The following is a 115343-nucleotide window of genomic DNA, read 5'->3' as shown; positions in this document are numbered from 1 at the left end:
AGGTCAAGAGGCGTGCCTCAGGAGTTACGCGAGGCCCCTCGAACCCCCCCGTCCCGCTCGTCACCACGCCCGGCGGCTCACCCTCCCCCGTCCCGCTCGTCACCACGCCCGGCGGCTCACCCTCCCCCGTCCCGCTCGTCATCACGCCCGGCGGCTCACTCGAACACGAGCGCCATCCACTCGTCCGGCTTCGCCAGCGGTGCGAACCCGTGCTTCGCGTACAGGCCGTGCGCGTCGTGTGTGGCGAGCAGGATGCGGCGCAGCCCGTACGGCCGCAGGTGCTCGCGCACGGCTTCGACAAGAGCGGTCCCGACACCCTTCCCGCGGGCCGACGGGTCGACGTACACATCGCAGAGCCAGGCGAACGTGGCCCGGTCGGTCACCACCCGCGCGTACGCGACCTGCTGCCCCGAACGCGCCTCGAACACACCGAAGTTGAGCGAGCCGCGTATCGCGCTCTCCTGCTTCTCGCGGGGGCGGCCGATGGCCCAGTACGCGTCGGTGGACAGCCAGCGGTGGACCCGCTCGACGTCGATGCGCTCGGTGTCGTAGGAGATCTCATAGCCCTCGGGGAGAGTCAATTCATCACTCATGGCTGGACGTTCGCAGGTCAGGGGCCCGCTGTCGAACCGTTTACTGCCACCCGCAGCCTCCGTACGCCCTCCATGATCTCCGCCGCCCCAGTCACCCCCGCGAAGCTCAACCGCAGGTGCCCGGCGGGGGGTTCGGCACTGAAGTAGGGGCGGCCGGGGGTGATCGCGACGCCCGCGCGGAGGGCGGCGGCGACCAGGGCGGGCTCGTCGGTGCCGTCGGGGAGGCGCACCCACAGGTGGTAGCCGCCTGAGGGGACGTGGGGCAGGGCGAGTTCGGGCAGACGCAGGCGCAGCTCGGAGGTGAGTGTGTCCCGGCGGTTCCTCAACTCCCGTGACACCGACCGGAGGTGGCGGGGCCAGGCGGGCGAGCCGACGAGTTCGAGGGCGGCCTCCTGCAGGGGGCGCGGTACGAAGAAGGTGTCGACGACCTGGATGGCGCGCAGCCGTTCCAGGACCGGTCCCCGGGCGGCCAGGGCGCCGACCCGGAAGCTGGGCGAGGTGGCCTTGGTGAGCGAGGAGACATGCACGACCACGCCGTCCGGGTCGTCGGCCGCCAGCGGCCGGGGTAGCGGCCCGGCGTCCTCGTGCACCAGCCGGCGGACGAAGTCGTCCTCGATGACGAAGGCCCCCGCCTCACGCGCGATCCGCAGCACCTCGCCCCGACGCTCGGCCGACAGCACGGCACCGGTGGGGTTCTGGAAGAGGGGCTGACAGACGAAGACACGGGCACCGGACGCCCGGAACGCGTCGGCGAGCAGGGCGGGCCTGACCCCGTCCGCGTCCACCGGCACCGGGACGGGCCGCAGCCCGGCCGCCCGAGCGATGGCCAGCATGCCCGGATAGGTGGGGGACTCGACCAGGACGGGCGCCCCGGGCGGCGCGAGGGCACGCAGGGCGGTGGTCAGGGCGGACTGGCCGCCCGCCGCGACGATCACCTCGGCGGCGGTGATCGCCCCGCCGATGCCGCGCGCGAACCACTCGCGCAGTTCCGCGACACCCTCGACCGGCGGCCGGGCCCACACACCGGGCCGCCGCCCCGCCCGGGACAGGGCCGCGCCCATCGCCTGCTCAGGTTGCAGCGACGGGTGCAGATAGCCGCCGTTGAACTCGATCACACCGGGTGGTGGAGTGGCGAGCGAGACCAGCACGCCCGAGGCGTCGACCGTGCGGGGCGACGGCTCGGCGCCGCCGTCGGCGCTGAGCGCGACCTCCTGCCAGGAGGTGTCCCCCACCGGCGCCGCCGCGCGCTCACTCGGGCCGGCCCGGAAGGCCCCCGCTCCCGGCCGGGTCACCACCAGTCCCTCGGCGGCCAGTTGCGCCAGGGCCCGCGAGACGGTGACCGGGCTGACCCGGAAGCGCTCGACGAGGGCCCGACTGGATGGCAGCTTTCCACCGACAGAGTAGCGGTCCAGCTCCCTGCGGAGCTGTTCCGCCAGCTCTGCACCACTGCTACGCTCTTGCATGAGAGCCAAGAGTAGCGCTATCGCGAACAGTTCAGTAGCGGTGAGCCGCGGACCGGACGACCGAGAACCGGGACCGGGCCTTGCCGTATCCGGTCCGCCCACGCCCCGTTCCCGTCATCCCCTTCATCCCCTTCATCCCCTTCGTCTCCGCCGTCCCCGCCGTCCCCGAGCCGGCGGCACGCTCCAGGCCGCCCTCGGCGTCATAGCCTTCTCCCTCACCTTCCCGGCCACCGCCTGGGGACTGGAGGGCTTCGGCCCCTGGTCCCTCGTCGCCGTACGGATGGTCCTCGCCGCCGTCGTCGCGGGCGGCTGTCTGCTGGCCCTGAGGGTTCCGCTGCCGAGCCGCCGGCACGGGGCGGGCCTCGCGGTGGTCGCCGCCGGAGTGGTCGTCGGCTTCCCCCTGCTCACCACCCTCGCCCTGGAGACCTCGACCACCGCGCACGCCGCCGTCGTGGTCGGTCTGCTCCCGCTCACGACCGCCCTGGTCTCGGCGCTGCGCATGGGCACCCGGCCCTCACGCACCTTCTGGACCGCCGCCCTCGCGGGTGCCGCCGCGGTCCTGGGGTTCACCGTGATGCAGAGCGGCGGCGCTCTCAGCACGGCCGACCTCTACCTCTTCGGCGCCCTGCTGGTGTGCGCGGCCGGCTACACCGAGGGCGGCCGGCTGGCCAGGGTGATGCCGGGCTGGCAGGTGATCGGCTGGGCCCTGGTGCTGTGTCTGCCGCTGAGCCTGCCGGGCGCCCTGCTGGCCCTGTCGTACGAGCCGGTCCGGCTGACCGCGCACAGTGTGGCCGGGCTGCTGTGGGTGGCGGCCGGGTCCCAGTTCCTGGGTCTGGTCGTCTGGTACCGGGGCATGGCGGCGATCGGCATACCGAAGGCGAGCCAGTTGCAGTTGGCTCAGCCGCTGCTCACACTGGTGTGGTCGGTGCTGCTCCTCGGCGAGCAGCTCACCCCGGCCGCGCCCCTGACGGCCGCCGCCGTACTGGTCTGCATCGCGGTCACCCAGCGCTCATCCGCCTGAGCCGTCCGCACACCGGTTCCCATCGGCGCCGCCCGCATGGACTGCGGTCATGGACCGCCACTCCCGTGCGAGATGAGGAGGCCCCCGATGCAGGCAGACGTAGGCGACACCCTGCTGGTACATGGCAGGACCGTCGGGCACCACGACCGGACCGCGGAGGTCCTCGAGGTACTCGGCCAGAACGGCAATCCGCCCTACCGGGTCAGGTTCAACGACGACGGGCACGAGGCGCTGATGGCCCCGGGCCCGGACACGGTCGTCCGCCACCCCGGAGATCCCAAGTAGCGTCTCCGCGCCCGGACCGGTCGCGTCAACGCGGTGGTTCCGCCGGCCACTGGTGGTGGTCGGCGCCCACGCGCGCCATCGGGCCGATCGTGTCGAGCCGGACCTCCTCGGCTGCCCGCCCGCGGGCTGCGCCGGGTCACCCACGGCGTACGGCCCCTCCCCGAGGTACAACCGTGTCCCGCTGCCGCGACCGGTCTCCGCCCACCAGGGCAGCAGCTTGGCGTAGTCGGCGGCGGCGAAGCCGATGTTCCTGTACAGCTGCGGCAGGGAACAGAGGCTCCCGGCCTCGACACACCTGAGCCGAAGCCGTCCGGGCGGGACCGGCCGCGGCGTGCTCGGCAACTCGGCAACTCGGCAACGAAGTACCGGAGTACCGGAGTAGCCAACTCCCTTTGTCCGGAACCTTATTGACCGCAAAGCGTAAATCTGCGATCCCTTGACACAGGCCGTTCCGCCCTGTGGTATCGAGCGGTGGATTCGTTACTCGCTACGGGAGGAACGTTCATGCAGGCTGTCGAAGAAAAGGGCCGGGTCGGGTCGGACCACGACGCCGATGAAGTCTTCGATCTGGTGATCGGCGATCTGGAGCAGGAGATTCCGCCCCTCGCGTCACCGACGAACTCGGGTAGCGGTACCGCCTGTGGTTCGTGCGCGAGCAACTACTGCTGCTGATGCGTCCCGGGTGGTGCCGCCGACCGGCGGCACCACCCGGATGGACCTTGCATCCCGCGTCGACGAATCGGGAGGGCGGCTTTGCCGGATGCGCCAGCGGACAGCGAGCCACTCTGGGAGATGGGTGCCCCAACCGGCGACACCGATCAGGACGTTCCCGCCGTACTTCCGCCGGTGGCGCGGCGAGTGGTCGCCGCGGTCCGCGAGGGCACCGCGGGCGGGCTGTTCCCGCCGGTCGTCACGGCCGGCCCGGAGGGAACGGTCGGAGTTGACCGGCTGCTCGGTGGCGCGGCGGACGCGCGGATGCTCGCGCACGCGCTCACGGACCAGCGGTTCGCGCCGCTGCTCGCGTTATGGGACCGGTTGGACGACTGGTGTGTTTCCGCCGCGCGTCACTATTCGACGGTCATCGCCGCCGGAGTGCTGGACATCACCAACGCCGATCTCTTCGGACCGGTGGTGTCCGAGGCGTTCGTGGCGTGCGCGACCGGGCGGGCGCACTACGCCCGCGACCGGGTGGCGGAGTGGGCGGCACGCTGCGAGGCGTTTCTGACGCTCTTCCTCGACCGGCTGCTGCGAGACATGACCATCTGCTGGCCGGAGAACCCGGCGTTTCGCGGACCGGTCGTCGGGGTGTGGACCCATGGCGAGGAAACGCACAACGGCCGACAACGGGTGTTGCGGCTGGACTGCGCCGGCGGTGGCCGGGTCGCGTACAAACCGCGTCCGGCCTCCGGCGAGCTGCTGTTCACCGCGTGCCGCGGAGCCGGCCCGTGGGCGTCGGTGTTCGAACTGCTCAACAACTCGCCCACGGCGTCCGGTGAGGTCCGGCTGCCGGTGCTGTCGTGCTGGCCCGGTGCCGGCCGGGGTTACCTGTGGCAGGAATGGATCGAGCCGCCGGCACAGTGGGGGCCGATCCGCACGTCCGGGCCGTGGCGGCTGACCGGCACCCGGCTGACCCCGCGGGAGGCGATGCGGTTCTGGCACCGGACCGGTTCGCTGACCGCCGCGATGTTCGCCTTCGGGATCACCGACATGATCGGTGGCAACGTGGTGACCGGGAGCAGGCCCGGCGAGCGCGAACCACTGCTGTACCCCATCGACCTGGAGATCTACTTCTGCCGGGTCCCCCGGCTCTACGACACGGGCCTGCTGTACGACCCGACCGCCGAGATCGACCAGCACCACGTCGGCCTGGAGAGCACCCCGCGGTGGTGCAGCGCCGAAGGCCCGCCTGTGTGCTGGCATGCGGAACCGGACGGGGCGCTGCGCCTGTACCGCCGCTCGCGGCCCTACGCCAGGGAGGAGACCAGGACCGTCGTCGCGGACACCGAAGGGCGGGCCGGGTACGGCCCCTACCTTCCGGCGATGCTGCGCGGCATGTTCGACGCCTGGACCCTGATGTGCCGGCAACGGCCGGCGATTCGGCGATTCCTGTCGACCGCCACCGCCGACCACTACGTCCGGGTACTGCGGCAGCCCACGTTCCGGTACTTCGACGCGCTGGTGCCACGGTGGTTGTCCGGCGGCGGCGCCGCACCGGTTCCTGCCGAGCCGGACGTCCACTTCGACCGGGCGGAGCTCGACCAACTCCGGCGCATGGACGTGCCCTACTTCGTTCGTTCACTGGAGGGTGGACCGGTGCTGCGGGTCGAGCCGCCGCCGCGGCCGTTCGAGACAGCCCGGGTCGCGGCCCGGCCGGAGCCCGAGGGCGGCTGGCCCCCGCTGCCGAAGCTGCTGGAGGGCGCGAACCTTGAGCTCGCCGGTCTCGGAGTGGCGCTTCGGGACGCGGTGGAGCACGTGTTCGACGACGTGACCGAGCACGTCGTCACGGACGAGTCGCTGGGGGTACGGCTGCACCTGCAGAGTCCGGCCGAGGGCCAGGTCGGCTTCGACTGGCCGGAGGTGGGCAGACGGGTCACCTATAGCTGGAACCGGGAGAAGGTACGGCTGCGCATCGACGCGGTGGACGCGCCGGAGGTCCCGGTCGAGCCGGCGCCCGCGGGGGAGATCCGGCGCCGGCTGCTGCGGCTGGACCGGCTGGACGGCGCCCTGCGGATGCCGTGGGCGGAGGGCGGCATGGTCGACGGTGCCGCCGAGCGCCGTCTGCGGACCCTCACCGACGCCGGCATCGAGTGGCTGTCCAGGGTCGTGGCCGACCACGGGTGGCCGGGGCGCACGCTGGTCGGTGCCGCGGCGGCTGCCGCGGCGAGTCGCCTCGTACAACACGCGAGAGAGCACCTGGACTTTCGCCGACACTGCCTTGAGCTGATGCGGCAGGCGGCAGCGGACGGTGATCTTCCGTGGCGTGAGGTCGCGTACCTGACCGACGAGCTGCGCATCGCCGACGGCCTCCCCCAGGTGTACGGCACGAAGTTCGAGCCCGTGGCCGGAGAGCTGGTGCCGCACCCGATCGAGGCGCCGGACGATGTGGACCGCCGGCGCGCCGCGATGGGCATGGAGCCCCTGGCGGACTACACGGACCGGATCCGCCAGCGGTTCCCCCTGACGGGGAGGGAAGCATCATGACCACACTGACCCCCGAGGTACGGCAAGCGCCCGGCCACGTCGACTGGGCGCTGTTCGGGCAACGGTACTGGGCCAGGCAGCCCGCCCGGCTGCGCGCCCGGCCACCGGTCGACCTCGACCAGATCCACGCCCTGACCGTCCAGGCGTGCGCCCCGTTCCGCGCCGGCACACGGTTCTGGGTGATGCCCGACGTCCGCTTCCTGGTCGGCGACGGCTGGCTGCGCGCGCCGGGCACACGGCTGCCGGACACCACCGACCGGACCCTGGACGACTACCTCGACCGGCTGGACGCCGACGTGCCCGGGCAGGGCTATCTGCTGACCGTGCGGCAGCCGTTGCTCCTGGACTTCGCGCTGTGGGCCGCGGTGCGCGCCGCGATCAGCGGGCTGTGGCGGGCGGTCGGCTGGCCGAACCTCCCGGTGGTCGCCGAGGTGCTGATCGGCGACCGGTTCACCCAGCACGCCGGCGCGGCCGAGGCGCCGACACACGCCGTGCTGACCTGGGTGCTGCGGGGGCGGATGGACGTGCGGTTGTGGGACGAGCGCAGTGGTCCCCCACCGGCCGCGATCGCCGACCCGGACCGGAACCTGGACGGCGTACGAACCATGAGTGCCGGCACCGGCGAGCTGCTGTACTGGCCGGGTGACCAGCGGCACGTGGACACCTACCGCGAACGGTGTGTGGCGCTGCGCCTGCGGATTCCGGTCGACCAGCGGCTGCCCTTCACCGCGTTGCGGGATCTGCTCGCCGATCTGCTGCACGGCCGACAGGGCAACGACGAGACCGTGCCGTACTTCCCGTTCGGTCCCGGATCCCGCGTAGACGAGCAGGGCGGATTGCTGCCCCACCTGACCGCGCTCGGCGACGAGCTGCGTACGGTCGTGGACAGCGAGCAGCTGCGCAGGATGCTGCGAGTCCGCTGGGCGGCGTTGCGTTCCGCAGCTGGTCTCGAACCGATTCCGGTGCCTCGGGAGGGCGTCCCGATGACCCCGCGGACCCGGGTCCGCCGGTCGAGCGAGATCGTCCGGATGCCCGACGGGCCGGGGCACGAGGTGTGGGCGGTCAACGGGAACGTCTTCACCCTGCCGAGAGCCGCGAGTGACCGGGTGTTCGCCGCGCTGCGCGACGGCGAGGAGACCAGCGTCGCCGAGGTGTGCCGGGCCATCGGCGTCGGCGGTGACAGCGGTGACGGGGAGATCGACAAGGGTGTGCTCGCGTTGCTGGGCAAGCTGTACCGGCTGCGCGGTATCGATGTGGTCGAGGTGCCTGCGTGATGACGCTGACAATCGAGAAGTCGTTCGACTGGGACACCTTCGTCGACCGGTATTGGGACCAGAAACCCGTGTTGTACAAGGGAATCGACGGCGTACCGTTCGCAGAGGCAGAGGTGTTCGAGACCGCCGTACTCGGCAGCCGACCGCCGCATCCGCTTGCCGTGCCGGGGAATCTGCAGTTCCTCGTGGAGCGGCGGCAGCAGACGCGGCCGCGTGACTACCTGCCGGAACTGTCGGACCGTTCGTTCGACGCCTACGAGCGACGTATGGCCGACCGGTTGCACGGGCAGCGTTACGCTCTCGTGGTGCACCGGTTCCACGCGTTCTCCCACCCCTTGTGGAGACGCGCGCAGCGGTTCTACGCCGGTCTCTGGGAGCGGGTCGGTCAGCCGACGCACACCGCGGGCTCCACGATGTTCCACGGCTCCTACGAGCACAGCCCGGTCGGCGTACACCAGGATCGCTTCGCCACCTTCATGTTCTGCGTGCGTGGCACCAAGCGGATGCGGTTCTGGGCCGAGCGCCCGTGGGCGGATCCGGTGCACACGGTGCTGGACTACCAGCCGTACCTGGCGTCCTCGTTCGTCGCCGAGGTCGGGCCGGGGGATCTGCTGTACTGGCCGTCGCCGTATTACCACGTCGGGGAGAGCGCCGGTGACGCACCGGCTACGAGTGTCAACGTGGGCATTCCCCGCCGCGAGCACCGGCCGTACTACGAGATCAAGGATCTGCTCCGGGGCACCGAGCCGACGGCGTCGGCCCCATTGTTCACTCCGGATGCCGGTCCGGACGGGCAGCTGTCCGGTGAGTTGCCCGCCGCCCTTGCCGACGCCGTGGACGCGTTCGCGGAGTGCCTGAGCCAGGACCGGTTCGCCGATCGGGCCACCGGTCTGGCCCTGCGGGTCAGGACGGCGGGCGGGTTCTGGCCGACCCAGCCGCCGGCCGAGCTTCGCCCGCTTGCCGACGACACCCCCGTCCGCGGGTGCGCTCCCCTGCTGGCCGCGCCCGGCGACGATGCCCGCAGGTACGCCGCGAACGGCAACGTCTCGTCGGGCACCGCCACCGCCGCAGCCCTCTCGGTGCTGGACCGGCTGGACGCGGGCGAAGTGGTGCGCGTCGGTGAACTGCCGATGCCCCAGCGCGCGGAGGTCCGTCACCTGTTGCAGGAACTGGAGAGCTTCCGTGCCGTCACCCGCGCCGACACCGACTGACCGGGCCCCGGCCCGCCGGGAGGCGGCCGCCAGGATCGTCGCCGAGATCGCCGACCGGCTGGCGGAGCCGGACCGGGTGGCCGAGATCGCGAGCACGCCGGACAACCTCATGCGTTACCCGGGCAACCCGCAACCGGTGTGGAATCCGCTGCTGCTCTCCGACGGTCACCCCGGAGTCGGCCTGCTGTTCGCGGAGTTGGCCGCAGGGGCACCGGAGCTGCGTGGCCGGGCGCACGCGCACCTGTCCGCGGCGCTGAGCAGCGGGATCCGGCTGCTGCCGCAGTCGCTGTTCGGTGGCATGGTGGCGCTCGCGTTCGCCGGGCACACCGCGGCCACCGGATTCGGCGGCTACGCCGCGATGCTGGCCGAGCTGGACCGGCACATCACCGACCAGATGCGCGAGCGCGCGCGAGCCGACCGGGAGCGGGTGCGCACCGGAGGGCCGGTCGGCGCGTGGGACCGCTACGACGTCCTCAGCGGCACTGCCGGAATCGGACGCTACCTGCTGGCCCGGTACGAGTCGGCGGCTGAGCAGGCAGTGCGGCAGGCGGCGGGGCTCGCGCTGACCGATGTGCTCGAGTCGCTGGTGGCCGCGGCGACCGCGGACGACATCGCGTGCCACGGCACCCGGCTGCCCGCCTGGTGGGTCACCGATGGACTGGAGCACGGGCTGGTCGAGCATGTCAACTTCGGTCTCGCACACGGTGTCTGCGGGCCGCTCGCGCTCCTCTCCGTCGCCTGGCAGGCCGGGGTCCGGGTGGACCGTCAGGACGAGGCCATCGAACGGATCATGGCGTTGCTGTCCCGCTGGCGCACGGCCGACGAGGCCGGGCCGCGCTGGCCGCACCTGGTCACACTGGCACACCTCGAGAACGGGGAACCGCCGGAACGCGGGCGGGACTCGTGGTGCTACGGCGCCGCAGGTGCGGCGCGTGCCGTGTACCTGGCCGGCGCCGCACTGGACCGTGCGGACTGGCGCGCCGACGCACATGCCGCCCTCCGCGGTGCGCTGACCGCGGCGAGCGACGAGCTGATCCATGACTCCGCCCTGTGTCACGGGTGGGCGGGGCTGCTGCAGATCGTGCTGCGCATGGCACACGACAGCGCCGACTCGGACTACCACGCCATCGCCGACAGGCTGGCGGCGCGGGTGGTGGACGGGTTCGACCCCGAGGCGCCGTTCGGTTACCGATACCGCCACTTGCTCGCGCCACGCGATCTCGACCGCCCTGGCTTTCTGGAAGGAGCCGCGGGAATCGCCCTCGCCCTCCACACCTACGCCACGGGGAACGTACCGACGACGTCGTGGGACAGTGCCCTGCTGGTGAGTTGACGGCGCTGAATACAGCGGTGGGAGCCGCTACGGCTCTGCTGCTCGATCCGGTGTCGGCCTGTCCCGAAGTTCACCGATGAGACTGCGGTCATCGACAACGGCCTTGGTACTGGTGAGCTCGCCCATTCAACTGTCGCCAGTTCTCGGTGGAGTCGACCAAGTTGCGGACCGTGTGTGGTCGCCGGGGAGCGTATCGGCTCCACGTTCCTCGCCCCACAGACGAGATCGACGCTCGTCAGGTCTCGAACTGCCCCCGCCGTCCTGGGCTGTGGCCGGTGACGTGCTGGTCGTGCAAGGCCGGCGCATCGTTCTGGGACTCTCTCGTGTTCGACGAGATCGACGACGTGGACGTCGCGGCCGTGACCGCCGGTGCCGACCTCCACATCCGCTTGCGCCCTTGGCCTTCTTCGATCCTCTTCCCGCCGTCGTACGCCCGGCATCCGGGCCCGTTCCGGCTCGGGGTGCCGGCCCAAGATCTCCGTGAGCACCCGGTAGGGGACCCGCCCCTCCGTCATCGGGGCGTCCGCACCGACCCCTGGTAGTGGTCGGCGACCACCCGGGCCATGGCCCCGATCTTGTCCTCCCTGACCTCCTTGGCCGAGAAGAACACGTGCCCCCGCGCCTCCGGGTGCTCCTTGGCCAGGGTGAGGTGCCGGGACAGCTCGGCCGGGTCCTGCCAGGGCGCGGGCTGCGCCGGGTCGCCCGCCTTGTACAGGGCCTCCCCGAGGTACAACCGTGTCCCACTGCCGCGAGCCGTCTCCGCCCACCAGGGCAGCAGCTTGGCGTAGTCGGCGGCGGCGAAGCCGATGTTCCAGTACAGCTGCGGCACGATGTAGTCGATCCAGTTCTCCCGGACCCATTTCCGGGTGTCCGCGTGCAGATCGTCGTAGGTCTGCACTCCGGCCCGGGTGTCGGAACCCCGTTCGTCGGTCGCGGCGTTCCGCCACACTCCGAAGGGGCTGATCCCGAACTGGGTGCCGGGGCGGACGGTCTTGATCTGTGCCGCCGTCTCCCGCACCAGCTTGTCGATGTTGTCGCGGCGCCAGTCCGCCCGGTTGGGGAAACTCGCGCCGTACTGGTCGTACGCGGCGTCGTCGTCGAAGACCTGGCCCGCGACCGGGTACGGGTAGAAGTAGTCGTCGAAGTGCACGGCGTCGACCGGGTACTTCCGTACGGCGTCGAGCATGGCCTGCTGGACGAAGGCGCGGACGGCGGGGATGCCGGGGTTGTAGTAGAGCTTGCCGCCGTAGAGGACGACCCAGTCGGGGTTGCGGCGAGCGGGGTGCGAGGCGACGAGACGGCTCGGGTCGCCGTGGGTGGCGATCCGGTACGGGTTGAACCAGGCGTGCAGTTCGAGACCCCGGGCGTGCGCCTCCGTCACCGCCGTGCCCAGCGGGTCCCAGCCCGGGTCCTTGCCCTGGGTGCCGGTGAGGCACTGGGCCCAGGGCTCGTGCGGGGAGGGCCACAGGGCGTCGGCGGTGGGGCGGACCTGGAAGATCACCGCGTTGAGACGCCGGTCCACGGCGGTGTCGAGGTGGGCGAGGAGCTCGGCGCGCTGCTCGGCGACGGTCAGACCCGGCTTGGAGGGCCAGTCCCGGTTGAGGACGGTGGCGAGCCACATGCCCCGCAGCTCGCCCTGGGCGGCCCGGCGGCGGGGGCTCGGCTCCCCGCCGGCCATGGCGGTGCCCGCCGCCACCCCGCCCGCCGCCACGAGTGTCGTCACCGCGGTCGCCCAGAACGCCCGTCGTGACATCCGTGGCTTCCGATGCATCCTCGTACCTCCGCGTACCGCTTCCCGCACGTCCGCCCGTCGCGGACCGTTCGTTGCCCAGCCTTCCATGCGGCACCCGGGATACTGCTCAGTAGCCGTCGCGGGTAACGTGCAGGTTTGGCGCAGGCCCGCACCCGGGCTGTCTGCCAGGGACGTAGACCAGTGAAAGGGACGATGTGACGGACTTCCCAACGGGAGATCTCGCGCGAGTCGGAGTCGTGGGCTGCGGCCAGATGGGAGCGGGCATCGCCGAGGTGTGCGCCCGCGCCGGACTGGACGTGAAGGTCGCCGAGACCACCGGCGAGGCCCTGGAGATCGGCCGTACCCGGCTGTTCAACTCCCTGTCCAAGGCGGCCGAGCGCGGCAAGATCACCGACGTGGAGCGGGACGCCACGCAGGAGCGTCTCGGCTTCACCACCGACCTCGGCGAGTTCGCCGACCGTGATCTCGTCATCGAGGCGGTCGTGGAGAACGAGCAGGTGAAGACGGAGATCTTCCAGGTGCTCGACCAGGTGGTGACCCGCCCGGACGCGATCCTCGCCTCCAACACCTCCTCCATCCCGCTGGTGAAGCTCGCGGTCGCCACCTCGCGGCCCGACCATGTCATCGGCATCCACTTCTTCAATCCGGCCCCGGTGCAGAAGCTCGTCGAGCTGATCCCCGCGCTCACCACCTCCGAGGGCACCCTCAGCCGGGCGCAGCTTTTCGCCGAGAAGGTGCTGGGCAAGCACGCCGTCCGCGCCCAGGACCGCTCGGGCTTCGTCGTCAACGCGCTGCTCGTGCCGTACCTGCTCTCCGCGGTCCGGATGTTCGAGTCGGGCATCGCGGGCCGCGAGGACATCGACAACGGCATGGAGCTGGGCTGCGCCCACCCCATGGGCCCGCTGAAGCTCTCGGACCTGATCGGCCTGGACACGATCGTGTCCATCGCCAACTCGATGTACGACGAATACAAGGAACCGCTGTACGCCGCTCCCCCGCTGCTCCAGCGCATGGTGGACGCGGGCCGGCTCGGCCGGAAGACAGGATCGGGTTTCTACTCGTACGCCTGACGCTCGTACGTCCTCGTACGTCCTCGTACGCCTGACACTCGTACGCCTGGTCCCCGTACGTCCGTTTCCCTTACTCCTGACTCCCGTCTTCCGACTACGGACGGTCGGCTCTCCTTTCCCGCGCGGGCCCGGCACCGGAAACGGTGCCGGGCCCGTTGTATTCACACACCGTGTGCGCGGCGGACACGCATATGCCGTTCGCACACTCTCCCCACGCGCCCACCAGGAGAGTTGACTGCACGTGCGCATGCAAGGGACGAGATGACTACAGAAAGGAGCGGACTCGTGGCCATCGACCCCGAGCATCCCGTGGTCCACGGCGAACTCGCAGAGTTACGCCGTCGCCTGGATGTGGCGCACACACGCGTCGAAGGAGGGCTGACCCTGCTGAGCCACCGTGCCGAACAGAACGCCAAGGAGCTCGACGACCTGAGCGCACGGGTCGTCGTCCTGGAGCACTCCCGCTGGCCGCTGCCCGCGGTGGCGGCCCTCACGGCCCTGGGCGCCCTGGTGGTGTCCGTCTGGCAGGTGCTGGGCCGCTGACATGCCGGGCGGGACGCGAGCGGGGTTCAGGGTTTGGTGTCCTGCCCGAGACGCAGGTGGTGCAGCAGGAGCAGTGCGGCCGCCATGTTGGCGGCCGGGACCTCGCCGCGGGCGACCATGTCGGGCACGAGCTTGAGGGGAACCCATTCCCTGCGGTCCGACTCGAAGTCGTCCACGGGGTGACCGACGTACGCGCCCTCGTCGGCCCAGTAGATGTGGTGCCTGGCGTCGGTGAGCCCGTTGGAGGGCTCGACGCTCATCAGGTGGTGCAGGGGTCCCGGCCGCCATCCGGTCTCCTCCTCCAGTTCGCGGGCCGCCGCCTCGGCGATGGCCTCGCCGTCCTCGACGACGCCCGCCGCGAGCTCCCAGCCCCAACTGTCGGTGATGAAGCGGTGCCGCCAGAGGAGCAGCACCTCGTTCGCCTCGTTGACCACGGTGGCCACGGCGACAGGCCGCAGCCGTATCAGGAAGTGATCGAGGTGCCGCCCGTCCGGCAGCGCCACATCCGCGAGATTGACGCTGAACCAGCGGTTCGAGTACACAGTTTGTTCGCTCTGTTTCGTCCACTGCATGGTTCTGCCACCTTCCGCCGAGTAAGTGGCAATATCGCAGCAGGAGCGTGGTGACAGCAGGCGCACAGCCGGTGCACGGCCGCGCCGCCGGGCGGCGTCAGAGCGGTACGCGCAGTGCTCCGTCGATGAGTTCGGCGGCTTCCGCGGTCCCCGTACAGCCGCTGCGCACCAGGTGTTCGCGTACCGCCCGCAGTCTGTCGCGCAGGCGCATCGACTCCATTCCACGCGCCCGCTCGGCCATTTCCACTGCGGTGGCCACCGCCTTGTCCGCGTTGCCCTGCCGTAGTTCGATCTGGCTGAGCATCGCCAGCCGGTGCACCCGGCCCCGATCGTGCGCCGGGGTGTCGACGGCGGCCGTCGCGTGCTCGGCCGCGGCCGTCAGGTCGCCGAGGCTGAGCAACGCCTCCGCCACCTGCACGTTGACCAGGCCCGGCTGGACATAGCCCGTCTCGTCCGGTTCGCGACCGCGGCGGATGCGCTCGGCGGCCTGCTCGGCCCGCCGGATGCAGGACAGCGCGCTCGTGCCGTCGCCCAGGTGCGCGTACGCCTTGGCCTGCATCGCGTAGAGGTCGGAGGCGAGAGCCGGGGTGATGTGCTTGCCGGCGGTACGCAGCGCCGCCTCGGCGAAGGCGACGGCCTGCCGGTGCTCCCTCATGAACAGCGACTGGTTGACGAGGAGCGCGATCACATACGCGCCCAGCCCTCGGTCCCCACTGGCCTTGGCGAGCCGCAACGCCTGGTGGAAGTACCGCTGGGCCAGCCCATGGGCGTCGGAGTCGTACGCGCAGATCCCGGCGATCGCCACCAACCCCCCGGTGGCCCGGTGCAGTTGGCGGCCGGTGGCGTCGGTGTAGCTGCCGCGCAGCAGGGGCGCGGCCTCGGCGTTGAGGAACCCGACGATCCGGGTGCGCGTCGCCACACCGCCGGCCTTGCGGTACATCTGCTCGTAGTGCGTACGGGCCGCGCGGAGCATCGCGATGTCGGCCATGCTGACGCGATGCCGTCCGCCCCGGGACACATCGACGTCCTCCGGCGGGTTCTCCCACTCCCACACGGGCATCACGGCGGGCGTCCCGGTGACGGCGGGGGCACCGAGCACATGTGGGCGCTGCTGTTCGTCGGAGCGCCACAGGGCGGTGGCGCGCTCCACGAAGCCGGAGAGCCCGGTGCCGTGCTGGGAGATCGGCTCACCGGGCACGCCGAGCCCGATGTCGTCGAGGGTGACGGCCCGGTGCAGCCGCCCGGCGAGCACTTCACAGATCAGGTCGGGCACCTGACCGCGCGGGCGCTGGCCCTTCAACCACCGTGCCACGGCGGTGTGTTCGTATCTCAGCGCCAGCCCCCGGGCCCGTCCCGCCTGGTTGACGTGGGCGGCGAGACCGGCGTGGGAGATACCGGCCTCGTCGAGGATCGCGTCGAGCAGGGTGTTGGGCTGCATGGAGGCCCTCCGGTGGCTCGGTGCCGGCGAAACGCAGCGTAGCGCCTCCCTCTTCACACGGGGTGTGAAAGGAATGCCCGAATTCGGACGGTGCGCGCGCTGTCGCAGAGAGTTCCGGTCCGGTTGACTGAAATGCCTCGAAAGAGGCCGGCCGGGCCACCGGCTCCCCCTCGTACAGTGCGGTGGCCCTGCCGGGCAGGACTGGGGCGACTAAGCGGTGGGCCCTATGGGCGGTCCGCCGACCGCGGGCCGGGTGTGGCTGATCGCGCAGTTCCCCGCGCCCCTCAGAGCGGCGGCCCTGGTCACCCGGTCGTTGCGGAGTATCAGTATCGCGATGTCGTCCTTGGGTCTTCCCGCTGTGTGGCGCAGGAGTTGGGTGAACACCGCTCGCAGGACGGACCGGGGCGAGATGGGACGGCCTCGTACGGCGTCCGCGAGGGCGGCCGGCAGTGGAAAGAAGCGGCCCTGCGTGTCCCGCGCGTCCTCGACCCCGTCCGTGTGGAGGAACAGGGCCTCGCCGGGGAGGAGGTGGCCGCAGGGGGTGGCCGACAGGTCTACGGGAAGGGGGAACGGGCCGAGCGGGGGCAGCGGTTCGGCGTAGGCGATCTGTTCCGCTCGACCGCCGCCGAGGCGGTACGGCCAGGGGTGGCCGCAGTTGAGGGCGTGCAGAGCGCCGTCGGGGGTGATCTCCATGAGGAGGACGGTGACGAAGTCCTCGATGTCCTCGGCGAGGGCCCGGCCGCGGAGGTGGCGGGCGAGGGCCCGGTCGAGGCGGGCGAGTACTCCGGCCAGTTCGGTCTCGTCGTGGGCGGCCTCGCGGAAGCTGCCGAGGACGGCGGCGACGGTACCGATGGCGGCGATGCCGTGGCCGCGTACGTCGCCCATCACGACCCGTACGCCGTGCTCGGTGGCGATCACCTCGTACAGGTCGCCGCCGACGCTCGCGCCCCGGTCGGCGGAGAGCCGCACGGCGGCGGTGGCCAGCCCGTCGATCCGCGCGGGCAGCGGCCGCAGCAGCAGAGTCTGCGCGGCGACCGCGACCTCACGCGCCTGCCGCACCTCCCGGAGCATCACCCGTCTGAGGTGCAGCATCAGCCCGGTGCCGACCGCGAGGGCCACGGCACCGCCGGCGATCCCGGCACCGAGACGGACGGACCGCCGGTCGGGGAGTCCGCGTCCCCGGGACCGTGTCCGACGAGGAAGCCCAGCCCTGATTCGAATCATGCCGTTGGCCCCCCATCAGGCCCGGACAGCGCGAAAGGCCAGAAAGGCCGGTCCGATTCTGTCGACCGCATGCCTCAAAAGGTATAGATCACCTGAAGTTGTCACCCAAATGAGTGAGGTGACCGTCTGAGGCGCCGGGGGGTGTGGGCGCCGCCCCTCACAAGGGGCGCGGGGAGCTGCGCGACCAGCCACGGACAACCCGCAGCCGCCCAAAACCCGCAGCTCCCCGCCCCTTGGGCGCCCTAACTACGCAGCACGGCCCCCGTACGCTCCCCCGCGAGGGCGACCGCCGCGTCCCGCGCCGCCGAGGCCTCGTCCACGGTCAGCGTCCGGTCCGCCGCACGGAACCGCAGCGCGTACGCGAGCGACTTCCGCCCGTCACCCAGTTGCTCCGCGTTCTCGTACACGTCGAACAGTCGGATCGCCTCCAGCAGTTCACCCGCGCCTTCACGCAGCGCGGCCTCCACGTCGGCATGCGGCACGAAGGCGTCGACGACGAGCGCGACGTCCTGCGTGGCGACAGGGAACGACGAGATGCTCGGTGCCTGCGGGGTGCTGTCCCCCACCCGCTGCAGAGCGTCCAGGTCGAGCTCCATCGCGCAGGTCCGCGCCGGCAGCCCGAGCGCCTTGAGCACACGCGGGTGCAGCTCACCGGCGTGACCGACGACCCTCTCGGTGTCACCGTCGACGACCACGAACTCGGCGCACCGGCCCGGGTGCCACGGCCCGTACTGCCCCTTGCGGACGACCAGTTCGGCCCCGGCCTCGCGCGCGACCGCGCGTCCCGCCTCGATGGTGTCGGCCCAGTCCGCCGGGCGGCCTTTGCCCCACCAGCCGGCCTGCTCACGGGCCCCGGCGACGACGACGGCGACGTGGCGCGGCTGCTCGGGCAGCGCGGCGTTCAGCGTCGCGATCTCCTCATCGGTGGGCCGGCGGCCGACCGGCGGCGCGACGGCGACGCGCTGCTCCTCGCGCGGGAGGAAGACCAGGCCCGTCTCGAACAGGGCCAGGTCGTGCGAGCCCCGGCCGTCGTTGCGCCGCAGCGCGCCCAGCAGACCCGGCAGCAGCGAGGTGCGGAGCGCGGGCTCCTCGTCGTTGAGCGGGTTGGTGAGCTTCACGACGCGGCGGGCCGGGTCGTCCGCCTCCAGGCCGAGCTGGTCGAAGACCTGCTCGCCGATGAACGGGTAGTTCGGTGCCTCGACGTACCCGGCTCCGGCCAGCGCGCGGCCGACCCGGCGGTGCAGCCGCTGCCGGTGGGTGAGGCCGCGGCCCGAGGGGGGCTTGGGAAGCGTGGAGGGCAGGTTCTCGTAGCCCTCCAGACGGATGACCTCCTCGGCAAGGTCGTTGACCTCGGTGAGGTCGGGCCTCCAGGACGGCACGGTGACGAGCAGCTCGTCCTGGCCGTAGACGTCGCAGCCCACCTCCTGGAGGCGGCGTACGACGGTCTCGCGGCCGTACACGACGCCCGCGACCCTGTCCGGGTGGTCCGCCGGCATGGTGATGGTGTGCGGCGCGGACGGGGTGGTCACCTCGGTGACGCCCGCGTCGGCCGTGCCGCCGGCCAGGAGCACCAGCAGGTCGACGGTGCGCTGGGCGGCGGCGGCCGCGGCCAGCGGGTCGACGCCGCGCTCGAAGCGGCGGGACGCCTCCGACGACAGCTTGTGCCGGCGGGCGGTGCGCGCGATGGCGACCTGGTCGAAGTGGGCGGCCTCGATGACGACGTCGCTGGAGGCGTTCTCCACGTCGTCGTGGTCCGCGATCTCGGTGTTGGCGCCGCCCATGACCCCGGCGAGGCCGATGGGGCCGCGCTCGTCGGTGATCACCAGGTCCTCGGCGTGCAGGGTGCGCGTGGTGCCGTCGAGGGTGACGATCTTCTCGCCCTCCTCGGCCCGGCGGACGCCGATGGTGCCCTGGACGAGGGAGCGGTCGTAGGCGTGCAGCGGCTGGCCCAGCTCCATCATCACGTAGTTGGTGATGTCGACGGCGAGCGAGATCGGGCGCATGCCGACCTTCTGCAGCCGGCGCTTGAGCCAGATCGGGGAGCGCGCCTCGGGGTCGAGACCGGTGACGGTGCGGGCGGTGAAGCGGTCGCAGCCGAGCGGGTCGGAGACCTGGACGGGGTGGCCGAACGCGTTCGGGCCGGGCACGTCGAGGAGGGCGGGGTCGCGCAGCGGCAGGCCGTAGGCGATGGCGGTCTCGCGGGCGACGCCGCGGATCGACAGGCAGTCGCCGCGGTTGGCGGTGACGGCGATGTCGAGGACCTCGTCGACCAGCTCCAGCAGCTCGATCGCGTCCTTGCCGACCTCGGTCTCCGGCGGCAGCACGATGATGCCCTTGGTGCCGTCGTCGCCCATGCCCAGCTCATCGCTGGAGCAGATCATGCCGTGCGAGTTGCGGCCGTAGGTCTTGCGGGCGGAGATGGCGAAGCCACCGGGCAGTTCGGCGCCGGGGAGGACGACCACGACCTTGTCGCCGACCGCGAAGTTACGGGCGCCGCAGACGATCTCCTGGGGCTCCCCGGTGCCGTTGGCGGTGGAGACGTCGACGGTGCAGAAGCGGATGGGCTTCTTGAACTCCGTCAGCTCCTCGATGGTCAGCACCTGGCCGACGACGAGGGGGCCCTTGAGGCCGTCGCCGAGCTGCTCGACCGTCTCGACCTCGAGGCCGGCGGAGATGAGCTTGGCCTGGACGTCACGGCCGGTCTCGGTGGCCGGCAGGTCGACGTACTCCCGCAGCCAAGAAAGCGGGACCCGCATCAGATCTCCATCCCGAACGGCCGGGTGAACCGGACGTCACCCTCGACCATGTCTCGCATGTCTTCGACGTTGTGGCGGAACATCAGCATCCGCTCGATGCCGAACCCGAAGGCGAATCCGCTGTACTTCTCGGGGTCGACACCGCAGGCGGTGAGCACCTTGGGGTTGACCATGCCGCAGCCGCCGAGCTCGATCCAGCCTTCGCTGGAGCAGGTGCGGCAGGGGCGGTCGGGGTTGCCGACGGACTCGCCCCGGCAGACGTAGCAGACCATGTCCATCTCGGCGGACGGCTCGGTGAACGGGAAGAAGTTCGGCCGCAGCCGGGTCTTCATGCCCTCGCCGAACAGGGCCTGGACCATGTGGTCCATGGTGCCCTTGAGGTCGGCCATGGTGAGGCCCTCGTCGACGGCCAGCAGCTCGACCTGGCGGAAGACCGGGGTGTGCGTGGCGTCCAGCTCGTCGGTGCGGTACACGACACCGGGGCAGATCACGTACACCGGCAGCTCGCGCTCCAGCAGGGAGCGGATCTGCACGGGCGAGGTGTGGGTGCGCAGGACGACGCCGGACTCGGTGCCGCCCTCGGGGCCCTGCACGAAGAAGGTGTCGGCCTCGCCCCGGGCCGGGTGGTCCGGGCCGATGTTGAGGGCGTCGAAGTTGAACCACTCGGCCTCGACCTGCGGGCCTTCGGCGACCTCGTAGCCCATGGCCACGAAGATGTCCTCGATGCGCTCCGACAGGGTGGTGAGCGGGTGGCGGGCGCCGACGGGTACGCGGTCGTAGGGCAGCGTGACGTCCACGGCCTCCTCGACCAGCACCCGGGCGTCGCGCTCGGACTCCAGCTCGCTCTGGCGGGCGGCGAGGCCCTTGTTGACCGCGCCCCGGGCCTGGCCGACGAGCTTGCCGGCGGCGGCCTTGGCCTGCGGGGGCAGCGCGCCGATCTCGCGGTTGGCGAGGGCCAGCGGGGAGGTGCCGCCGGTGTGGGCGACCTTGGCCTCCTGGAGCGCGTCGAGGGAGTCCGCGGCGGCGAAGGCGGCGAGCGCCTCGTCCCGCATGCGCTCGATCTCTTCCGGTTTCAACGCCTCGACCTCTACAGGGTCGTACGACTTATTCGGTGCCGACATCTCTTCCCGTGCTTCCGATTGGCTGGCGGATGGTCCCCGTACCGACTCGTGGACAGTTCGTCACGGTTTTTGGGACACAAAGGTGCCAAAGGCCGAGTCTAACGGGGTTGAGGTGGACGAACGCGCCCGTGGGGCCTCAGGCGAGATACGCCGGGGTCGCCACGGGCAACGTAAATCGGAACTCGGCGCCGCCACCGGGGGCGCGTCCGACCGTGATGGTGCCGCCGTGGGCTTCGACGATGCCCTTGACGATGTACAGCCCGAGGCCGGTGCCACCGCGCTTGCTGCCCCGCCAGAAGCGGGTGAAGACGCGGTTCATGGACTCCTCCGGGATGCCGGCGCCCTCGTCGCTCACGGTGACCGATGTGCCGGTCTCCTCCCCCTCCCGGGGGGACGCGGCGGGCGTGACGTCAATCGTGACGGTTCCCTCGCCGTGCCGCACCGCATTTTCCAGCAGGTTGCTGAGCACCTGGTCGATCTTGTCGGGGTCGGCCCACAGGCCGGGCAGCGGCTGCTCGATGCGCAGCAGGAACCGGTCGGCGGGCTGCCCGGCGGCGACGTACGCGTGGATGTGCCGTCCGACGGCGGCACCGATGTCGACGGGCTGCCGCCGTACTTCGAGGCGCCCGGAGTCGATCCGCGAGATGTCGAGCAGTTCGGCGATGAGGCGGGTGACCCGGTTGGCGTCGGCGTCGACGGTCTCCAGCATCAGCTTCTTCTGGTCGTCGGTGAACCGCTCCCACTTGGCGAGGAGGGTGGCGGTGAATCCCTTGACGGACGTCAGCGGCGACCGCAGTTCATGGGCGACGGTGGCGATCAGTTCGGCGTGGCTGCGCTCGGTGCGGCGCCGGGCCTCAGTGTCGCGGAGGGAGACGACGACCCGGTGGACGGGGCCGGTGGGCTCGCTGCGGATGTAGCGCGCCGAGACGAGGATCTCGCGTGCCCCGGGCAGCAGCAGGTTGCGCTCGGGTTGTCCGACCCGGATGGCGAGCCCTCCGTACGGGTCGGTCACCTGCCACCAGCGGCGGCCTTCGAGGTCTTCTAACGGTAGGGCCCATTCGAGGGGGCGGCCGAGGGCGTCGGCGGCGGGGGTGGCGGTGATCCGGGCGGCGGCGGCGTTGAAGCAGATCACGCGGCCGTTCTCGTCGGCCACGACCAGGCCGTCGGGCAGGTCGTCGGTGTCGATGCCGAGATCGGCGAGTTCAGCGTGCCGGGCCGCCGCTGTGGCGCGCACGTCATGTGCCACCGGTGTGCCGCTCGTGCCGACCCTCATCCCCGTACCCCACCTCTCGCCTTGTGCAGTGGGCCCCCGAGCCCGTCACCCTACTAGCTGGTCGTGACGGTGCGGCACCCTCCGAAGGCGCGCTGTGCACGGGCGGACGCGTAGAGACATACGGCGGCGGCGGTCGCCAGGTTCAGGCTTTCCGCCTTTCCGTGGATGGGGACGCGGACGACGGCGTCGGCCAGCGCCCGTGTCTCCTGCGGCAGCCCCCACGCCTCGTTGCCGAACACCCACGCCGTGGGCCCGCCCATCGTCCCCTTGTCCAGCTCCGCGTCGAGATCGTCCTCCCCCGCGCCGTCGGCGGCGAGGACGCGTACGCCGGTGCCCTTGAGCCCGGCGACGGCCTCCTCGACGGGCACGCCCACCGCGACGGGCAGGTGGAACAGCGATCCGACGGACGCCCGCACGGCCTTGGGGTTGTAGAGGTCCACGGACGCGTCGGTCAGTACGACGGCCTCCGCGCCGGCGGCGTCGGCGCACCGCAGGACGGTGCCGGCGTTGCCGGGGTCGCGGACGTGGGCGAGGACGGCGACCAGCTTGGGCCGGCCTTCGAGGATCTCCTCGAAGGGGGTGTCGAGGAACCGGCAGACCCCGACGAGGCCCTGAGGGGTGACGGTCGTGGAGATGTCGGCGATGACGGCCTCGTCCGCGAGGTGCACCCGTGCGCCTGCGGCGCGGGCCTCCCCCACGATGTCCGCGTACCGCTCCGCGGCGTCGACCGTGACGAACAGCTCGACCAGGGTGTCCGCGTGCCCGGCGGCCTCCCGCACGGCCTGCGGGCCCTCCGCCAGGAAGAGGCGGTCCTTCCCCCGGAAGTTCCGCTTCCCGAGCCGCCGGGCCGCGGAGACGCGGGCGGAGCGGGGGGAGATCAACTCAGGGGTGGGCATGGGTCACCTTTTGGTTCGGGGGTGGGGAGGGGCGCCTGAGAGCTCGGGGGTGCGTTGGCGGTGCGGGTGCGTTGGCGGGTGCGGGTGCCTTGTGGTCGCTCGCGCAGTTCCCCGCGCCCGTGGAAAAGCAGGGGCTGCGCCCCGTGCCTTCTCGGCCCGAAAGGGCCGTAGGCCCTTGGGGGCGCGGGGAACTGCGCGACCAGCCCCCACTCACCCGCACCCGACAACGCACCCAAAAAAACCCGGCCCCGCAGGCGGCGTACACCTGCGGGCCCGGGTCACATCACACGCGGCTCAAGCCAGCGCAGCGATCACGCTGCCTTGGGCGCGTTCACGTCCGCCGGCAGCGCCTTCTGGGCGACCTCGACCAGCGCGGCGAACGCGGTGGCGTCGTTGACGGCCAGCTCGGCGAGGATCTTGCGGTCGACCTCGATGTTCGCGGCCTTCAGACCCTGGATGAGGCGGTTGTACGTCATGCCGTTCTGGCGGGCCGCAGCGTTGATGCGCTGGATCCACAGCTGACGGAAGTCACCCTTGCGCTTCTTGCGGTCGTTGTAGTTGTAGACCAGCGAGTGGGTGACCTGCTCCTTGGCCTTGCGGTAAAGGCGCGAACGCTGACCGCGGTAGCCGGAGGCCTGCTCGAGGATCGCCCGGCGCTTCTTGTGGGCGTTGACTGCCCGCTTGACGCGTGCCACTTTTTAACTCCTTGTAGCGGGGCCGTGGTTGTCGCCACACGGCCCGAAATCGATTGGGTCCCGGTCCAGACGTACGGCGCGCGAGCAGATCAACGAATGATCAGGCGCCGTCGCGTCACTTGCCGAGAAGCTTCTTGATCTTCGCGGCGTCGCCCGGGGCCATCTCGGCGTTGCCGGTGAGGCGACGCGTCACGCGGGACGACTTGTGCTCGAGCAGGTGGCGCTTGCCGGCACGCTCGCGGAGCACCTTGCCGGAGCCGGTGATCTTGAAGCGCTTGCTGGCACCGCTGTGCGACTTGTTCTTCGGCATAGCGCCGTTCTCTCCTCGTCAGTGGCGCTCCGGTGCCCGGTCGCGAAACCGGGCACGACGAAACGTCATTTCTATCGGTTGACACCCTGGACACCAGGCCCAGGGCTTCCCCCGGACTCGCGTCCCGGGGACTTACGCCTCGGCAGGCTCCTCGGCCGGCGCCTCGGCCTCGACGTCGACGTGGTCGGCGTCGGCGGCGTTCTGCGACTTGCCGGGGTTGGCCTTCGCTTCCGCCTTCCGGGCTTCCTGCGCCTGGCGGGCCTCGGCCATCGCCTCGGTCTTCTTCTTGTGCGGACCGAGAACCATGATCATGTTGCGGCCGTCCTGCTTCGGGTTCGACTCCACGAACCCGAGCTCCTGGACGTCCTCCGCGAGACGCTGCAGCAGCCGGTAGCCCAGCTCGGGCCGGGACTGCTCGCGACCACGGAACATGATCGTGATCTTGACCTTGTCGCCCTGCTTGAGGAACCGGACGACGTGACCCTTCTTGGTGTCATAGTCGTGCGGGTCGATCTTCGGCCGGAGCTTCATCTCCTTGATGACCGTGTGCGCCTGGTTCTTGCGCGCCTCACGGGCCTTCATGGCCGACTCGTACTTGAACTTCCCGTAGTCCATGAGCTTGCAGACCGGCGGACGCGCGTTCGCGGCCACCTCGACCAGGTCGAGGTCGTACTCCTGCGCAAGCTCCAGGGCCTTGGCAAGCGGGACAATCCCGACCTGCTCGCCGCTGGGACCGACAAGTCGCACCTCGGGAACGCGAATCCGGTCGTTGATGCGGGGCTCGGCGCTGATGGATCCTCCTCGGTAGCACCCCACGACGGTCTGGCGGACCGCCGCGTAATGTCTGGTTGACATAAGGACCAACCATCGGGAGCCATGAAAAATGCCCCGGACGGGACACAGGCGGGGCTCCATGTACTGCCGGAACACCGCCGCGAGTGTGCCGCGGGGCGCGTCTCGGACGACTCCACCGTCCGTACGGAACGGTGGGGGCCGTCTGACCGGGTGACCTGCCGTCCCGGAGGGCGGATTCAGGTGGGAGTTCGGAGCCTCCACTTGCGGGCTGGGCACACAGGTGTCCAGCCGGTCGTAGACCTAACCATAGCGGGTTCAAACCTGGGGTGCCAATCGGGACGCGGCGGACTCCCGCAGGTCGGGGCGTATCCGCCGGGGCCTATCGTGTGGGCATGAGTGAGACCCCTCCTGAGAGCCCCGACTTCGACTCGATGACCCGCGACATCGCCGAGGTCCCCGCGGTCGAGGTGATCGTGACGGTCGCCGTCAACTTGATGAGCGCCGCCGCGGTGAAGCTCGGTCTGACCGAGGAGGGCGACAAGTACAAGGACCTGGACGAGGCCCGCAAGCTGGTCACCGCCCTCGCCGGTCTGCTCGACGCCTCCGCGACCGAGATCAGCTCCTTCCACGCGGCCCCGCTGCGCGACGGTCTGAAGTCGCTGCAGCTCGCCTTCCGCGAGGCGTCGGTCGTCCCCGACGAGCCGGGTCAGGGACCGGGCGAGAAGTACACGGGCCCGGTCTACGGCTAGGGCCTGGGCCCTCTCATCATCCGCGTACGTACAAGGGCTCGCCCGGTGGCGTGGCCTCGGCCGGCAGCAGTGCCAGGTCGAGGCCGCGCACCAGGCGGGCCCTCAGTGTCTCGTCGGCGGCGAGGCGGGTGGCGAGCGACTGCGCGGTCTCGGCCGGCACGGCGGCCGGGTCGAGGACCAGGGCGAGGGTGCCGTCGGCCTGTCCGGGGCCGAGGTGGGCGCGGAGCACGGCCGGCTCGGCGGCGACGGCGGAACGTACGGCGTCGACGACGGCCGGGTCGGCGAGCGGGTCGGTGGTGGTGCGCCCCTCGGCGAGCGCGAGCAGGGCGCGGCCGGTCAGCTCGTAGGGGACGGGTCCGGCGAGGTCGAGGACGATCGTGTCGGCCTTCTCGTGCGCGGCGGCCTGCAGGGCCTGGTGCAGGGGTACGGCGACGGGGCGGGCGGCGGGGTCCCAGCGGGCGAGTGAGTCGGTGGAGGTGAAGGCCGGCAGGGCGGTGCGGCCGCCGGCCTTGAGGGTGGGGACGGCCATGTCGCTGGTCTTCTCGCGGCGCAGTCCGTTCTCGTCCACCTCGACCTCGCCGAGCATGGCCACGACGGGGACGAGCAGCCGGGCGCCCTTGAGCGCTTCGAGGACGGGGCCCACGGCGCTCCGGTCCTCCGCCCAGGCGGCGAGCGCGGCGCTCAGCCGGGGGTCGGCGGAGCCGTCGTCGTCGGAGAAGCCGGGGTCGGGGATGTTCTTGTTCGCCACGGTCGTCGACCCTATCGGGGCAAGTCCGCCGGGCTCTCGTCAGGCCGGAAACATGGCGGTCGGCTCCCTCACCGTTTTCTCAGCCGATTCTCGTGGCGCGGAACGCTTGCGCCGGCCGCTTCTCCCCCTCGCGCCGGCCGTCCTGGTCCTGGTGGGCGGCTCGGGCTTCGGGGCCGTGTACATGAAGGCCCGCGCGCAGAGCGGCGCCGGCGTCGCCGTATCGTCGGTGGCGTCATCGTCGGTATCGCCCCCGGCCTCCGCTTCCACTGTGCCGGGTGCGGACGTGGTCGCTGAGGAGGCTTCGGTGGAACCTGCGGCGATCGAGGTGGACCACGACGGGCTGCTCGCGGCGGCCCTGGCGGACGAGCCCGTCGAGGACGGGGCGGCGGTGTCCGTGGCGGTGCTGGAGGTGGCGTCCGGGGAGTCGGCTGTGTACGGGGACGATCGGTACGACACCGCCAGCATCGTGAAGCTGAACATCCTGGCGGCCCTCCTCCTGCAGGCGCAGGACGGGGGCAGGCAGCTCACCGTCCAGGAGCGGTCGTACGCCTCCGCGATGATCCGCGACAGCGACAACGCCTCAGCGACGGCCCTGTGGAAGGCCATCGGCCGGGCGGACGGCCTCGGCGCCGCGAACGAGCGGTTCGGGCTGAGGAACACCGAGGGCGGCGACGGTCTGTACTGGGGTCTCACCCTGACGACGGCGTCGGATCAGCTCGCCCTGCTCCGGCAGGTGTTCGGGGACGACGGGACGTCCGAGCTGAGCGAGGCGTCGCGGACGTACGTCCAGGGGTTGATGGGACGGATCGCCGAGGGGCAGGACTGGGGTGTCTCGGCAGCCGCCTCGGACTCTTCGGCAGCGGCGTCCGCCTTGAAGAACGGGTGGCTGCCGCGTACGGCCACCGGGCTGTGGGACATCAACAGCGTCGGCCGTGTCGTGGTGGACGGCCGGGAGTACCTGGTCGCGGTGGTGTCCAACGGCAACACGACGAAGGCGAGCGGGATCTCGCTGGTCGAGGCGGCCGCGAAGGCCGCCGTCGCGGTGTTCGGGGACACGGAGACGGCCGTGATTCCCTCGGGCGTCGCACACACCTCCGGCGCGGGCACGGGCGGCGCGGGCACGGGCGGCGCGGGCACGGGCGGCGCGGGCACGGGCGGCGCGGGCACGGGCTCGTAGGGAGACGCGGCGGCCTCAGATGACGTACTCGTCGGGTCGTCCTCGACCGCGTCCGCGCCAGATCACCACGGCCGTGACCAGGAGGGTGACGCCGAGGCCGCCCGCGACGGGGGCGGTCCAGTCGGCGGCCGGCTCTTCCTCCTCCACCGGGTCGGGGCCGGAGCCGAAGTACTTTCGCCCGTGGGACGCCGACTGGAGGTCGTCGGCCACGAGCCTGCCGCCCGCTTCGACGGCGGCCGCCGGGTCGACGAAGCCGAAGCCCCGGGAGTCGTCACGACCACCGACGGGGGCTTCCCGGGCGGTGTCCTCCAGGAGGCGTTTGACCTGGGCGGGGGTCAGTCCGGGGTGGGCCGCCCTGATGAGGGCGACGGCGCCGGAGACGAAGGCTGCGGCGGCGCTGGTGCCCCAGCCCTCGTAGTACTTGCGGTCGGGGTCGGCGATGACGACGTCGACGCCGGGGGCGCTGACGGTGGCGTACCAGCGGCGGGTGGAGAACGGGGCGCGGTTGCCTTCCTCGTCGACGGCGGTCACCGCGATCACGCCCGGGTAGGCCGCGGGGTAGGAGATGTGGTCGCCCTTCTTGCCGCCGTTGCCGGCGGAGGCGACGACGATCGAGCCCTTCGCCAGGGCGTACTGGACGGCGGCGTCCTCGGAGGGTTCCGGATGGGCCGACTTGGAGTCGTCGCCGAGGGAGAGGTTGATGACGTCGACGCCCTGGTCCGCGGCCCAGCGGATGCCTTCGGCGAGGGCGTTGCCACGGGTGCTGCGGGCCTTGGAGCGGGCGGAGTCGCCGTCTTCCAGGATGACGCGGACGGGGAGGATCTTCGCCTCGGGGGCGATACCGAGGACGCCTTCGGAGTTGTTCACTCCATGGCCGTGTCCGGCGATGATCCCGGCCATGGCGGTGCCGTGCCTGGCCCAGGAGCGGTCCCCCCGCGACGCCCCGAAGCCGACCATGTCCTTCGTCGGCAGGACGTTCCCGGCCAGGTCCGGGTGTTCGTCGTCGACGCCCGTGTCGAGGACCGCGACGGTGATCCCGGCGCCCTTGGTCGTACGCCACGCCTCCTCGGTACGCATCGCGCCCAGGGCCCACTGCTGGTTTCGGATGCCGTCGGCGTGGGCGGCCGTGGACGGCAGGAGGGCTAGTGAGGCGGCAAGGGGTACGCCGAGGAGGGTGAGGCGCAGGGGGCGGCGGGCGGTTGCCCGGGATGGGGCGGTGGCCCTGGGTTTTTCGGTGGTCCTGGGTTTTTCGGTGGTCCTGGGCTCGGTCGTCGTCTTGGGATTCTCGGTGGGCTTGGGTTTCTCTGCTGTCATGAAGGCTGCTCCGTGGCGGACGCGGCGGTTCTGCGCAGGCCGCGTTCGATGCGGTCGGCGAGGCCCTTCGCCTCGTGGCCGAGGCCGGACTGGGCCGGGGCCGTGGTGGCGCCGGTCTTCATGGCGTCCGCGGCGGGCTGCGGTTCGGTGACGGTACGGCCGTCGGCGAAGCCCGAGACGGCGTAGACGACGACGGGCACCTCGGTGAGGACGGAGATCGTCCAGGAGGCCCGCTGGGCGTCGCCGAACCCGGCGGCGACGGTGCCCTCGGCGGCGTACGGGCGGGGCATCAGGTCGGTCCGGCGGTCGAGCCCGTCCTGGGTGAAGCGGGCCCTGAGCGCGGTCATGGTGGCGGCGTCGGCCTTGGTGAACATCAGGCCGACGGTGGTGATGTTGCTGCGGGTCGCGTCGGTGTAGGTGGCGCGCAGCAGTCGCGTGCAGCCGACGGGGGCGAGGGCCTGCCGCAGCAGCGGGTCGAAGGCGTCCGCACAGCCGCTGTCAGGGGCGACGGCGACCCGGGTCCAGGTGCGGTCGGTGCCGCCGGGGCCGGCGCCCTCGCCCTGCAGAACGGGCGGGAACAGTTCGTCCACGGGTACGTCGTGCCACAGTTCACCGGCGGCCGCGAAGGTGTCGCGCGAGCCGTCCGCCCCGGAGTCCCCGGTGAGCCAACTCCCCGCGACCGCGCCGCCGATGAGCCCGACGCCCAGCACCACGCACGCGGCGACGGCCGCCGCCCTGGCCTTGGAGGGCCGGGGCCTGCGCCGCCCGTCGTACGACGTCGGCGGCGCCCACGCCGACGTGTCCGGCTCCGCGAATGTCACGAAGGGCCGCCCGGCGGACGCCCCGAGCGCGGCGTCCAGCGCCTGGGCGGACCGCCGCGAGGAACCCGACGGAGGCTGCCAGCCACCGGGCCGCTCCGGCGAGATCAGCCGCGGCCGGGGCGTCGACACGGGGCCGACCTCTTCCGGCAGGGGACGACGGAGGGGCGACGTCGGGGGTGGTACGGCACCGGTGGGAGCCGGTGCGCCGTTCTTGGGCGCCGACGTCGGGGGCCGTCCGGTCGAGCGGGGGGACGTGTCGCCGGGGGTGGACTCGGAGGGCCGGGGCGAGTGGCCGTCGGAGGAGGGGCCGGTGCGACGGGGGGACGGGCCGTCGGAGGGGCCGGTCCCATGGGGTGACGCGCCGTCGGAGACCCGGCGCGCGGGGGCCGGGACCTGGCCGGCCGGCCTGTCGGAAGGCCGCGAAGGCCGCGAGGACCGGGACGTTCGGTCATCGGGCCTGCGGGTGGGCGCCGAGTCGCCGGCCCGCCCACCCGAGGCCTGCGCGGCACCCGTCCGCCGGCCGGCGTCGCTTGCCGAGGGCGGGGCATCGGGGAAGCGCGTCGAGGGCGGGGGCGGGGCGGCGTCCGCGCTACGACGGCCCTGCGGCATGTCCGCGTAACCGGACGAGAACGAGGGCGGGGCGTCCGGGAAGCGGGCGGAGGCGGCCGGAGGCGGCGGGGTGACGGGGGTGTCGGCGTTCTGGCCGGCGGTTCGCCGGAAGTCGGAGAACCGCGGGTGTTCGGCGCGGCGCTGGGCGGTGCCACCGTTCCCGGCGGCACCACGCGCCGGACTCTGCCCGACCACCTTTCCGGAGCCACGCGCCGGGCTCTGCCCGACCGGCTGACCGGAACCACGCGCGGGGCCGTGACCGGTCGCAGGGCCGGAACCGCGCGTGGGGTTCTGCCCGACCGGCTGCGCTTGACCGTCCGCAGCTCTGTATCCGGCGCCCTGGCCGGAACCCCCCACAGGGCTGCGCCCGGCGCCCTGGCCGTCGGCGGCGGGCGTGTCGGGCCGGTCGGCTGTCTGCCGGGAGCCTCGGGAGAGGCCGCCCTGCCCTGCCGTCGGACCGGAGCCGTGCGCGCGGGGAGGCGTGGGCCCGCCCTGACCGGCGGAACTGTGTCTGTTCGCCGCCGTGTTGGACCCGCCCGGTGAGGCTGGGGGTGCCATGGACGGACGGGGCGGAGTGCTGGGGCGTGGCGGAACCCCCGCGACCGGTGGCCGTTGCGGCCGACGTGGCATGCTCGGCCCGTCGCCGTTCGAGGGTGCGCGGTCGGGACGGGGCGGTAGGGCCGAGGAGTTCCCCGCCGGAGGGGAGTCGAGCGGCGGAAGCGGACCCGGCGTGTCCGCCACCGCCCGGTCCGACGCGGGGCCGCGCGGCGGCGCCTGCGGGTCCGGCCAGCGGGGCGGCTGCGTCGGGTCGCCCGAACGGCCGTAGTGCCGCGCCGGTGTCGGGTCGGCCGACGGCCCGTCGTCCCGGGGCCCGGCCTCCCACGCCGTGCCAGGTCGAGTCGTGGCATCCCCCCGGACATCCCGCGTCGCGGGAGCGTCGTCCTGGTCCCGAGGTCCTGAGGGGGCCGAAGGTATCGGCCCGCGAGGCGGGGACGGTGGGCGTGGGGGGATGGAGGCGCGGCGCGCTTCGGTGCTCATGCACCCCCCGTCTCCTCGTACCCGTGCCGGCCCGGAGGTCGTCCGGGCGTCCGACCGCCCGTGGGGAGCGGCCGTCACGCAGTGCGTGGGAGTCGTCCCGCCGACGGCCCGCCACGCCACAGGCAAGCCATACCCGTGGCAGAGGATCGGCATCCCCGTCGAGGTCCTCCCTGCGTGCGCGTCACTCTACGGGTTGGCTCCCGTCGAACGGGAACCAGTCGGCGGGACCGTGGCTTTAGCCCGGAACGTCCCCCTACCCTGCGGTAATCATGTCTGGCAGGCTTCGTCCATGACTGCGCGCGCCGCCGACCGGGCCCGGTACGACCGGGCCACAGCTCATCTCGACGCCCCGCTGGCGATCGTCGACCTCGATGCCTTCGACGCCAACGCCGACGACCTCCTCCGCAGGGCCGGCGGCAAGCCGATCCGCGTCGCGAGCAAGTCCGTTCGCTGCCGGGCGCTGCTGGAGCGGGTCCTGGCCCGTGAGGGCTTCCAGGGCATCATGTCGTTCACCCTCGCCGAGTCCCTGTGGCTGGCCCGCTCCGGGTTCGAGGACATCCTCCTGGCCTACCCGGCGGCCGACGCCGAGGCCTTCGCCGAACTGGCGGGTGACCCCAAGCTCGCGGCCGCCGTAACCGTCATGGTCGACGACCCCGCGCAGCTCCAGCTCATCGACAGCGCCCGTCGGGGCGGCACCGAAGTCGTGCGCGTCTGCCTGGAGTTGGACACCTCACTGAGGCTGCTCGGCGGGCGGGTGCGCGTCGGCGCCCTGCGCTCCCCGCTGCACTCCCCGGCGCAGGTCGCCGAGATGGCCCGCGCCGTCGCCGAGCGCCCCGGTTTCAAGCTGGTGGGGATCATGGCGTACGAGGGGCATATCGCCGGGGTGGGTGACTCCGTGGCCGGGAGGCCCTTCCGCTCGCGTGCCGTGCGGCTGATGCAGGCCACCGCGAAGAAGGAGCTTGCCACGCGCCGGGCCGAGGTCGTGCGCGCCGTGCGGCGGGTGGCACCGGACCTGGAGTTCGTCAACGGCGGCGGCACGGGCAGTGTGCAGCACACCGCGGCGGAGGACGCGGTCACCGAGATCGGTGCCGGGTCCGGCCTGTACGTGCCTCGGTTGTTCGACAACTACACCTCGTTCAGCGGGCGTCCGGCCGCGCTGTTCGCCATGCCGGTCGTACGGCGTCCCGGAGTCGGGGTCGTCACCGTGCTGGGCGGCGGCTATCCGGCCTCCGGCGCGGCCGGCCGCGACCGGCTGCCCGTGCCGTATCTGCCCGAGGGGCTGCGGTACGACCCCCAGGAGGGCCCCGGCGAGGTGCAGACCCCGCTGCTCGGCGCGCCCGCGGACGATCTGCTCCTCGGCGACAAGGTGTGGTTCCGGCACGCCAAGGCCGGCGAGCTGTGCGAGCGGTTCGACGTGCTGCACCTGGTGGAGGGCGACGAGGTGACGGCGACCGTGCCGACCTACCGCGGCGAGGGTCACACGTTCCTGTAGGCCCGCCCGCCACGTACGACGGGTGTGTGGGCTACGGGCCGAGGCTGCTGCCCACTCCCCCGCCGGTGTCGGCGTCGCCGACCGGGCGGATGCCCTTGACGATCTTGTCGATGTCGTCGAGGGGCGGGCCGCCCTCCACCGCGTCGACCGCGAACCGGACGAGGACCGGGGCCTCGGAGCCGCTGCTGGACGGGAAGACCAGGGACTGGACGTAGCCGCCTGACCCGGCCCCGGTCGTCACCCGCCAGCGCACGTAGTACCCGGCGCGGCCCGCGACGGCGACCGAACCGGAGCCGACGACCTCGTGCCCGGTGATGCCCTCGTACGGCCGGCGGTCCAGCACCTCGCGGTCGTAGATGTCCTTGGCCGCGTCCTCGATGTCGTTCTCGGCGAGGACCCTCGGGGACGTCTCGTCGCTGCCCGTGACGGTGCGGGAGACGACGATGGCGCTGTAGCAGACGCCGCCGTCGCCGGGGCAGTCGTAGGTACCGTCCGAGACCAGGACGGCGTCCTCCTCGTAGGCTCCGTCACCACTCTCCCAGCCGTCGAGGACCGGGAACGTGATGCCGTTGAGGTCGTCCACGACGACGGTCGGGTCACCGGTCGGGGACGCGGTGGCGGGCTTCGTGGGGGTCGGGCTGTCGGTCCCGGAAGCATCGGAGGTCGGGGCGGTCCTCGTCTCCTGGTTCCCGTCGCCTTCCCCGCCGAGGGCGAGGACGCCGCCTGTGACGGCCCCGGCGACCAGGACGGCCCCGACCGCGGCCAGCGCGACGACCTTGGTGCGCCCGGAGTTCCGGGGCGTGGGCGGCTGCGGCTGGGCCGGAGGTGGAAGCTGCTCCGGCTGGCGCCGGTGGTCGGTCCACGCGGTCCCGTCCCACCAGCGTTCGGTGAGCGGGTAGGACGGGTCGCGGTACCAGCCGGGTGGCGGCGAACTGCTCATCCGGGCACTTTAATCACACCAGCGGTGCCGGTGTTCGCCCTGTCCGGAGCTTGTCCCGGAGCTTGTCCCGGAGTTCGTCCCGGAGTTCGTCCCGGAGCTTGTCCTAGAGCGGAGTGACGTAGGCGCCCGAAATGCCGCCGTCGACCAGGAAGTCGGTGGCATTGACGAAGGACGAGTCGTCGCTGGCGAGGAACGCGACGGCGGCGGCGATCTCCGTGGCCTCCGCGAACCGTCCGACGGGGATGTGCACGAGACGGCGCGCGGCCCGCTCCGGATCCTTCGCGAACAGCTCCTGCAGCAGCGGGGTGTTGACCGGCCCCGGGCAGAGGGCGTTGACCCGGATGCCCTCCCGCGCGAACTGCACGCCCAGTTCCCGGGACATGGCGAGCACGCCGCCCTTGGAGGCCGTGTACGAGATCTGCGAGGTCGCCGCGCCCATCCGGGCCACGAAGGACGCCGTGTTGATGATCGAGCCCTTGCCCTGGCGCCGCATGTAGGGGATCGCGGCCTTGCAACACAGGTAGACGGAGGTGAGGTTGACCTCCTGGACCCGCTTCCATGCCTCCAGGCCGGTCTCCAGGATGGAGTCGTCGTCGGGCGGCGAGATGCCCGCGTTGTTGAAGGCGATGTCGACGCTGCCGTAGGTGTCGTAGGCGGTTTTGAAGAGCGCCTCGACCTGCTCGGCGTCGGTGACGTCGACCCTCACGAAGATCCCGTCGACCTCCTCGGCGACCGCCTTGCCGCGTGCCTCGTCCACGTCGCCGCAGACGATGTGCGCCCCCTCGGAGGCGAGCCGGCGCGCGGTGGCGAGACCGATGCCGCTGCCGGCACCGGTGATGACGGCGGTACGGCCGACGAGGCGGCGGCAGATGTTGTCCGGGGGCGTTGAGGTCACTGTGCGGGGCCTTCCGTGCTGATGAAGACGTTCTTGGTTTCGGTGAAGGCGGTGAGCGCGTCCGGGCCGAGTTCACGGCCGATGCCCGACTGCTTGAAGCCGCCGAAGGGGGTCCAGTAGCGGACGCTGGAGTGGGAGTTGACGGACAGGTTGCCCGCGCGGACTCCCTGCGAGACCCGCAGGGCGCGGCCGACGTCCCGGGTCCAGATGGAGCCGGAGAGGCCGTACGGGGTGTCGTTGGCGAGCCGGACGGCGTCGGTCTCGTCGGTGAAGGGCAGCAGGACGGCCACCGGGCCGAAGATCTCCTCGCAGGCGGCGGCGGAGTCGGGCCGCTCCCCGGTGAGCACGGTCGGCGGGAACCAGTAGCCGGGCCCCTCGGGGGCGCTGCCGCGCAGCGCCGGCGCCTCGTCGGGCACGAAAGCCCGTACGCGGTCGAGCTGCTGACGGGAGATCAGCGGGCCCATCTGGGTCTTCTCGTCGGCGGGATCTCCCACGACCACGGCGGCCAGTGCCTCGGCGAGGAGGGCGTGGACCTCGTCGTAGACCGACTCCTGGACCAGGACGCGGGTACGGGCGCAGCAGTCCTGGCCGGCGTTGTCGAGGAAGGAGAAGGGGTCGACGGCGGTTTTCAGGTCGGCGTCGGCGAAGACGATGTTCGGGCTCTTGCCGCCGAGTTCGAGGGTGACCTGCTTGACCTGGTCGGCGCAGAGTTCCATGACGCGCTTGCCGGTCCGGGTGGAGCCGGTGAACACGATCTTGGCGACTCCGGGGTGTCGGACCAGGGCCTCGCCGGTGATGTCGCCCCGCCCCGGCAGGACTTGGAAGAGGTGTTCCGGGAGCCCGGCCTCCAGGGCGAGGTCGGCGAGGCGCAGAGCGGTGAGCGGGGTCGTCTCGGCGGGTTTGAGGACGACGGCGTTGCCGGCCGCGAGTGCCGGTGCGGTGCCCCAGGCGGCGATCGGCATGGGGAAGTTCCACGGCGCGATCACGCCGACGACACCGAGCGGTTCGAGGATGGTGACGTTGAGGCCGCCGGGCACCGGGATCTGTCGGCCCGAGAGCCGTTCGATCCCGCCCGCGGCGTAGTCGAGCAGGTCCCGGACGTTGCCGGCCTCCCAGCGGGCGTTTCCGATGGTGTGTCCGGCCTCGCGGACCTCCAGGCGGGCGAGTTCCTCGACGTGGTCGTCGACGACGGAGGCGAAGCGGCGCAGCAGCCGGGCACGGTCGGCGGGGGCGACGGCGGCCCAGGCGTGCTGTGCCTTCTCCGCCCGGCGCACGGCGGCGTCGACGTCGTGCTCGGCGGCGCCCGCGACGGCGGCGATCACCTCCTCCGTCGCCGGATTGAGGACGTCCAGGATGTGGTGCTGGGACAAGGGATGCCTCACAGACGTTCGAAGGAGCGGCGCAGCTCCCAGTCGGTCACGGCGGCGTCGAAGGCCGCCAGCTCGACACGGGCCATGTTCAGGTAGTGCGCGACGACCTCGTCCCCGAAGGCGGCCTTGGCGATGGGGCTGTGCTCCCAGAGCTCGGCGGCCTCGCGCAGGGTGGTCGGGACGTGGTCGTACCCGGCGGCGTAGGCGTTGCCCGCGCACACCTCCGGCAGTTCCAGCTTCTGCTCGATGCCGTACAGGCCGGCCGCGACCAGCCCGGCTACGGCGAGGTGCGGGTTGACGTCACCGCCCGGGAGCCGGTTCTCGAAGCGCATCGAGCGGCCGTGGCCGACGACCCTGAGCGCACAGGTCCGGTTGTCGTGGCCCCAGGCCACGGCGGTGGGGGCGAAGGAGCCCGGCTGGAACCGCTTGTAGGAGTTGATGTTGGGGGCGTAGAGCAGCGAGAAGTCACGGAGCGCGGCGAGCTGTCCGGCGAGGAAGTACCGCATGACCTGGGACATCTCCTGCCCGTCGGCCATGACGTTGACGCCGTCGGCGTCCGCGAGCGAGAGGTGGATGTGACAGGAGTTGCCCTCGCGCTCGTTGTACTTCGCCATGAAGGTGAGCGACACGCCCTCCTGCGCGGCGATCTCCTTGGCGCCGGTCTTGTAGATGGCGTGCTGGTCGCAGGTGACCAGGGCCTCGTCGTACTTGAAGGCGATCTCGTGCTGGCCGGGGTTGCACTCGCCCTTGGCGGACTCGACGGTCAGCCCGGCGGCCGCCATCTCGTTGCGGATCCTTCGCAGGAGGGGCTCGATGCGGCCCGTGCCGAGGACCGAGTAGTCGATGTTGTACTGGTTCGCCGGGGTGAGGCCCTTGTAGCCGGCGTCCCAGGCCTGCTCGTAGGTGTCCTTGAAGACGATGAACTCCAGCTCGGTGCCCACGTTGGCCGTGTAGCCCAGTTCGGCGAGGCGCTCCAGTTGGCGGCGCAGTATCTGACGGGGCGCGGCGACGACCGGGGAGCCGTCGTTCCAGGCGAGGTCGGCGATCAGCATGGCCGTGCCCTCGTTCCAGGGCACCCGGCGCAGGGTGCTCAGGTCGGGGCGCATGGCGAAGTCGCCGTAGCCCCGGTCCCAGGAGGACATCGCGTACCCGTCGACGGTGTTCATCTCGGTGTCGACGGCGAGAAGGTAGTTGCAGCCCTCGGTGCCGTGGGCGAGCACCTCGTCGAGGAAGAAGCGCGCGGCGAACCGCTTGCCCTGGAGCCGCCCTTGCATGTCGGGGAAGGCCAGGACGACAGTGTCGATCTCACCGCCGGCGACGAGGGCGTGCAGTTCCTCGACCGAGAGCGGGGGTGTGCGGTCTGCCACGGGAAAGCCTCCTCGGGCTTTTCGGCCATCCGGGAGCCATAAGGTATTACCGTTGACCATTGATTGGGAAGGGGGTGCGACCTCATGTCGCAGCCGGGCGCGGAGCAGGGGACGCCCGATGTCGGTGACCGGCTGGCATCGGTACTGAGGCCGGTACGGGCCGGCAACGGTTTCGAGGAGGCGCTGGAGCAGGTCCTCCAGGTGGTCCGGCTCGGGCTGGTACCGAGCGGCGAACGTCTGCCGGCCGAGCGGGACCTGGCCGACCGGCTCGGAATCAGCCGGGTCACCCTGCGCGAGGTGCTGAAGGTGCTGCAGGAGCAGGGCCTGGTCGAGGCGCGTCGCGGGCGGTACGGCGGGACGTTCGTCCTGCCGCGCGGCCACACCACCGGCGAGGACGAGCTGCGCCGGCGTCTGAAAGGCATCGACGTCGAGGACACGCTGCGATTCCGGGAGGTCCTGGAGGTGGGCGCGGCGGGGTTGTGCGCGGCGCACGGCCTGACCGAGGAGCAGGCGGACCGGCTGCGCGACGCCCTGGCCCGTACGCACGACGCGCCGCTCACCGAGTACCGCCGCCTGGACACCATGCTGCACCTCACCCTCGCCGAGCTGTCCGGCTCCCCCTCGCTCACGGCCCAGTACGCGGCCGTACGCGCGACGCTCAACGACCTGCTCGACTGCATCCCGCTGCTGGTGCGCAACCTCGAACACTCGCAACAGCAGCACACCGCGCTGGTGGAGGCCGTGCTCGACGAGGACGCCGAAGCGTCGCGGGAGATCATGCGCGAGCACTGCTCGGGGACGGCGGCCCTGCTGCGCGGCTTCCTGGGCTGACCGGATTCCTGGGGCGAGCGGCTTCCTGGGCGACCGGCTGCCCTGAGCTGACCGGCTTCCTGGGCGACCGGATTCCTGAGGCCACCGGATCCCTAAGACGGGCGGCTTGCTCGGCCGAGCGGCTGCTTCGACCACCCCATCGCAACGACCGCGCGGCTTCCTCGGCCAGCCCTGACCGAGCGGTATTTACGGCCGCTTAACGCACGGGTATTGCTTTCCGGCCACTGACCCCACAAAGGTATGACTCTGTTCCATTGCGCCAGGGCCTGTTGACCCCGTAGCGCCCGGAAGAGCCGTGTCCGCCGCCCCGTGGGGAGTTGCGCCATGTCCCTGAGATCCACCAGCACGAGCGACGACGACAAGCCCGACGACTATCTGGAGCGCAGAGCTCTGCGTCGGGGAAGCGCCGGTTGGGTGCTGCTCACCGGTCTCGGTGTCGCGTACGTCGTCTCCGGCGACTTCTCCGGCTGGAACTTCGGCCTCGCCGAGGGCGGCTTCGGCGGCCTGGCGATCGCCACGGTGCTCATGGGCACCATGTACGCCTGTATGGTCTTCGCCCTGGCCGAGCTGTCCGCGATCCTGCCCACGGCGGGTGGTGGATACGGCTTCGCACGGCGGGCCCTCGGCCCGTGGGGCGGCTTCCTGACCGGCACGGCCATCCTCATCGAGTACGTCCTCGCGCCCGCCGCCATCGTGATCTTCATCGGTGACTACGTGGAGTCGCTCGGCCTGTTCGGCCTGGAATCGAGCTGGCCGGTCTATCTGTTCTGCTTCGCGCTCTTCATCGGCATCCACCTGTGGGGCGTCGGCGAGGCGCTGATCGTCAGCTTCGTCGTCACCGGTTTCGCGGTCGCCGCCCTCGTCGTCTTCGCCCTGGGCGCGCTGCCCGACTTCGACGTGGCCTCGCTCGACGACATCCCGGTCGACGCCTCCGCCTTCGGGGCGAACTCCTGGCTCCCCATGGGGCTCCTCGGGATCTGGGCGGCGTTCCCGTTCGGCATGTGGTTCTTCCTGGGTGTCGAGGGTGTGCCGCTGGCCGCCGAGGAGACCAGGGACCCCGCCCGTACGCTGCCCAAGGCCATCCGCTGGTCGATGGGTGTGCTCGTGGTGCTGGCCGTGATGACCTTCCTCACCGCCGCCGGAGCGCGCGGCTCGGCCGCGATCCAGGAGGCGGGCAACCCGCTCGTCGAGGCGCTCCAGCCGAACGGTGAGGCCACCGTGCTCAGCCGGTTCGTCAACTACGCCGGTCTGGCCGGCCTCGTGGCCTCCTTCTTCTCGCTGATCTACGCGGGCTCCCGGCAGCTCTTCGCGCTCTCCCGGGCCGGCTACCTGCCCCGTGTCCTGTCGCTCACCAGCGGCCGCAAGGCCCCCTACCTGGGCCTGCTGGTCCCGGGCACCATCGGCTTCGTCCTGGCGGCGGCGATGGGGGACGGCGCCCGCCTGCTCAACATCGCCGTCTTCGGTGCCACGATCAGCTATGCGCTGATGTCCCTGTCGCACATCGTGCTGCGCCGCCGCGAACCGCATCTGGAGCGGCCGTACCGGACCCCTGGCGGCGTGCTGACCTCCTCGGTCGCGCTGGTCCTGGCGTGCTCGGCGCTGGTGGCGACCTTCCTGGTGGATGTGACGGCCGCCGTCATCGCGCTCGCCGTGTACGCGGTCGCGGTGGCCTACTTCGGTTTCTACAGCCGCAAGCACCTGGTGGCCAAGGCGCCGGAGGAGGAATTCGCCGCGCTGGCCGCCGCCGAGGCAGAGTTGCGTAGGGACTGAAACCTCCGGGACGCCGTCCCGCCGCTGGAAGGAGCATGTGTGTGGCCAGGCCGCTGATCGGTGTGAGTACCTATCTGGAGTCCGGCGCCCGCTGGGGCGTCTGGGAGCTGGAGGCCGCGCTGCTGCCGGTCGGCTATCCGCGCCTCGTCCAGGCGGCGGGGGGCCTCGCCGCGATGCTCCCGCCGGACGACCCGTCCCACGCGACGGAGACCGTCGCCCGGCTCGACGCACTGGTGATCGCGGGCGGGCCCGATGTCGACCCGTCCCGGTACGGCGCCGAGCGCTCACCTCGCACGGGCCCGCCCGCGCCGGCCCGCGACGCCTGGGAGCTGGCCCTGATCCGGGCGGCCCTGGACTCCGGAACGCCGCTGCTCGGCATCTGCCGGGGCATGCAGTTGCTGAACGTCGCCCTCGGCGGCACGCTCGTGCAGCACCTCGACGACCACGTCGTCGAGGTGGGCGTCTTCGGCCGCCACCCGGTGAAGCCCGTACCGGGCACCCGTTACGCGGAGATCACCCCCGAGGAGGCCGACGTACCGACCTACCACCACCAGGCGGTCGACCGGCTCGGCACAGGCCTGCTGGCCTCCGCCTACGCGGCGGACGGCACGGTGGAGGCCGTCGAACTACCCGACCCTGCCTGGGTGTTGGGCGTTCAGTGGCATCCCGAGATGGGCGAGGACGTACGGGTGATGCGGGCCCTCACGGAGGCGGCGACCTGAGGGGGACGTCGCTGCGGCCGAGAGCCGGGCGGAGTCGCTCAGGTGAGGCCGAGCGGGCGCTTCACGGGGCTCCCAGCCGAGCGGGGGCCTCCCCTGCCCGAGAAGGGGCCGTCCTCCTGTCCGAGTCACCCCAGCCGCGCTCTCAGCCACTCCGACGCCGCCTCGCCCTGGGCGCGTTGGAAGGCGCGCAGGGTCGGGATGCCGGGTACCGGTGGTCGGCGGGAGCTGCTGATCAGGAAGCCCGCGAAGGCCGCCAGGGTGGCGGTGACACCGTCCGGGTCGGCTTCCCGTCCCAGCGGATGGGCCATGAACACCTCCTCGGGATCGGGCCCTCCCTGTGCCCTGACACACGGCAGCAGCAGGAGCAGGTCGAACCAGGGCGCGGCCCCGGCGCGGGCGTGCGGCCAGTCGACGAAGACGACCCGGCCGTCCGGCGTGAGCAACATGTTGTCGGCGCGCAGATCGCAGTGGGCGAGGGTGTCCCCGACGGCGTCGTCGGACCAGCGGGCGGCCAGTTCGGCGAGCCGGGGCAGTTGCCGTACGGTCCACGGGTCGAGCCCCTCCCCCGTGTCGCCCTCGTCGATCATCCGCTGCCATCCCCGGAACGCGTCCTCCAGGCCCTCGACGAGGGGCTGCGCGTCGATGGGCGCGGGCGTGAGCGTACGGCTCAACTCCCCCACCGCGTCCAGTACGATCCCCAACTCCGCCTTCCTCCAGGGCACATGGGGTTGCCGACCCACCACGTCCTCGAAGACCAGCACGACCCACGTACCGTCGTCGTACGTACCGAGCAGCCGGGGCGCGGGCACCTCCACCGGCAGCGCGGCGGCATGGCGCGCCTCGGCGCGGTGGATCCCCGGGCTGTCGGGGTTGGCCCACGCGCTCACCGCCTTCACGAAGGCGCGACGGCCCCCGGCGGTGATGACGCGGGCGGCGACACCGGGCGAGAAGCCGCCCGACTGGGTGGCCGCCGCGACCACCGGATCACCGAGCAATTCAGCGACAGCGTCACGGACGTGGGCGGGCAGCGCCTCCCAGTGCGCACGGACGCCGGTGGCGGGCGGGGCGGTGGGGGTCATGCCCGCCATCGTGAGGGCACCGCGCTCACCCGCGCCAGTCCTTTTCCCTTACGGGCGGGTGATGGGTCGACGAGCGCGGGTGATCGGTGGCGAGCGGGTGATCGGTGGCGAGCGCGGGTGATGGGTGCCGAGGGCGGGTGATGGGTGGTGCTCGTACGGTTACCCGCGCTTCGCGGCGAGCAAGGGCCGGGCCGGTACCGTGTGCCCCTCTCAGCCGCCGGCCGCCGGCCCCCTGGTGAGACCCAGCAGGTCCCGTGCGGGGCCGGCGGGCCGGTGTCCCGTCGGCCAGACCGCACGCAGGGCACGGCGTAGGCGCACGCCGTCCACGGGGATGCGAACCAGTCTGCGGGCGGACAGCTCCTCGCCGAGGGCCAGCTCGCTCAGGACGGCCGGGCCCGCGCCGCTCAACGCGGAGGACTTGACCGCCGTGGTGGAGGAGAGCTCGATGAGGGGCCGGGCCAGGCTGCCGAGCGCCGTTTCCAGGACCTGACGGGTACCGGAGCCCTTCTCGCGGAGGATCAGCGGTGTGGAGGCCAGTTCCGCCGCCTCCAGGGGCTTGCGGCGGCGGGCCCACGGGTGGCTGGGCGCGGTCACGACGATCAGGTGGTCGTGGGCTATCACGGCCGCGTCCAGCCCGGCGGGAACGGTCGGCCCCTCGACGAAGCCCAGGTCGGCCTCGTCGGCGAGCAGCCGTTCCGCGACGACCGTGGAGTTGCCCGCGAGGAGCGACACCGCCGTGTCCGGGCGCTCTGCCCGCAGCGCGATGAGCCAGCCGGGCAGCAGATACTCGGCGATGGTCATGCTCGCGACGACCCGGAGCCGGGAGTCCCTCCGGTCCCGCAGTGCCTGTGCGCCCACATCGAACGCCTCGGCCGCCTCCACGATCCGTCGGGCCCAGTCCGTGACCAGCGCCCCCGCGTCCGTGAGCCGGGAACCGCGCGGCGAGCGGTCGACCAGGGCGACGCCGAGCTGCCGTTCCATGGAGCGGATCCGGCTGCTCGCGGCCGGCTGGGTGACCCCCAGCTCCCGCGCCGCCCGCCCGAGCGAGCCCAGTCGCGCCACGGCCAGCAGCAGTTCGAGGGCCCCCAGATCCGGCACGCGATGGGCCAGCCCACCGCCCCGCTCCTCGCTCTCAGCCATAACCCAAGCTTATGCCCCCATACAACCGAACTCCCTGGTGGGGCCCGTCCAGCGGCATGACGCTCGGGCACATGGCCACCGCAGTCCGCCCAGAGCAGCCGTTCCATCCTCAGCATCCGGACCAGCAGGAGAACCCGGACCACCCTCACCGCCCGGACCACCCGCAGTACGTGGACCACCCGCAGTACCCGGACTGCCCCGAGCACTCGGACCGCCCCGAGCGGCCGGGCCGACCGAAGAACCCGGACGACCACGAGCGGCCGGGCCGACCGGGGACCCCTGCCCGTCCGCTCGGTTCATCCGCGGCTCCTCCTGACCCCCGCCACCGCCTGCCCGGCCTCCGCCACCTCGGCCCCCACTGGTACGCCCCGGTCATGGGCACCGCCGCCGTGGCCACCGCGGGCGCCGGGCTCCCCCTGGACGTGCCGGGTCTGCGGACGGCCTGCGCGGCGGTGTGGGCGCTCGCGCTCCTCGCCCTGGTCACGGTCCTCGGCGCCCGCACCCTGCACTGGATCCATCACCCCGACCAGGCCCGCGACCACCTCCTCGACCCCGCCGTGGCCCCCTTCCACGGCTGTCTCTCCATGGCTTTGTCGGCCGTGGGCGGCGGTGCCCTGGTCGTCGGCCGGGACTGGATCGGGGTCGGCGCGGCCGTCGGGCTGGACGTGCTGCTGTTCGGCGCCGGGACGGCCGTGGGCCTCGTCGGAGCCGTCGTCGTGCCGTACCTGACGGTCGTACGGCACCGGATCGAACCGGTCCGGATCTCCCCCGTCCTGCTCCTCCCCCTCGTCGCACCGATGGTCTCCGCCGCGCTCGGCCCCCTGCTCGTCCCGTATCTGCCACCCGGGCAGGCCCGGCTGACCCTGCTGCTGGGCTGTCTGGCGTTGTTCGGGCTTAGCCTGCTCGCCACGCTGCTCGTGCTGCCGCTGGTGTTCGGGCGGCTGCTGACGGCGGGACCTTTGCCGCTCGCGCTCACGCCGAGCATGTTCCTGGTGCTGGGCCCTCTCGGGCAGTCGACCACCGCTGTCGGCAACCTCGCCGACGCGGCCCCCGGAGCGGTGCCGGCCCCGTACACGCACGGCCTCGTCGAGGTCGCCGTCCTCTACGGCGTCCCGGTGACGGGGTTCGCGCTGTTCTGGCTCGCGCTCTCCGGGGCGATGGTGGTGCGGGCGCGGCGACGGGGCATGGGGTTCTCGATGGCGTGGTGGGCGTTCACCTTCCCGGTGGGCACCTGTGTGACCGGCGCGGAAGGGCTGGCCCGGCACACGGGGCTCGGCGCCTTCGACGTCCTCGCCGTCGCGCTGTACGCACTGCTGGTGGCGGCCTGGGTTACGGCCGCCGTGCACACCGCGCGCGGGCTGGTCAGCGGCGAGCTGCTCGCAGCGCCGCGCCGAGCACCTGCGGAGCCTCAGCCAACGACGGCCCGTACCAGGTGAGATGACGTCCGCTCAGCAAGGCGCACGGCAGTCCGGGAAACGCCTCGGGGCCGTCGTCGGCGGTGAAGCGGTACGGCTCGTCGGGCAGGACGACGAGATCGGGGGCGGTGGCTCGCAGCTCCTCGACGGGGACGCGGGGATAGCGCTCCGCGTGTCCGGCGTAGAGGTTGTCCACGCCGAGCCGGGCGAGCACGTCACCGGCGAAGGTGTCCCGGCCGAGGACCATCCAGGGCCTGCGCCAGACGGGCACCACGGCCGTCGTACGGCGTTCGGGTGTCGGCGCGACGGGAGTCCCCACGAGCGCGGACCATGCCGACTGCGCCTCGTCGAGCCAGCGCGGCCGGGAACGGGCTCCGCAGGCCCGCAGCACACGGTCGAGTTCGGTGAAGGCGCCCGGCACGTCCCGTACCTCGGTGACGAGAACTGCGACGCCGGCCTCGCGCAGGGCGGCCAGGTCGGGCTCGCGGTTCTCCTCCTCGTTGGCGATCACGAGGTCGGGGGTGAGGCGCGCGATGACGTCGGTCCTGGGATTCTTGGTGCCGCCGACCCGTACGACCTCGAGATCACCTGGGTGGGCGCACCAGTCGGTGGCGCCGACCAGCGCTCCGGGCAGCGTGACGGCGACGGCCTCCGTCAGGGACGGGACCAGGGAGACGACGCGGGACACGGAAGGCACGGTGCCCTCACGCGCCCTTGCGGTGGCGGTCCTCCAGGGCCTCGATGTGGTCCGCGACAGCCACCACGATCACCCGGGTGTCGGGCTCGGTGGCCCGCCACCGGTGCCGTACGCCACCGGACATGTACAGCGTGTCGCCGCGGCCGAGGCGGTGCGCGCGACCCTCGGCCTCGACCTCGACGGCACCGTCGACCACGTACATCAGCTCGTCGTTGCGGTGCTGGACCTCGCGGCCCTCGTCGTGGTCGCCGCTGAACTCCATGGCGTGCAACTGGTGGTGCCCACGCACGAGGGAGCGCGAGCAGGACTCGGGGGGCGTGAACCCCTCGTCGGCGGCGGCGCGCACGACATCGACGCTGCACGCCGGGTCGGCGGCGGCGAGGAGTTCCACGGCGGTGGTGCCGAGGGCGTCGGCGATGCGTTCCAGGGAGGGCCGGCTGGGGCGGGCCCGTTCGTTCTCCACCTGGCTGAGGAAGGGGACCGACAGGCCACTGCGCGCGGCCACGGCGGCGAGGGTGAGCTCCTGTGCCCGGCGCCGCCGCCGGACGGCCGCGCCCACCCGAAGGGGCTGCTCTTTGTGGTCGCCCATAGCTCCGGCTCCCTCCTCGCTCGTCGGTCGGATCACGGACGCCCACGGGGTCGGTCGCGAACGCCTCACTGGCCCGGATACGGATGCCCACCCGTCCGGCACTCATCGGGCGCACTTCTCCTGATGAGTTCTCTGCACCCTACGCATGTTCGCCAAACCGTTTCATGCGCCCGTCACATCCCGGTGCACGAAGTGGGGGTCCATGCTCACACTTCTCGCCGATGGGAGGGTCGTTCCGCCGCACCGGGAAGTTCCCGTGGGGAGCGCGGAGTTGGCTGGGGGCCACCGGGCAGCCACACGATCCGTCACACCTCCGTCACACGATCAGGGTGTCCTCGGCGGTGCCGGTCCGGACGATCCGGCCGTCGCGCAGGACGGCGACACGGCCGCCGAGCCGCATCGACGCGTGTCCGTGGCGCACGGCATGAGCCCCTTCGCCGTGGCGCACGGCATGAGCCCCTTCTCCGTGGCGTACGGCATGAGCCCCTTCGCCGTGGCGTGCGGCATGATGCGGGGCGTGACCCGACGCCTGATGCTTCTCGACACCGCCTCGCTGTACTTCCGCGCCTATTTCGGGGTGCCGGAATCCGTGAAGGCCCCGGACGGCACCCCCGTGAACGCCGTGCGCGGGCTCCTCGAATTCATCGACCGCCTGGTCCGGGACCACCGTCCGACCGACCTGGTGGCGTGCATGGACGCGGACTGGCGGCCGCAGTGGCGGGTCGAGCTGATCCCCTCCTACAAGGCGCACCGCGTCGCCGAGGAGCACCCGGTCGGACCGGACGAGGAGGAGGTGCCGGACACCCTGGCGCCCCAGGTCCCGGTCATCGAGGAGGTGCTGGACGCGCTCGGCATCGCGCGGGTGGGCGTCGCCGGGTACGAGGCGGACGATGTGATCGGCACCTTCACGGCCCACGCGAAGGACCCGGTCGACATCGTCACCGGCGACCGCGACCTGTACCAGTTGGTCGACGACGGGCGGGGGGTCCGCGTGCTGTACCCGCTGAAGGGCGTGGGCACGCTGCAGGTCACGGACGAGGCGTGGCTGCGCGGGAAGTACGGGGTGGACGGGCGCGGGTACGCGGATCTGGCCCTGCTGCGCGGCGACCCGAGCGACGGGCTGCCGGGCGTGCCCGGCATCGGTGAGAAGACGGCCGCGAAACTGCTCGACGAGTTCGGTGACCTGGCCGGGATCATGGCCGCGGTCGACGACCCGAAGGCCAGGCTGACCCCGTCGCAGCGCAGAAGGCTCGACGAGGCACGACCTTATGTGGCGGTCGCACCCAAGGTCGTCCGGGTGGCGGCCGACGTACCCTTGCCGGAGGTCGACACGGCTCTTCCGCGCGAACCGCGGGATCCGGCGGCGCTGGACGCGCTCGGGGCGCGCTGGGGGCTCGGCGGATCGCTGCAGCGGCTCCTCACCACGCTGCGGGTGTGAGAGGGACGCCCCGCGACGGGGCGTACGCCGGAGTGCTGGGGAGACACTTCGGTGGTGAGGGGTCTGAGGCGCGAGTCACATCGTGAAGTCCTCGCACACGCCTCGAGCATGGGGGGTTCATCTGGGGGGGATGCTAACTTAGGCAAGCCTTAGCTAGCCATTTGGGAGGCCATCATGGCAGAGCGTCCGGTACGCAGGACCCCGAAGCCCCACTCCGCGCGAGTCGTGCGCACGGAGCGGCTCACCCCGCACATGCAGCGGATCGTGCTCGGCGGTGACGGTCTCGCCGAGTTCTCCCCGCGCGGCAGCACCGACCACTACGTGAAGCTGCTGTTCGGTCCCGAGGGCGTGGCCTACCCGGAGCCCTTCGACCTGGAGCGGATCCGCGCGGAGTTCCCCCGCGACCAGTGGCCGGTGACCCGGACGTACACCGTGCGCGCCTGGGACCCCGAACTGCGCGAGCTGACCGTCGACTTCGTCCTCCATGGTGACGAGGGCATCGCGGGCCCCTGGGCCACCCGCGTCCAGCCGGGCGAGCTCGTCCGTTTCCTCGGCCCCGGCGGCGCCTACGCACCCAACCCTGAGGCGGACTGGCATCTCCTCGTCGGCGACGAGAGCGCCCTGCCCGCGATCGGTGCCTCGCTCGAGGCCCTCCCCGACGGCTCCCGCGTCCACGCGATCGTCGAGGTGGCCGGCCCCGAGGAGGAGCAGAAGATCAACTCCGATGTGGACGTGGTCTGGCTGCACCGCGGGGACCGCCCCGTCGGCGCCGCCCTGGTCGAGGCCGTACGCGCGCTGCCGTTCCCCGAGGGCCGGCTGCATGCCTTCGTCCACGGTGAGGCGGGCTTCGTGAAGGAACTGCGTCGACTGCTCCGCGTCGAACTCGCCATCCCCCGCGAGGACTTGTCGATCTCCGGCTACTGGCGTCTCGGGCACGACGAGGACGGCTGGCAGGCGTCGAAGAAGGAGTGGAACGCGCGTGTCGAGGCGGAGCAGGAGAGCGCGTCCGCGACGACATGACCGCCGGCCAGCGGCCGGGGTGCCCTCCGCCCCCGGTACGACGGCCCGTCGGCCCGACCGGATCTCCGGGCCGACCGGATCTCCGGGCCGACCGGATCTCCGGCCCGCACCACACCGCACCGGCCAATCGCCCGGCCCCACCGAGCCTTCCCCTCCCCCGCGTGCCCGGCCCTCGCCTCCCCGTCCTCCGTCCCAGCCCGCGCCCGGTCCTCATGAGCCGTGACACGCCCTCGCCCGGTCCCCGGGCTGTCCCGAACAGTGCTCGAGCAGTCCTCAACAGTGCTCGAACGGGTCTTGAACGGTCCTCCACAGGACAAAGCCCGCCTCACCCGTTTGAATGAACACATGGTTGTGCGGCATACGAGGACACGCCGTAGGAGCAGGATCCCGGGCGCTACGGCCCTGGCCTCGCTCCTCGTCCTCGTCCTCGGCGGTGCCCCGTACGGCGCCGTCACCGCGTCGGCGGCTCCCCCGCCGCAGCCGCCGCCCCAGCTCACTCAGGAGGACGTCGACCGGGCCGTCAACGCCCTGGACGGCATCGTCGAGCGCGGTATGGACCGGACCGGGGTGCCGGGCGTCGCGGTGGCCGTCGTGTACAAGGACCAGGTCGTCCACCTGGACGGCTACGGCAAGCGACACGTCGGCCAGGACGCCGAGGTCGGACCGGACACCGTGTTCCAGCTCGCGTCCCTGTCGAAGCCGATGGCCTCGACCGTGATCGCCGGGGCGGTCGGCGAGAAGACCGTCGACTGGGACGACCCGGTCGCCGAGCACCTGCCGGGCTTCGCCCTGAAGGACCCCTGGGTGACCGACCACGTCACCGTGGCCGATCTCTTCTCCCACCGCAGCGGCCTGCCCGACCACGCCGGGGACTTGCTGGAGGACCTCGGCTACGACCGGAAGTACATCCTCGACCACCTCCGCCTGGAGCCCCTGTCACCGTTCCGCTCGAGCTACGCGTACACCAACTTCGGCCTCACGGCAGCGGGCGAGGCCGTCGCCGACGCCTCCGGGACGAGCTGGGAGAAGCTCTCCGAGGACACGCTCTACGAACCGGCCGGCATGGACGCCACCAGTTCCCGCTTCAGCGACTACGAAGCCGCGACGAACAAGGCCTTCGCCCACGTCCGCGACGACGGCGGCGGCACGGGCACCGGCTCCTGGGAGGCGCGGCACGTCCGGGACGCCGACGCGCAGTCCCCGGCCGGCGGTGTCAGCTCCACGGTCCGCGACCTCTCCGTGTGGCTACGGCTCCAGCTCGCCGACGGCGAACTGGACGGCGAGCGGATCATCGCCGCCGATCCCCTCGAACGCACCCACGTCCCCGAGATCGTCTCCAGTCCGCCGCCCGCACCGGCGGGCCGGGCCGGCTTCTACGGACTGGGCTGGAACGTCGCCTACGACGACCTCGGCCGCCTCCGCCTGAGCCACTCCGGCGCCTTCGCCCTCGGCGCCAACACCAACGTCATGATGCTGCCCGGCGAACAGCTCGGCATCGCCGTCCTCACCAACGGCGAGCCCGTCGGTCTCGCCGACGCCGTGTCGTTCGACTTCTTCGACACGGCCCAGCACGGCAAGCCCACCGAAAACTGGCTGGACCTGGCCGGTCAGGTCTACGAGCAGGAGGAGCAGAGGCTCCGCTCCCCCACGGACTACACCAAGCCCCCGGACGACGCCTCCGACGCCCGCGCCGACGCCACCTACACGGGCACCTACGCCAACTCGTACTACGGCCCCCTCACCGTCACCGAGACGAACGGCGAACTGACCATGCGCCTCGGCCCCCGACCGATGACCTTCCGCCTCACCCATTACGCCGGCGACACGTTCTCCTTCGAGACCGTCGGCGAGAACGCCACCGGCCTGTCCGGCGTGACCTTCAAGGGCGACGAGAACGGCAGGGCGACATCGGTGACGATCGAGGCCTTCGACGCGAACGGGCTGGGGACGTTCAGCCGTCAGTGACGGCGTCCACGAGCCGCGCCAGCGCATCGGCCGGCCGCTTCAGCCCCGGCCCGGCCGGACCTCCCGGCTCCCGCATGTAGACGTCCCGGCGGATCTCGATCATCAGGACCGTCACCCGGGGATCGCTTCCGTAGTACTGCAGCGGGACGTAGGCGCCCCCGAACGGGCTGTTGACCTCGGTACCGCCGAAACCGGCGAACTCTTCCTCCGCCGCCGCCAGCAGGTCGGCCGGGGTGTGGAAGGGGTCACTGCCCAGGCAGACGGGCGGCCGGGGGCCGTCACCGTGGAGTTCGTAGGGCAGGGACTCGGTCGGATAGGAATGGACATCGAGGACGACAGCCCGGCCCGTCCTCAGGAGCCGATCGGTCACGGCGTCGGTCATGGCGGCGGCGTACGGGTGGAAGTAACGGTCGACAAGCGACTGTCCGTCAAGGGGCTCGCCCTCGGCGGGCTGCCCGCCGAGCGGCAGCCCGCCGCGGTCGGCCGGGCGGAGCGTCTCGCCGTGCGTGGTCCTCGTGTAGACGGCGCCCATCCCCACGGCCAGCATCTCCTCCCGCTCGTCCGGGAACCGCTCGGGGTCGATCACGAGACGCGACAGCAGGTTGACGAACCTCCAGGGTCGCGTGGCCGCCCGGCCTGCGGCCATCTCGGCGATCCGGTCCGTGTGCGCGTCGGTGATGTGGTCCAACTCCCTTTCCAGCGCGGCGTCGTCCAGGACGATGCCGTCCCGCACGGCCGCCGGGATCACCCGTGAACCGTGCGGTACGTGGAGGAGCACGGGGGAATCCGGGGCACCCGGCAGAAGACGGAAGGAGGGCGGAGCGTCGTTCATCCGGGGTCCTCACTGTGGGCTTGTCGAAGGCCGCTCAGCATAGGTCGACGGCCCCGTGCGCCGGACCCCACACGGCCCCTCCCCCTCTTGCCTCGCTCCCACGCCTCGCCCTCAACTGCCCACCCCTGCGGGTCTCGTGCGGGCGAAGTCGACTGACCGTTGCTCCGGCCTCTTATCCGAGCGGAAGGCTTGTACGATCATCGCGCACCGGGCAGCGACACTCGGCAGCCACGCGCAAACCTGGCTCGGACGGCGCACTGAGCAGAGCAGGAGACCGGGCCGCTCCACGCGCCGGGGCCGCACGCCCTTTCCGGCGGTACGGAAACCGTCGCATGGTGCGAAGCGAGTGCCGTCGTACCGTTCCGTTCAACCCGGCGGACAGACAACGAGGTTGACGCACGACGGCTCACAGCGGATGGTGGTTTGGAAGGTCAAATCCCAGGAGAACGTCCAGGAGATGGTGGAGGCTATTCACGGCCGACCGTCGACGGCTCGACCGCGGCGGTGGTGACCCCGGGCGGAACACGCCCTCCGGTGGTCGCCGCGGCAGCCGCGGTCGACGGCACCGCCCGGCACGCGGGCGACGGAGCTCGGATCGGCGGTAGCGTCAGCAGGAGCAGGTGGGGCGCGAGTCGTCGGGCCGCAGTCGCAGCGTATGGAGCACAGCGCGAATGCAAGGACCTGGTCGTGGCCTGCGCCGTCGATCCAGGACAGAAGGTGGTGCAGAAAAAGTCGTCGCCAGACAGGAGGCAGCCGTGGCGGACACGTTCCAGATACCCTCGTTCTACATGCCGTTCCAGGCCAGGGTGAACCCTCACCTGGCGGACGTCCGTCCCCGCGTGCGCGCTTGGGCGCACTCAGTGGGCCTGCTCGAGCCGCAGCACACCGACTCGCACCACGGCGGATGGAGCGCCGAGATCTTCGACCGGGCGGACTTCACTCGCTTCACCGCCCTGACCTACCCCCACGCCTGCGCCCAGGAACTGGAGTTGCTGTCCGCCTGGCACAGCGTCATCTGGTGCCTCGACGACATCTTCCTGCCCTGGTGCGAAACGCTCGGCGACCGGGAGAAGATCCTGGACCGGATCGAGCGGCTGATGTCGTTCCTGCCGGTGAAGGCATACGCCCTGGACCGGACGCCCGAGCACCCGCTGGAACGTGCCCTGGCAGACCTCTGGAACCGCACAACACCTTCGGCATCACTCACGTGGCAGCTCCTGTACACCAGGTCGCTACGGCACTTCCTGGAAGCGTCACTGTGGGAGACGGACAACCTCACGCGGCACCGCTTCCCCGACCTGATAGAGCAGACGGAGATGCGCCGTGACTACGGGGCGGCCGGGTGCAGCGCACTGCTGATGGAGCACTCGCTCGGCTGGGAGATAACCGAGGAGATCCGCGAAAGCCGCCCGTTCACCGTACTGATCAACTCGTTCCGGGACACCGTCGACCTGCACAACGACATCGTGTCCTACCCCAAGGAAGTGCGCGAGGGCGTCTCCAGGAACAACATCGTGCGAGTGGCGCAGGAACTCCACGGTCTCCCTCTCCACGAAGCGGTCTCCTTCGTCAACCGCCTCCTGACCGGCCGCGTCAGGACGCTGGACGAAACCGTCAGCACCGACCTCCCGCAGGCCCTGCACGATCTGCGGACGAATCAGTACACCCAACGGGCCGTGCTCCGGCACGCCCGGGCCATCCAGGGCTGGGCGGCAGGCTCCTACCTCTGGCACGAGGGCACCGACCGTTACCGGTCCGCCGCCTGACCGGGGCGAACGCTCGCCGTTCAGTCCCCCCGCACGCGCGCGTGCAGATGCATGTCGTGCCAGCCGTCCGGGTGAAGGAGGGCCCGGCGCTTGATGCCCTCCAGGGCGAAGCCGGTCTTCTCCGCCACCCGGCAGGACGCCTCGTTGCGGACGGCGTGAAGCAGTTCGAGACGGTGGAAGCCGATCTCGTCGAGGGCCCACCGGGTCAGGAGCGTCGTCGCGCGCGGGGCCACGCCCCGACCACGGCCCCATGGCGCGGTCCAGTAGGCGAGTTCCGCGCAGCCGTCGGCGAGCACCATGCTCCGCAGCGCCACGCGCCCCAGCAGCCGGTCGGTGTTCGCCTCGGCGACGGCCCACTGCGCGTTGTCCTCACCCGACCAGGCCGTGAGCCAGCCGTCGATCCATTCGCGTGCCTCACTCTCCGCCCCGGACCGTCGTACGTGCCACTGGTGCAGCAGCGGGTCCTGGAACGCCTCGTGGAGCGCCGGCGCGTCCTCGGTCCGCCAGGGTCGCAGGACCAGGCCGTCTCCGGTGCGAAGGATGGGCTGTGGGCGCTGGGCGAGGGTTCCGGCGGGCAGGACCGGACCGGTGAGGTAAGGCATGGTCCGTATCCTGCCCTCGGGGCGCGGACGGGCACACCGCTTTTCCAACGGTCCGGGCTCGTGGAACCGGTCCTCCCCCGACCGACCGTGAGGGCGGACGACTCGCACCTCGCGGCCGGTGTCTCCTCGTACGCTTGGTTCTGATGAGACGCAGAAGCCCGATCCCGCCCTCGCCCCTGCCGCAGCGCGACGGGGTCGATCCGGTGCGGGTGAAGCTGCCGCGGGAGGCGGCGTGGGCGACCGTGCGGGATCATCTGGTCGAGCGGCTCGCGGCCGGGCCGGGAGTGATCGACGAGATGCTGGACGCGGGGCTGATCGTGGATGCCGAGGGGCGTGCGGTACCGCACGACATGGCGTACGCGGCGGGCATGTTCGTGTGGTTCCACCGCGAGCTGCCCTGCGAGGTGCCGGTGCCGTTCGCCCTGGACGTCGTGTACCGCGACGAGCATGTCGTCGTCGCGGACAAGCCGCATTTCCTCGCCACGACACCGCGCGGCAGCCATGTGGCCGAGACGGCACTCGCGCGGCTGCGCCGGGAACTGGGCCTGCCCACGCTGAGCGCCGCGCACCGCCTCGACCGGCTCACCGCCGGGCTGCTGCTGTTCACCGTGCGGACCGAGGAGCGTGGCGCGTACCAGTCGCTCTTCCGCGACCGGCTCGTCGCCAAGGAGTACGAGGCGGTCGCCCGCTACGATCCGGCTCTCGCCCTTCCGCGCACGGTACGCAGCCGCATCGTGAAGGAGCGCGGCGTCCTGGCGGCCCGACAGATCGAGGGCGAGCCCAACGCCGTGAGCGATGTGGAGCTGCTGGAACAGCGGGACGACGGGCTGGCACGCTACCGGCTGAGGCCCCGCACCGGGCAGACACACCAACTGCGGGTGCACATGAGCGCGCTGGACGTGCCGATCCTCGGTGACCCCCTGTACCCGGAGGTGAAGGGCCCCGTGCCGACCGACGACTTCCGGCGTCCGCTCCAACTGCTGGCGCGGGCTCTGGAGTTCACCGATCCGGTCACGGGGCTCGCGCACCGGTTCAGGAGCGGACGTGTGCTGCAGGCCTGGTCGTCGTACGAGGAGTGGGCGGGGCAGGCGTACGGCGACCAGGCCTGAGGGAATCGCTCAGTCGCCGCTGAACCACCTCAGCAGGCGGCGCAGGACACCTGGTCGGCCGACCGGTTCCGCTGCTGCGACCGGTTCCGCTGCTGCGACCGGTTCCGCTGCTGCGGCCGGTTCCGCTGCTGCGGCCGGTTCCGCTGCTGCGGCCGGGTCCGAGTGCGTGGACCGGGACGAGGCGGGAGCGGCCTCGGGTGCCGGGCTCGGCATCGGGATGCGCCGGTCCTCGCCCTGCGTCGGCATCGGGCGGCCGAGGGGTTTCGGCTCGATGTCCTCCTTGCGCTTCGGCTCGAAGCGCACCGGGAGGCTCACCAGATGCCGGGTCGAGATCGACGCGCGCCAGCGCAGCTCGTCTTCCTCACAGTCGAGCCGGATGTCCGGAAGACGCGTCAGCAGCGCGTCCACGCCGACGTCGGCGATGGCGCGGCCTGTGTCCTGGCCCGGGCACTCGTGCGGGCCGCCGCCGAAAGCGAGGTGGGAGCGGTTGCCCTGCATGTTGGCGGTGACGTCGGGCCGTACCCGCGGGTCGACGTTGCCCGGCGCGATCCCGAAGAGCAGCCCGTCGCCCTTGCGGATGCGCTGCCCCCCCAGCTCCGTGTCCTGCTTGGCGAAGTAGGCGAGTTGGGTGCTGAACGGTGGCTCGTCCCACAGGGACTGTTCGACCGCCTCGGGCACGGTCATCTGACCGCCCTTGAGCTGGGCGCGGAATCCGGGGTCGGTGAGGACGACGCGCAGCACGTTGGCGAGGAGGTTGGTGGTGGCCTCGTACGCGGCGATGAGTACGACGCGCAGGTGTTGGCCCACCTCCTCGTCGGTGAGCCGCGCCGGGTGGTTGATCAGATGGCTGGTGAAGTCCTCCTGGGGCTGGGCCCTGCGGCGGGTGGTGAGCCGCATGAGGGCTTCCGTGATGTAGGCGTTGCTGGCGATCGCGGTCTCGGTGCCCTTGAGCATGTCGCGGGCGGCGTGCACGATCCGGTCGTTGTACTCCTCCGGCATGCCGAGGATCTCGCACATGACCGCCATCGGCAGATGCTCGGCGAACTGGCTGACGAGGTCTGCCTCGCCCTCCTCGCAGAACTCGTTGACGAGTTGCTGGGTGTAGCGGTTGATGCTGCGGCGGATGCCCCGGAAGTTGATGGTCGACATGGCGCCGGTGACCGCGCCCCGCAGCCGCAGATGCTCGTCGCCCTCGGCGTGGCAGCAGATGGGCTGCCACGCGATGTGGGGCATCAGCGGGTTGTCGGGCTTGAACGTGCCGTCCTGGAGCTTGTTCCAGAGCCGGGTGTCCCGGGAGTACTGCGACGGGGTGCTCACCATGTGCATGTTCTCGCTGTGGCCGAGCACGACCCAGATCGGCACGTCGTCGTGAAGCAGGGCGGGGGCCACCGGTCCGTGCTCCGCGCGCAGTTTCTCGTACACGGTTCCCAGGTCGTCCGCCTCGGGTCCGTACAGCCGGCGCAGCCCGCCGGGGTCCATGCCGTGGGCGGGGCAACCGGGGGGCGGCCCGAGCGTGGGGTCGTCCGTGCCGGTCGAGGAAGGGGATTCAGGCGTCACGTTGATCGCTCCGAGCTGAGGTGATCCGGTGTCTGGGGGGCGGGGGCCGGGAGGGGACGGGCGTGCGGGACGGCACGCCTCCCGGCCCAGGGGCGCTTACGGAACTCGTACTGGGTTGGGCTCACACGGGTCGTACTGGGCTCAGACGGCCGTACAGGACTCACACGGCCGTACTGGGCTCACACGGGTCACGCCGACGCCGCACCCGAGACGGTCAGCGAGTGCAGGAACCGCATGAGAGTCATCAGGACATCCCGGCTCGACGCCCGGCGTCGTGCGTCACAGCGGATGATCGGGATCTCCTCGGCCAGGTCGAGCGCCTGGCGCAGTTCCTCGATGGCGTAGCGGGGCGCGTCGGGGAAGTCGTTGACCGCGACGACGAAGGGGACCTGGCGTTCCTCCAGGCGGCCCATGACGTCGAAGCTGACCTCCAGCCTGCGGGTGTCGACGAGGACGACCGCGCCGAGGGCGCCCTCGAACAGGCCGTTCCACAGGAACCAGAAGCGCTCCTGTCCGGGGGTGCCGAACAGATAGAGCACCAGCTCGTCCGTGATGCTGATACGGCCGAAGTCCATGGCCACGGTGGTGGCCGTCTTGGACTTGGAGCCGAAGTTGTCGTCGACTCCGACGCCGGCCTGCGTCATGGTCTCCTCGGTCGTCAGCGGCCTGATCTCGCTGACGGACCCCACCATGGTCGTCTTGCCGACGCCGAAACCACCCACGATCACGATCTTCGCCGCGGCCTGCGCGGTGTGCGGCAGGTGGTCCTCGGTCCGTGGACCCGTGATGGTGTCAGAGCTTTTGAAGTCCATGCATCACCGCTTCGAGGAGGGAACGGTCTGCCCGCGCCTGCCGGACGACCGGTGCGCGTGCCTGTACCAGTTCGGCCGTCAGCAGCTCGGTGAGCAGGACGGTCACCACGCTGATCGGCAGGTTGAGATAGGCCGAGATCTCGGCCACGGACAGGGGTGCCTGGCAGATCCGGAGCAGCGCCGACTGCTCCGGTGCGGCGGACGGCGGCGCGTCGGCACACGCCACGATCAAGGTGACGAGGTCGATCGGGGCTCGCTCGCCGTCCTCGCCGGTGAGGATGTAGAGCCGCTCGGGGGGCCGCTCCCCCGTTGCGCTCGGGAGGTCGATCGGGGGCGGCGGTGGAGGCGGCTCGTGCTTGGGCTGGCGCCGCTGGCGACGCGGAGGCGTCATACGGTCTGCCCGTTCCGCCGCGGCGGACTGGTGAGGTGGGAGCCGATCCGGTCGACGAGGTCGCGCATGCGGTTGCTCATCAGCCCGGGTTCGGCGATCTCGTTGGCGAGGACCGCGAGATAGGCGTTGGCTCCGGCGGCCATCAGGTAGAAGTAGCCGCCGTTGATCTCGATGATGACCATCCGCATGTGGCCGTCGCTCTGCGGGATCTCTCCGGCCACGGCGCCTGCCAGGCTCTGCAGGCCCGCGCAGGCCGCGGCGACACGGTCGGCGGCGTCGGGATCGCCGCCGTAGCGGGCGATCCGCAGGCCGTCGGCGGAGAGCACGACGATCTGCTGGATGCCGGGTACACCGTCGGCCAGATCCTTCAGCATCCAGTCGAAGTTGGCTCGTTGCTGGATCACTTGAGGTCCCCCTCGTCGTCGGTCTCCGTGCGGGCCGACTCGTTGTTCGCAGTGGTGGCGGTGAACCCGGTGACCCCGTCCGGGCCGGTCGAGCCGGTCGGACCGTCCAGGTCGCCCGGGGAATCCGGGATCCGGGTGCGGGCGGCCGGGTCCGGGTCGCCCTTCAGACCGGCCATGAACGCCTCGACCCACATCCCGGGAGGCGGCAGTTCCTTCTCCGGCTCGGGCTCGGGCTGCCACACGGGTGCGGCCGCGATCGCGGCCTCGGCTGCGGCCTCCGCCGCGGCGGCCTCCGCGTAGCGCTGGCTGAGCGGGATCTTCGAGCGGCTGCGGCGCTGGGGCAGGCCGTTGGCCGTCCACTCGGTGACGACGGGGACGTCGTCGTCCAGGCCTCGGCTCATCTCCTCCGCGGAGCTCGGGATCCGCGGTCCGGTGGTCGGGCGGCGACGCTTGGGCTTGCGGTTGGGTCCTTCCACGCCGCCGGTGTCCATGGTCGGTACGGCTGCGGCGCCGATGCCGTGGGCGAGGCCGGGCGCGGGCTCCTCGGTGAGCATGTCGCGGGGTACGACGACGACGGCGCGGACGCCGCCGTAGGCGGAGGGCCGCAGCGAGATCTGCATCTTGTACATGGTCGACAGCCGGCCCACGACGGCGAGACCGAGACGCGGACTGTCGCCCATGTCCTGCATGTCCATGCCCTGTTGCGCCTTGACGAGCATGTCCTCGACCTTGGCGCGGGTCTCCTCGCTGAGGCTGATGCCACCGTCCTCGATCTCGATGGCGATGCCCGTCTGCACCTCCACGGCGGTGACGTGCACCTTGGTGTGGGGCGGCGAGTAGCGGGTGGCGTTGTCCAGGAGTTCGGCGCAGGCGTGGATGACCGGTTCGACGGACACGCCGTTGACATTGACCTTGGCGATCGAGTCGAGCTCGATGCGGCGGTACTCCAGGATGCGGGACATGGCGCCGCGCAGGCAGCTGTACAGCGGGACGGGGCGGGGCCACACGCGGCCGGGGCGGCTGCCGCCGAGGACCGCGATGGAGTCGGCGAGACGGCCGATCAGCGCGGTGCCGTGGTCGATGCGCAGCAGGTCGTCGAAGACCTCGGGGTTGCGCCCGTGGTCCTCCTCCATCTCCCGCAGTTCCTTGTTCTGCTGGTGGACGATCGCCTGGACACGGCGGGCGATGTTGACGAAGGACCTCTGCGAGGAGTCGCGCAGTGCTTCCTCGCGGTCGACGATGCCGAGCACCGTGCGGAGCAGTTCGCGCTGCGACTCGGGAAGTCCGCGCCACTCCGCGTCACCGTCGATGACATGACGAATCACCTCTGAGGGGGATTCTCCGGTGCGCAGCCGGTACAGCGTGGCGGGCAGGATCTCCTTGCCCAGCCGCGTGAATTCCTGGTCGTGGGCGGCGATCCGCTGTTCGAGGAAGGCGGTCTGCCGCGTGTGTTCGGCACGCAGATCGCGGACCGTACGACGGCCGCCGCGAACCGCGACGACGGCGACCGCGATGAGCAGGAGCGTGGCGACGGCTCCGCACAAGCCGACGGCGAGCCGGACCGGTCCCGTCACCAGGGAGACGGTGGTCCCGGTCGCCGCGGCCATCAGTATCGCCGGGAGCGGCAGCACGCGCGCGTAGGGAAGTTCACGGCCACCGGGAGGCTTTTGAACACTCACCATGTATGCCCTCTAAGACAGTTCGGCTGACGGTCGGGGGGACTCAAACTAGATCTTCGGTATCTTTTGGAACAAGCGCACGAATACACCTCAACTCGGTGCGCTGCGGGCGAGCTTAGTCCGACCGGATCATCGCTGTGTCATATTCAGCAACCGACTGAAATCACCCTCGCGACAGGAGTACGCTCTGGTGATTTACACGCTGGGCCTCCATTCGAACACAGTGAGTGACGGCGTGCGGGCGTGCGAGAAGAGCCTCTTGACACGTGCGAGAAGAGCCTCTTGGCAGGGTGAACCGGCACCGGCACCGGCGGCGGAGTAAGGGGGCGCCGCGGTAAGGCGCCGGCGACGCACAGGCGCGGCGTCCGTAGTGGCCTCGGCGAAGGCGGAGGCGGAGGCGGAGGCGAAGACGGCGACAGGGCGGCCCAGGTCGGGGCGATGGCCGAGGACGCGCGGAGCTACCCAACGGTGGGCTGGTGCGAGCATCGTCGTGGGGCGGCTGTCCCCACGGCTGAAACCCGGGGTCTGCGCCGCTACCGAGAGCCGATCACCATCTGGCAGTTCTTCGCGGAGCCGGACGCCGTGCCTTCGAGCGGGGAGGCGCCGCCGACGTCGAACGACGGGGCGGGAGCCTGAGACGCGGGCCCGGGGGCCTGGCCCTGCCTCGAAGACGCAGCCGGCCGGGGCCTGGTGCCGCCCAAGCGCCGCACCTGAGCGGCGACAAGGCGACACCCGTCCTGCGCACGAACCGGCACCGCACACGCACACGAATCACCGCACCCGCATGCGCACCCGCACCCGCACCCGCACCCGCCAGAACCGCCGCTCCCCCACCGCAGGCGGCCTCACCCCACCGAGGAGTAAGCCACAACCCCCCTCAACAGCCCGTCAACAGCCTTACGCGCACTCTTCCCCACGCTCGACCCAGCGGGTGCCGCCGCCGAAATCTGCCCGAGCACATCGATGACCTGCTTGCACCACCGCACGAAATCGCCGGCCGGCATCTCCGCCTCCCGCAGCACCTCGTCGAGCCCCGTTCCCGAGGCCCACATGTACGCGGCCCAGGCGAACCCGAGGTCGGGCTCACGCTGCCCGACCCCTTCGCTCTGGGTGATCCGGAACTCCTCCTCCAGCGCGTCCAGCCGACCCCAGATCCGCACCATCTCCCCCAGCGCGGCCTTGGCGTTCCCGGACGGCAGCTTCGGCGCCATCGCGTCGTCCGCGGCGCGGGCCTCGTAGACCAGGGCCGACACACACGCGGCGAGCTCCGCGGGCCCCAGCCCCTCCCACACACCCGCCCGCAGACACTCGCTCGCCAGCAGATCCAGCTCGCCGTAGAGCCGCGCCAGCCGCTTCCCGTGCTCGGTGACCTCGTCACCCCGCAGATAGTCCAGCTCGGTCAGCAGCGCCACGATCCGGTCGAAGGTCCGCGCGATCGTGTTCGTCCGCCCCTCGATGCGCCGCTCCAGCTGCGCGGTGTCCCGCTTGAGCCGGTAGTACCGCTCGGCCCACCGCGCGTGGTCCTCACGGTCGTTGCAGCCATGGCACGGATGCGCCCGCAACTCGGCGCGCAGTCGGGCGATCTCACGGTCGTCGGCGGCCGCGGCCCTCCGCTTGCGGTGCCGGTCGGGCACGAGATGCCCGGCCTTGGTACGCAACGCCGACGCCAGGTCCCGCCTCGACTGCGGCGAACGCGGGTTGAAGGACTTCGGGATTCGCATCCGCTCCAGCGCCTCGACCGGCACCGGGAAGTCCATGGACGCCAGCCGCTTGACCTGCCGCTCGGCGGTGAGCACCAGCGGACGCGGCCCGTCGTGGTGCTCGAACCCCCGGTGGCCGTTGGACCGCCCGGCGGGCAGCCCGGGATCCAGCACCAGCGCCAGGCCGGCGTACTTGCCCGTCGGTACATGGATGACATCGCCGGGCTTCAGCTTCTCCAGCGCGACGGCCGCCTCGGCACGCCGCTGGGCCGCGCCCTGCTTGGCCAGCTCGGTCTCGCGGTCCTTCAGCTCCCGCCGCAGGCGCGCGTACTCCTCGAAGTCCCCGAGGTGGCAGGTCATGGACTCCTTGTAGCCGTCAAGACCCTCCTCGTTGCGCTGCACCTGCCGGGAGATGCCGACGACCGACTTGTCGGCCTGGAACTGTGCGAAGGACGTCTCCAGAAGCTCGCGCGAGCGGTGCCGCCCGAACTGCTCGACCAGATTGACCGCCATGTTGTACGACGGCTTGAAGCTGGACCGCAGCGGATACGTACGGGTGCCCGCGAGCCCGGCCAGATGATCGGGGTTCATGCCGCGCTGCCACAGCACGACGGCGTGCCCCTCCACATCGATGCCACGCCGGCCGGCCCGCCCCGTCAACTGCGTGTACTCACCCGGTGTGATGTCCGCGTGCTGCTCGCCGTTCCACTTGACGAGCTTCTCCAACACCACCGAGCGGGCGGGCATGTTGATGCCCAGGGCGAGGGTCTCGGTGGCGAACACGGCCTTGACCAGGCCGCGTACGAAGAGTTCCTCGACGACTTCCTTGAACGTCGGCAGCATGCCCGCGTGGTGGGCCGCGATGCCCCGCTCCAGGCCCTCCAACCACTCGTAGTAGCCCAGGACATGGAGATCCTCGTGCGGGATCGACGCGGTGCGCTCCTCGACGAGGGCGCGCACTCTGAGCCGGGACTCGTCGTCGTTCAGCCGGAGTCCCGCGTACAGGCACTGCTGGACGGCGGCCTCGCAGGCGGCGCGGCTGAAGATGAAGGTGATGGCGGGCAACAGGCCTTCGGAATCGAGCCGTTCGATGACCTCGGGGCGGCTGGGGATCCAGATCCTCGACCGCTGTCTGCGCTCGCGCTCACGGTCGGCCTCGCGCATGGCACGGCCGCGCCTGCGGTCCTGGAAGGAGGGCCGGCTGGCCTCCATCCTCGCCATCCTGGTCAGGTCCGGGTTGACGGCCTTCTTGCTGCCCTCGCCCTCCTCGAACAGGTCGTACATCCGCCGTCCGGCGAGCACGTGCTGGAACAGCGGCACGGGCCGGTGTTCGGAGACGATCACATCGGTGTCGCCGCGCACGGTGTCGAGCCAGTCGCCGAACTCCTCGGCGTTCGACACGGTGGCGGACAGTGAGACCAGGGTGACCGACTCGGGAAGATGGATGATCACCTCTTCCCAGACGGCACCGCGGAAACGGTCGGAGAGGTAGTGCACCTCGTCCATGACGACGTACCCGAGGCCGAGGAGGGTCTGGGAGCCCGCGTACAGCATGTTCCGCAGCACCTCGGTGGTCATCACGACCACGGGGGCGTCGGAGTTGACGCTGTTGTCACCGGTGAGCAGGCCGACCTTGTCGGCGCCGTAGCGGCGGCACAGGTCGGCGTACTTCTGGTTCGACAGGGCCTTGATCGGCGTCGTGTAGAAGCACTTCTTGCCCTGCTGGAGGGCGAGGTGGACGGCGAACTCGCCGACGATCGTCTTGCCCGAGCCGGTGGGGGCTGCGACCAGGACGCCCTTGCCGGCTTCAAGTGCCTGGCATGCCTCGATCTGGAAGGGGTCGAGACCGAAGTCGTACATCTCGCGGAAGGAGGCGAGCGCGGTGGCCTGCTCGACAGCGCGCCTACGTGCTGCCGCGTACCGCTCGGCCGGGGAGAGGTCCTCTGTCATCGTGCTTTCGAGCGTACCGGGCCCCACTGACAACAGGACGATCATTATCCGGATCAGATCCTGTTGAACACGGGATAAGCACAGCTCACGCCCCTCCGTTCGGGCCCGTGCCGCCCTGACCGTTGGCACTTCTTCGGGGGAGTTCACTTGTAGCGGTGGACCACGCGCGCAGCACAACTGACGCCACTATGGGACTTGCCATGGTCGGCGTCATTGCCGTGGCGTCCTCGGCCTCTGCCGCCGCAGCCAGCAAGCGCACGGGCGAGCAGCACACGACTTACGACACGGCGCCGACCTCGATGTGTACGTCGACCTGTGCGTGTCGCGAACGTCGACCGACTACTACCGGGCCACCATGAGGTTCCGCTGGTCGGACGGCGGTGGAGGCCTCGGCACCGGCATGGCCAAGCTCAAGGTCTATCTGTGCCTCGAGCGGAACGACGCCGACTACCGGACCGCCAGCGCCGACTACGCCGAAGCAGCCAACTTCGCTTTTCAGCAGAACGCGGACGGGGGCCTACCGGTATTCCGGTAGGCCCCCGTCCGCGTGCCAGGCGGGCGAAACCTGAATGTCACTCCCCTGCACGCAGAGCAACCGTCCGCCACCATAACCGGCTCCGTCTGAAGGGTGTTTCGAAGGTCCCGCACAGCACCCACGGCGCCCGGCACGCACTCTCGCCGCACCGGCCGAAAGCCCAAGTACGTCCAGTACGAAAGCTTTCGTCCGGCACGCCAAGAGCACGCACCGGACACCGCGGGCACCGCGGGCACAGCACAGGACTTTCGAAACGCCCCTCAGGTCACGTCGTCGTAGCCGTTGATCCGGTCACGCTCGGTCTCCGGTGACGGCGACGGCGACGGAAGTGCCCGGCTCGCCGAGACGGCCTCGACCTCGCCGATGTCGTCCGACGAGAGGTCCAGCTCGGAGGCCTCGTCGTCGCCCGGCTTCAGGGCCTCGACGCGGGCGCGGCGCTTGTCATTGGTGAGCGCGATTCCGGTGGCGATGAAGTACAGGACCCAGATGGGACCCGCCAGCGCCAGCATGGAGATGGGGTCGGTACTGGGGGTGGCGATCGCTGCGAAGAGCGTGATGCCCAAGATCATGCCCCGCCACCAGCCGGCCATCTTCTTGCCGGAGAGGACCCCTCCGAAGTTCAGCATCACCAGGAGCAGGGGCAGCTCGAAGGAGAGGCCGAACACGACGATCATCCGCATGATCAGGTTCAGCAGATCATCCAGGGGAAGCTGGTTGTCGCTCCCGATGATCGAGAACTCCAGCATGACCGACGCCATCTTGGGCAGTGACCAGTAGGCGAAGTACGAGCCCGCCAGGAACAGCGGGAAACCCGCCGCCACGAAACTGAGACCGTACTTCTTCTCGTTCCGGTGCAAGCCCGGCGCCATGAACGCCCAGAGCTGATAGAGCCAGATCGGGGCGGCGAGTACCACACCCGACGACAGGGCCACCGTGAGAGCAAGCGTGAACGGGCTCAGAAGACCGTTCTGCACAATGCGGGCGCAACTGGTCTGACTGCTGTCCTTGGCCAGTTCGGCGAAGGAGTATTCACATCCCACCGCTTGCAGAATGGGATCCGTGAAGAACTGGATGATGTCCTTGTAGAACATCGCCGCGACAACCGTCGTGATGACGATGGCCAACAGGCTCTTGACAAGGCGGTTCCGCAGTTCTCGCAGGTGCTCCGCGAGGGGCATTCGCCCCTCCGGATCCTTTTCCTTCGCTGTCTTGCGGGCAGACTTGAGCAACCCACGTTCCCATCTCGTGCGGCAGGCCGGAGTCTTGTCCGGCCTTGCGTCAGCGCTTGGTCGTGTCCGTCGGCTCGCTCACCGGGCGGGAGCTGGTCACATCGCCGGGGGCGGCCTGGATGGTGCGCTGTGCCGGGGCCTCGTCGTGCGGCGGGGCGGACGCGGCCGTGGTGTTGTCCTGGCCGTCGGACTTCATGGCCTTGGCCTCGCTCTTGAGGATGCGGGCGGACTTGCCGAGCGAGCGCGCCATGTCCGGGAGCTTCTTCGCACCGAAGAGCAGGATGATGACGACGAGGATCAGAATGATCTCGGTGGGGCCGAGCCTACCCATAGCTGTCTACCTTCTTCACCGAGGCGGCGGGTGGGGGCTGTCCGACCGGTCGGACAAGCGTCCGAACAATCGTACTGGCAGCGATCGTAACGCTCAGGGGTAAACGCGAGGCAATCCCTCTGCGTACTACTCCCGCTTCGCGACCCGGGCCTCGTTCTCCGTGCCGCGACAGGCAGCGTACCTGCCGACGGCGTGAAGGTGACAGGGCGAAGTGGCGCAAAACGCACCGGGCCATCAGCTCACAGGAGTTTCCAGCGCCACTCACAGGGTGTCCGCCGAGCGGGCGGCGCTCACCGTCGCCCGCTCCAGGTCCTCCGCCGCCCGGTTGATCCGCCGTGCCGACTCCGTGACCTGCGCACCCAGCCGCTGAGCCGCCACGAAGACCCGCACGGCGAGCACCCCGAGCACGACGAGCCCCACGAAACCCATGGCTACCGCGAACATCGGCCAGAACATGGCGACGACCCTAGCCCGCCGAATGCAGCCGCAAGGTCCGCACCCCGCCCCCGGTGAGCAGCTCGACGATCCGCTCCCCGGCCGGCTTGCGGACGGGAATGCCGCACTCGGGGCAGGTGAAGGAGTAGAAGGTCGTCTTGCTGGTGGCGCCGATGGCCAGCCGCAGCGCGTTCGCGCCCAGCTCGACGTTGGCCCGGCAGTCGGGGCAGCCGGCCCGGAAGACCACGTCGACCACCCTCTTCATGCCCGCGAAGGCGACCGCCACGGTCATCTCCTGAATCTCCTGCGCACCGGACTTCACACCACACGTCACATCGGACACAACCGACCCGCCGTTCACAGCCCTCGCTCCTGCCTGTCGTACCGCCGCTCCTGGACGTCGAGGGGCGCGTCGAGCACGCCACCCGGCCCCTCGTGCGCCGGTGCGGCCTCGTCGTAGGCCGCCAGTGCCTCGCGGGCCGCCCGGCGTGCGCTGTCGGCGAGGTCCTGCGGGGAGACGATCCGTCCGTCGCGCCCGAGCCGCAGCGCGAGCCGCCGCAGCGAGGTGGGGTCCGGGGTGCGCAGACTGATGCGCAACCCGCCGTCCGGCAGTTCCTCGGCGCTGTCGTGCGGGTAGTACTCGGCGACCCAGCGTCCGCCGGGGCCGACCTCGACGACGACCTCCGGGTCCTCGGCAGCGGGCTGCACCAGCGCCTCCGACAGGTCCCGCAGCTCGATCTCGGGCGGCGCGGACGGCTCGTCGAGGATCTTGATCTCGGCGACCCGGTCCAGCCGGAACGTACGTCTCGCCTCGGAGCGCCGACACCAGGCCTCGACATAGGTGTGGCCGACGCTGACCAGGCGAATCGGGTCGATCTCGCGTTCGGTGACCTCGTCACGGGCGGGCGAGTAGTAGCGGATCCACAGCCGTCGGCGCTCCGATATGGCCCGGTCGACGTCGGCGAAGACACCGCCCTCGGACTCGAAGGTGACCGACAGGCGCGAGCTGGCGCCCGCCGCCTCCCCGGCCGCGCCCTCGACCTTGGCGGTGGCCCGCAGAAGGGCCTGCCGGTCGCTCTCGCGCAGCCCCGGCAGGGTGGCCACCGCGCGGGCGGCCACCAGCAGGGCGGTGGCCTCGTCGGCGGCAAGCCGGAGCGGCTCGGCGGCCTCCGCACCGAGGGCCGCCGGGTTGTGCCACCAGATGCGCTCACCGTCGGTGTCGATGTCGAGCAGATCACCGCCGCGGAAGCTGGTCCCGCACATGGGCAGCACATCGAGGTCCGAGACCAGCTCGTCCTCGGTGATCCCGAAGGCGCGGGCCACGTCCTCGATCCGCGCGCCGGGCCGCTCTCGCAGATAGGTCACCAGGGAGAGCATCCGCCGGGTCTGGTCGATGGCGTTCGCCGGCCGGGCCGGTTTTCCCACCACGTTCTTACGTCCCCTCAACCCTTGGCCACGGCACGGAGCCGGTCCACCACGTCGGCCCGCAACTCGGCGGGCTCCACGACCACCACGTCGGGCCCGAACTCCACCAGCCAGGCGTCCAGGCCGTGCCCGTACGGAATCTCCAACTCGTCCCAGCCGCCCCCGAGTTCCCGTACGGCGGTGGCCCTCGCGCGAAGCGGGTAGCCGGCGCCGGCGCGCAGCCTGATCAGCGCGGACCGGTCGGCGGTCTCCCCCGCCCAGCTCGCGACCGTCTCCCGCACGGTGACGACGTCCGGGACGGAGGCGGTGAAGGCACTGCCCCGGCTGCGCACCTTGCCGGTGATCCGGGAGAGCCGGAAGACGCGTTCGGCGCCACGGTCGCGGTCGAAGCCGGCGAGGTACCAGTGACCGCGCCAGCACTCCAGCGCCCACGGCTCGACATGGCGGGGCTCTGGGCGGGCGGCTGTGGCCTTGCGGTACTCGAACACCACCGGGCGGCGGTCGCGGCAGGCCAGCATCAGCGGCTCGAAGGCGGCCTCGTGCACCGGGATCCGCGGCTCCAGGGCGCCATGGGCCTCGTACGGGTCGACGTCCTCGGGCAGCCCGGCCGCGCGCAACTTCTGCAGGGCGCCGCTGGCGGCCCCGGCGAGACGGGCCTGCTGCCAGACCTTCGCGGCGAGCCCGAGGGCGGCGGCCTCCTCGGCGTCCAGGGTGATGGGCGGGAGGCTGTTGCTGTCGCGGCGGGCCAGATAGCCCACTTCGCCGTCGAGGTTCTCCACCGTCTCGATGACCAGGCCGAGTTCGCGCAGATCATCCTTGTCGCGCTCGAACATACGGTTGAAGGAGTCGTCGGAACCGGCCGTGTCCATACCCGGCCTGGCGGCCTCGACATACGCCTCGATGGAATCCCGCAGCTCGCGCTTGCTCAGCGGCCGGCGCGTCCCCAGCAGACACAGCGCCAGGTTCATCAACCGCTCGGCCTTGGCAATGGCCATCGACGACCTTCCCTCAGGGGTGTTCCCGCGGCACGACCGTACCGCTACGAAGCGTCGCGGCAAAAGCCGAGGGTCCATGCCCGAACAGGCATGGACCCCGGACGGTCGTGACCGGTCGCGGCACGATCGGCCCCGACACGGCCTCCGACGGATCAGACCCCGAGGAGGTCGACCACGAAGATCAGCGTCTCGCCGGGCTTGATCGCCGGGCTCGGGCTCTGGTTGCCGTACGCGAGGTGGGCCGGGATGGTCAACTGGCGACGGCCGCCGACCTTCATGCCCTGCACACCCTGGTCCCAGCCCTTGATGACACGACCGCCACCGAGCGGGAACCGGAACGGCGCACCGCGGTTCCAGCTGGCGTCGAACTCCTCACCGGTGGAGAAGGAGACACCCACGTAGTGGACGGTCACGGTCTGACCCGCACGGGCCACCTCGCCGTCGCCCTCCCAGATGTCCTTGATCTCCAGGTCCGCCGGCGGCTCGCCCTCGGGAAAGTCGATCTCGGGCTTGTCAATGCTCACGTCTTCAGGCCTTTGCTTGTGTACGAACGAGACAACGCGGGACAGTCTCGCATCCCTTCCGGGGTTCACATCTTTGCGAGGATGTCCACGGTGAACACCATCACGGAGTCCTTCTTGATGTCGCTGCCACTCGGCGGCGTGTCCCCGTAACCCAGCTTCGGCGGGATGACGATGAGGAGGCGACTGCCCACCTTCTTGCCGGTCATGCCCTGGGACCAGCCCTTGACGACCTGCTGCATCCCGAACGAGCTCAGCGCCTCACGGCTGTAGGAGGAGTCGAACTCCTTGCCGGTGTCCCAGATGACGCCCTTGTACTGCACCAGCAGGCTGTCCTCCGCCCCCACCTCCGGGCCGTCGCCCTCAAGGATGTAGTTGGCCACCAGGCCGGTCGGCGGGTCGACCTTCGGCACCTCGATGGAGGGCGCCTTGCCGTCGGTGTTGGTGCCCACCTTCGGCAGGTCCACGTCGTCCTGCGCGACCTTCGCGCCCTCGGCGGAGCTCTTGGCGTTGAACGTCTTCTGGATGTCGACGACGAAGACGAGCGTGTCAGTACCCTTGATACCCGCCTGCGCGTTGCCCTCGGTGCCATACCCCCAGGTCGGGGGCACGGCCATCTGGACTCGGCTGCCGGCCTTCTTGCCCGTCAGCGCATAGCGCCAGCCGTCGATGATGCCCTGCGGGGAGAGCTGGATCACCAGCGGCGTCTTACGGTCGTAGGAGTTGTCGAAGACCTTCGCCGTGGCCCAGATCTGGCCCAGGTAGTTCGCCTGGATGTAGTCACCCTCGGCGACCGTCCGACCGGTCCCGGCGATGACCGTCTTCACCGCCAGGTCCTTCGACGGATCACCGCTGCCCTTGGCGACCGTCGGCTTCTCGTCGAACTTCACCCCACCCGTGATGGCCGGCAGCGGACCGTCCACGATCTTCGGCGGCTTCGCGGCCCCGCTCTCCGACGCGGACGGGCTGCTGCTCGCCTTGGCCGAGTCGGACTTGTCGTCACCGCAGGCGGCGAGCGTGACCAGTCCAGCGGGGACAGCGATGAGAAGTGAGCGTCGGCGCACGGTGAAGGCCTCGTATCGGTCGATCTTGTCGGATGGCGTGCGCGCAACTCTACGGCGTGAGAAGGGCGCCGTACGGCAAACGTACGGCGCCCCGCGTTGCGTTCCGGATCGGCATCCGGAACATTTCCGCTCACATTCCGGCGATCAGCTTCTCCACCCGGTCGTCCACCGAACGGAACGGGTCCTTGCACAACACCGTGCGTTGCGCCTGGTCGTTGAGCTTGAGATGCACCCAGTCGACCGTGAAATCCCGGCGCTGTTCCTGAGCGCGCCGGATGAAGTCACCGCGCAGCCGCGCCCGAGTCGTCTGCGGCGGAACCGACTTGCCCTCGAAGATCTTCAAATCGTTGCAGATACGGGCGGCCTGACCTTTCCTCTCCAACAGGTAGTAGAGGCCACGACGACGGTGGATGTCGTGATACGCGAGGTCTATCTGCGCGACCCGCGGATGCGACATGGTCATGTTGTGCTTGGCGCGGTACCGCTCGATGAGCTTGTACTTCATGACCCAGTCGATCTCGGTGCCGATCCGGTCGAGATCCTCGGCCTCGATCGCGTCCAGCGTGCGGCCCCACAGCTCCAGGACCTGCTCCACGGTGCCCGTACGGATACCGCGGCGCTCGACGAAGTCCACGGCCTTCTCGTAGTACTCGCGCTGCACCTCCAGCGCGGACGCCTCCCGGCCACTGGCCAGCCGCACCTTGCGACGGCCGGTGATGTCATGACTGACCTCGCGGATCGCCCGGATCGGGTTCTCCAGGGTGAGGTCACGCATGACCGTGCCCGCCTCGATCATGCGCAGCACCAGGTCGGTGGCACCGACCTTCAGCAGCATGGTCGTCTCGGACATGTTCGAGTCACCCACGATGACGTGGAGACGGCGGTACCGCTCGGCGTCCGCGTGCGGCTCGTCACGCGTGTTGATGATCGGCCGGGAACGGGTGGTCGCCGAGCTGACCCCCTCCCAGATGTGCTCCGCGCGCTGGCTCACGCAGTACACCGCACCACGCGGCGTCTGCAGCACCTTGCCCGCGCCGCACAGCAGCTGCCGGGTGACGAGGAACGGAATCAGGATGTCCGCGAGCCGGGAGAACTCCCCGTGCCGCGCCACCAGATAGTTCTCATGACAACCGTATGAGTTGCCCGCCGAGTCCGTGTTGTTCTTGAAGAGATAGACGTCGCCCGCGATTCCCTCCTCGTGCAGGCGGCGTTCGGCGTCGACCAGCAGTCCTTCGAGAATGCGCTCGCCGGCCTTGTCGTGAGTGACCAGCTCGGTCACGTTGTCACATTCGGGTGTCGCGTATTCCGGATGTGAGCCCACGTCGAGATAGAGGCGGGCCCCGTTCCGCAGAAACACATTGCTGCTGCGGCCCCATGACACGACACGGCGGAAGAGGTACCGCGCCACCTCGTCAGGAGACAGACGGCGCTGTCCCCTGAACGTGCACGTGACGCCGTACTCGTTCTCCAGCCCGAAAATGCGGCGGTCCATGACTGAACATTACGCCCGATCCACCGAGCTGAAACGGGGTTCGACAGCACGGTTTGGATCATTTTCCGATGAGACCGCAACCACCGCACCCTCGGAAGGAACAGCGAGAACCCGCCCGGTCGCCAGCAGAACCAGCAACGACACGGCCCCCGCGGCACCCGGCACGACGAAGCCCCAGAGCGTGCCGCCCCACTCCACCACCGGCCCCGCCACCCCCGTACCGACCGACGCGCCCACCGTGAACGTCGTCACGATCCACGAGAACGCCTCCGTCACCGTCCCCCGCGGCGCGTGCCGGTCCACCAGCACGAACGCACACGCGAGCGCCGGCGCCAGGAACACACCCGCCAGCGCCGCCAGCGCCGTCATCGCCACCGGACCCGGCGTCAGCGTCAACGGGACGTAACACACCGCCAGCAGCGCCACCAGCACCCTCAGCCGCCGCTCCGGCGCCCCACCCCACCGACGCGCCCCGTACGCCGTACCGCCGACCAGGGCACCGAACCCGACACCCGCCATCAACCACCCGTACACCGCGTCCCCGCCGTGCCCGTCCGCGTACGACACCGCGGCGACCGTGATGGACCCCAGAGCGATCCCCACGAACAGGAAGGACCCCAGCAGCGCCAGCAGCCCGGGAGAGCGCAGCGCCCCCAGCCAGTGGGCCTCCCGCGGCGCCGAGCGCCAGGCCCGCGAGGGCGGCGAGACGACCACCCAGAGGGCTCCCAGCACCCCGATGACGTTCAGCACCACCAGCGCCGCCTGCGCCGACCACAAGGACACGCACAGCGTCACCAGCAGCGGCCCGACCGTGAACATGACCTCCTGCGCCACCGCGTCCATCGCGTACGCGGTGTGCACGTGCTCCTCCTTCCGGAGCACGTTCGGCCACAGCGCCCGCAGCCCGCCCTCCAGCGGCGGCGTGAACAGCCCGGCGACCACCATCGAGGCATACGCCGGCACCAGCGGATCCAGGCCCGCGAACGCGAAGGCGGCCATCCCGCAGGCGGAGACCAGCGCGGCGGGCAACTGCACCCGGGGCTGCCCGTACAGGTCCACCAGCCGCCCCAGCAGCGGCTGCCCCACGGCGTTCGCCACGCCGTACACGGCCGCCAGCGCCCCCGCGAGGCTGTACGTACCGCCCTCCGCGCGCACGAACAGCACGATCGCGATCGCGGCGGTGGCGTTCGGCAACCGCCCCACCAAGGTGCCCGCGAGCAGGCGCGCGGCATGCCGCGCCCTGAGGATCTCCAGGTATCCGGCGGCCATCCGCTGCCCTTCCGACGAAGCTCGACCAGTGAAGTGTTACGTATAACGTCGTGGTCCATACGTACCATGAGCGCTGTCCACGAGTCCAGACGCGCACCCCGCGTCGAGACACACCCCCACGAAGGAGCAGGCCGACGGTGGCACGAGGCAGTACGCGACCCACGAGCCGTGACGTCGCCCAGGCCGCCGGGGTCTCACAGGCCGCCGTCTCCCTCGTCCTCGGTGACAAATGGCGCGGCCGCGTCTCCCAGGCCACCGTCGAACGCGTACGCGAAGCCGCACGCGACCTCGGCTACCGGCCCAACCTCGCCGCCCGCAACCTCCGCCTCGGCCACACCCGGACCGTCCTCCTCGTCGTACCCGCCCTGACCACCGAGTTCTTCGCCGGCGTGTACACCGGCGCCGCCCGCGTAGCCGCCGAACACGGATTCGGCGTCGTCCTCTACCCCTCCCCCGAAGGCGTCGGTCCCGCCCGCGACCCCTTCGCCTCCGCGCAGGCCGCCCTGGACGGCGTCATCGCCTCCTCCATGGCCGCGGACGCGCTCACCGCCATCCGCGGCGACCAGCTCCCCCTCGTCATGCTGGACAGCGACCCGGAAGGCAGCCTCGGCGCCGCCACCGTCAACCTCGACATCCGCGACGGCGTACGACAAGTCGCCGAGCACCTGCTCGAGCTAGGGCACCGCCGCTTCCTGCACCTCGCCGCCGACATCCCCTCCTGGACCTTCGCCATACGCGCACGAGAACTGAGCGCACGCGTCGGCGCCGTCCCCGGCACCTCACTCCGCACGGCCGCCGCGCCCATCTCCATCGACGGGGCACTGACCGCGGCGGAGGCCGCCCTGACCGAACCGGGCGTCCCGCCGACCGCACTGGTCTGCGACGACGACAAGCTCGCGGCCGGGGCCTACAAGGCCGCACGCCGCCTCGGACTGCGCGTACCGGAGGACGTCTCCATCACCGGGCTCGACGACCTCGCCCTCGCCACGGCACTCGACCCCGAGCTGACCACCGTTCGACTGGACGCGGAACTCTTCGGGGAGCGGGGCATGGCAGCCCTGCTGGCGGTCCTGGAGGGACGCACACCGGCACAGGGGGACATTCCCGTCCAGCTGGTGGTTCGGGGCTCCACGGCCCCACCAGGGGCTCCGCCGACACACCGCTGACCCCCCATCCTGACAGCCGCTCCCCGGACAGCGGCTCCCCGGACAGCGGCTCCAAGCCGTGCGCCCCGGCCTTGGCGGCCGGGGCGCACTACGGGCGGGGCGCGAGGAGCGCTGCCAGGGGGCTACTCCTCCTCGCCGCCCTCGGCTTCCTCCGCGCTCTCGGCTTCCGTGCTGGCGCCGTCCGCCTCCAGCAGACGGGCGAGCTGACGGCCGACGATGCGCTTGAACTTGCGCTGCTGCGGGCGGGTGCGGTCGAGGACGGCGACCTCCAGGCGCTCCGCGGGGATCTCCCGCTGCGTGCCGTTGGTGTCGCGGGACAGAGCCTGGACGGCGAGCTTGAGGGCCTCGGCCAGCGACATGCCGTCCTCGTGCCGCTGATCCAGGTAACCACTGATCTGCTCGGCGTTACCGCCCACCGCGACCGAGCCGTGCTCGTCGACGATCGAGCCGTCGTGCGGCAGACGGTAGATCTGGTCACCCTCGGGGGTCTCCCCCACCTCCGCCACGACCAGCTCCACCTCGTACGGCTTCTCGGCCGCCGAGGAGAAGATCGTGCCCAGCGTCTGGGCGTAGACGTTGGCGAGACCCCGGGCGGTCACGTCGTCACGGTCGTAGGTGTACCCACGGAGGTCGGCGTAGCGCACACCGCCGATCCGCAGGTTCTCGTACTCGTTGTACTTACCGGCGGCCGCGAAGCCGATCCGGTCGTAGATCTCGCTGAACTTGTGCAGCGCACGGGACGGGTTCTCGCCGACGAACACGATGCCATCGGCATACTGCAGCACGACCAGGCTGCGGCCACGCGCGATGCCCTTGCGGGCGTACTCCGCACGGTCGGCCATCGCCTGCTGGGGTGAGACATAGAACGGCGTCGACACCGGTTATCCGTCCCTTTCTGTGGAAGTCACTCGATCACCTTGATAAGAGGGCCGTCGGCTGGATCGGCTAGAGCAGAGCGGCGCGCGGGCCGTTGGGCTGCTCCAGACGCCGCTCCACGATCGAGCGGGCGATCCCGGAGGACTCCTGCTCGTCGAGCCGACGGAAGCCGTCCTCGGTGATCACGGTGACGATGGGGTAGATCCGGCGGGCGACATCGGGACCACCGGTCGCCGAGTCGTCGTCTGCCGCGTCGTACAGGGCCTGCACCACGAGCGTCGTGGCCTGGTCCTCGGTCAGGTCCTCATGGAAGAGCTTCTTCATGGCACCGCGCGCGAAGACCGAGCCGGAGCCGGTGGCCGCGTAGCCGGTCTCCTCGGAACGGCCGCCCGTCACGTCGTAGGAGAAGATGCGTCCCTTGCCGCGGTCCACGTCGTAACCGGCGAAGAGCGGGACGACGGCCAGGCCTTGCATGGCCATGGCGAGGTTGGAACGGATCATCGTCGAGAGCCGGTTCGCCTTGCCCTCCAGGGAGAGCTGGGCGCCCTCCACCTTCTCGAAGTGTTCCAGCTCGAGCTGGAACAGCTTCACCATCTCCACGGCCAGACCTGCCGTGCCGGCGATCCCGACGGCCGAGTACTCATCGGCCGGGAACACCTTCTCCATGTCCCGCTGCGCGATCATGTTCCCCATCGTGGCCCGGCGGTCACCGGCGAGCACCACACCGCCGGGGAACGTCACGGCCACGATCGTCGTGCCGTGCGGGGCCTCGAACACGCCCTGGGTCGGCGGCAACTGCCGCTTGCCGGGGAGCAGCTCCGGCTGGTGCTCCGACAGGAAGTCCATGAAGGACGACGACCCAGGCGTCAGGAAGGGAGCTGGTAGACGCCCGGTGCTACGAGTGTTGGCTTCCACGCGTTTCCTTCCACGTATGTCGCAGCCCGCCTTATGACGTCGGGCCGATCCTTGAACTGCCCCAGCGCCGCATTGCAGCTGAAGCACAGTACGCCCCGGACCCTACCCGTCTCGTGGCAGTGATCCACATGCGCTGGCAAAGCCGCCAAACAGATACAGCAGACGCCTCCTTGAGAGGCGATCAGCTCGTCGCGTTCGGCTTCGGTGATGCCGTACTCGCGCTTCAGGTGGTGCGCTCGCCCCTTGGATGCCTTGCACGTCTTACCGAGCGTGGCCAGACCATCCGAGGCACTGCGATTCTTCGTCCACTCGCTGTACGGCTTGATCTCACCGCATGTGCGGCAGTACTTGTGCCCCTCAGTCACGTCCACTCGCGGCCTGACGTTGCGCCCCTTGGCCAGCTGCCGCTCTTGGTGGTACACGGACGCGCACTCCCGGCAGTAGGCCTGCAAGCCATCACGCATCGCCTTGTTACTCGCGAAGGCTGTCCGCGGTTTGTTCTCCCTGCACCGCGAACAGCGCTTCACATCTTGACCTTCCAGTAATCGAAGCCCCCGGCAGCCTTACCCCTTCGATCCGAAGGCTACTCGCCGCCTTTTTGAACGAAGCTTCGAACGAAATCCTCTGCGTTCTCCTCGAGTACATCATCGATCTCGTCGAGCACAGAGTCCACGTCGTCGCTCAGCTTCTCCTGGCGTTCCTTGAGGTCCTCGCTCGCCTGTGCCTCCGGCGCCGCCTCGGTCTCCTCGGTGGAACGGGTGGCCTTCTGCTGGCCGCCGCCGGTGTCCTTGGTCGCCATAACCCTCACCCCGCTCTGTTGCCCGACATGGTCGGCAGGTCGGCATTCCTGCCGATCGGTGATGATCAGACCCTACAAGCCGGGTCTGACATTGGCCCCGTTGTTTCCACAACGTCCGGGGGCCATCTCGATGATTCCCGGACGCCGGTGTTTCCACCCTGCCCGGCTGATCACGATTGAGGCCCGGTTCAGTGGCCGGACAACACCCTGACCAGGTCTTCCGCCGTGCGGCAGCGGTCCAGGAGCTCCTTGACGTGATTTCGCGTTCCGCGAAGCGGTTCGAGGGTTGGGACGCGCTGGAGCGAGTCCCGGCCCGGGAGGTCGAAGATCACGGAGTCCCAGGAGGCGGCCGCGACGTCGTCGGCGTACTGCTCCAGGCAGCGGCCGCGGAAGTAGGCGCGGGTGTCCTCCGGGGGCTTCGTACGTGCCCTGTCGACGTCCGTCTCGTCCAGGAGCCGCTTCATCTTGCCGCGGGCCGCGAGACGGTTGTAGAGGCCCTTCTCGGGGCGTACATCCGCGTACTGGAGGTCGACGAGGTGGAGCCGGGCGGCGTCCCAGTCGAGGCTGTCACGGCGCCGGTAGCCCTCCATCAGCTCCCGCTTGGCGACCCAGTCGAGTTCTCCGGAGAGGCTCATCGGGTCGTTCTCCAGGCGGTTGAGGGTGTCCTCCCAGCGGCTGAGCACGTCCTTGGTCTGTTCGTCGGCGTCCGCCCCGAACCGCTCCTCGACGTATTTGCGCGACAGCTCGTAGTACTCCATCTGGAGTTGTACGGCGGTCAGGGTGCGCCCGCTGCGGAGGGTGATGAGGCGCTGCAGGGACGGGTCGTGCGAAACCTGGTGCAGTGTCCGTACCGGCTGGTCGACCGCGAGGTCCACGGCGATGAAGCCGTCCTCGATCATCGACAGGACCAGGGCGGTCGTGCCCAGTTTCAGGTAGGTGGAGATCTCCGACAGGTTCGCGTCGCCGATGATCACGTGGAGGCGGCGGTATTTCTCCGCGTCCGCGTGGGGTTCGTCGCGCGTGTTGATGATGGGGCGCTTGAGTGTCGTCTCGAGGCCGACCTCGACTTCGAAGTAGTCGGCGCGCTGGCTGAGCTGGAAGCCGTGCTCGTGGCCGTCCTGGCCGATGCCGACGCGGCCGGCGCCGGCGAAGACCTGGCGGGAGACGAAGAACGGCGTGAGGTGGCGCACGATGTCCGAGAAAGCGGTTTCCCGTTTCATCAGGTAGTTCTCGTGCGTGCCGTAGGAGGCGCCCTTGTTGTCGGTGTTGTTCTTGTAGAGGTGGATCGGTTGGGCGCCGGGCAGCTGGGCGGCGCGTTCGGCCGCCTCGGCCATGATGCGTTCGCCCGCCTTGTCCCACAGGACGGCGTCGAGGGGGTTGGTGACCTCGGGGGCGCTGTATTCGGGGTGTGCGTGGTCGACGTAGAGGCGTGCTCCATTGGTGAGGATCACGTTGGCGAGGCCGATGTCCTCGTCGGTGAGCTGGCTGGAGTCGGCGGCCTCGCGGGCGAGGTCGAAGCCTCGCGCGTCGCGCAGCGGGTTCTCCTCCTCGAAGTCCCAGCGGGCCCGGCGGGCCCGGTGCATCGCCGCGGCGTAGGCGTTGACGATCTGGGACGAGGTGAGCATGGCATTGGCATTGGGGTGGCCGGGGACGGAGATCCCGTACTCCGTCTCGATGCCCATTACTCGCCGTACGGTCATGCGGCCCTCCTTGCCCGGCGGTGTCCTCGGTCGGGGACGCCGCTCAAGTACCGCTGGCGCTTTCGTGCTCGTGCGGTGCCCGTCCCCGCACTGCGCGACCCGGCGGTACGAAAGAGCCTAGAACGGCTCTGCGCTGGTGGGGAGATCATTTGCGTCAATTGCCTGCTCCAGCCGTGACCCGAAAAACAGTCGGCTGCGGGTACCCACTGAGGGCACCCGCAGCCGCCCTGTGTTTTACAGGTACTGTCCGGTGTTCGCCACCGTGTCGATGGAGCGTCCGGTGTCGGCGCCCTGCTTTCCGGTGATCAGGGTACGGATGTAGACGATCCGTTCGCCCTTCTTTCCGGAGATTCGGGCCCAGTCGTCCGGGTTGGTGGTGTTGGGCAGGTCCTCGTTCTCCTTGAACTCGTCCACGCATGCCTGGAGGAGGTGGGAGACGCGGAGGCCCTTCTGGTTCTTGTCGAGGAAGTCCTTGATCGCCATTTTCTTGGCGCGGCCGACGATGTTCTCGATCATGGCGCCGGAGTTGAAGTCCTTGAAGTAGAGGACTTCCTTGTCGCCGTTGGCGTAGGTGACTTCCAGGAAGCGGTTCTCCTCGGATTCGGCGTACATGTGTTCCACTGCCGTCTGGATCATGCTCTGGACGGTGGTGGTCTTGGAGCCGCCGTGTTCGCCGAGGTCGTCCGCGTGGAGCGGGAGGCGCTCGGTGAGGTACTTCTGGAAGATGTCCTTGGCCGCTTCGGCGTCCGGGCGCTCGATCTTGATCTTCACGTCGAGCCGGCCGGGGCGCAGGATGGCGGGGTCGATCATGTCCTCGCGGTTGGAGGCGCCGATGACCACGACGTTCTGCAGGCCTTCCACGCCGTCGATCTCGGCGAGCAGCTGGGGGACGATGGTGTTCTCCACGTCCGAGCTGACACCGGAGCCACGGGTGCGGAAGAGGGATTCCATCTCGTCGAAGAAGACGATGACGGGGGTGCCCTCGCTGGCCTTCTCCCTCGCACGCTGGAAGACGAGGCGGATCTGTCGCTCGGTCTCGCCGACGTACTTGTTGAGGAGCTCGGGGCCCTTGATGTTGAGGAAGAAGCTCTTGCCCTGGGCCTGGCCGGTCACTTCGGCGACCTTCTTGGCCAGTGAGTTGGCCACGGCCTTGGCGATGAGCGTCTTGCCGCAGCCGGGGGGTCCGTAGAGGAGGACGCCCTTGGGCGGCCGCAGTTCGTGCTCCTTGAACAGGTCCGGGTAGAGATAGGGGAGCTCGACCGCGTCGCGGATCATCTCGATCTGGTTGCCGAGGCCACCGATCTGCTCGTACCCGATGTCGGGGACCTCTTCGAGGACGAGTTCCTCGACCTCGCTCTTGGGCACGACCTCGTAGACGTAGCCGGATCGGGGTTCGAGCAGGAGGGCGTCGCCGGGGCGGATGGTGATGTCCAGCAGTGGCTCGGCGAGCCGTACCACCCGTTCCTCGTCGGTGTGCCCCTGCACGAGGGCGCGCTCGCCGTCCTCGAGGATCTCCTTGAGGGTGACGATGTCGCCGACGCTCTCGAACTCCATGGCCTCGACCACGTTGAGAGCTTCGTTGAGCATCACTTCCTGGCCTCGCCGGAGCTCTTCCAGGTCGACGCTGGGGCTGACGTTCACCCGGAGCTTTCGGCCTCCGGTGAAGATGTCGGCCGTGCCGTCCTCGTTCGCCGTGAGGAAGACACCGAAGCCGGCCGGTGGCTGTGCGAGCCGGTCGACTTCTTCCTTGAGGGCCACGATCTGGTCGCGGGCCTCACGGAGCGTGTTGGCGAGCCGCTCGTTCTGTGCGGACACGCCGGCCAGATTGGTCTGCAGCTCGACGATCCGCTCTTCGAGAATCCTCGTGTGTCGCGGAGAGTCGGCGAGCTTGCGTCGCAGGACGGCGATCTCCTGCTCAAGGTAGGCAATCTGCCCGGCCGGGTCGTCGGACCCTCGTCCCGGGCGGATGCCGCGGTTCATGTCGTCGTCGTGGGCTGCCACGGTCCTCACCTCCTCCAAGGGGAGCTGGACGCTTCCAGACCCTACCTGGGTGGGTGTCGATTGAAACCCCTAGATCACAAAGACGGTCGGGGTGTGTCCGATCTTCACCCTTGCGCTCTCCCTCACGCCAGGGGAATACCCACCGAACATGATTGGGAAGCGGCCCCAGGTAGGGTCGAAGTGTTCAACACCCGTCAGAGCCTGCATCGTTCCCGACCGGCTCGACGAATGAGACGGCAGGAGAGATGACCGTGCAGCAGGAGGCCGGAGCCGTGGGCGAGGCACTCGAGGTCTGGATCGACCAGGATCTCTGCACCGGTGACGGCATCTGCGCCCAGTATGCGCCCGAGGTGTTCGAGCTGGACATCGACGGGCTGGCCTATGTGAAGGGCCCCGAGGACGAGCTGTTGCAGGCTCCGGGGGCCACAACGCCCGTTCCGCTGCCGCTTCTCACGGATGTGGTGGACTCGGCGAAGGAGTGTCCGGGCGAGTGCATCCATGTACGTCGCGTTTCGGACAGGGTCGAAGTCTTCGGGCCTGACGCGGAGTGACCCTTCGGGTACTCCGCGTCGTCTCGTGTCTGCTTTCTCACACCGGGTTTGCCGGGTGATCACTCCGCGTTCGTCTGGCGTCGCCCGGTGTCAGACGCTCTGGGTTCCGGCGGGCGTGGAGCGTGTGAACGCCCCGTTCTTCCACTGCCACTTGACGGGGTCGGTGACGTCCGGGCAGCAGTTGGGCACGTCGGCCGACGAGTAGCCGTGCAGGGTCGCGGTGACGACGGCGTCACGGACGGCGAAGTCGGTGACGGTCTTGCGGTCCCTGGGGTTCACGAGTGTGGCGACGACTCTGGGGCGCGCGGCGTCGGTGGAGCGGGTGAGGACGTACACGCCGTCGGGTGGGGTGCCCATGCTGGCGTCGCAGTGCACGACGGTCACGGTCTCCGGGCGGCCGTCTCCGTCGAGGTCCCCGGAGCGCTTCTGTTTCACGATGATCCCGACGGGTCCGCAGTCGAGCGGGAGGTCCACTTCGGTGGGGTCGGGGGCCGCCACGGTGGCGGGGACCCGCTGGGCCCCGGGGCCGGGCTGGGCCGCTCTCGCCGCGTCGGGCTGGAGGGCGGACGACAGGGCCACGACTCCGGCGAGGGCGGTGGCGGTGGCGAGCCAGTGGATGGGGCGGGTGTGCGCGTGTGCCAGTTCCGGGACGGCGGATTGCTGCACTAGGAGCGTCTCCTGAGGGTGCTGTGCCGGTTGGGGTGACCCGCATGGTGCCACACGTCACAGTGGGGGTGGAACGGCGGGGTACGTGGTTCCCGCAGCTTTTCTGGTGGCGCGTCAACGGGGAAGCACCGTGGCCGAGTTCCCGGGCGCTGCCGGGAACTCGGCCACGCCGATGGCGCGTTCGTCGTACGGCCGGTCAGCGGCCGGAGCCACCGTCGGCGTTGGGGCCGGCGTAGTCCTCGCCGTAGGCGCCCTTGGCGGGGCGGCGGCGGCGCATGGGGGGCTCGACGCCGTCGGCGAGGCGGCGGGCGGTGAGCAGGAAGCCGGTGTGGCCGATCATGCGGTGGTCGGGGCGGACGGCGAGGCCCTCGATGTGCCAGTTGCGGATCATCGACTCCCAGGCGCTCGGCTCGTTGAAGCAGCCGATCTCGCGGATGGACTCGACGGTCCGGGCGAGCTGGGTGGTGGTGGCCACATAGCAGCAGACGATGCCGCCGGGGACGAGGGCCTTGGAGACGGCCTCCAGGCACTCCCAGGGGGCGAGCATGTCGAGGATGACGCGGTCGACGTCGGTGTCCGACAGGTTGTCCTGGAGGTCGCCGACGGTGAGCTGCCAGGCGGGGTGGGGGCCGCCGAAGTAGCGTTCCACGTTGGCCTGGGCGATCTCGGCGAAGTCCGCGCGGCGCTCGTAGCTGTGCAGCATGCCCTGGTCGCCGATGGCGCGCAGCAGGAAGCTGCTGAGCGAGCCGGAGCCGACGCCGGCCTCGACGACGCGGGCGCCGGGGAAGATGTCAGCGAAGGCGAGGATCTGCCCCGCGTCCTTGGGGTAGACCACGGCGGCACCGCGGGGCATGGACAGGACGTAGTCGGGGAGCAGGGGGCGCAGTGCCAGGTAGGCGACGTTCCCTGTGGTGCGGACAACACTGCCCTCGGGAGCGCCGATCAGCTCGTCGTGGGGGAAGGAACCCTTGTGGGTGTGGAAGTTCTTTCCCTCTTCGAGCGTGAACGTGTAGTGGCGTCCCTTGGGGTCGGTGAGCTGGACCTGGTCCCCGACCTTGAAGGGCCCGCGACGGCGGGCGGCACCGGTCGGTTCGGACATGTGACCAAGCCTACCGGTCCTCGGAGGGCGCGCCGACCACGGTGGGGGTGGGCTCGCGTCCATGGGGGCAGCCGCGTCCGTTGCGGCTGGTCGCGCCGTTCCCCGCGCCCTTTCGGGGCGCTCAGCTGGGCCTTGCCATGGCTTTCACGAAGGCTCGCTCGACGTCGGCCGCAGAGAGGACTCCGTAGATCTCTCCCGACTCCTCCACCACCAGGTATTCGGTGGCCGGGGCCGCGCGGAGGGCGTCGAGGAGGGCTTCTCCGGCGAGTTCGGCGGAGACGCGCATGCCGTCGGTGAGGTCCTGGGCGAGGCCGCTGACGGCCACCCAGGGGCGGCGGTGTTCGGGGACGCCGACGATGGCGGTCTCACGGACGAGGGAGACGGGTTCGCCGTCGGGGTCTACGACGACGAGGGCGCGGGCGCCTGCTTCGTTGGCGCGGCGCAGCGCCTCGGAGAGAGGGGTGTCGGTCTCGACGGGGACGGCGCGGCGGGTGAGGGCGCGGGCCTGGAGTTCGGGCAGGTGTTCGCGCAGGCGGGCCATGCGGAGGCTGTTGCCGGCGCCGGTCCAGATGATGGCGGCGAGGATCGCGGCCAGCAGGGCGTCCAGGACGGTGTCCATGCCGACGCTGTCTTCGGCGGCGGAGCCGAGCAGGCCGGACTGGGTGAGCATCGGAAGTCCGATGAGGACGGAGAGGGCGAGGGCGCGGCCGACCCAGGCTGCGGCGATGGTGCCGGTCATCGGTTTGCCGGTGATCTTCCAGACGACGGCGCGGAGCATGCGGCCGCCGTCGAGGGGGAGGCCGGGCAGCAGGTTGAACGCGGCCACGATCAGGTTGGAGATCATCAGGCCGGCCAGCAGGACGCCGGGGACGGTGCCGGGCTCGACGGCCAGCAGGGCGGCGTAGAAGACGCCGGCGAGGATCAGTGAGAGGAGGGGGCCCACGAAGGCGAGGACGAACTCGCGGCCGGGGGTCTCGGTCTCCTTCTCGATCTCGGAGACGCCGCCGAAGAACTGGAGTTGGATGCGGCGCACCGGCAGTTTGAAGCGCAGGGCAGCGATGGTGTGGGCGAGTTCGTGGACGAGTACGGAGGCGTAGAAGGCGACCGCGAAGAAGAGGGAGACCAGGTAGCGGGCGCCGCCGAGTTCGGGCAGGACGCGGTCGAGCTGGCCGCCGAAGACCCAGGTGATCAGGGCGGCGACCAGGAACCAGCTGGGGGCGACGTACACGGGTACGCCGAAGGGGCGGCCCATGAGGATGCCGCCGCCGGGCTCCTTGGGGCGCTCGGGGGGCTTGGGAGCGTTGGGGGTGGCGCCCAAGGGTGGGGCGGGGTGCGCGGAGGTGGCCGAGCGCTCCGGCTCGTCGGTCGGCGCGTTGTCCGGGTCGTGGCCGGTCGCCGGGAGAGCCGGGTCCGTCGGGGGCTGGCTCGTCGGGCTCGTCGGGCTCGTCGGGCTCGTCGGGGGCTTGCTCAGCGGGTCCGTCGAGGGTTGGTCCGCCGTGTTCGTCGACGGTTCGTCGGCCTGTTCCATGGGGGTGGGGTCGGGGTCGGGGTCTGGGTCGGGGTCGGGGTCGGGGTCGGGGTCGCCGGGAGTCTGGGCGAGAGCGGAGGCTTCCGGGGCGTCGGGCGGCTCGGGGGTGGCCTCGTCGTGGTCGTGGCGGGGTGTGGCCGGGGTGGCGGTGGCATGTTCCGCCGGTGTCCCGGTCGCGTCGCGGTGTGCGCGCTCGGGCGCCTCGTCGCTGTCGGACCGCGGCTGCCCGCTCCCGCCGCTCGTCTCCACGATGTCCCCTCGTTCTCAGCGTCTTCCACGCCCGGTGGCCGGGGGGAAGGGTCTGCGTCGATGCTATGCGGTCGCCGGGGTGCGTTCCGCCCCGGCACCCCTCTGTTTCCCCCGCGTCGCACGAGGCACACGGCTGCGGTCGTGCGGGCCCGTGGCTGTCACTGTCAGTGGTGGGTCGTATGGTCTGTGGTCATGGAAACCAGCACCGACGGCACAGGTGCCGAGAGCACCGGCACCGTCCTCCCGGGCGGCGAGGACGCTCGTCCCGCCGTGCGGGCCGCCGCGCCGCCCGCCTCGCTGTCGCCCTCGCGTGCCAGTGACTTCATGCAGTGCCCGTTGCTGTACCGGTTCCGGGTGATCGACCGGCTGCCGGAGAAGCCGAGCGAGGCGGCGACGCGGGGCACGCTGGTGCACGCGGTGCTGGAGAGACTCTTCGACGCGCCCGCGGCCGAGCGGACGGCGCCTCGGGCGAAGTCGTTGGTGCCCGGCCAGTGGGACCGGTTGAGGGAGAGCAGGCCGGAGGTCGCGGAGTTGTTCGCGGACGACCCGGAGGGCGAGCGGCTGGCCGGTTGGCTGGCCGAGGCCGAGCGGCTGGTGGAGCGCTGGTTCACGCTGGAGGACCCGACACGGCTGGAGCCCGCCGAGCGGGAGTTGTTCGTGGAGGCGGAGCTGGACTCGGGGCTCAGGCTGCGCGGGATCATCGACCGGGTGGACGTGGCGCCCACGGGCGAGGTGCGGATCGTCGACTACAAGACGGGCAAGGCGCCGAGGCCGGAGTACGCCGAGGGCGCGCTGTTCCAGATGAAGTTCTACGCGCTGGTGGTGTGGCGGCTGAAGCAGGTGGTACCGCGGCGGCTGCAACTGGTCTATCTCGGCAGTGGTGACGTGCTGACGTACGACCCCGTGATCGCCGATCTGGAGCGGGTGGAGCGGAAGCTGCTGGCGCTGTGGGAGGCGATCCGGCTGGCCACGGAGAGCGGTGACTGGCGGCCGAGGCCGACGAAGCTGTGCGGTTGGTGCGACCACCGACCGGTGTGTCCGGAGTTCGGGGGTACTCCCCCGCCGTATCCCTTGCCGGTGAGGTCGCCCGAGTCGGTGGGTGAGGGGCAGGGCAGAATGGGCCCGGACTAGCCGAAGGAGATTTTCGTGGCCATCCGCGTCCTACTGGTCGACGACCAGCCGCTGCTGCGTACCGGGTTCCGGATGATTCTGGAGGCGGAGCAGGATCTCGCGGTCGTCGGGGAGGCCGGGGACGGTCTTCAGGCGCTCGACCAGGTGCGGGCGTTGCAGCCCGATGTGGTTCTGATGGACATCCGTATGCCCCGGATGGACGGGGTGGAGGCGACTCGGCAGATCACCGGGCCTGGGCGGGACGGTCCGGCGAAGGTGCTGGTGCTGACCACGTTCGATCTGGACGAGTACGTGGTGGAGGCGTTGCGGGCGGGTGCCAGCGGGTTCCTGCTCAAGGACGCGCCGGCGAACGAGTTGGTGCAGGCGATCCGGGTGGTCGCGGCGGGTGAGGCGATGCTCGCGCCGAGCATCACGCGTCGGCTGCTCGACAAGTACGCGGGGCATCTGCCGTCGGGGGACGAGCCGGTGCCGGACACGCTGCACACGTTGACCGACCGTGAGGTCGAGGTGCTGAAGCTGGTGGCGCGTGGTCTGTCGAACGCGGAGATCGCCGCCGATCTGTTCGTCAGCGAGACGACCGTCAAGACGCATGTGGGGCATGTGCTGACCAAGCTGGGGCTGCGTGACCGGGTGCAGGCGGCGGTGTACGCGTACGAGAGCGGGCTGGTGCGTCCCGGCGCGCAGTAGCCGGCCGGCCTCGTGCAGAAGCGCTGAGGGCGCCCTCTTCCTGGGAGGAGGGCGCCTTCGGTCGTGTGGGGCGGTGGAGTGTCAGCCCTTGCTGAGTTCCCAGAAGCGGAAGACGGTCGACGCGTCGAGGCAGTACTCCAGGCCGTAGACGTCGTCGCGGACGACGGCGTACTGCTTGGCCTGCCAGACGGGGATGAGGGGGACCTCGGCGGCGACGATGTTCTGCAGTTCGGCGTACTCCTTCTCCGTGGAGGAGCGCTCGCTCTCGGCGGCGGTCCTGGTGAGGAGTTCACCGGTGATGGTGTCGTTGGTGTAGTTGTTGCCCAGCACGTTGCCCTTGCCGAAGAACGGGCTGGTGAAGTTGTCGGGGTCCGGGTAGTCGGGGACCCAACCCTTCACGTACACGCCGTACTTGCCGGCGGCGATGTCCTTCTCGTACTGGGCGAAGGCCACGGACTTGACCTTGGCGTCGAACAGCCCGCTGTCGTTGAGCTGTTCGGCGATGGCCTCCAACTCCTGGTCGGTGGAGGGGCCGTAGCGCGTGGGCGTGGACCACAGGGTCAGTTCGACCTTGTCGGTGATGCCGTCGGCGCGCAGGGCGGCCTGGGCCTTGGTCTTGGAGGGGCGGGCGCCGTAGGTGTCGAAGAAGGCCGTGTTGTGGCCGGTGATGCCGGCCGGGATGATCGAGTACAGCGGGGTGGCGGTGCCCTGGTAGACCTCGTCCACGAGGGCTTCGCGGTCGAGGAGGTGGGCGATGGCCTTGCGGACGCCGAGCTTTCCGGCCACGGGATCGTCCATGTTGAAGACGAGGTGCTGGACCTCTGCGCCGGTGCCGTCGACGATGTCGACGCCGTTGGCGGTGGAGGTCTCGGTCTCGATGTCGGAGATGTCGGAGGCGCTGAGGCCGCGGTAGGTGACGTCGAGGTCGCCCTCCAGCAGGGCCTTCTTCAGGGCATCCTGGTCGCCGTGGAAGAACTTGAGGGTGACGCCGCTGTTCTCCACGTCGGCGTTGCCGCTGTAGTTCTCGTTGACGGAGAAGACGGCCTCGTCCTCACCGAAGGACTCCAGCTTGTAGGGCCCGGAGCCGACCGCCTCGCCGTCCTTGCGGAGGCCGTCGGCGTCGTAGGAGCTCTCGTCGACGATCGAGCCGGCGCCGGAGGCGATCTTGCTGGGGAAGGTGGCGTCGGCGTACTTGAGCTGGAAGCGGACGGTCTTGTCGTCCGGTGTCTCGACCTTGTCGAGCATGGGGAACATGATCGCGGGGCCGGCGGCGTCGTTGATCTTCAGCATGCGGTCGAAGGAGAACTTGACGTCCTTGGCGGTGAGCGCCTCACCGTTGCTGAACTTCAGGCCGTCCTTGAGGGTGCACTCGTAGACCTTGGTGCCGCTGTCCGCGAAGGAGCACTCCTCGGCGAGGTCGGGTTCGGGTTCGGTGGCGCCGTTGGGGAAGCTCAGCAGCGACTGGAAGACGTTGTTGAAGAGGAGCCAGGATCCTGGGTCGTAGCCGGAGGCGGGGTCGGTGGCCAGGACGTCGTCGGACATCCCCATCACCACGTTGGAGCCGGAGCCCCCGGATCCCCCCGATTCGGAGCCGCAACCGGTCAGCAGGCCGGCGGCAAGCCCTGTCGCGATGGTCAGGACGGGCCACTGGGTGCGTATGTTCACGTATGGATGCCTTGTGTCGTCGGTGCATTGCGGGCGCGCTCCGGGCTCCCCCGAGGCCGTTCGGCCTCGCCCGGGGCGTGTGGTGAGGTGAGGGTGCGTCAGTCGTCCCTGCCGCGGCTGAGCTCCCAGAGCTGGAGCGTCGAGGCGGCGTTGAGGGCGTATTCGGCGCCGGTGATGTCGTCGCGGGCGGCGACGTACTGGTTGCCCTGCCACAGCGGCAGGACCGGCACGTCGTCGGCGACGATGTCCTGGATGCCGGTGAGGGTCCCCGAGGCGCTGAGGCGGTCGGCCGCGCGGCGGGACTCCGGGATCAGCCTGCCCCGGATCTCGCTGTTGGCGTACGGCGAGCCGAGGAAGTTGTCCTTGTCGAGGAAGGGCGCGAGGTAGTTGTCGGCGTCGGGGAAGTCCGGGAACCAGCCCATGCCGTAGGCGGCGTACTCGCCCTCCTGTTCGGCGGGGCGGAACGTGGACCAGGGGGCGCCCTTGATGGTGACGTCGAACAGTCCGCTGTCGTCGAGCTGCTTCTTCAGCAGCTCGAACTCCTTCTTGGTGGCCGCGCCGTAGTGGTCGGTCGTGTAGTGGAGGGTCAGCTTCACCGGGGTGGCGACACCGGCCGCTTGCAGGGTGGACCTGGCGTGGGCGGGGTTCGGGTCGCCGTACTTGTTGAAGAACGAGTTGGAGTGGCCGGTGATGCCTGCGGGGACCAGGGAGAAGAGGGGTTCGGCCTGGGAGCCGTACACCTTGGAGACGAGTTCGCCGCGGTCGATGATCTCGGCCATGGCACGGCGGACGGCGGTGCTCCTGACCGGCGAGGCCTTGGTGTTGAAGGCGAGGTAGCGGATCTCCAGGCCGGCGGACTCGATGACGTCGATGTCCTTGTTCTCGGAGCCGGAGAGCGCGGTGATCTGTTCGGGCGTCATGGTGCGGGTCATCAGGTCGATGTCGCCGTCCTTCAGGGCGGCGCCCATGGCGTCGGCGCTCTCGAAGGAGCGCAGCTCGACCTCGTCGTTCTTCGGGTCCAACTGCCCCCGGTAGCGGGGGTTCTTGGTGAAGACGGCCTTGACCAGCTCACCGCCCTTGACCTGGGCGTCCAGGGTGTAGGGGCCGGAGCCGTCGACCTGGAAGCCGTCGCGCAGTCTGTCCTTGTCGTAGTCGGCCGGGTTGACGATGCCGGCGACGGGGGTGGACAGCTTGTACGGGAGGGTGGCGTCGGGGCTGTTGAGGTGGAAGATCACCTCGTTGTCGCCCTTGGTCTCGACGAGGTCGATGGTGGACAGCAGGGCGAAGACACCGCTGTCGGCCTTGAGGGAGCGGGCGCGGTCGATGGAGAACTTCACGTCCTGGGCGGTGACCGGGCTGCCGTCGGCGAATCGCAGGCCGTCGCGGAGGGTGCAGACGTAGCGCTCGTTGCCGGTGTCGGTGAAGGAGCAACTGGAGGCGGCCTCGGGTTCCGGTTCGCCGTCGCCCCGTGGCTGGACCAGGAGGGTCTGGACGGTCTGGCGGAGGATGTTCCACGTGCCGACGTCGTAGGCGTAGGCCGGGTCGAGGGGGGCCGGGGCGTCGTTCGAGGCGGTGAACCGGTCGGTGGTGCCGACGACGATCGTGTCACCGCTGCCGCCCGCGCTGTCGGTCGCTCCGCAGGCGGCGAGTACCGGGGCAAGCAGACCGATCACGGCCGGCAGCACCAGGGTCTTGCGGTTCATGCTCGTGTTTCTCCAGAGCTGTGGTCCGGGACGGGTGCCGGCGGGGTGGTGCGAGCGCGTCACGGGAAGTACGGCGATGTTCTCTCCTCGAGATTAGCCCGCACCGCCAGAGAGGCTCTTACGCACCGGAGTTGAGTTCCCATCACGCTGCGGAACCGGCTGCGGACGCAGATGGTGTAGCACGCACGGAATGTTTGGGTGCACCGTGCACCAATCGGGACACAAGGGCGCGCCGAACGCCCCTGATGGCGGGGGTTGGGCGCGCCGAACGGGGCCCCGAGGGCCCCGTTCGAGTGGGCAACGTCACAGCCGGAAAGGGCTTCCCAAGGCCGGGAAAGCAGTCAGTCCCGGCCGATTGAATTCCCCGGACCGAACCCTGTGGGTGATCTTGGAATTTCTTGCGCTTTCAATTGACCGTCGTCGCAATCAGGCCGCGCAGAAATGGCAGATCGACCTCTTCCAGTGACGTCACCACGGTGCGCCGCGCGGCGGGGGCGATGGGGGCCACGGAGGGGACGGCGACGACATGGCACCCGGCGGCCTCGGCGGCGGCGACACCGGTCGCGGTGTCCTCGACGACCGCGCACCTGGCGGGATCCGCGCCCAGCCCGGAGGCCGCGAGGAGGTAGGGATCGGGGAACGGCTTGGTCCGCTCGACCTCGTCACCGGCCACGGTCAGCGCGAAGTACTGGGGGCCTAGGGAGGTCAGGACGCGGTCGATGATGCGTCGGTGCGAGGCGGAGACCAGGGCGGTGGGCACGCTGTGCGCGGCGAGCTCGGCGAGGAGTCTGGAGGCGCCGGGCATCAGCGGCAGCGCGCGCCCGATGCGTGCCTCGAATCCGTCGTTGAGCAGCACGGACAGCTCGGCGAGGGTGATGTCCGCGCCGGTGGCCTCGATCAGGAAACCCGCGCTGCGGCTCATCGGGCCGCCGACCACGACATGGCGCCAGGAGTCGTCGAGGGTGTGGCCGAGGGCGGCGAAGACCTCCACCTCCACGTCCCACCAGAAGCCCTCGGTGTCCACCAGGGTGCCGTCCATGTCGAGGAGCACGGCCTGCAGGGCGGAGCCTTCGGCCGTACGGGTTCCTAGCGCGGGGATCGTCGTGGTCATCCGGCGCACCTCCTTGTGGGACGAGCAGGCCGGTTCCCGGGTGGGGAACCGGCCTGCGGTGGACCGACCAGTGTACGACGTCGCGAGAGGAAGCGCCCTTCAGCCGAGGTTGGGGACCGCACCGCGCCTCGCCGGGGGCGCGGGGAGCTGCGCGGCCAGCCACGACGGCGCCGCGGACGAACACCGCCCGCCCAGCGGAGCGCCGCGGCGGAGCTACCTCGCGTTGAAGTACTTCGCCTCCGGGTGATGGATCACGATCGCGTCCGTGGACTGCTCGGGGTGGAGCTGGAACTCCTCCGAGAGCCGTACGCCGATCCGCTCGGGCTCCAGCAGCTCCGCGATCTTGGCCCGGTCCTCCAGGTCGGGACAGGCGCCGTAGCCGAGGGAGAAGCGGGCACCCCGGTACTTGAGGTCGAACATGTCTTCGATCGCCGCCGGGTCCTCACCGGCGAAGCCCAGCTCGGAGCGGACGCGCGCGTGCCAGTACTCGGCGAGGGCCTCGGCGAGCTGCACGGACAGGCCGTGGAGTTCGAGGTAGTCACGGTAGGCGTTGGACTCGAAGAGCTTGGCGGTCTCCTCGCCGATGCGGGAGCCGACGGTGACGACCTGGAGGCCGACCACGTCGGTCTCGCCGGACTCCTCCGGGCGGAAGAAGTCGGCCAGGCACAGGCGGCGGCCGCGGCGCTGGCGGGGGAAGGAGAAGCGAGTGCGCTCGTTGCCGTCGTCGTCGAGGATGATCAGGTCGTCGTCCTTGGAGACACACGGGAAGTAGCCGTAGACGACGGCCGCTTCGAGGAGGTTCTCCGTCTGCAGCTTGTCCAGCAGACCGCGCAGCCGGGGCCGGCCCTCGGTCTCGACAAGCTCCTCGTACGTCGGCCCGTCGCCCGTGCGGGCCTGCTTCAGGCCCCACTGGCCCTTGAAGAGGGCTCCCTCGTCCAGCCAGGTCGCGTACTCCTTGAGCTGGATGCCCTTGACGACGCGGGTGCCCCGGAACGGCGGGGTGGGGACCGGGTTGTCGACGGCGACGTCGGAACGGACGTGCCCCTCCTCGGGGCGCTCCTCGACCACGGTGGCGGTCGTGGCACGGACCCTGCGCTGCTTCAGCTCGGGCAGCTTCGCGCCGGGGACGCCCCGCTTGACGCCGATGAGCGCGTCCATCAGGCGCAGGCCCTCGAAGGCGTCGCGGGCGTAGCGGACCTCGCCCTGGTAGATCTCGTGCAGGTCCTGCTCGACATAGGCCCGGGTCAGGGCGGCGCCGCCCAGGATGACCGGGTAGTCGGCGGCCAGACCGCGCTGGTTGAGCTCCTCCAGGTTCTCCTTCATGATCACCGTGGACTTGACCAGGAGCCCGGACATGCCGATGACGTCGGCGCGGTGCTCGGCGGCGGCGTCCAGGATCGCGGAGACCGGCTGCTTGATGCCGAGGTTGACGACGTTGTAGCCGTTGTTGGACAGGATGATGTCGACGAGGTTCTTGCCGATGTCATGCACGTCGCCGCGCACGGTCGCGAGCACGATGGTGCCCTTGCCCTCCGCGTCCGACTTCTCCATGTGCGGCTCCAGATAGGCGACCGCGGACTTCATCACCTCGGCGGACTGCAGCACGAACGGCAGCTGCATCTGCCCCGAGCCGAACAGTTCACCGACGACCTTCATCCCGTCCAGCAGGGTGTCGTTGACGATGTCGAGAGCGGGGCGGTCCTGGAGGGCGGCGTCCAGGTCGGCCTCGAGGCCGTTCTTCTCGCCGTCGATGATGCGGCGCTTGAGGCGCTCCTCCAGCGGGAGGGCGGCCAGTTCTTCGGCCTTGCCCGCCTTCAACGACTTGGCGGTGGCACCCTCGAAGAGCTGCATGAGCTTCTGGAGGGGGTCGTAGCCCTCAGCGCGGCGGTCGTAGATGAGGTCGAGGGCGGTGGTGACCTGCTCGTCGTCGAAGCGGGCGATCGGCAGGATCTTGCTGGCGTGCACGATCGCCGAGTCAAGGCCCGCCTTCACACACTCGTCCAGGAAGACGGAGTTGAGCAGGATCCGGGCGGCCGGGTTGAGGCCGAAGGAGATGTTCGACAGACCGAGGGTGGTCTGGACGTCCGGGTGGCGGCGCTTGAGTTCGCGGATCGCCTCGATGGTGGCGATGCCGTCCCCCCGGGACTCCTCCTGACCGGTGCAGATGGTGAAGGTCAGGGTGTCGATGAGGATGTCCGACTCGTGGATGCCCCAGTTCCCGGTGAGGTCGTCGATGAGCCGTTCGGCGATCTCGACCTTCTTCTCGGGGGTCCGGGCCTGGCCCTCCTCGTCGATGGTCAGCGCGATCAGCGCGGCACCGTGCTCCTGCGCGAGCCGGGTGACCTTGGCGAAGCGGGACTCGGGGCCGTCACCGTCCTCGTAGTTGACGGAGTTGATGACGGCCCGGCCGCCCAGCTTCTCCAGCCCGGCCTCGATGACGTCCACCTCGGTGGAGTCGAGGACGATGGGGAGGGTGGAGGCCGTGGCGAAACGGCCGGCGAGTTCGGCCATGTCGGCGACGCCGTCGCGGCCCACGTAGTCGACGCAGAGGTCGAGCATGTGGGCGCCTTCGCGGATCTGGTCGCGGGCCATCTCCACACAGTCGTCCCAGCGGGCTTCCAGCATGGCCTCGCGGAACTTCTTGGAGCCGTTGGCGTTCGTCCGCTCCCCGATCGCCATGTAGGAGGTGTCCTGGCGGAAGGGGACCGTCTGGTAGAGGGAGGCGGCGCCGGGTTCGGGCTGCGGGTGGCGTTCGGCGGGCGTGGTGCCCCGCACGCGCTCCACGAGTTGGCGCAGGTGTTCGGGGGTGGTGCCGCAACAGCCGCCGACCAGGTTCAGTCCGTAGTCGCGTACGAAGGTGTCCTGGGCGTCGGCAAGGCCCTCGGGGCCTAGCGGGAAGTGGGCGCCGTCCTTGGTGAGGATCGGCAGGCCCGCGTTGGGCATGCACAGCAGCGGGGTGCGCGAGTGGCGGGCCAGATAGCGCAGGTGCTCGCTCATCTCGGCGGGGCCGGTGGAGCAGTTCAGGCCGATCATGTCGATGCCGAGCGGCTCCAGCGCGGTCAGCGCGGCGCCGATCTCCGAGCCCAGCAGCATCGTGCCGGTCGTCTCGAACGCCATCGAGACCAGCAGGGGCACGTCGGTGCCGGTGGCCTCCATGGCGCGGCGGGCGCCCAGGATCGAGGACTTCGTCTGGAGGAGGTCCTGTGTGGTCTCCACGATGAGGGCGTCCGCGCCGCCGGCGAGCAGGCCCTCGGCGTTCGCCTGGAAGCCGTCGCGGAGCGTGGTGTAGCCGATGTGGCCGAGGGTCGGCAGCTTCGTACCCGGGCCGATGGAGCCGAGGACCCAGCGCTGGCGGCCGTCGCGGGCGCCGAACTCGTCGGCGGTCTCGCGGGCGATCCGGGCGCCGGCCTCGGACAGCTCGTACACGCGCTCGGCGATGTCGTATTCGGCCATCGCGGTGTGGTTGGCACCGAAGGTGTTCGTCTCGACGCAGTCGACGCCCACCGAGAAGTACTCCTCGTGGACGGAGCGGACGATGTCGGGGCGGGTGATGTTCAGGATTTCGTTGCAGCCTTCGAGGTTCTCGAAGTCCTTCAGCGTGGGGTCCTGGGCCTGGAGCATGGTGCCCATGGCGCCGTCGGCGACCACCACCCGGGTGGCGAGGGCCTCGCGCAGTGTGTCGGATCGGGCCCGGCCTGCGGCGGCGGACGTAGGGGACGGGTTCGGCAACGAGGCCATGGAGCTGCTCCCTGGAGTGCGACGGCTGTCGGCTTTGCGGCTTCCCGCGGAAGGCGCACGCCGCAAGGGTAGCCCGGAGCGGCGCGAATGGTCAGGGCGTCCACGGGACGGACGGGCGTGGCGTGCGGAGCCGGGTGCGGTTTACTCCCACGACGAAGAACGACGGACACCGCTCCGACACCGTACGGCCATCCCACGATCACACGATCGCGCGACGGACACCGGACGGGCACGGGAAGAGCACCATGCGGCGAGCGTGGCCGAAAAGCTGTTGACTGCCATTGGCGAGAGGTCGACATCGACCGGTAGTGTTCGACATTGCCGAACGCAGGTGTTCAATCGCGTACGGCAGTCGAAGGGGACGGAGGCAGGACGGCGATGGCACGGAACATCCAGTCGCTCGAACGGGCGGCCGCGATGCTGCGGTTGCTCGCGGGCGGCGAGCGGCGGCTCGGCCTGTCGGACATCGCCTCGTCGCTGGGCCTCGCCAAGGGCACAGCCCACGGCATACTGCGCACCCTCCAGCAGGAGGGATTCGTCGAGCAGGACGACGCCTCCGGGCGGTACCAGCTGGGGGCCGAGCTACTGCGGCTCGGGACCACCTATCTTGACGTGCACGAGTTGCGTGCCCGCGCCCTGGTCTGGACGGACGACCTGGCCCGCTCCAGCGGGGAGAGCGTCCATCTGGGGGTGCTGCACCAGCGGGGAGTGCTGATCGTGCACCACGTCTTCCGGCCCGACGACAGCCGGCAGGTCCTGGAGATCGGGGCCATGCAGCCCCTGCACTCCACCGCCCTCGGCAAGGTCCTGGCCGCCTACGACCCCGTGGCGCACAGCGAGGCCCTGGAGGCCGAGCGCAAGGCGTTCACCGAGCGGACCGTCTTCGCGCTGGACGACTTCGAGGGCGTCCTGGACCTCACTCGGGCCCGCGGGTACGCGGCCGATGTCGAGGAGACCTGGGAGGGCGTCGCCTCCATCGCCGCCCCCATCCACGACCGGCGACGCATGCCCGTCGGGGCGGTCGGCATCACCGGCGCCGTGGAGCGGCTGTGCCGCGAGGGCGGCGAGCTGCGCCCCGAACTGATCGCGGCCGTACGGGACTGCGCCCGCGCGGTGTCGCGGGACCTGGGCGCGGCACGGTTCTGACGGCTCTGCCCGTCGGCACGGCGAAGGCCGGGACACCGGAGGTGTCCCGGCCTTCGCCGTGCCGACGCACGTCAGGCGTCCGGACGGGATACCGCGGCAGCCTCCCCGGACTGGCAGGCCGTTCGAACAGTAACGATCGCGCTTCCCATCACACAGCTCTTGACTCACCTGTGACGCCGGAGCGAGACTCCCGTCCATCGGTCGACATTGTCGAACACCTACCGGCAACACGCGCTAGGGTGTGACAGCGCCACGGGCCGAACTCTCTTTCCCCTGGACGAAGGACAAAGGAGTCGCGGGTGTCCAGCTCCGACATCTTCATCGGCGAGACCATCGGTACCGCCATACTCATCCTGCTCGGCGGTGGCGTCTGCGCGGCCGTCACGCTGAAGGCCTCCAAGGCCCGTAACGCCGGTTGGCTCGCCATCACCTTCGGGTGGGGTTTTGCCGTTCTGACGGCCGTCTACACCTCCGCGCCGCTCTCCGGCGCCCACCTGAACCCGGCCGTGACCCTCGCGCTCGCGCTGAAGAAGGACGGCATCGAGTGGAGTGACGTCCCCGTGTACTGGGGCGGGCAGTTGCTCGGCGCCATGATCGGTGCCGCTCTGGTCTGGGTCGCCTATTACGGCCAGTTCCACGCCCACCTCACCGACCGGGAGATCGTGGGCCAGCCGGCGAAGGCCGCCAAGACCAAGTCCGTCGAGGCCCGGGAGGCCGCCGCCGGCCCCGTGCTCGGCGTCTTCTCCACCGGCCCCGAGGTCCGCGTCGCGTGGCAGAACATCGCCACCGAGGTCCTCGGCACCATCATCCTGGTCCTGGCGGTCCTCACCCAGGGCCTGAACGGCGAGGGCAAGGGTCTCGGCACGCTCGGCGCCCTGGTCACCGCGCTCGTCGTGGTCTCGATCGGTCTGTCCCTCGGCGGCCCGACCGGCTATGCGATCAACCCGGCCCGTGACCTCGGCCCGCGTATCGTCCACGCCCTTCTGCCCCTGCCCAACAAGGGGGGCTCCGACTGGGGCTACGCCTGGGTCCCGGTGGTCGGTCCCCTGCTCGGCGCCGCTGTCGCCGCAGGCATCTACAACGTCGCGTTCGCCTAGGAGCAGCGCGCCGCCGACTCCGAAAGCCGCGTGATGTGGAAGCCACGTGAAGTGGAAGCCACGTGAAGTGGAAGCCATGTGATGCCGAAGCCATGTGATGCCGAAGCCATGTGATTTCGCGAAACGCTCAGCACGCGCCGTACGTACAGCCCTTTGACCAGTGAACCTTCAGGAGCACACCGTGAGCGACGCCCACACCGCCGGCCCCTTCATCGCCGCCATCGACCAGGGCACCACCTCCAGCCGCTGCATCGTCTTCGACCGCGACGGGCGCATCGTCTCCGTCGACCAGAAGGAGCACGAGCAGATCTTCCCCAAGCCGGGCTGGGTCGAGCACAACGCCAACGAGATCTGGACCAACGTCCAGGAAGTCGTCGCCGGGGCCATCGAGAAGGCCGGCATCACCCGTGACGACATCAAGGCCATCGGCATCACCAACCAGCGCGAGACCACGCTGCTCTGGGACAAGAACACCGGTGAGCCCGTCCACAACGCCATCGTCTGGCAGGACACCCGCACCGACGCCCTGTGCAAGGAACTCGGCCGCAACGTCGGCCAGGACCGCTTCCGCCGCGAGACCGGTCTGCCGCTGGCCTCCTACTTCGCGGGGCCCAAGGCCCGCTGGCTGCTGGACAACGTCGAGGGTCTGCGGGAGCGCGCCGAGGCCGGCGACATCCTCTTCGGCACCATGGACAGCTGGGTCATCTGGAACCTGACGGGCGGCGTCAACGGCGGCCACCACGTCACCGACGTGACGAACGCGTCCCGCACCCTCCTGATGAACCTGCACACCCTGCAGTGGGACGAGAAGATCGCCGAGTCCATCGGCGTCCCGCTGTCGATGCTCCCGGAGATCCGTTCCTCCGCCGAGGTCTACGGCGAGATCACCGGCGGCAAGCTCGGTGACCTGCTCGGTGGCATCCCGGTCGCGTCCGCGCTCGGGGACCAGCAGGCGGCCCTGTTCGGCCAGACCTGTTTCGCCGAGGGTGAGGCCAAGTCCACGTACGGCACCGGCACCTTCATGCTGATGAACACCGGCGAGAAGATCATCAACTCGTACTCGGGCCTGCTGACCACCGTCGGCTACCGCATCGGCGACCAGGCCCCGGTGTACGCGCTGGAGGGCTCGATCGCCGTCACCGGTTCGCTGGTGCAGTGGATGCGCGACCAGATGGGTCTCATCTCCACGGCCGCCGAGATCGAGACGCTGGCGCTCTCGGTCGAGGACAACGGCGGCGCGTACTTCGTACCGGCCTTCTCCGGTCTGTTCGCCCCGTACTGGCGCTCCGACGCCCGCGGTGTGATCGCCGGTCTCACCCGGTACGTCACCAAGGCGCACCTCGCGCGCGCCGTCCTGGAGGCCACCGCCTGGCAGACCCGTGAGATCACGGACGCCATGACCAAGGACTCGGGCGTCGAGCTCGCGGCCCTCAAGGTCGACGGCGGCATGACCTCCAACAACCTGCTGATGCAGACGCTCTCGGACTTCCTGGACGCCCCCGTGGTGCGCCCGATGGTCGCCGAGACCACCTGCCTCGGCGCCGCCTACGCCGCCGGTCTCGCCGTCGGCTTCTGGACCAACACCGACGACCTGCGCGCCAACTGGCGTCGGGCCGCCGAGTGGACCCCCCGCATGGACGCGGACACCCGCGACCGTGAGTACAAGAGCTGGCTCAAGGCCGTCGAGCGGACCATGGGCTGGCTCGAGGACGAGAGCTGAGCCGAGGGCCCGCCAAGGCTCCGCACGCCGGCTCTGATGAGGAGTAAGAACCCGACATGACCACTCAGTCCACCCTGCAGACCCTGCCTGCCCTGGGGACGCGCCCGGCGTCCGGCTCGAACCCGAGCCGAGCCGAGACCCGGGAACAGCTCTCCAAGGCGTCGTACGACCTTCTCGTGATCGGCGGCGGCATCCTGGGCATCTCCACCGCCTGGCACGCCGCGCAGTCCGGGCTCAGGGTGGCGCTGGTCGACTCCGGCGACTTCGCCGGTGCCACCTCCTCCGCCTCCTCCAAGCTGCTCCACGGGGGTTTGCGCTATCTGCAGACCGGCGCGGTGAAGCTGGTGGCGGAGAACCACTTCGAGCGCCGTGCGGTCTCCCGCCAGGTGGCCCCCCACCTGGCGAACCCGCTCACGTTCTACCTCCCCGTGTACAAGGGCGGGCCGCACGGCGCGGCGAAGCTCGGGGCGGGCGTCTTCGCCTACTCCGCGCTGTCGGCGTTCGGCGACGGCGTGGGGCACCTCCTGTCCCCCGCCAAGGCGGCGCAGGACGTGCCAGAGCTGCGCACCGACAACCTCAAGGCCGTGGCCGTGTACGGCGACGACCAGATGAACGACTCCCGGATGGCGCTGATGACGGTCCGCGCGGCCGTCGACTCCGGCGCCGTCGTCCTCAACCACGCCGAGGTCACCGGGCTGCGTTTCACCAAGGGCCGGGTGACCGGTGCCGAGCTGCGTGACCGGCTCTCCGGTGACGAGTTCGGGGTCGGCGCGCGGCTGGTGCTCAACGCGACCGGGCCCTGGGTCGACCACCTGCGCAGGATGGAGGACCCGAACGCGGCGCCGTCCATCCGTCTGTCCAAGGGCGCGCACCTGGTGCTGAAGCGGACGGCTCCGTGGAAGGCCGCGCTCGCCACCCCCATCGACAAGTACCGCATCACCTTCGCCCTCCCCTGGGAGGACATGCTGCTGCTCGGCACGACCGACGAGGCGTACGAGGGCGACCCGGCGGACGTCGCGGTCAACGACAGGGACATCTCCCAGATCCTGGACGAGGCCGCGTACTCGATCCGGGACCAGCAGCTCGACCGTGATCTGATCACCTATGCCTTCGCGGGTCTGCGGGTGCTGCCGGGCGGGCCCGGCGACACGGCCAAGGCCAAGCGCGAGACTGTCGTGACCGAGGGCCGGGGCGGCATGCTGTCGGTGGCCGGCGGCAAGTGGACGACCTTCCGGCACATCGGCCGCACGATCATGAAGAAGCTTCAGGCGCTGCCCGGCCACCCGCTGGGCGAGGACTTCGAGCCGGTCGCCTCGCTGCCCAAGAAGCTGCCGCTGCCGGGTGTCGCCAACCCGCGCGCGGTCGCCCACCGGCTCCTCGTCGACCGTCCGGCGCCCGGTCCCCGCATGGGCGCCGACACCGCGCGGCACCTGGCCACGCACTACGGCTCGCTGGCCTTCGACATCGCCCGCCTCGCCAACGAGAACCCCGAGTTGGGTGAGCGCGTCCACCCCGACGCCCCCGAGATCTGGGCCCAGGTCGTCTACGCCCGTGACACCGAGTGGGCCGAGACCGCCGACGACGTGCTGCGCCGCCGGACCACCCTGACGATACGGGGGCTCGCGACGGACGAGGTCCGTGCGAAGGTCCAGGACCTGCTCGACAAGAAGTGACCGGCCCGGCGGGGCGGCGCCGTCCGACGGCTCCGCCCCGCCCGCGCGTCCGGGTGTCGGCGCCCGGTGTTTTCATGGGCGCATGAACAACGATCAAGCCGCCCCCGAGGTCCTCGCGGCGCTGCGCGCGGCGTTCACCGTGGACGACGGAGGTGAGTCGGCGCTCGGCTGGGACGCCGTACGCGCCTTCGAGGCGGAGCACGGGGTGGAACTGCCCGAGCCCTACCGGTCGTTCGTGGCGGAGATATCGGACGGCTCGTTCCAGGGCCCGCCGGAGTACGGCCTCGTGGGGCTGGCCGAGCTGCCCTGCGACTGGGGCGACGACGGGGAGACGCGGGATCTCGGTCGGCCGTTCCCCCTCACCGAGGAGTGGGCGTGGGAGGAGGACGACGGTCCGCACGAGGACCGCGACGCCACCGTCGAGCAGGTCTTCGACCACGGGTCGATCGTGCTGGGCACGGACGGGTGCGCGATGAACTGGCACCTCGTGGTCACCGGCCCCCACCGCGGGCACATCTGGCATGTCACGGATGTGGGCGCCATGCCCTTCGGCGCCGAGTTCGGCCATACGACGTCCGCGTCCGGCTTCGCCGGCTGGGTGGCGCACTGGGCGGCCGGGAAGGACTGGTTCGACGCGGTGTGACGGCGAGAAAGGCGACCTCGACCGCGCCGGCGCTCTGGCCTGATAGAGCCGCCATAATGGCTTGATACATCGGATGTCTGAGGGACAGGGAGGGTTCGCTCATGGCGGTCACCGACGAGGCGATCGAGAAGATCAAGAGCATGATCGTCTCGGGCGCGCTGCGCCCCGGCGACCGGCTCCCCAAGGAGAGCGAGCTGGCCGCCGATCTGGGGCTGTCCCGCAACTCCCTGCGCGAGGCGGTACGCGCCCTGTCACTGATCCGGATCCTGGACGTACGGCAGGGCGACGGTACCTATGTCACCAGCCTCGATCCCCAAGTCCTGCTGGAGGCGCTGAGTTTCGTCGTCGACTTCCATCGCGACGACACGGTCCTGGAGTTCTTCGCCGTACGCCGCATCCTGGAACCGGCGGCGACCGCGATGGCGGCCCTGCGGATCAGCGAGCAGCAACTGGACGCGCTGAGTGCCCAGTTGGACAGGCTCGGCACCAGTCCTTCGGTGGAGGAGCTGGTCGCCTGCGATCTTGAGTTCCACCGGGGCATCGTGCAGACCTCCGGGAACTCCGTGCTGTGTTCGCTTCTCGACGGCCTGTCGGGGCCGACGACCCGGGCCCGTGTCTGGCGGGGGCTGACCCAGGAGGACGCCGTCAGCCGGACGCTGCACGAACACCGCGCCATCCTGGCCGCCCTCCGCGACCGCGACGCGGACGCCGCGCGCTCCTGGGCCACGGTGCACATCGCGAGCGTGGAGCAGTGGCTGCGCTCATCGCTGTGAGAAGTTGATCATTTCCGGTCTCGACGGGCCGACGCGTGTTCGAGCCGTGCGATCGGGGCAGTGATCCGTTCACTCCCCCGTGCAAGGGGGCTGCGGAGGCCCCCTCGGCACGCCGTAAGGTTGGGGCGTACGAGAGGGCACGTCGGAAGGAGGCGCTGGGTGATCGAGCTGGAGGGGGTTCCCGAGCTGATCGACCCAGTGATGGTGGCCGCGTTCGAAGGCTGGAACGACGCCGGCGACGCCGCCTCCACCGCGGTCGCGCACCTGGACAGGGAATGGAAGGGCGAGGTGTTCGCGGCGCTGGACGCCGAGGACTACTACGACTTCCAGGTGAACCGCCCCACGGTGTGGCTGGACGGCGGGGTACGGAAGATCACCTGGCCGACGACGAGGTTGTCGGTGGTCAGGGTCGGTGGCGACAAGCCCCGTGATCTCGTGCTCGTCCGGGGTATCGAGCCGTCGATGCGCTGGCGCTCGTTCTGCAACGAGCTGTTGGGCTTCGCCCATGAGCTGGGTGTGGAGCTGGTGGTCGTCCTGGGCGCGCTGCTCGGTGACACCCCGCACACGCGTCCGGTCCCGGTCAGCGGGGTCACGTCCGACCCGGACCTGGCCCAGCGGATGGATCTGGAGGAGACCAAGTACGAGGGGCCCACGGGCATCGTCGGCATCCTCCAGGAGGCCTGCACGCACGCGGGCGTCCCGGCGGTCTCGCTCTGGGCCGCGGTACCGCACTACGTGTCCCAGCCGCCGAACCCGAAGGCGACGCTGGCCCTCCTGAACCGCCTGGAGGACCTGATCGACGTGCGTATCCCGCTGGGCGAGCTGCCCGAGGACGCGCGTGCCTGGCAGGTCGGCGTCGACCAGTTGGCCGCCGAGGACAGCGAGGTCGCTGAGTACGTGCAGACGCTGGAGGAGGCACGGGACACGGCGGAGCTGCCGGAGGCGTCGGGCGAGGCGATCGCGCGCGAGTTCGAGCGCTATCTGCGGCGGCGCGACGGGGGTGGCCCCGCCGGCGGCCCCACCGGTCCGGCCGGAGGGCATGCCACGGCCGACGGGGGTGACCTGGGGTCGGGTACGTGGAATCCCAAGGACAACCCCGGTGGGCGGACTCGACCGCCGAAGCCGCAGCGGCCCGAGACCGAGGGTGAGGATTCGTCGGAGGACTGAGTTCCGGCGTCTCGGAGAGCGGTTGCGGGTCCGTGGTGGCTGTCGCGCGGTTCCCCGCGCCCCTTCTGGGCGCGGGGCGTGCGCCGGCGGTTACATGACGCTCCTCTTCACTGCCACCACCGTGTACGCCGTGTCCGGTGTCGGGGTCGTCGTGAAGCGGGCGTTGGGCAGGTAGAGGCGGTTGTTGTAGGCCGCCACCGTCGTCGGGACGTCGAACGCGAAGTCCGTGAGGCGGTCCTCGAAGATCCCGCTGCGGCCGTCCTCGGCCAGCTTGAACACGTCGATCGCGTTCTGGCGGTTCTGGACCACGTACAGGCGCTGTCCGAGCAGGAGCAGCCCGTCGCCGTTGGTGAGGGGGGCCGCGTCACCGAGATCGACCAGCTTGGTGATCCCGGTCCTCGGGTCGACCCGGTGGAGGCCTCCGGCGCCGGACTGGACGACCAGCAGTGCCTTGCCGTCCGGGGTGCGAGTGATGCCGTTGGCGTTGACGACCTCGCCGGGGGCCTGGGTCCAGTCGCCGCTCAGCGTGACCGTGACGATCTCGTCCTGGGCCGGCAGCGAGCCCTGGCGGCCCAGTGGCAAGGCGTACAGGGCCGGCTGGAACGAGTCGGTGAACCAGGCGGCGCGCGGGGTGAGGAAGACGTCGTTGACGAAGGTGGGCGTCTTCGTGGTGAGCGTGTACGAGGCGATGATCCCGCCGGTGCGCGTGTCCACCACGCGGGCGCCCTGACCGCGCCCGGCGATGAACAGCCGCCCACGGTCGTCGAGTTTGAGCCCGACGGAGGGCGTGCCGGGGCCCGCCGAGATGATGCCGCCCTTGCCGGTGCGCAGATCGGCGCGGTAGATCGAGCCGTCGCCGAGGGAGCCCAGGTAGGCGTACGGGCCGTCGCCGATGGTGATGCCCTCGGGGCGGAAGCCGTCCGGCAGCGGGATGACGTCGGGCCAGGTGTCCCCGGTCGCCGAGGCGGTCGCGGCCGAGGAGCCGACGACCAGCGCGCCCGCGGTGGCGGCCGTGGTCGTGAGCAGTCTTCGCCGACTGAGGTGACGTGCGGACGAGGGTTGCGGGGGTGCCACGGTTCGTCCCTTCCACGAAGGAACCGGCGGCTGGCCGGTCCGGCTGCACTGACGTCTGTCACCCCATCACATGCGGACCCGCCTTGCAGCCTGTCGACGAGCGATCAACACGGGAACGACAGGGCCTCGACAGCCCCCGGACAGCTCCCGCGGATTGCGGTGGGCCTTCCGTTTCCGAAGGGATGGCGTGCTTCACGCCGAAGCCAGGGGGCGCCCCCTCCGCGCTGGAGGGGGCGCCCCACTACTCATGTGTCGCCTCTGCAGAGTCGTTACTTCACAGAGCCACGCCCAGGAGCGCGTCCACTGCACGCGACACGACACCCGGCGCGGCCTCGTCCGTGCCGCCCCGCTCCTGCTGGAGCGCGGCCCAACGGTCGACCGCGGCGAGGGCGGTGGGCGCGTCCAGGTCGTTCGCGAGAGCTTCCCGGATCTCCTCGATCAGGGCCTCGGCGGGCGGTCCGTCGGGCCGGGAGACGGCGGCACGCCACCGGCCGAGGCGGGCGACGGCGTCCTGGAGCACCTGGTCCGTCCACTCCCAGTCGGCCCGGTAGTGGTGTGCGAGGAGCGCGAGTCGTATGGCGGCCGGGTCGACGCCGTCGCGGCGCAGCTTGGAGACGAAGACCAGGTTGCCCTTGGACTTCGACATCTTCTCGCCGTCCAACGCGACCATGCCGGCGTGGACGTACGCCTTGGCCATGGGGAACTCGCCGGTCAGCGCCTGCGCGTGGGAGGCGCCCATCTCGTGGTGCGGGAAGGCGAGGTCGGAGCCGCCGCCCTGCACGTCGAAGCCCATGCCCAGGTGGTCGAGGGCGATGGCGACGCACTCGATGTGCCATCCGGGCCGGCCGCGTCCGAGGGAGCCGCCGTCCCAACTGGGCTCGCCCTCCCGCGCCGCCATCCAGAGCATCGGGTCGAGGGGGTTCTTCTTGCCGGGGCGGTCCGGGTCGCCGCCGCGCTCGGCGGAGAGCAGCCGCATCGCGGTGGCGTCGAGGCCCGATACCTTGCCGAAGTCGGGGTCGGACTCGACGGAGAAGTAGATGTCGCCTTCGAGTTCGTACGCGGCACCGGAGTCCCGGAGCCGCTCGACGAGCGGAACGATTCCGGGGATGGCCTCGACCGCGCCGACGTAGTGCCGCGGTGGGAGCATCCGCAGGGCGGTCATGTCCTCACGGAAGAGGGCGGTCTCCTTCTCGGCGAGGGCCACCCAGTCGATGTCGTCGCGGGCGGCCCGCTCCAGCAGGGGGTCGTCGACGTCCGTCACGTTCTGGACGTAGTGAACCTGCCGCTTGGTGTCGAGCCACACGCGCTGTACGAGGTCGAACGCGTTGTAGGTCGCCGCGTGACCCATGTGGGTCGCGTCGTACGGGGTGATGCCGCAGACGTAGATACGGGCGACGGGACCGGGGTCGAGGGTGATGAGCCCATCGGTCGCGGTGTCGTGGATCCGAAGGTCGCGGCCCTTGCCGGGCAGGGCGGGGACCTCAGAAGCGGGCCAGGCATGCATGCCACGAGCCTAACCCGATCGCCGCGCGGCCAATCCGGGTGCCTGGTGACTCGGGGGTACGCCTCGTTGTGCGACTGCGGCTGGTACGTGGCTGATCGCGCGGTTCCCCGCGCCCTGACGGGGCGCGGCTTGTGCTGTCCGGCCGCGGGCAGCCGTGCCGCCGGGGCGGAGCGGAGCCGTCAGACCGGCGGCCAAGGGATGGCCGGCCACTCCCCGCTCGGCTCGGGGTGCCGTCCGCTCTTCAGCAGCGCGACAACCCGCTCCCTCGTGGCGTCCAGCTCCGCCACCGTGATCAACCGCGACAGCTTCACCGCCAGCGCCCCGCCCTCACCGAGCGCGTCCCGCAGCCGCTCCAGGACGCCCACGGCCTCCTCCGTGAGCGGCTCCCCCGCCCAGCCCCACAGCAGCGTGCGCAGCTTGTTCTCGACGTTGAAGGTCACGCCGTGGTCGATGCCGTAGAGCCGCCCCTCGGCGGCGGGCAGGAGGTGCCCGCCCTTGCGGTCGGCGTTGTTGACGACCGCGTCGAGCACGGCGAGCCGTCGCAGCCGCGCGTCGTCGGCGTGTACGAGCAGCGCCGTCCTGCCCTCCCCCACCTCCGCGAAACCGACGGCCTTCCAGCCCTCCCCGGCCTCCTCCTCGTCCACGAGGGCGAGCAGCTCGGCCCCGGCCACGCCCTCGATCCACAGCTGGCACATGCCCTCGCCGTACGGCCCGTCCCGTAGCACGGTGGGCGGTACGAGCCCCCACCCCGTCGCCTCGGACACCTCGTACGCGGCGACCTCCCGCTGCGCGAGCGTCCCGTCGGGGAAGTCCCACAGGGGCCGCTCCCCGGCGACGGGCTTGTAGACGCAGGCGGCCTCCCGGCCCTCGTGCGAGACCGTGCAGTACAGCACCGCGTTGGACGCCTCGCGCACCTGTCCGCGCACGGTCAGCTCGCCCTCGGCCAGCAGCCTGACCGACGGCTCGGCCGGCGGGGCGGGCGACGACTCGGCGGAGGAGGTCACGCCCCGCGCCGGTATCCGTTCTGGCGCGGACATACGTGTCCCTCCGGATCGAGCGGCAGGCTGCACAGCGGGCACGGCGGGCGCCCCGCGTTGACGACGTCCAGGGCGCGCTTGGCGAAGGCACGGGCCTGGGCGCCGGTGAGGCGGACGCGGAGCATCGGCGGGCCGTTCTCCTCGTCCTGGAGCATCCGCTCCTCCGCCTCGGCCAGGTCCTCCTCGGAGTCGGCGTCCAGCTCCACCAGGGCCTGGGCCTCGACGATCATGCGCTCTTCGTCGCCGTCCCAGGCCAGCGCCATGGTGCCGACCCGGAACTCCTCCTCGATGGGCGTCTCCAGCGGTGCCGTGTCCGACACCTCGGTAGGCGTGACGGCCGGCACCGCGGCGCTGCCGCCGCTGCGCCGTACGACCTCGTCGAGCAGTTCGTCCATACGCTCGGCCAGTGCGGCGACCTGGGTCTTCTCCAGGGCCACGCTGGTGACACGAGGCCCGGAGGAGGCCTGCAGGAAGAAGGTCCGGCGCCCGGGCAGCCCGACCGTACCGGCCACGAAGCGGTCCGGGGGGTCGTAGAGGAACACCTGACGGGACACGTCCTGTCTCCATTGGAATCGACGTCGGGACCGGCCGCGTCGGCTGCTGACTTCCTCAGCGCCGCCGTGACCGCTTCACCCTACTGCGGTTGACGATCACGGTGCTCCCGCACCGCCCCCGACGGTCGCGTCACCGCTCGGGGGTTCCTCGCGCGGCGCCAGGGACGACAAGTCCCCGGTGTCGCCGAGGCGGACGAGAAAGGGCCTGAGTCGGGTGTAACGGATCGCGGTGATGGAACACGGTTCGACAGAGATCCGCTGGAAGAGGTCCAGATGAAGTCCGAGTGCGTCCGCGACGAGCGACTTGATGATGTCGCCGTGCGAGCACATCAGATACACGGCGTCGGCCCCGTGCTCCCGCTCCACGCGTGCGTTCCACTCCCGGACCGCCTCCGCGGCCCGGTGCTGCATGGCCCGCATCGACTCCCCGCCGGGGAACGCCGCCGCCGTCGGATGGGTCTGCACGACCTCCATCAGCGGCTCGTCGGCCAGTTCGGCGAGCTTGCGGCCGGACCAGTCGCCGTAGTGGCACTCGCCGATGCGGTCGTCGGTGTGCGGGCCGAGTTCGGGTCGGGCTTCGAGGAGTGGCCGGATCGTCTCCTGGCAGCGCTGGAGCGGGCTGGTGACGACCTCGGCGATCGGCAGCCCGGCGAGGCGGCCGGGGAGGGCCGCGGCCTGCGCGGCGCCTCGCTCGTCGAGCGCGACCCCGGGCGTCCACCCGGCGAGCACTCCCTCGGTGTTGGCGGTGGAACGTCCGTGCCGGACGAGGATCAACGTGGGCATGCGGCCCAGCGTAGGCGCTCCGGCGGGTGCGCGGGACCGCGTTGCAGGTCGCCTGTGAGTCCGTCGTGGCTGGTCGCGCAGTTCCCCGCGCCCCTTTCGGGGCGTTGCGCACGCGACCGGCTTCGCCCGACCCTGCTGAACACCCGCCGCGAGACATCGCCCGGCCGTGAAAGGAACTCCCCGTGATCGTCGACTGCGCCGTCTACCGCGACGGGCACCGCGCCGAGGGGCCCGACGACCTCTCCGACGCACTGGCCGCCGCCCGTGCCTCGGGCGGCTTCGTGTGGATCGGTCTGCACGAGCCGACGGAGAAGGAGTTCGCTCTGGTCACCGAGGAGTTCGCGCTGCACCCGCTGGCCGTCGAGGACGCGCTGAAGGCGCACCAGCGGCCCAAGCTGGAGGTGTACGACGACTCGCTGTTCATGGTCCTCAAGCCGGTCGTGTACGAGCCGGACAGTGACACGGTGAGCAGCGGCGAGGTCATGGTCTTCCTCGGACACGCCTTCGTCGTGACCGTCCGCCACGGCGAGGGCTCCCCCCTGGGCGTCGTACGCCGCCGTCTGGAGCGGGAGCCCGAACTGCTCGGCAAGGGGCCCACGTCGGTGCTGTACGCGATCACCGACGCGACCGTGGACCACTACCTGGACGTGGCGACGGAACTCCAGACCGACCTGGAGGAACTGGAGGCGGAGGTCTTCTCCCCCGACGCCGGCGGCTCCCGCAACACGGCCTCCCGGATCTACACCTTCAAACGCCAGGTCCTGGAGTTCCGCCGGGCCACCGGCCCGCTCGCCGCGCCGCTCGTCCGGCTCTCGGGCACGGGCAACCCCGGCACCGCGGTGCCCTTCGTCGACGAGACGGCCCAGCCCTTCTTCCGTGACGTCAGCGACCACCTCACGCGGGTCAACGAGTCCGTCGAGGGTCTGGACCGGCTGGTCTCCGACATCCTCAACGCGCATCTGGCGCAGATGAGCGTCCGCCAGAACGACGACATGCGGAAGATCTCCGCCTGGGCCGCGATGGCCGCGATCCCCACCATGGCGGCCGGCGTCTACGGCATGAACTTCGAGCACATGCCCGAACTGCGCTGGGGGTGGTCGTACCCGGTGCTCATGGCGCTGATGGCCGTGACGGAGATCCTGGTGTACCGGCTCTTCAAGCGCCGGGGCTGGCTGTAGCGTCTACCGCACGCGCACATGGGGAGCGTCCACGCCCACGCGCGCGTGCGGGTTTCGGGTGCAGGTGCAGGTGCAGGTGCAGGTGCCACCGGTGTCTCAGGTGAACTCGGGTGCCGCCGTGGCCGGTCCACCCAGTGCGTCGCGGCGTTCGGGCATCTCCAGCGTGACCATGCGGCGCCAGCCGAGGGCCCGCTCGTAGGCGTACACGGCGCGGATGCCGGCGGCGAGGACGGCCGCCTTGGCCTTCGGCCAGCCCAGGATGCGCCCCATGCGGTCCATCACGGCGAGGCTGACGTCCCGGTGGACGGCGATCTCGGCGAGGGCACATTCGCGGAGCGTTCGCTGGATGAGCCGTCCGTGTCCGGCGGCCGCGTAGCGCAGCAGTTCCTCGTGGGTGTAGGCCAGGTGGTTGTCCTCGTCGTCGGAGATCATCCGGACGGCCTTGCCGATCTCGGGGTGGTGCGCGAAGTGCTTGCGGAGCATCACCATCTGGTCGGCGGCGCGCTGTTCGGTGACCCGGCTGTGGGACAGGTAGACGATGATGTCCCGCACCGTAAGGGGCTGGTCGGCCTTGAGTTTCTCGTGGGCGAGGCCGATGCCGCCGCGTTCCAGGAGCATGGTGTAGTCGGTCTCGGGCGGAACCTCCACGGGTTGGAGGCCACGCTTCTTCATGAGGGCGTTGAAGATCCGCCCGTGCTTGTCCTCGTCGGCGCCGTGGCGGGTGATCTTGGGTGCGAGTGCGCGCTCGCTCGGTGGGACGAGCGCGGCGATGCGCGCGTTCTCCCAGCCGCCCTGGCTCTCGCCACTGGCGGCGATGGAGCAGAACAGTCGGAACGACTCGTCGTTGTCGACGATCTCCTGGAACAGACTCTTGGCCGAAAGCATCTGAGGCACCTCTCCGCAGGGGTCCTGGCACGGGTCCTGCAGAAAACGAGTCAAATGGGGTACCAGCAACCGGGCAACACCTGTGTCGGACAAATCCGCCGAACGAAGGACAGCGGGGCGGCGCGGGCGCGTAACCGAGTGGGCGGTCCCGCGTTGTCTCCGTGACGGCCGTGGCGGGGAAGACCCCCGAGCCCCCACCACGGCCGTGGCGCTTTCCGGTTCCGCCGTTCGGCTGTTTCGCGCTCTCTGGGACGGTTCCGCCGTCCGGGTTACGCGAGCCCGGCCAGCTCCATGGCCTTGGAACCGGCCCGGAGCGAGGCGATCCGCTCGTCCAGAGTGAAGCCGGCCGGGGCCAGGGTGAGGGTGGTGACCCCGGCCGCGGCATAGGCCTGCATCCGGTCGGCGATGCGCTCCACGGATCCGAGCAGCGTCGTCCGGTCGATCAGCTCGTGCGGGATGGCGGCGGCGGCACCGGCCTTGTCACCGGCCAGGTACTTGTCCTGGATCTCGGCGGCCTCCTTCTCGTAACCCATGCGCCGGGCGAGCTGGTTGTAGAAGTTCTGCTTGCGGCTGCCCATGCCGCCGACGTACAGCGCGGTGTACGGACGGAAGGTGTCGGCGAGCGTCGTGACGTCCTTGTCGTCACCTACGGCCAGGGGCAACGTGGGGCAGATGTCGAACCCGTCGAGGGTCTTGCCCGCCTTCTCGCGCCCGGCGCGCAGGTACTTGACGGCGGTGTCCTCCAGGTGCGCGGCCGAGGGGAAGATCAGCAGGGCGCCGTCGGCGATCTCTCCGGTCTGCTCCAGGTTCTTGGGGCCGATCGCGGCGATGTACAGCGGGATGTGCTCACGCGTGGGGTGCACGGTCAGCTTCAGGGGCTTGCCGGGGCCGCCGGGCAGCGGCAGCGTCCAGTGCTCGCCCTCGTGCGACAGGCGCTCGCGGGTCATCGCCTTGCGGACGATCTCCACGTACTCGCGGGTGCGGGCCAGCGGCTTGTCGAACTTGACCCCGTACCAGCCCTCGGAGACCTGCGGGCCGGAGACACCGAGGCCGAGCCGGAAGCGCCCGCCGGAGAGCGAGTCCAGTGTCGCGGCGGTCATCGCGGTCATCGCCGGCTGCCGGGCCGGGATCTGGAAGATGGCCGACCCCACGTCGATGCGGTCGGTCTTGGCGGCGACCCAGCTCAGCACGGTGGCGGCGTCCGAGCCGTACGCCTCCGCCGCCCAGCAGACCGCGTACCCGAGCCGGTCGGCTTCCTGGGCCACGGCCAGGTTGTCCGCGTCCATTCCGGCGCCCCAGTAGCCGAGGTTGATCCCGAGCTTCATATAGACCAGCCTTCCCCTTACCGATCAGTAACGTCCCTTGTGCGCCGACCATACCGGGCGGTGGCGCGTCAGGGCTCGGGAGGCGGGAGTCGTACGGCGGGTGCGGGTGGGTGGGGGCCGGACGCAGACGACGAACTCACCCTGTGGAAATCGGTCATCCACAGGGTGCCCACGCCACGAACCCTGGCCAGTAATGTCGGCGTTCATGGAGCAGAGGCATCTCGGCCGTACCGGCCTGCGAGTGTCCCGGATCGGGCTCGGCACCCTGACGTGGGGCCGCGACACGGACGAGCATGACGCCGCGGACATGTTGAAGGTGTTCTGGGAGGCGGGTGGCACCCTCGTCGACACGGCGGACGTGTACGGGGACGGGGAAGCCGAGTATCTGCTGGGCCAGCTGATGGACGGGCTCGTGCCCCGGCGTGACCTGGTCATCTCCACCAAGGCCGGCAGCGTCCCGGACCCCGAGCGCCGTTTCGACGGCTCCCGGGGCCATCTGCTCGCCGCCCTGGACGCCTCCCTCGCCCGCCTCGGCACGGACTACGTCGACCTCTGGCACATCCACGCCCACGACCCCGAAACCCCGTTGGACGAAACACTCCAGGCCCTCGATCTGGCCGTCAGCAGTGGCCGGGCCCGTTACGTCGGGGTCTCCAACTTCTGCGGCTGGCAGCTCGCGAAAGCGGCCACCTGGCAGCTCGCGGCCCCGGGCATACGCACCCGCCTGGCCGGTACGCAGTTGGAGTACTCCCTGCTGCAACGCGGCGTCGAGCGCGAGGTACTGCCCGCCGCGCTGGACCTCGGCATCGGGCTGCTGCCGTCCTCGCCGCTGGGCCGGGGGGTGCTGACCGCCAAGTACCGCCACATCACGCCCCCGGACTCGCGGGGCGGCTCGGAGCACATGGCACCGTTCGTCGCGCCCTACCTCGACGAGACGGCGACCAGCATCGTGGACGCGGTGCAGACCGCGGCGGACGGCCTCGCCGTGACCCCGCTCCAGGTGGCCCTCGCCTGGGTGCGCGACCGGCCCGGCGTGGCCGCGCCCATCGTGGGCGCGCGCAACGCGCTGCAGCTCACGGGGGCACTGTCAGTGGAGACGCTTAGTCTGCCTGAGGAGATCTGCCGGGCTCTCGACGATGTGTCGGCGCCCGTGCACCGCTATCCCGATCACGACTGGAGCACGCTGTGAGCACGGAGCCCGCGACCACGGGGAAGGACGAGCCGGAGGGACGGGGCGACGGGACACCGGAGGGCGTGCCCGCGGCCGAGGGTGGGACCGACGCCGGCGTCGGCGACACCGGTGCCGTCGCCGCGGGCGACGACTCCTCGTCGGCGGCGGACGCTGAGCCGAAGGGGGCCACCGAGACGGAGGCCACCGAAGCGACGCCCGAAGCCTCTGAGGCACAGGCCGAGTTGGCGGCGCAGCGGCTGGAGCGGGAGCGGATCGAGCGGCGGAAGGCGGAGAAGAAGGCGCCGATCGCGAGCGGGACCAAACTCAGCGGTTCGGCCGCCGATCTGCTGGCCGCCGTACGGGCCGTGGAGGGCGGGCAGAAGCCCCCGGCGACCGTGTTCGGCGAGGCGGAGCCCGCTCCGCGTCGGCCCGCGCCGGAGCCGGTGCGCCGGCCGCAGCCGGTGGCTCCCGCGGCCGGCGCGTCAGCTCCCTCGGGCGAGACGGTCGAGGGCGTGCGCGCGGTACTGACCGAGGGCGGCGCCCCCGAGGCGCTGGTGCCGCAGGTCGCCGAAGTGCTCGGTGAGGGCGCGGGCGCTCGACTGCGCGAGGATCCCTGGCAGCTGCTGCGGGTTCCCGGGGTGCGGCCGGAGCAGGCCGACGGGTTCGCGCGGGCGCTGCTCGGCGCGGAGTGCGGCCCGGACGACGAGCGGCGGGGCCGGGCGGTCACGGTGTGGCTCCTGGAGCAGGCGGCCGTCGCCGGGCACACGGCGCTGGAGGCCCCCACGCTCGCCGCCGCGCTCGCCCAGCGGTCGGTGCCCGACCCCGACGAGGCCGTGCAGAGCGCGGTCGCCGAGGGCGAGGCCCTGGTCTTCCAGGACGCGCTCGACGACGTCCCAGCCGCGACACGGTCCACGCCCCCTTCCGTCGCGGGGGCCGCCGACTCCGACGCGGATGACGAGGAGACGGACGAGGAGGAAGCGGACGAGGAGGAGCGCCCGGTCCGGGTCCTCATCGGCCTGGAGCGTTACGCACTGGCCGAGGAGAGCCTCGCCGACGGGCTCGCCCGCGTCATGAACTCGGTGCCCAAGGAGGATGCGACGGACTGGGCCTCGGCGGCCGCGTCGGCGCCTCGTGCCGCCGCCGAACTGATCCGTGCCGTCGCCGGGCACGGGCTCGTGCTGCACACCGGCGGCGAGGCGGCCGGCGCGGAGCCGGCGACGCTGGTCGCCTCCGCGCGGACGCTCGGGCTGCGGGCGTACGCGGCGGCGCTCGGCGCGGACGGCAGACGTCGGTTCGCGTCCCGTCTGGGCGGCGCCGAGGGCGGGGGCACCGCGGTGACGACCCTCGCCGGGCTGCTGTCCGGCGCCGAGGGGCCCGGCCGGGACGTGGACGGGGCGCTCGACCTCGACCTCCTCGTGGTCCTGGACGCCCCTCAGTTGGACGTCGAGACCGCCGCACTGCTCGCCGAGTCGCTGCCCGACGGGGCCCGACTGGTCCTCAGCGGCGACCCGGGAGTGCTGTGGTCCGCGGGGCCGGGGCGGGTCTTCGCCGATCTCCTCGCCGCCCGCGTCTGCCCCCAGGTCGCCTCCCGGACCCCCGACCCCGGCCCCATCGGCGAACTGGTCTCCGGCATCGGGATCGGCGAGCTGAACCAGGTCGACGCGCCGGGCAAGGAGGTCGTGATCGTGCCGGTGCGGGACGCCGGTGAGGCGGTGCACCGGACCGCACAGCTCGTCGTGGACTCCGTGCCCAGGGCGTTCGGCATTCCCGCCGAACAGGTGCAGGTGATCACCCCCGGCCACGGTGGCGCGGCCGGGACGCGTGCGCTCAACGCCGCGCTGAAAGAACGGCTGAATCCCGGCCCGGGCCGCTTCGGCGGATTCGATCCGGGCGACCGCGTGGCCTACTCCCCCGCGCCGGGGCGTACGAGCCCCGGGCTCGTGGTGGGGGCCGACGCGGAGGGGCTGCACCTGGAGTGCGCGGGCGCGGCCGTCGTCGTGCCGAGGGAGCGGGTCGAGCAGACCGTGCGGCACGGCTGGGCACTGACCGCGCACCAGGCCGTGGGGCACCGGTGGCCGGCGGCGGTCGTGGTGCTGCCGGGTGACGCCGCCCAGGCGTTGTCCCGTCCCTGGGTCTACACGGCCTTCGGGCGGGCCGAGCGGCACCTGTCCGTCGTCCACGGGGTGGAGCAGGCCCTGGCGCGGGCGGTGACCGAAGTACCGGCGAAGGCACGCACGACGCGTCTGCCGGCCCTGTTGAAGGCGCTGGTGCCGTCCGCCGATTGACAGTGCGGCGGGGCAGGAGCCGGGCAGGGCTCGGTTTCGCTCACCGGCGCTGCCCGGGCGCCGCCCGCGGCCGCCCGACGACGGACAGTCCCGAGCCATGAGGCACCGGGCCTGTCAGCGATCCCCGTCCAGGGGTTCCAAGTCGTCCTCGTCCACGTCCCCGTCCTCGTCCTCGTCCTCGTCCTCCTCATCGAGGGCTTCGAGGTCGAGGCGGTCGTCCCTGAGGTCGTCGTCGTCCGCGTCGTCGTCGAAGACCGCGCTGACGTCGAAGCGGCAGACGACCCGCTGCGGATCGACCTGCTCGAAGGGTGCCTCCAGCCACTCACCGGGCTCGGCGCTGTCGTCCGCCGCCGTCACCCACAGCGTGGAGTCGCCCTCCTCGAGGCCGAACTCCTTGTGCCGGGAGGCGATCTCGTCCGGTTCGAACTCCCCGAACAGCAGCCCCAGCGCCCCGTGCACCGTACCGGCCGGACCGTCGGACACAGCCGGCTCCTCGGCCGCCTCCACCCGCTGCGCCTGCGCGAGCAGCCGCTGCGGCTCGGCCACCGTGTAGTCCCGGCGGATCAGCACACTGAGCGCGCTGGGTTCCTCGGGGCCGGTGTAGGGCGGCATGTCCTCGGTGCCGGGGATCTCGAAGGGCGTGACCTCGTCGTAGCGGTCGTAGAGCAGTTCGTCGTACTCCTCGGCGGCCGCGGCCAGCTCGTTGAACGCCTCGTAGACGGCCGGGTCGTCCTCCCCCGACCGGCGTTCGACCGCGGCCAGGTGGCGGTCGAGCGCGGTCTTGACCGCCTCGGCGGCGGCGCGTACCTCGGCAGCGGTGGGCTGCGCAGCATCAGACATAGTGCAGACGCTATCCGTACCGGGCCCCAGCCCGCACAATAGATACCGATGCCGGAATACGAATTTGTCGACGTGTACGTACCGCGCGGGGTATCCCGCAAGGACGCCACACGCCTGCTGACGGACCATGCCGAGTACGGACACTGGGAGTTGGACCGACTGAGCCTGATGCGTGATGGCAGCCGCAGGGTGCGGTTGCGCCGACGGATCATCCGCCAGGTGCGCGCCACGTGGTGAGTGGGCGGATCGCAACGGAGCGGGCCCCGCTGGTGCTGGGCCCGCTCCGTTGGTGTCCGCGGGACCCGGTTACAGAGCGGCGGCCCGTGCCTTGCGGTAGATCAGGGCGCCCCCGAGCAGCGTCCCCGCGCCGACCGACAGTGCCAGGCCGAGGGGCACCTCGGCACCGGTCTGGGCGAGCTGTGCGGCGGCGCCGGACCGGGTGACGGTCTGCGTACCCGGGGTGTTGGTGTCACCGCCGGGGGTTTCGCCACCCGGGTCGCCCGGCTTCCCGGGCTGCTGCGGCGACACTCCCTCGCTGTCGGCCGGCGGCTTCTGGTGGCCACCGCCCGGGTGCTCGTGCGCCCCTCCGTCGCCCGAGTTCCCGCAGTCGTCGCCCGTGGTCCCGTTGCCGACACCGATGACGTCGACGGTGTTGCCGCAGGCGTTGACCGGCACATGGACCGGAACCTGGATGTGGTTGCCGGAGGCCACACCCGGGGAGTCGCCGGTGTGGCCGTCGGCCTGGGAGCCGCCGCCGTGCGACGCACCGGAGCCGCCGCCGTGGTGGTAGCC

Annotated in this window: 101 protein-coding genes and 1 pseudogene; 37 read left to right on the top strand and 65 right to left on the bottom strand. The window is 70.7% G+C overall.

Features of this window, described 5'->3' with window-relative positions; genetic code table 11:
* Positions 1–155: 155 nt before the first annotated feature.
* Both ACFY9I_RS16025 and ACFY9I_RS16020 read right to left on the bottom strand, forming a co-directional pair.
* Entirely contained in the window at positions 156–593 is a 438-nt protein-coding gene (locus tag ACFY9I_RS16025; protein ID WP_391001931.1) for a GNAT family N-acetyltransferase, read from the bottom strand.
* Between the two features lie 17 nt (positions 594–610).
* Positions 611–2056, bottom strand: a complete 1446-nt coding sequence (locus ACFY9I_RS16020; RefSeq protein WP_391001930.1) for an aminotransferase class I/II-fold pyridoxal phosphate-dependent enzyme — start codon at positions 2054–2056, stop codon at positions 611–613.
* Between ACFY9I_RS16020 and ACFY9I_RS16015 the strand changes: the two genes are divergently transcribed.
* Both ACFY9I_RS16015 and ACFY9I_RS16010 read left to right on the top strand, forming a co-directional pair.
* A complete protein-coding gene (locus tag ACFY9I_RS16015) occupies positions 2055–3077 on the top strand; it encodes an EamA family transporter (protein WP_391001929.1) in 1023 nt (340 codons plus the stop codon). The genes ACFY9I_RS16020 and ACFY9I_RS16015 overlap by 2 nt on opposite strands.
* 87 nt (positions 3078–3164) lie before the next feature.
* Entirely contained in the window at positions 3165–3362 is a 198-nt protein-coding gene (locus ACFY9I_RS16010; protein WP_391001928.1) for a DUF1918 domain-containing protein, read from the top strand.
* Positions 3363–3387: 25 nt separating this feature from the next.
* Here ACFY9I_RS16010 and ACFY9I_RS16005 read toward each other — a convergent pair.
* A pseudogene (locus ACFY9I_RS16005) lies at positions 3388–3629 on the bottom strand (hypothetical protein); the annotation flags it as partial.
* Positions 3630–3866: 237 nt separating this feature from the next.
* Between ACFY9I_RS16005 and ACFY9I_RS16000 the strand changes: the two are divergent.
* The 5 genes from ACFY9I_RS16000 to ACFY9I_RS15980 all read left to right on the top strand — a co-directional run bounded on the left by ACFY9I_RS16000 (position 3867) and on the right by ACFY9I_RS15980 (position 10381).
* Complete coding sequence (locus ACFY9I_RS16000) at positions 3867–4034, top strand: hypothetical protein (protein ID WP_391001927.1); 168 nt, start codon at positions 3867–3869, stop codon at positions 4032–4034.
* Between the two features lie 120 nt (positions 4035–4154).
* On the top strand, positions 4155–6563 hold the full coding sequence (locus tag ACFY9I_RS15995) for a DUF6624 domain-containing protein (RefSeq protein ID WP_391001925.1): 2409 nt from the start codon (positions 4155–4157) through the stop codon (positions 6561–6563).
* Entirely contained in the window at positions 6560–7837 is a 1278-nt protein-coding gene (locus ACFY9I_RS15990) for a hypothetical protein (RefSeq protein WP_391001923.1), read from the top strand. The genes ACFY9I_RS15995 and ACFY9I_RS15990 overlap by 4 nt, the downstream gene beginning before the upstream one ends.
* A complete protein-coding gene (locus ACFY9I_RS15985; RefSeq protein WP_391001921.1) occupies positions 7837–9048 on the top strand; it encodes a JmjC domain-containing protein in 1212 nt (403 codons plus the stop codon). The genes ACFY9I_RS15990 and ACFY9I_RS15985 overlap by 1 nt, the downstream gene beginning before the upstream one ends.
* The gene (locus ACFY9I_RS15980) at positions 9020–10381 is read left to right on the top strand and encodes a lanthionine synthetase LanC family protein (protein WP_391001919.1); all 1362 of its coding nucleotides are present in this window, start codon (positions 9020–9022) and stop codon (positions 10379–10381) included. The genes ACFY9I_RS15985 and ACFY9I_RS15980 overlap by 29 nt, the downstream gene beginning before the upstream one ends.
* A 511-nt stretch (positions 10382–10892) precedes the next feature.
* On the opposite strand, the gene ACFY9I_RS15975 is transcribed toward ACFY9I_RS15980, so the two are convergent.
* Positions 10893–12134 carry a family 10 glycosylhydrolase gene (locus tag ACFY9I_RS15975; protein ID WP_391001917.1) on the bottom strand — a complete coding sequence of 414 codons (1242 nt, stop codon included), beginning with the start codon at positions 12132–12134 and terminating at the stop codon, positions 10893–10895.
* Positions 12135–12328: 194 nt separating this feature from the next.
* Here ACFY9I_RS15975 and ACFY9I_RS15970 point away from each other — a divergent pair, with 194 nt between their 5' ends.
* Positions 12329–13204 carry a 3-hydroxybutyryl-CoA dehydrogenase gene (locus ACFY9I_RS15970; protein ID WP_391001915.1) on the top strand — a complete coding sequence of 292 codons (876 nt, stop codon included), beginning with the start codon at positions 12329–12331 and terminating at the stop codon, positions 13202–13204.
* 285 nt (positions 13205–13489) lie between these two features.
* Entirely contained in the window at positions 13490–13747 is a 258-nt protein-coding gene (locus tag ACFY9I_RS15965) for a hypothetical protein (RefSeq protein WP_391001913.1), read from the top strand.
* Positions 13748–13773: 26 nt separating this feature from the next.
* On the opposite strand, the gene ACFY9I_RS15960 is transcribed toward ACFY9I_RS15965, so the two are convergent.
* The 10 genes from ACFY9I_RS15960 to infC all read right to left on the bottom strand — a co-directional run bounded on the left by ACFY9I_RS15960 (position 13774) and on the right by infC (position 24887).
* Positions 13774–14319, bottom strand: coding sequence for an NUDIX domain-containing protein (locus ACFY9I_RS15960; protein ID WP_391001911.1), 546 nt, complete (start codon positions 14317–14319; stop codon positions 13774–13776).
* A gap of 97 nt (positions 14320–14416) precedes the next feature.
* Entirely contained in the window at positions 14417–15757 is a 1341-nt protein-coding gene (locus tag ACFY9I_RS15955; RefSeq protein ID WP_391001910.1) for a transcriptional regulator, read from the bottom strand.
* Between the two features lie 210 nt (positions 15758–15967).
* Complete coding sequence (locus ACFY9I_RS15950) at positions 15968–16876, bottom strand: SpoIIE family protein phosphatase (RefSeq protein WP_391001908.1); 909 nt, start codon at positions 16874–16876, stop codon at positions 15968–15970.
* A gap of 347 nt (positions 16877–17223) precedes the next feature.
* Entirely contained in the window at positions 17224–19737 is a 2514-nt protein-coding gene (gene pheT / locus ACFY9I_RS15945; RefSeq protein WP_391001906.1) for a phenylalanine--tRNA ligase subunit beta, read from the bottom strand.
* Complete coding sequence (gene pheS, locus ACFY9I_RS15940; protein ID WP_391001904.1) at positions 19737–20858, bottom strand: phenylalanine--tRNA ligase subunit alpha; 1122 nt, start codon at positions 20856–20858, stop codon at positions 19737–19739. The genes pheT and pheS overlap by 1 nt, the downstream gene beginning before the upstream one ends.
* A 136-nt stretch (positions 20859–20994) precedes the next feature.
* Complete coding sequence (locus tag ACFY9I_RS15935) at positions 20995–22131, bottom strand: ATP-binding protein (protein WP_391001902.1); 1137 nt, start codon at positions 22129–22131, stop codon at positions 20995–20997.
* 53 nt (positions 22132–22184) lie between these two features.
* Complete coding sequence (locus tag ACFY9I_RS15930) at positions 22185–23027, bottom strand: TrmH family RNA methyltransferase (RefSeq protein ID WP_391001900.1); 843 nt, start codon at positions 23025–23027, stop codon at positions 22185–22187.
* A gap of 311 nt (positions 23028–23338) precedes the next feature.
* Positions 23339–23722, bottom strand: coding sequence for a 50S ribosomal protein L20 (rplT, locus tag ACFY9I_RS15925; RefSeq protein ID WP_184896197.1), 384 nt, complete (start codon positions 23720–23722; stop codon positions 23339–23341).
* Positions 23723–23837: 115 nt separating this feature from the next.
* Entirely contained in the window at positions 23838–24032 is a 195-nt protein-coding gene (gene rpmI, locus ACFY9I_RS15920) for a 50S ribosomal protein L35 (protein ID WP_003977225.1), read from the bottom strand.
* A 132-nt stretch (positions 24033–24164) separates the two neighbouring features.
* Positions 24165–24887: a translation initiation factor IF-3 gene (infC, locus tag ACFY9I_RS15915; RefSeq protein ID WP_391001897.1), complete on the bottom strand. Its 723-nt coding sequence runs from the start codon at positions 24885–24887 to the stop codon at positions 24165–24167.
* Between the two features lie 332 nt (positions 24888–25219).
* On the opposite strand from infC, the gene ACFY9I_RS15910 reads away from it, so the two are divergent.
* Positions 25220–25576: a DUF1844 domain-containing protein gene (locus ACFY9I_RS15910; protein WP_391001895.1), complete on the top strand. Its 357-nt coding sequence runs from the start codon at positions 25220–25222 to the stop codon at positions 25574–25576.
* Between the two features lie 16 nt (positions 25577–25592).
* On the opposite strand, the gene ACFY9I_RS15905 is transcribed toward ACFY9I_RS15910, so the two are convergent.
* Complete coding sequence (locus tag ACFY9I_RS15905) at positions 25593–26324, bottom strand: SseB family protein (protein ID WP_391001893.1); 732 nt, start codon at positions 26322–26324, stop codon at positions 25593–25595.
* Positions 26325–26376: 52 nt separating this feature from the next.
* On the opposite strand from ACFY9I_RS15905, the gene ACFY9I_RS15900 reads away from it, so the two are divergent.
* The gene (locus tag ACFY9I_RS15900; RefSeq protein WP_391001891.1) at positions 26377–27501 is read left to right on the top strand and encodes a serine hydrolase; all 1125 of its coding nucleotides are present in this window, start codon (positions 26377–26379) and stop codon (positions 27499–27501) included.
* Positions 27502–27516: 15 nt separating this feature from the next.
* On the opposite strand, the gene mycP is transcribed toward ACFY9I_RS15900, so the two are convergent.
* Complete coding sequence (mycP, locus tag ACFY9I_RS15895; protein WP_391001889.1) at positions 27517–28815, bottom strand: type VII secretion-associated serine protease mycosin; 1299 nt, start codon at positions 28813–28815, stop codon at positions 27517–27519.
* Complete coding sequence (locus ACFY9I_RS15890; protein ID WP_391001887.1) at positions 28812–29765, bottom strand: hypothetical protein; 954 nt, start codon at positions 29763–29765, stop codon at positions 28812–28814. The genes mycP and ACFY9I_RS15890 overlap by 4 nt, the downstream gene beginning before the upstream one ends.
* 1807 nt (positions 29766–31572) lie before the next feature.
* Between ACFY9I_RS15890 and ACFY9I_RS15885 the strand changes: the two genes are divergently transcribed.
* Positions 31573–32775: an alanine racemase gene (locus ACFY9I_RS15885; RefSeq protein WP_391001885.1), complete on the top strand. Its 1203-nt coding sequence runs from the start codon at positions 31573–31575 to the stop codon at positions 32773–32775.
* 31 nt (positions 32776–32806) lie between these two features.
* Here the strand turns inward: ACFY9I_RS15885 and ACFY9I_RS15880 are convergent, their stop codons facing one another.
* The 4 genes from ACFY9I_RS15880 to ACFY9I_RS15865 form a co-directional block, all read right to left on the bottom strand.
* Positions 32807–33715 carry a DUF2510 domain-containing protein gene (locus ACFY9I_RS15880; RefSeq protein WP_391001884.1) on the bottom strand — a complete coding sequence of 303 codons (909 nt, stop codon included), beginning with the start codon at positions 33713–33715 and terminating at the stop codon, positions 32807–32809.
* A gap of 103 nt (positions 33716–33818) precedes the next feature.
* Complete coding sequence (locus tag ACFY9I_RS15875; RefSeq protein WP_391001882.1) at positions 33819–34610, bottom strand: 3-oxoacyl-ACP reductase; 792 nt, start codon at positions 34608–34610, stop codon at positions 33819–33821.
* Complete coding sequence (locus tag ACFY9I_RS15870; protein WP_391001880.1) at positions 34607–35980, bottom strand: aldehyde dehydrogenase family protein; 1374 nt, start codon at positions 35978–35980, stop codon at positions 34607–34609. Before ACFY9I_RS15870 ends, ACFY9I_RS15875 begins: the two co-directional genes overlap by 4 nt.
* Before the next feature lie 8 nt (positions 35981–35988).
* Positions 35989–37347 (bottom strand): glutamine synthetase family protein, encoded by a 1359-nt coding sequence (locus ACFY9I_RS15865; protein ID WP_391001878.1) that lies wholly within the window; start codon positions 37345–37347, stop codon positions 35989–35991.
* A gap of 84 nt (positions 37348–37431) precedes the next feature.
* Here ACFY9I_RS15865 and ACFY9I_RS15860 point away from each other — a divergent pair, with 84 nt between their 5' ends.
* The 3 genes from ACFY9I_RS15860 (at position 37432) to ACFY9I_RS15850 (ending at position 40670) form a co-directional block, all read left to right on the top strand.
* Positions 37432–38178 carry an FCD domain-containing protein gene (locus tag ACFY9I_RS15860; RefSeq protein WP_391001876.1) on the top strand — a complete coding sequence of 249 codons (747 nt, stop codon included), beginning with the start codon at positions 37432–37434 and terminating at the stop codon, positions 38176–38178.
* Between the two features lie 324 nt (positions 38179–38502).
* Complete coding sequence (gene eat, locus ACFY9I_RS15855; RefSeq protein ID WP_391001874.1) at positions 38503–39948, top strand: ethanolamine permease; 1446 nt, start codon at positions 38503–38505, stop codon at positions 39946–39948.
* 35 nt (positions 39949–39983) lie between these two features.
* Positions 39984–40670: a gamma-glutamyl-gamma-aminobutyrate hydrolase family protein gene (locus ACFY9I_RS15850; protein ID WP_391001872.1), complete on the top strand. Its 687-nt coding sequence runs from the start codon at positions 39984–39986 to the stop codon at positions 40668–40670.
* A 125-nt stretch (positions 40671–40795) separates the two neighbouring features.
* On the opposite strand, the gene ACFY9I_RS15845 is transcribed toward ACFY9I_RS15850, so the two are convergent.
* Both ACFY9I_RS15845 and ACFY9I_RS15840 read right to left on the bottom strand, forming a co-directional pair.
* Positions 40796–41749 (bottom strand): phosphotransferase, encoded by a 954-nt coding sequence (locus ACFY9I_RS15845; RefSeq protein WP_391001870.1) that lies wholly within the window; start codon positions 41747–41749, stop codon positions 40796–40798.
* Between the two features lie 210 nt (positions 41750–41959).
* Positions 41960–42889, bottom strand: coding sequence for a LysR substrate-binding domain-containing protein (locus ACFY9I_RS15840; protein ID WP_391001868.1), 930 nt, complete (start codon positions 42887–42889; stop codon positions 41960–41962).
* Between the two features lie 71 nt (positions 42890–42960).
* Between ACFY9I_RS15840 and ACFY9I_RS15835 the strand changes: the two genes are divergently transcribed.
* On the top strand, positions 42961–44325 hold the full coding sequence (locus tag ACFY9I_RS15835; protein WP_391001866.1) for a C4-dicarboxylate ABC transporter: 1365 nt from the start codon (positions 42961–42963) through the stop codon (positions 44323–44325).
* Here the strand turns inward: ACFY9I_RS15835 and ACFY9I_RS15830 are convergent.
* Both ACFY9I_RS15830 and ACFY9I_RS15825 read right to left on the bottom strand, forming a co-directional pair.
* A complete protein-coding gene (locus tag ACFY9I_RS15830; protein WP_391001864.1) occupies positions 44252–45001 on the bottom strand; it encodes a helical backbone metal receptor in 750 nt (249 codons plus the stop codon). The two genes, ACFY9I_RS15835 and ACFY9I_RS15830, sit on opposite strands and share 74 nt — an antisense overlap.
* Before the next feature lie 7 nt (positions 45002–45008).
* Positions 45009–45590 (bottom strand): helix-turn-helix domain-containing protein, encoded by a 582-nt coding sequence (locus ACFY9I_RS15825; RefSeq protein WP_391001862.1) that lies wholly within the window; start codon positions 45588–45590, stop codon positions 45009–45011.
* 532 nt (positions 45591–46122) lie between these two features.
* On the opposite strand from ACFY9I_RS15825, the gene ACFY9I_RS15820 reads away from it, so the two are divergent.
* From ACFY9I_RS15820 to ACFY9I_RS15810, 3 genes are all read left to right on the top strand, one after another.
* Complete coding sequence (locus ACFY9I_RS15820; RefSeq protein WP_391002119.1) at positions 46123–47028, top strand: 5'-3' exonuclease H3TH domain-containing protein; 906 nt, start codon at positions 46123–46125, stop codon at positions 47026–47028.
* Positions 47029–47202: 174 nt separating this feature from the next.
* On the top strand, positions 47203–48048 hold the full coding sequence (locus ACFY9I_RS15815; RefSeq protein WP_391001860.1) for a siderophore-interacting protein: 846 nt from the start codon (positions 47203–47205) through the stop codon (positions 48046–48048).
* Positions 48049–48393: 345 nt separating this feature from the next.
* Positions 48394–50013 (top strand): serine hydrolase, encoded by a 1620-nt coding sequence (locus ACFY9I_RS15810; RefSeq protein WP_391001858.1) that lies wholly within the window; start codon positions 48394–48396, stop codon positions 50011–50013.
* Here the strand turns inward: ACFY9I_RS15810 and ACFY9I_RS15805 are convergent.
* Positions 50000–50845: an N-formylglutamate amidohydrolase gene (locus ACFY9I_RS15805; protein WP_391001856.1), complete on the bottom strand. Its 846-nt coding sequence runs from the start codon at positions 50843–50845 to the stop codon at positions 50000–50002. The two genes, ACFY9I_RS15810 and ACFY9I_RS15805, sit on opposite strands and share 14 nt — an antisense overlap.
* A gap of 755 nt (positions 50846–51600) precedes the next feature.
* Here ACFY9I_RS15805 and ACFY9I_RS15800 point away from each other — a divergent pair.
* Positions 51601–52611, top strand: a complete 1011-nt coding sequence (locus tag ACFY9I_RS15800) for a hypothetical protein (RefSeq protein WP_391001854.1) — start codon at positions 51601–51603, stop codon at positions 52609–52611.
* Between the two features lie 20 nt (positions 52612–52631).
* Here ACFY9I_RS15800 and ACFY9I_RS15795 read toward each other — a convergent pair whose 3' ends face one another.
* Positions 52632–53213, bottom strand: a complete 582-nt coding sequence (locus ACFY9I_RS15795) for a GNAT family N-acetyltransferase (RefSeq protein ID WP_391001852.1) — start codon at positions 53211–53213, stop codon at positions 52632–52634.
* 143 nt (positions 53214–53356) lie between these two features.
* Here ACFY9I_RS15795 and ACFY9I_RS15790 point away from each other — a divergent pair, with 143 nt between their 5' ends.
* Positions 53357–54322 (top strand): pseudouridine synthase, encoded by a 966-nt coding sequence (locus ACFY9I_RS15790; protein WP_391001850.1) that lies wholly within the window; start codon positions 53357–53359, stop codon positions 54320–54322.
* Between the two features lie 9 nt (positions 54323–54331).
* On the opposite strand, the gene ACFY9I_RS15785 is transcribed toward ACFY9I_RS15790, so the two are convergent.
* The 6 genes from ACFY9I_RS15785 to ACFY9I_RS15760 all read right to left on the bottom strand — a co-directional run bounded on the left by ACFY9I_RS15785 (position 54332) and on the right by ACFY9I_RS15760 (position 62860).
* Positions 54332–55879, bottom strand: a complete 1548-nt coding sequence (locus ACFY9I_RS15785; protein WP_391001848.1) for a cytochrome P450 — start codon at positions 55877–55879, stop codon at positions 54332–54334.
* Positions 55880–56067: 188 nt separating this feature from the next.
* A complete protein-coding gene (locus tag ACFY9I_RS15780; RefSeq protein WP_391001846.1) occupies positions 56068–56691 on the bottom strand; it encodes an ATP/GTP-binding protein in 624 nt (207 codons plus the stop codon).
* Positions 56672–57082 (bottom strand): DUF742 domain-containing protein, encoded by a 411-nt coding sequence (locus ACFY9I_RS15775; RefSeq protein ID WP_391001844.1) that lies wholly within the window; start codon positions 57080–57082, stop codon positions 56672–56674. The genes ACFY9I_RS15780 and ACFY9I_RS15775 overlap by 20 nt, the downstream gene beginning before the upstream one ends.
* Entirely contained in the window at positions 57079–57486 is a 408-nt protein-coding gene (locus tag ACFY9I_RS15770; protein ID WP_391001842.1) for a roadblock/LC7 domain-containing protein, read from the bottom strand. Before ACFY9I_RS15770 ends, ACFY9I_RS15775 begins: the two co-directional genes overlap by 4 nt.
* Positions 57483–59168 carry an ATP-binding protein gene (locus ACFY9I_RS15765; RefSeq protein WP_391001840.1) on the bottom strand — a complete coding sequence of 562 codons (1686 nt, stop codon included), beginning with the start codon at positions 59166–59168 and terminating at the stop codon, positions 57483–57485. Before ACFY9I_RS15765 ends, ACFY9I_RS15770 begins: the two co-directional genes overlap by 4 nt.
* Positions 59169–60010: 842 nt before the next feature.
* The gene (locus tag ACFY9I_RS15760; RefSeq protein ID WP_391001838.1) at positions 60011–62860 is read right to left on the bottom strand and encodes a DEAD/DEAH box helicase; all 2850 of its coding nucleotides are present in this window, start codon (positions 62858–62860) and stop codon (positions 60011–60013) included.
* Between the two features lie 274 nt (positions 62861–63134).
* Between ACFY9I_RS15760 and ACFY9I_RS15755 the strand changes: the two genes are divergently transcribed.
* Positions 63135–63350: a hypothetical protein gene (locus ACFY9I_RS15755; RefSeq protein WP_391001836.1), complete on the top strand. Its 216-nt coding sequence runs from the start codon at positions 63135–63137 to the stop codon at positions 63348–63350.
* Between the two features lie 260 nt (positions 63351–63610).
* Here ACFY9I_RS15755 and tatC read toward each other — a convergent pair whose 3' ends face one another.
* The 10 genes from tatC to ACFY9I_RS15705 form a co-directional block, all read right to left on the bottom strand.
* A complete protein-coding gene (gene tatC / locus ACFY9I_RS15750) occupies positions 63611–64579 on the bottom strand; it encodes a twin-arginine translocase subunit TatC (protein ID WP_391001834.1) in 969 nt (322 codons plus the stop codon).
* Positions 64580–64628: 49 nt separating this feature from the next.
* The gene (gene tatA, locus ACFY9I_RS15745) at positions 64629–64910 is read right to left on the bottom strand and encodes a Sec-independent protein translocase subunit TatA (RefSeq protein WP_365673483.1); all 282 of its coding nucleotides are present in this window, start codon (positions 64908–64910) and stop codon (positions 64629–64631) included.
* A 261-nt stretch (positions 64911–65171) separates the two neighbouring features.
* The gene (locus ACFY9I_RS15740) at positions 65172–65366 is read right to left on the bottom strand and encodes a hypothetical protein (protein WP_391001831.1); all 195 of its coding nucleotides are present in this window, start codon (positions 65364–65366) and stop codon (positions 65172–65174) included.
* A gap of 10 nt (positions 65367–65376) precedes the next feature.
* On the bottom strand, positions 65377–65637 hold the full coding sequence (locus tag ACFY9I_RS15735; protein WP_391001829.1) for a hypothetical protein: 261 nt from the start codon (positions 65635–65637) through the stop codon (positions 65377–65379).
* 65 nt (positions 65638–65702) lie between these two features.
* Entirely contained in the window at positions 65703–66773 is a 1071-nt protein-coding gene (locus ACFY9I_RS15730) for a WYL domain-containing protein (RefSeq protein WP_391001827.1), read from the bottom strand.
* Between the two features lie 14 nt (positions 66774–66787).
* Positions 66788–67765, bottom strand: coding sequence for a WYL domain-containing protein (locus tag ACFY9I_RS15725; RefSeq protein ID WP_391001825.1), 978 nt, complete (start codon positions 67763–67765; stop codon positions 66788–66790).
* A gap of 152 nt (positions 67766–67917) precedes the next feature.
* Positions 67918–68289: an FKBP-type peptidyl-prolyl cis-trans isomerase gene (locus tag ACFY9I_RS15720; RefSeq protein ID WP_391001823.1), complete on the bottom strand. Its 372-nt coding sequence runs from the start codon at positions 68287–68289 to the stop codon at positions 67918–67920.
* Positions 68290–68354: 65 nt separating this feature from the next.
* Complete coding sequence (locus ACFY9I_RS15715; RefSeq protein ID WP_391001821.1) at positions 68355–69350, bottom strand: FKBP-type peptidyl-prolyl cis-trans isomerase; 996 nt, start codon at positions 69348–69350, stop codon at positions 68355–68357.
* A gap of 130 nt (positions 69351–69480) precedes the next feature.
* Entirely contained in the window at positions 69481–70842 is a 1362-nt protein-coding gene (gene pafA / locus ACFY9I_RS15710; RefSeq protein WP_033531667.1) for a Pup--protein ligase, read from the bottom strand.
* 9 nt (positions 70843–70851) lie between these two features.
* Positions 70852–72111 carry an MFS transporter gene (locus tag ACFY9I_RS15705; RefSeq protein ID WP_391001818.1) on the bottom strand — a complete coding sequence of 420 codons (1260 nt, stop codon included), beginning with the start codon at positions 72109–72111 and terminating at the stop codon, positions 70852–70854.
* A gap of 137 nt (positions 72112–72248) precedes the next feature.
* Here ACFY9I_RS15705 and ACFY9I_RS15700 point away from each other — a divergent pair, with 137 nt between their 5' ends.
* The gene (locus ACFY9I_RS15700) at positions 72249–73277 is read left to right on the top strand and encodes a substrate-binding domain-containing protein (RefSeq protein ID WP_391001816.1); all 1029 of its coding nucleotides are present in this window, start codon (positions 72249–72251) and stop codon (positions 73275–73277) included.
* 122 nt (positions 73278–73399) lie between these two features.
* On the opposite strand, the gene prcA is transcribed toward ACFY9I_RS15700, so the two are convergent.
* The 6 genes from prcA to arc form a co-directional block, all read right to left on the bottom strand.
* A complete protein-coding gene (gene prcA, locus ACFY9I_RS15695; protein WP_391001814.1) occupies positions 73400–74155 on the bottom strand; it encodes a proteasome subunit alpha in 756 nt (251 codons plus the stop codon).
* A 67-nt stretch (positions 74156–74222) separates the two neighbouring features.
* Positions 74223–75068, bottom strand: a complete 846-nt coding sequence (gene prcB, locus ACFY9I_RS15690) for a proteasome subunit beta (RefSeq protein ID WP_391001812.1) — start codon at positions 75066–75068, stop codon at positions 74223–74225.
* Positions 75020–75532, bottom strand: coding sequence for an endonuclease domain-containing protein (locus ACFY9I_RS15685; protein ID WP_391001810.1), 513 nt, complete (start codon positions 75530–75532; stop codon positions 75020–75022). The genes prcB and ACFY9I_RS15685 overlap by 49 nt, the downstream gene beginning before the upstream one ends.
* Positions 75533–75651: 119 nt before the next feature.
* Positions 75652–75867, bottom strand: a complete 216-nt coding sequence (locus ACFY9I_RS15680; protein WP_005485230.1) for a ubiquitin-like protein Pup — start codon at positions 75865–75867, stop codon at positions 75652–75654.
* A 188-nt stretch (positions 75868–76055) separates the two neighbouring features.
* Positions 76056–77567 carry a depupylase/deamidase Dop gene (dop, locus tag ACFY9I_RS15675; RefSeq protein WP_391001808.1) on the bottom strand — a complete coding sequence of 504 codons (1512 nt, stop codon included), beginning with the start codon at positions 77565–77567 and terminating at the stop codon, positions 76056–76058.
* 234 nt (positions 77568–77801) lie between these two features.
* On the bottom strand, positions 77802–79568 hold the full coding sequence (gene arc, locus ACFY9I_RS15670) for a proteasome ATPase (protein ID WP_391001806.1): 1767 nt from the start codon (positions 79566–79568) through the stop codon (positions 77802–77804).
* Between the two features lie 245 nt (positions 79569–79813).
* Between arc and ACFY9I_RS15665 the strand changes: the two genes are divergently transcribed.
* Complete coding sequence (locus ACFY9I_RS15665; RefSeq protein WP_391001804.1) at positions 79814–80119, top strand: ferredoxin; 306 nt, start codon at positions 79814–79816, stop codon at positions 80117–80119.
* A gap of 90 nt (positions 80120–80209) precedes the next feature.
* Here the strand turns inward: ACFY9I_RS15665 and ACFY9I_RS15660 are convergent, their stop codons facing one another.
* The 3 genes from ACFY9I_RS15660 to ACFY9I_RS15650 all read right to left on the bottom strand — a co-directional run bounded on the left by ACFY9I_RS15660 (position 80210) and on the right by ACFY9I_RS15650 (position 83661).
* Positions 80210–80785 (bottom strand): hypothetical protein, encoded by a 576-nt coding sequence (locus ACFY9I_RS15660; RefSeq protein ID WP_391001802.1) that lies wholly within the window; start codon positions 80783–80785, stop codon positions 80210–80212.
* A 196-nt stretch (positions 80786–80981) separates the two neighbouring features.
* The gene (locus ACFY9I_RS15655; RefSeq protein ID WP_391001800.1) at positions 80982–81884 is read right to left on the bottom strand and encodes a tRNA (adenine-N1)-methyltransferase; all 903 of its coding nucleotides are present in this window, start codon (positions 81882–81884) and stop codon (positions 80982–80984) included.
* 121 nt (positions 81885–82005) lie between these two features.
* On the bottom strand, positions 82006–83661 hold the full coding sequence (locus ACFY9I_RS15650; protein WP_391001799.1) for a site-2 protease family protein: 1656 nt from the start codon (positions 83659–83661) through the stop codon (positions 82006–82008).
* Between the two features lie 192 nt (positions 83662–83853).
* Here ACFY9I_RS15650 and ACFY9I_RS15645 point away from each other — a divergent pair, with 192 nt between their 5' ends.
* Complete coding sequence (locus tag ACFY9I_RS15645; RefSeq protein WP_391001797.1) at positions 83854–84792, top strand: PD-(D/E)XK nuclease family protein; 939 nt, start codon at positions 83854–83856, stop codon at positions 84790–84792.
* Positions 84793–84807: 15 nt separating this feature from the next.
* Positions 84808–85479 (top strand): response regulator transcription factor, encoded by a 672-nt coding sequence (locus ACFY9I_RS15640; protein WP_261702934.1) that lies wholly within the window; start codon positions 84808–84810, stop codon positions 85477–85479.
* Between the two features lie 81 nt (positions 85480–85560).
* Here the strand turns inward: ACFY9I_RS15640 and ACFY9I_RS15635 are convergent, their stop codons facing one another.
* The 4 genes from ACFY9I_RS15635 to metH all read right to left on the bottom strand — a co-directional run bounded on the left by ACFY9I_RS15635 (position 85561) and on the right by metH (position 93696).
* Positions 85561–87144, bottom strand: a complete 1584-nt coding sequence (locus tag ACFY9I_RS15635) for an ABC transporter substrate-binding protein (protein WP_391001795.1) — start codon at positions 87142–87144, stop codon at positions 85561–85563.
* A 98-nt stretch (positions 87145–87242) separates the two neighbouring features.
* On the bottom strand, positions 87243–88847 hold the full coding sequence (locus tag ACFY9I_RS15630; protein WP_391001793.1) for an ABC transporter substrate-binding protein: 1605 nt from the start codon (positions 88845–88847) through the stop codon (positions 87243–87245).
* A gap of 406 nt (positions 88848–89253) precedes the next feature.
* On the bottom strand, positions 89254–89958 hold the full coding sequence (locus tag ACFY9I_RS15625; RefSeq protein WP_391001791.1) for an HAD-IA family hydrolase: 705 nt from the start codon (positions 89956–89958) through the stop codon (positions 89254–89256).
* A 213-nt stretch (positions 89959–90171) separates the two neighbouring features.
* A complete protein-coding gene (gene metH / locus ACFY9I_RS15620) occupies positions 90172–93696 on the bottom strand; it encodes a methionine synthase (RefSeq protein ID WP_391001789.1) in 3525 nt (1174 codons plus the stop codon).
* A 378-nt stretch (positions 93697–94074) separates the two neighbouring features.
* On the opposite strand from metH, the gene ACFY9I_RS15615 reads away from it, so the two are divergent.
* From ACFY9I_RS15615 to ACFY9I_RS15585, 7 genes are all read left to right on the top strand, one after another.
* The gene (locus ACFY9I_RS15615; RefSeq protein WP_391001787.1) at positions 94075–94842 is read left to right on the top strand and encodes an IclR family transcriptional regulator C-terminal domain-containing protein; all 768 of its coding nucleotides are present in this window, start codon (positions 94075–94077) and stop codon (positions 94840–94842) included.
* Between the two features lie 299 nt (positions 94843–95141).
* A complete protein-coding gene (locus ACFY9I_RS15610; RefSeq protein WP_391001785.1) occupies positions 95142–95939 on the top strand; it encodes an MIP family channel protein in 798 nt (265 codons plus the stop codon).
* Positions 95940–96120: 181 nt separating this feature from the next.
* A complete protein-coding gene (gene glpK / locus ACFY9I_RS15605) occupies positions 96121–97659 on the top strand; it encodes a glycerol kinase GlpK (RefSeq protein WP_391001783.1) in 1539 nt (512 codons plus the stop codon).
* A gap of 56 nt (positions 97660–97715) precedes the next feature.
* Entirely contained in the window at positions 97716–99332 is a 1617-nt protein-coding gene (locus ACFY9I_RS15600; RefSeq protein WP_391001781.1) for an FAD-dependent oxidoreductase, read from the top strand.
* Between the two features lie 82 nt (positions 99333–99414).
* Entirely contained in the window at positions 99415–99975 is a 561-nt protein-coding gene (locus ACFY9I_RS15595) for an SMI1/KNR4 family protein (protein ID WP_391001779.1), read from the top strand.
* A gap of 101 nt (positions 99976–100076) precedes the next feature.
* Complete coding sequence (locus tag ACFY9I_RS15590; protein ID WP_391001777.1) at positions 100077–100748, top strand: FCD domain-containing protein; 672 nt, start codon at positions 100077–100079, stop codon at positions 100746–100748.
* A 159-nt stretch (positions 100749–100907) separates the two neighbouring features.
* Positions 100908–101915 (top strand): PAC2 family protein, encoded by a 1008-nt coding sequence (locus ACFY9I_RS15585; RefSeq protein WP_391001775.1) that lies wholly within the window; start codon positions 100908–100910, stop codon positions 101913–101915.
* Between the two features lie 90 nt (positions 101916–102005).
* On the opposite strand, the gene ACFY9I_RS15580 is transcribed toward ACFY9I_RS15585, so the two are convergent.
* The 5 genes from ACFY9I_RS15580 to ACFY9I_RS15560 form a co-directional block, all read right to left on the bottom strand.
* Positions 102006–102989, bottom strand: a complete 984-nt coding sequence (locus tag ACFY9I_RS15580; protein WP_391001773.1) for an SMP-30/gluconolactonase/LRE family protein — start codon at positions 102987–102989, stop codon at positions 102006–102008.
* Positions 102990–103263: 274 nt separating this feature from the next.
* Positions 103264–104493 carry a cysteine--1-D-myo-inosityl 2-amino-2-deoxy-alpha-D-glucopyranoside ligase gene (gene mshC, locus ACFY9I_RS15575; protein ID WP_391001771.1) on the bottom strand — a complete coding sequence of 410 codons (1230 nt, stop codon included), beginning with the start codon at positions 104491–104493 and terminating at the stop codon, positions 103264–103266.
* Between the two features lie 179 nt (positions 104494–104672).
* Positions 104673–105530, bottom strand: coding sequence for an SCO1664 family protein (locus ACFY9I_RS15570; RefSeq protein WP_391001769.1), 858 nt, complete (start codon positions 105528–105530; stop codon positions 104673–104675).
* Positions 105494–106084 (bottom strand): DUF3090 family protein, encoded by a 591-nt coding sequence (locus tag ACFY9I_RS15565; RefSeq protein ID WP_391001767.1) that lies wholly within the window; start codon positions 106082–106084, stop codon positions 105494–105496. Before ACFY9I_RS15565 ends, ACFY9I_RS15570 begins: the two co-directional genes overlap by 37 nt.
* Positions 106085–106180: 96 nt before the next feature.
* Positions 106181–106867, bottom strand: a complete 687-nt coding sequence (locus ACFY9I_RS15560) for an MSMEG_4193 family putative phosphomutase (protein WP_391001766.1) — start codon at positions 106865–106867, stop codon at positions 106181–106183.
* A gap of 182 nt (positions 106868–107049) precedes the next feature.
* On the opposite strand from ACFY9I_RS15560, the gene corA reads away from it, so the two are divergent.
* A complete protein-coding gene (gene corA, locus ACFY9I_RS15555) occupies positions 107050–108045 on the top strand; it encodes a magnesium/cobalt transporter CorA (RefSeq protein ID WP_391001764.1) in 996 nt (331 codons plus the stop codon).
* A gap of 96 nt (positions 108046–108141) precedes the next feature.
* Here the strand turns inward: corA and ACFY9I_RS15550 are convergent, their stop codons facing one another.
* The gene (locus tag ACFY9I_RS15550; protein WP_391001762.1) at positions 108142–108930 is read right to left on the bottom strand and encodes a ferritin-like domain-containing protein; all 789 of its coding nucleotides are present in this window, start codon (positions 108928–108930) and stop codon (positions 108142–108144) included.
* 269 nt (positions 108931–109199) lie between these two features.
* Positions 109200–110255, bottom strand: coding sequence for an LLM class F420-dependent oxidoreductase (locus ACFY9I_RS15545; protein WP_391001761.1), 1056 nt, complete (start codon positions 110253–110255; stop codon positions 109200–109202).
* A 205-nt stretch (positions 110256–110460) separates the two neighbouring features.
* Between ACFY9I_RS15545 and ACFY9I_RS15540 the strand changes: the two genes are divergently transcribed.
* Both ACFY9I_RS15540 and ACFY9I_RS15535 read left to right on the top strand, forming a co-directional pair.
* On the top strand, positions 110461–111444 hold the full coding sequence (locus ACFY9I_RS15540; RefSeq protein ID WP_391001759.1) for an aldo/keto reductase: 984 nt from the start codon (positions 110461–110463) through the stop codon (positions 111442–111444).
* The gene (locus ACFY9I_RS15535) at positions 111441–113711 is read left to right on the top strand and encodes a helix-hairpin-helix domain-containing protein (RefSeq protein WP_391001757.1); all 2271 of its coding nucleotides are present in this window, start codon (positions 111441–111443) and stop codon (positions 113709–113711) included. The genes ACFY9I_RS15540 and ACFY9I_RS15535 overlap by 4 nt, the downstream gene beginning before the upstream one ends.
* 114 nt (positions 113712–113825) lie before the next feature.
* Here ACFY9I_RS15535 and ACFY9I_RS15530 read toward each other — a convergent pair whose 3' ends face one another.
* Entirely contained in the window at positions 113826–114551 is a 726-nt protein-coding gene (locus tag ACFY9I_RS15530; RefSeq protein ID WP_391001755.1) for a hypothetical protein, read from the bottom strand.
* Positions 114552–114599: 48 nt separating this feature from the next.
* On the opposite strand from ACFY9I_RS15530, the gene ACFY9I_RS15525 reads away from it, so the two are divergent.
* Complete coding sequence (locus ACFY9I_RS15525; protein WP_007380901.1) at positions 114600–114788, top strand: DUF5703 family protein; 189 nt, start codon at positions 114600–114602, stop codon at positions 114786–114788.
* 69 nt (positions 114789–114857) lie between these two features.
* On the opposite strand, the gene ACFY9I_RS15520 is transcribed toward ACFY9I_RS15525, so the two are convergent.
* On the bottom strand, positions 114858–115343 hold a 486-nt coding region (locus ACFY9I_RS15520; RefSeq protein ID WP_391001753.1), incomplete at its 5' end, for a chaplin family protein.

The sequence above is a fragment of the Streptomyces sp. NPDC012510 genome (genome assembly GCF_042955065.1).
Taxonomy (GTDB): Bacteria; Actinomycetota; Actinomycetes; order Streptomycetales; family Streptomycetaceae; genus Streptomyces.
The sequence above is the reverse complement of the archived record's forward strand: the minus strand, read 5'-3'. Positions and strand labels throughout refer to the sequence as shown.

Coding starts and splice junctions, on each gene's coding strand:
- ACFY9I_RS16025 (WP_391001931.1), bottom strand. CDS start 593: ATGAGTGATGAATTGACTCTCCCCGAGGGCTATGAGATCTCCTACGAC.
- ACFY9I_RS16015 (WP_391001929.1), top strand. CDS start 2,055: ATGAGAGCCAAGAGTAGCGCTATCGCGAACAGTTCAGTAGCGGTGAGC.
- ACFY9I_RS16020 (WP_391001930.1), bottom strand. CDS start 2,056: ATGCAAGAGCGTAGCAGTGGTGCAGAGCTGGCGGAACAGCTCCGCAGG.
- ACFY9I_RS16010 (WP_391001928.1), top strand. CDS start 3,165: ATGCAGGCAGACGTAGGCGACACCCTGCTGGTACATGGCAGGACCGTC.
- ACFY9I_RS16000 (WP_391001927.1), top strand. CDS start 3,867: ATGCAGGCTGTCGAAGAAAAGGGCCGGGTCGGGTCGGACCACGACGCC.
- ACFY9I_RS15995 (WP_391001925.1), top strand. CDS start 4,155: ATGGGTGCCCCAACCGGCGACACCGATCAGGACGTTCCCGCCGTACTT.
- ACFY9I_RS15990 (WP_391001923.1), top strand. CDS start 6,560: ATGACCACACTGACCCCCGAGGTACGGCAAGCGCCCGGCCACGTCGAC.
- ACFY9I_RS15985 (WP_391001921.1), top strand. CDS start 7,837: ATGACGCTGACAATCGAGAAGTCGTTCGACTGGGACACCTTCGTCGAC.
- ACFY9I_RS15975 (WP_391001917.1), bottom strand. CDS start 12,134: ATGTCACGACGGGCGTTCTGGGCGACCGCGGTGACGACACTCGTGGCG.
- ACFY9I_RS15960 (WP_391001911.1), bottom strand. CDS start 14,319: ATGCAGTGGACGAAACAGAGCGAACAAACTGTGTACTCGAACCGCTGG.
- ACFY9I_RS15955 (WP_391001910.1), bottom strand. CDS start 15,757: ATGCAGCCCAACACCCTGCTCGACGCGATCCTCGACGAGGCCGGTATC.
- pheT (WP_391001906.1), bottom strand. CDS start 19,737: ATGCGGGTCCCGCTTTCTTGGCTGCGGGAGTACGTCGACCTGCCGGCC.
- pheS (WP_391001904.1), bottom strand. CDS start 20,858: ATGTCGGCACCGAATAAGTCGTACGACCCTGTAGAGGTCGAGGCGTTG.
- ACFY9I_RS15935 (WP_391001902.1), bottom strand. CDS start 22,131: ATGAGGGTCGGCACGAGCGGCACACCGGTGGCACATGACGTGCGCGCC.
- ACFY9I_RS15930 (WP_391001900.1), bottom strand. CDS start 23,027: ATGCCCACCCCTGAGTTGATCTCCCCCCGCTCCGCCCGCGTCTCCGCG.
- rpmI (WP_003977225.1), bottom strand. CDS start 24,032: ATGCCGAAGAACAAGTCGCACAGCGGTGCCAGCAAGCGCTTCAAGATC.
- infC (WP_391001897.1), bottom strand. CDS start 24,887: ATGTCAACCAGACATTACGCGGCGGTCCGCCAGACCGTCGTGGGGTGC.
- ACFY9I_RS15910 (WP_391001895.1), top strand. CDS start 25,220: ATGAGTGAGACCCCTCCTGAGAGCCCCGACTTCGACTCGATGACCCGC.
- ACFY9I_RS15900 (WP_391001891.1), top strand. CDS start 26,377: ATGGCGGTCGGCTCCCTCACCGTTTTCTCAGCCGATTCTCGTGGCGCG.
- mycP (WP_391001889.1), bottom strand. CDS start 28,815: ATGACAGCAGAGAAACCCAAGCCCACCGAGAATCCCAAGACGACGACC.
- ACFY9I_RS15885 (WP_391001885.1), top strand. CDS start 31,573: ATGACTGCGCGCGCCGCCGACCGGGCCCGGTACGACCGGGCCACAGCT.
- ACFY9I_RS15880 (WP_391001884.1), bottom strand. CDS start 33,715: ATGAGCAGTTCGCCGCCACCCGGCTGGTACCGCGACCCGTCCTACCCG.
- ACFY9I_RS15860 (WP_391001876.1), top strand. CDS start 37,432: ATGTCGCAGCCGGGCGCGGAGCAGGGGACGCCCGATGTCGGTGACCGG.
- eat (WP_391001874.1), top strand. CDS start 38,503: ATGTCCCTGAGATCCACCAGCACGAGCGACGACGACAAGCCCGACGAC.
- ACFY9I_RS15850 (WP_391001872.1), top strand. CDS start 39,984: ATGTGTGTGGCCAGGCCGCTGATCGGTGTGAGTACCTATCTGGAGTCC.
- ACFY9I_RS15845 (WP_391001870.1), bottom strand. CDS start 41,749: ATGACCCCCACCGCCCCGCCCGCCACCGGCGTCCGTGCGCACTGGGAG.
- ACFY9I_RS15840 (WP_391001868.1), bottom strand. CDS start 42,889: ATGGCTGAGAGCGAGGAGCGGGGCGGTGGGCTGGCCCATCGCGTGCCG.
- ACFY9I_RS15835 (WP_391001866.1), top strand. CDS start 42,961: ATGGCCACCGCAGTCCGCCCAGAGCAGCCGTTCCATCCTCAGCATCCG.
- ACFY9I_RS15825 (WP_391001862.1), bottom strand. CDS start 45,590: ATGGGCGACCACAAAGAGCAGCCCCTTCGGGTGGGCGCGGCCGTCCGG.
- ACFY9I_RS15820 (WP_391002119.1), top strand. CDS start 46,123: ATGCTTCTCGACACCGCCTCGCTGTACTTCCGCGCCTATTTCGGGGTG.
- ACFY9I_RS15815 (WP_391001860.1), top strand. CDS start 47,203: ATGGCAGAGCGTCCGGTACGCAGGACCCCGAAGCCCCACTCCGCGCGA.
- ACFY9I_RS15810 (WP_391001858.1), top strand. CDS start 48,394: ATGGTTGTGCGGCATACGAGGACACGCCGTAGGAGCAGGATCCCGGGC.
- ACFY9I_RS15805 (WP_391001856.1), bottom strand. CDS start 50,845: ATGAACGACGCTCCGCCCTCCTTCCGTCTTCTGCCGGGTGCCCCGGAT.
- ACFY9I_RS15795 (WP_391001852.1), bottom strand. CDS start 53,213: ATGCCTTACCTCACCGGTCCGGTCCTGCCCGCCGGAACCCTCGCCCAG.
- ACFY9I_RS15790 (WP_391001850.1), top strand. CDS start 53,357: ATGAGACGCAGAAGCCCGATCCCGCCCTCGCCCCTGCCGCAGCGCGAC.
- ACFY9I_RS15780 (WP_391001846.1), bottom strand. CDS start 56,691: ATGGACTTCAAAAGCTCTGACACCATCACGGGTCCACGGACCGAGGAC.
- ACFY9I_RS15775 (WP_391001844.1), bottom strand. CDS start 57,082: ATGACGCCTCCGCGTCGCCAGCGGCGCCAGCCCAAGCACGAGCCGCCT.
- ACFY9I_RS15765 (WP_391001840.1), bottom strand. CDS start 59,168: ATGGTGAGTGTTCAAAAGCCTCCCGGTGGCCGTGAACTTCCCTACGCG.
- ACFY9I_RS15760 (WP_391001838.1), bottom strand. CDS start 62,860: ATGATCGTCCTGTTGTCAGTGGGGCCCGGTACGCTCGAAAGCACGATG.
- tatA (WP_365673483.1), bottom strand. CDS start 64,910: ATGGGTAGGCTCGGCCCCACCGAGATCATTCTGATCCTCGTCGTCATC.
- ACFY9I_RS15740 (WP_391001831.1), bottom strand. CDS start 65,366: ATGTTCTGGCCGATGTTCGCGGTAGCCATGGGTTTCGTGGGGCTCGTC.
- ACFY9I_RS15735 (WP_391001829.1), bottom strand. CDS start 65,637: ATGACCGTGGCGGTCGCCTTCGCGGGCATGAAGAGGGTGGTCGACGTG.
- ACFY9I_RS15725 (WP_391001825.1), bottom strand. CDS start 67,765: ATGGCCATTGCCAAGGCCGAGCGGTTGATGAACCTGGCGCTGTGTCTG.
- pafA (WP_033531667.1), bottom strand. CDS start 70,842: ATGGACCGCCGCATTTTCGGGCTGGAGAACGAGTACGGCGTCACGTGC.
- ACFY9I_RS15705 (WP_391001818.1), bottom strand. CDS start 72,111: ATGGCCGCCGGATACCTGGAGATCCTCAGGGCGCGGCATGCCGCGCGC.
- ACFY9I_RS15685 (WP_391001810.1), bottom strand. CDS start 75,532: ATGCGTGATGGCTTGCAGGCCTACTGCCGGGAGTGCGCGTCCGTGTAC.
- ACFY9I_RS15680 (WP_005485230.1), bottom strand. CDS start 75,867: ATGGCGACCAAGGACACCGGCGGCGGCCAGCAGAAGGCCACCCGTTCC.
- dop (WP_391001808.1), bottom strand. CDS start 77,567: ATGACCGTACGGCGAGTAATGGGCATCGAGACGGAGTACGGGATCTCC.
- ACFY9I_RS15665 (WP_391001804.1), top strand. CDS start 79,814: ATGACCGTGCAGCAGGAGGCCGGAGCCGTGGGCGAGGCACTCGAGGTC.
- ACFY9I_RS15655 (WP_391001800.1), bottom strand. CDS start 81,884: ATGTCCGAACCGACCGGTGCCGCCCGCCGTCGCGGGCCCTTCAAGGTC.
- ACFY9I_RS15645 (WP_391001797.1), top strand. CDS start 83,854: ATGGAAACCAGCACCGACGGCACAGGTGCCGAGAGCACCGGCACCGTC.
- ACFY9I_RS15630 (WP_391001793.1), bottom strand. CDS start 88,847: ATGAACCGCAAGACCCTGGTGCTGCCGGCCGTGATCGGTCTGCTTGCC.
- ACFY9I_RS15625 (WP_391001791.1), bottom strand. CDS start 89,958: ATGACCACGACGATCCCCGCGCTAGGAACCCGTACGGCCGAAGGCTCC.
- metH (WP_391001789.1), bottom strand. CDS start 93,696: ATGGCCTCGTTGCCGAACCCGTCCCCTACGTCCGCCGCCGCAGGCCGG.
- ACFY9I_RS15615 (WP_391001787.1), top strand. CDS start 94,075: ATGGCACGGAACATCCAGTCGCTCGAACGGGCGGCCGCGATGCTGCGG.
- ACFY9I_RS15600 (WP_391001781.1), top strand. CDS start 97,716: ATGACCACTCAGTCCACCCTGCAGACCCTGCCTGCCCTGGGGACGCGC.
- ACFY9I_RS15595 (WP_391001779.1), top strand. CDS start 99,415: ATGAACAACGATCAAGCCGCCCCCGAGGTCCTCGCGGCGCTGCGCGCG.
- ACFY9I_RS15590 (WP_391001777.1), top strand. CDS start 100,077: ATGGCGGTCACCGACGAGGCGATCGAGAAGATCAAGAGCATGATCGTC.
- mshC (WP_391001771.1), bottom strand. CDS start 104,493: ATGCATGCCTGGCCCGCTTCTGAGGTCCCCGCCCTGCCCGGCAAGGGC.
- ACFY9I_RS15570 (WP_391001769.1), bottom strand. CDS start 105,530: ATGTCCGCGCCAGAACGGATACCGGCGCGGGGCGTGACCTCCTCCGCC.
- ACFY9I_RS15560 (WP_391001766.1), bottom strand. CDS start 106,867: ATGCCCACGTTGATCCTCGTCCGGCACGGACGTTCCACCGCCAACACC.
- ACFY9I_RS15550 (WP_391001762.1), bottom strand. CDS start 108,930: ATGCTTTCGGCCAAGAGTCTGTTCCAGGAGATCGTCGACAACGACGAG.
- ACFY9I_RS15545 (WP_391001761.1), bottom strand. CDS start 110,255: ATGAAGCTCGGGATCAACCTCGGCTACTGGGGCGCCGGAATGGACGCG.
- ACFY9I_RS15540 (WP_391001759.1), top strand. CDS start 110,461: ATGGAGCAGAGGCATCTCGGCCGTACCGGCCTGCGAGTGTCCCGGATC.
- ACFY9I_RS15530 (WP_391001755.1), bottom strand. CDS start 114,551: ATGTCTGATGCTGCGCAGCCCACCGCTGCCGAGGTACGCGCCGCCGCC.
- ACFY9I_RS15525 (WP_007380901.1), top strand. CDS start 114,600: ATGCCGGAATACGAATTTGTCGACGTGTACGTACCGCGCGGGGTATCC.